The following is a 112,230-nucleotide window of genomic DNA, read 5'->3' as shown; positions in this document are numbered from 1 at the left end:
GGTGATGAATTCGGCTTCCACGCCGCACAGGCCGCTGCCCAGGAGGTGATCGGAGGTGCCGTACAGCGGCCGCACCACGAGCACGTGGCGGCCGTGCCGGCTGCGCGCCATCAGTACCGCGGCAAGCGCGGCCATGCCCGAGGCGTAGGCCACGCAGGCCTGCGTGCCTTCCAGCGCCGCGATGGCACTTTCGGTGCGCGCCACCGTGGGATTGTGCAGCCGGGCGTAGATCGGGTTGGCGGCGCTGGGTTCGCCGGCGATCAGCGCGTCGAAGCTGGCGCTGCCGGTATCCAGGTCCGGAATCGGATAGGTGGTGGAGAGATCGATCGGCGGCGCGTGCACGCACAGGCGGTTGAAGTCGTCGCGGCCGGCGTGGACGGCGGTGGTCTGGAAGCGGGGCATGGCGAACTCCCTGGCGGTATTTGCCGGATATGCTAGAACGTCATTCGGCGCAGGGACACCGTGCCGCAGGATATTTCCTTATCGGCCCATCGGACCATGCTCGATCGAATCGACTACGCGCTTTTGCGCCTGCTGCGGAAGAATGCGCGGCTGCCCAACAAGGATCTGGCCGAACGGGTCGGCATCGCGCCCTCCACCGCGCTGGAGCGCGTGCGCAGGATGCGCGAGGAGAAGGTACTGCTGGGCTACCACGCCGAGATCGCGCCCGAGGCCATCGGCGTAGGGCTGCAGGCGATGGTGTCGGTACGTCTGGCGCGGCATTCGCGCGCGCTGGTGGACGGTTTCCACCGGCACCTGCTGTCGCTGCCCGAGGTGATGGCCTGCTACCACGTTGCCGGTGCCGATGATTTCCTCGCGCACGTGGGCGTGCGCGACAGCGAACACCTGCGCAGCTTCACCTTGAGCGCGTTCACCGAGCGCGAGGAAGTGGCGCACATCGAGACGCGGCTGATTTTCGAGTTCCGGCGCAACGTGGATCTGCCGCCCGGTGCGCCGGGTGAGGCGGAGTGAGCGACCCCGCCGCGCGATCGCGCTTCAGTCGATGCCGTGCCGCAGCCAGTTGATCGCTTGGCCCTCGTCGCCGAATACCGTCGCGATGATGCCCTGGTCGCGTGCGCGCATGGCGATGAGCTCCTGCACCGAGCGGTTGTCCACGCCGCGATCCACGAATGCCACCCGACAGCCGGCGAGATCGAGCTTCAGGAGTTCGTCGGCCATGCTCAGGGTCACGTCCGCGTGCGTGCTGTCGGCGAGGTTCTCGACCACCAGGATCCGCGTGGCGTCGAGGCGAAGCCGTTCTTGGACGATGGCCTTCCAGTAGGCGATGGAGACATCGAAGCTGTCGTGCGGGCCTTCCACCTGCGCGCGCAGGACGCCCGACACGAAGCTGAAATGGATCTCGAAACCATTTCCGAGGTAAACGTGTCTGGAGCTCAAGGGCGGGCGGTCACGGCAGGTGTGGAGTGAGCATGGGCGTCATCGCGGCAGCGCCGCCGACGTCCGTTCATGGCCGCACTATGCCCCAAACAGGGTACGACTGAGAACCCCGTCACAGGATCTTCAGCGGAATCCCCGCGATCCGCGCCTGCCATTCGCGCGGGCCGGTCTCGTGCACCGACGTGCCCTGAGAATCCACTGCAACAGTGACCGGCATGTCCTTGACTTCAAACTCGTAAATGGCCTCCATGCCCAAGTCCTCGAAGCCCGCCACGCGGGCTGCGCGGATCGCCTTGGAGACCAGGTAGGCCGCGCCACCCACCGCCATCAGGTAGACCGAGCGGTGCCTGCGGATAGCTTCCAGCGCCAACGGGCCGCGCTCGGCCTTGCCGATCATGCCCAGCAGGCCGGTTTGCGCCAGCACCTGCTCGGTGAACTTGTCCATGCGGGTGGCGGTGGTGGGGCCGGCCGGGCCGACGACCTCATCGCGCACCGGATCGACCGGGCCGACGTAGTAGATGAAGCGGCCCGCCAGATCGACCGGCAGCGGTTCGCCGCGGTTGAGCATGTCCACCATGCGCTTGTGCGCGGCGTCGCGGCCGGTGAGCATCCTGCCGTTGAGCAGCAGCACCTCGCCCGGCTTGAAGGTCTGCACTTCCTCGCGGGTGATCGTGTCCAGATTCACCCGGCGCGCGTTCTGCGGGCTGTAGGTGAGCGTGGGCCAGTCTTCCAGCGAGGGCGGATCGAGCGCCACCGGGCCGCTGCCGTCCAGGGTGAAATGGGCGTGGCGGGTGGCCGCGCAGTTGGGGATCAGCGCCACCGGCAGGTTGGCGGCATGGGTCGGGAAGTCCTTGATCTTGACGTCCAGCACCGTGGTCAGCCCGCCCAGGCCCTGCGCGCCGATGCCCAGCGCGTTGACTTTCTCGAACAGCTCGATGCGCATTTCCTCGATACGATTCTGCGGCCCGCGCGCGATCAGCTCCTGGATGTCGATTTCCTCCATCAGCGATTCCTTGGCCAGCAGCATCGCCTTCTCGGCGGTGCCGCCGATGCCGATGCCCAGCATCCCCGGCGGGCACCAGCCCGCGCCCATCGTCGGCACGGTCTTGAGCACCCAGTCGACGATGGAGTCGGAGGGATTGAGCATGGCGAACTTGGACTTGGCCTCGGAGCCGCCGCCCTTGGCTGCCACGATCACGTCGAGTTTGTCGCCGGCGACGATCTTGACGTTGATGACGCAGGGCGTGTTGTCTTTCGTGTTGATGCGCTTGCCGGCCGGATCGGCCAGCACGCTGGCGCGAAGCCTGTTGTCCGGATCGAGGTAGGCGCGGCGCACACCTTCGTTCACCGCATCCTCCAGCGAACCGGTGAAGCCCTCCCAGCGCACGTCCATGCCCACTTCCAGGAACACCGTGACGATGCCGGTGTCCTGACAGATCGGGCGGTGGCCTTCGGCGCACATGCGCGAGTTGATCAGGATTTGCGCCATCGCGTCCTTGGCCGCCGGCGATTCCTCGCGCTCCCAGGCGGCGGTGACGGATTTGATGAAGTCGACGGGGTGGTAGTAGCTGATGTACTGCAGCGCGTCGGCCACGGACTGGATCAGGTCTTCCTGCTTGATGGAGGTCACGGCTGCCGGAGTGGTGGCTTTTGGGGCCGGGGAGTTTACGATGGCGGCGAGCGCCGGGGCACCCCGCTTTCGTGCAAGGCAGGCCGGATCGGCGCGCAAGGCCTGCCCCAGACCATGGAGAACGCAATATGGCTTCCGAGGAATCCGGTGCCGGCTTCACCGGCATCCTGCGCGACCTGCGCAGCGCGGTGGGTGAACTGTTCACCGGCGGCAAGCTGCCCAAGGAGCGCGAACTGCCGGTCGAGGTGCTGTTCGGGCTGATCGGCTACGTGGCCAAGGCCGACAGCATCGTGACCAGCCACGAGGCCGAATTCGTCAATTCGGTGATGAAGGACATGGACCTTCCCAGCGGCGGCCTGGCGCTGGCCAATGCGGCCTTCGAGCGCGGGCGGCTGCGCCAGATCGACCTGACACACGAGGCGCGCCGCATCCAGGAGCTTTACCCGGCCGGTTCCAGCGAACTGCTGCACTGGCTGGATGTCCTGGTGGGTGTGGCCATGGCCGACGGCCGCCTCTTTCCGCGCGAGCGCGCCACGCTGGAGGAAGTCGGCGCGGCGCTGGGCTTCAGCGGTGAAACGGTGCGGCTGCGCCTGGCGGAAGTCGGCGCGCGTTGAAGCCCGCGGCCGCAGAGCGCCAATCCCTGCGCCAGCGCGTCTCGGCGCTGCGCAACCTGGGGCCGTTCCTGCGTCAGGTCTGGGAAACCAGCGCGCCGCTGACGCTGGCCACGGTGGTGCTGCGCCTCGCGCGCGCGGTGCTGCCGGTGGCCATGCTCTACGTCGCCAAGCTCATCATCGACGAGGTGATCGGGCTTGGCGGCGGGGAGTTCCACGATGGACTGCGGCAAGCGTGGAGCCGCGGCGCGCTGGATCATCTGGCGCTGCTGCTGGTCACGGAGTTCGCCCTGGCGCTGGCCTCGGACCTGCTCGGCCGCGCCGTGGGCTTCGTCGATGCGGTGCTGTCCGAACGCTACGCCAACCTCGCCAGCGTGCGGCTGATGGAGCACGCCGCGACGCTGGATCTGGAGGACTTCGAGGACGCCGACCTGCAGGATCGTCTGGAGCGCGCGCGCCGCCAGACCATGGGCCGCAGCCCGCTGCTGGGCCAGCTCTTCGGTCAGGCCCAGGATGCCGTCACCGTGATCGCCTTCGGTATTGGCCTTGTCGCCTACGCGCCCTGGCTGATCGGGCTGATCCTGGTCGCGCTGCTGCCCGCGTTCCTGGGCGAGATGCATTTCAACGCGCAGGGCTACGCGCTCAATTTCCACTGGACCCCCGAGCGGCGCGAGCTCGATTACGTGCGCCAGACCGGTGCCAGCGTGGAAACCGCCAAGGAGGTGAAGATCTTCGCGCTGGCCCCCTTCCTGATCGCGCGCTACCGGCATCTGGCCGACACCTTCCATCGCGCCAATCGCGCCCTGGCCGCGCGCCGCGCGCTGTGGGGCGGCGCGCTCTCGCTGCTGGGCACGGGCGGCTACTACGCCGCCTACGGCTACCTGACCTGGCGCACCGTGCGCGGCGATTTCACCGTGGGCGACCTGACTTTCCTGGCGGGTTCCTTCCTGCGCCTGCGTTCGCTGCTCGAAGGGCTGCTGAGCGGCTTTTCGCAGGTCGCCAACCAGGCGCTGTTCCTCGACGACCTGTACTCGTTTTTCGACATCCGCCCGGAAATCCTCTCGCGCCCCGGCGCGCGCGCGATGCCGCAGCCGATCCGCGAAGGCTTCGTGTTCGAAGACGTGGGCTTCCGCTATCCCGGTGCCGAGCGCTGGGCGGTGCGCGGGCTGTCGCTTGAAATCGGCGCGGGCGAATCGATTGCGCTGGTGGGCGAGAACGGTGCCGGCAAGACCACCCTGGTCAAGCTGCTGGCGCGCCTCTACGACCCGGACGAGGGCCGCATCCTGCTCGACGGCGTGGATCTTCGCGACTACGACCTGGACGAGTTGCGCGCGCATATCGGGGTGATCTTCCAGGACTTCGTGCGCTATCACCTCAGCGCCGCCGACAACATCGCCGTGGGCCGGATCGAGGCGCGGGACGACCGCGCGCGCATCGAGGAGGCCGCGCGCCGCTCGCTGGCCGACGCGGTGATCGCGAAGCTTCCCGGCGGCTACGACCAGATGCTGGGCAAGCGCTTCGGCAGCGGCGTGGAGCTTTCCGGCGGCGAATGGCAGAAGCTCGCCATCGCGCGCGCCTACATGCGCCAGGCCCAGGTGATGATCCTGGACGAACCCACCGCCGCGCTCGACGCGCGCGCGGAGTTCGAGGTGTTCCAGCGCTTCCGCGAGCTCTCGGAAGGGCGCACCACGGTGCTGATTTCCCACCGCTTTTCCACCGTACGCATGGCCGATCGCATCCTCGTGCTGCGGCACGGGGCGGTGATCGAGGAGGGCGATCACGCATCGCTGCTGGCGGCCGGTGGCCTCTACGCCGAACTCTTCAGCCTGCAGGCCGAAGGCTATCGCTGACACCCGCGGCGCTGGCCCGACGCGGGCCGCTGCGCGATAATTGATTGATGAGCATTCCCATCAAATCCTCCGCGGACATCGAAAAGATGCGCGTGGCCGGTCGCCTGGCGGCCGAAGTGCTGCGCGTGGTCGAACCCCACGTGAAGGCCGGCGTCAGCACCGCCGAGCTGGACCGCATCTGCCACGACCACATCGTCAACGTGCAGAAGGCGATCCCGGCCAACATCGGCTACGGCGGCGGGCACGGGCGCATCCCGTTCCCGGCGGCCACCTGCACCTCGATCAACAACGTGATCTGCCACGGCATCCCGAGCGAAGGCAAGCTGCTCAAGGACGGCGACATCCTCAACATCGACGTGACCGTCATCAAGGACGGCTGGCACGGCGACACCAGCCGCATGTACATCGTCGGCAAACCCTCGGTGCTGGCCCAGCGCCTGGTGGACGTGACCCGCGAGGCCATGTTCCGCGGCATCCGCGCGGTGCGCCCGGGCGCGCACCTGGGCGATATCGGCCACGCGATCCAGAGCTACGCCGAATCCGAGCGCTTCTCGGTCGTGCGCGAGTACTGCGGCCACGGCATCGGGCAGGTCTACCACGACGAGCCCCAGGTGCTGCATTACGGCCAGGCCGGCACCGGGCCGGTGCTGAAGAAGGGCATGGTGTTCACCATCGAGCCGATGATCAACGCCGGCGCGCGCCACTCGCGCCTCCTGCCGGACGGCTGGACCGTGGTCACCAAGGACCGCTCGCTCTCGGCCCAGTGGGAACACACCGTCGCGGTCACCGACGACGGCTTCGAAATCCTCACCCGCATCCCCGGCGACGACAACGACGCATGAGCGCGAACAGTGAACAAGCGGTTGGGAAGCAGGTGAGTACCGAGTCCGCTGAGGAATTGTTTGACAGGGCACGCGCGCTCTTTGCAAGCAGTGACCTGGTTAATCTTGTCTCCCATGCCGCATATCACTGTGCAGGGCTGCCAGAAGGCTCCCGGACGGCAGTCAATACGGAAGTCGACGAGAACGACCAGATGTTCCTGCACTCACTCCTCGAGCATAAGGATCCCGGTGCCGCTCTTGCCCAGTATTACTCCATTGGCATTCAGCAGCATGCGCTGATGAGTCAGTTGATAAAGGCGATCAAGACCGGGGAAGAGAAGCTCCGGGTTCTTGATTTTGCCTGCGGACATGGGCGTGCCCTGAGGTTTGCCGTATTGAACCGGAGCGACATCGATCTTCACGCATCGGAAATCCAGGAAGACGCGCTTGATTTCATAAGCCGACGGTTGGGCGTGCCGGTGATGAAGTCCGCGATCCATCCGGCGGACTTTCACTGCGAGGAAACCTTCGACCTGATCTGGGTCGCGTCCCTGTTTTCCCACCTGCCCGGCGCGCTATTCGAGCCCTGGCTGGCGAAGCTGCTGTCCATGCTTTCCCCGCGAGGCATCCTGTGCTTCAGCACCAAGCCGATGGCCGATGCGGCGGCGACGACCGGCGAAGGGCTTGAATACGCTGGTACAAGCGAATTGACGCCGCTCAGCTCCGAGCACTACGGAACCACGCATGTGACTCGCGATCATGTCGAAAGGATGGTTGCGAGACTCGACACGAGGGTCCGAACGGTCTGTCTTGAGCGCTGTCTGGCGCACGAGCAGGATCTGTATCTTTCCAGCAGATCGCAGGTCATCGATCTGCATTCGCTCGGCCGCAGCCTGACTCGTGGGACATGGGGTTGGCTGGATATCAAGAGCGTGGATGAGGCGGGAAGACTCATGCTTGAAGGCTGGGCGCTGTCCCTCGACAAGAATTTTCCGCTCAAGGGTGTGCGAGTCTGGATCGATGACTTTGAGTTCCTGATTGAGCCGGATATCGAGAGGGGCGATGTGGTGGACGCCATTGGCGCCGGCGTATCGCGTGATTGCGGGTGGCGGTACGAATCCGATCGTCCCGTATCGGCCGGATCGAGGTTAGCTGTCACCGCCGAATCGGGTGCCTACACACACGTGGTCTACGTAGGCGTCGTCTGATGACCGCACACATTCCGACATGTCCGGTCCGGCGTGTTGCCTCTGATGGCTACTTTGCGCTTCTGGCTGGAGCGCCCTGCGGAGGCGGCGACGCGTGAGCGCGCCGGAGCCGGAGCTTCCCGACGACGGCGATGCCGGTGCCTGGAGGCAGGCCGCGCGGCGTGCGCTGGAAGACGGCGCGCGGCGCCTTGCCGAGGCGTTCGATCGCGAGGAGGACGTGGATCGCCTGCTGGCGCGCCGCGCGAAGACCGTGGATCGCATCGTGGTATCCGCCTGGACCCGCGGATTCGCGGGTGCGCCGGGCCTGGCGCTGGTGGCCACCGGCGGCTACGGGCGCGGCGAACTGTTCCCCTATTCGGACGTGGATCTCCTGGTGCTGGCCGAGGCGGAAAGCCAGCGCGACCAGCGCGAGGCGATCGAACGCTGGTTTGCCCTCCTGTGGGATATCGGCCTTGCGCCCGGTCACGCGGTGCGCAGCGTGGCCCAGTGCGCGGAAGCCGCGCGCGCCGACGTGACCGTCGCCACCTCGATCCTGGAAGCGCGGCCTCTGGTGGGCGACAGCGCCGCGCTGACGCGCCTTCTGGTGGCGATGCGCGCGCCGGACCTCTGGCCGGCCGAATCCTTCCTTGAAGCCAAGCGCGCGGAGTGGCGCGGCCGCCACGCGCGCTTCAACGACACCGCCTACAACCTCGAACCCAACATCAAGGACGGCCCGGGCGGGCTGCGCGACATCCACGCGCTGGGCTGGCTGGCCAAGCGCCTGTTCGGCGTGCGCGGGCTGGAGGACCTGGTGCCTCTGGGCGTGCTGGGGGCGGACGAGTTCCGCGTGCTCGACACCCACCGCCGCGCGCTGTCGCGGCTGCGCTACGGGCTGCACCTGGTTTCGGGAAGGCGCGAGGAGCGCCTGCTGTTCGACTACCAGAAGATCCTGGCCTCGCGCCTGGGCCTGCACGACGAACACAGCGAAAACCTCGCGGTGGAGCAGATGATGCAGGGCTTCTTCCGCAGCGCCGCCCTGGTCACCCGCCTGGGCGACCGGCTGCTGCAGCGCTTCGACGAGAGCCTGCGCGAGACCGAAGCGCCGGTGGGCATCGACGCCGATTTCGTGCGCATCGGCCAGAGCCTGGCGCTGCGCGATGCCGCCCTGCTGCAGCGCCGGCCGATCACCATCCTGCGCCTGTTCCGCGTCTGGCAGCGGTATCCCGAACTTGCCACCCTGCACTCGGCCACGGCGCGCGCGCTGGGCGAGTCGCTGGAGTGCATCGACGATGCGTTCCGCGCCAGCGAAGAGGTGAGGGCGCTGTTCCTCGGCCTGGTGCGCGATCGCCATGCGGTGCCCACGCTCGAACGCATGGCGCGCCTCGGCGTGCTGGGCCGCTATCTGCCGGCCTTCGGCCGCGTGACCGGGCGCATGCAGTACGACCTGTTCCATGCCTACACCGTGGACGAGCACACGCTGGCGGTGCTGCGCAACATCGAAGGGTTTTCGCGCCCCGAGTCCATCGAGCGCTTCGCGCTGGGGCACGAGCTGTGGCAGCAGCTTCGCAAGCCCGAGCTGCTGGTGCTGGCCGGGCTGTTCCATGACATCGCCAAGGGCCGCGGCGGCGACCACTCCGAACTGGGCGAGGCGGATGCCCGGGCGTTCTGCGAGGCGCACGGGCTCTCTTCTTCCGATACCGACCTCGTGGCCTGGCTGGTGCGCCAGCACCTGATCATGTCGACCACGGCCCAGCGCAAGGATATTTCCGATCCCGACGTGGTGGCCGCGTTTGCGCGCGAAGTGGGCGAGCGCGAGCGCCTGGATTACCTCTACCTGCTTACCGTGGCCGACATCGCCGGCACCAGCCCGAAGCTGTGGAACACCTGGAAGGACCGGCTGATGGCCGACCTGCACGCGGCCACGCGATTCGCGCTGCGGCGCGGGCTGGCGCAGCGCGCACACATCGCCGAGCGCGTTGCGGAGGTGCGCGAGGCGGCGCGTTCGCGCCTTCTGGACGAGGGGCTGGACGAGGCCGCGATCGACGCGCTGTGGGCGGACTTCCCCGACGACAGCTTCCTGCGCTATCGACCCGAGCAGATCGCCTGGCAGGCGCACGGCATCGTCGAAGCCGGGCGTGGAGGGTTGCCCGTGGTCCTCGTGCGCCCGCACGCGCGCGCCGGGGCGCTGGAGGTTTTCGTGTATTCGCCCGATCGCGACGGCCTGTTCGCCAGCGCCGCGGCCACGCTCGACCGGCTCGGGCTTTCCATCGTCGACGCGCGCATCGTCACTTCGCTCGGCGGCATGACCCTCGACACCTTCCAGGTGCTGGAAACCGACGCCGCGTTCGAGGGCATGGCCGCGCCGCAGCGGGCCGCCGCGGTGGCCCGGACCCTGCGTGAAAGCCTGCGCGTTCCCGGCCCGGGCCGGCCGCCGGCGCGGCGCGCGCTGCCGCGCCGGCTGCGGCACTTCCGCGTGCCGGTCCAGATCGAGTTTTCGGAAACGGGCGGGCGCACCCAGCTCACCCTGGTCTGCAACGACCGCTCCGGCCTGCTGGCGCAGGTGGCCGCGATCCTCCACGCCCACCGCATCCGCGTGCACGACGCGCGCATCGCCACCTTCGGCGAGCGCGTGGAGGATTTTTTCGAGCTGAGCGACGCCGGCAACCGGCCGCTCGGCGCCGCGCAGTGCGCGGCGCTGGACGCTGCGCTGCGCGAGTGCGTCGAGCTGGCCTGAGACTGCCCGCCCGCCGGGCCGGTGCGTTCACTGGGTGTCACCACGCGACCCGAGGCGAGCAGGGAGCTTGTCGGCGCGATCGTTCCGTGCTTTAATGTAACAACGCGCTATTACATTGGCTCAATCGATTCCGTGAAACGTCCTCCCGCCCGCTCTCCCCGCGAACGCCGCGCCGCGCTCGATCGCCTCGCCGATGCGCTGCTGGCGATGCAGGACCGCAGCCAGATGCGGGCGCTGCTCACCGATCTGTGCACGCCGGCCGAGATCGAGGCGATGGCGGACCGCTGGCAGGTGGTGGCACCGCTGCTGGAAGGGGTGCCCTACCGCGAAATCCACGAGCGCACCGGGGTCAGCGTGACCACGGTGGGAAGGGTGGCGCGCAGCCTTACCCACGGCGCGGGCGGCTACCTGCATGCCGCCGAGGCGCTGGGCCTGCATCGACATCCAGGCTTCGCCCGCACCGCCCGCACCGCCTGAATCCCGCTTCTCCTTTTCGGATTCCCCCATGAAACCACGTGACCGACTGCGTATCGCGACGCAGAAATCCGGCCGCCTTTCGCAGCCGGGCCGCGAACTGCTGACGCGCTCCGGGCTTTCCTTCCGCGAAAGCCGCGACCGCCTGTTCTGCTTCGGCGAAACCCTGCCCATCGACCTTTTGCTGGTGCGCGACGACGACATTCCCGGCCTCATCGCCGAGGGCACCTGCGACCTGGGTTTCGTCGGTCGCAACGTGCTGGAGGAGCTGCGCCTCGGCGAACTTCGCGCCGGCCGCGTGCCGGCCTTTGCCGAACTGCGCGCGCTGGGTTTCGGCCAGTGCCGGCTATCCATCGCGCTGCCGCAGGAGCAGGCGTGGAACGGTCCGCAAACGCTGGCCGGGCTGCGCATCGCAACGTCCTACCCGAACCTCTTGGCCGACTGGCTGGAGAAGAACGGCGTCGAGGCCGAGGTCGTCACGCTGTCGGGTTCGGTCGAGATCGCGCCGCGCCTGGGCAAGGCCGAGGCGATCTGCGACCTGGTGTCGTCCGGCGCCACGCTGGCCGCCAACCAGCTGCGCGAGGTGGCGGTGATTTTCGAGAGCGAGGCGGTGCTGGTCGGCCCTTCCACCGCGTTCGTGGACGAGCGTATCGCCCTGGCCGACCTCCTGCTGCGGCGCCTGGACGGCGTGCTCAAGGTGCGCGATGCGCGGCTGCTGCTGCTGCAGGCCGATCGCGAGGTGCTGCCCGCCGTCACCGCCCTCCTGCCCGGCGGCGCACTGCCCACGCTCAGTGCGCTGGAAGGCCGCGCCGATGCCGTGGCCCTGCAGGCGGTCTGCGATGGCGAAATCACCTGGCAACATCTGGAGGACCTCAAGCGCGCCGGCGCGCGCGCGATGCTGGTCCTTCCGGTCGAACAGATGCTGGCCTGACGCGATGAACCTTTTCGTCTCCGACTGGAATGCACTTTCCGAGAGCGCGCGCAGCGCGCTGCTGCAGCGCCCGGCGCTGGCCGACGACGCCGCGCTGCGTGAGGCCGTGGCGGCGCTGATCGCGCGGGTGCGAGACGACGGCGAGGCCGCGCTGCGCGAGCTGACCGTGCGCTTCGATGGCTGCGAGCTGGAAGATTTTCGCGTCTCGCCCGAGGCGTTCGAGCGCGCGCGCCGCGAGGTGTCCGAGCCGCTGCGCGCGGCCATTTTCGCCGCCAAGGCGCGCATCGAGCGCTTCCACGCCGCCGGCATGACCGCGCCCTATGCCATGGACACCGCGCCGGGGGTGCGCTGCGAGCGCGTGCTGCGGCCGATTCGGCGGGTTGGCCTGTACGTGCCGGCCGGTTCCGCGCCGCTGCCTTCGACCGCGCTGATGCTGGGCGTGCCCGCCGCATTGGCCGGCTGTCCGGAAGTCATCTTGTGCACGCCGCCGCGCGCCGACGGCACGGTCGATCCGACCGTCCTGGTGGCGGCCGAGGCCTGCGGCATCACCCGGGTGTTCCGCCTCGGCGGGGTGCAGGCCATCGCGGCGATGGCTCAAGGAGCGGGCGCGGTGCCGCGCTGCGACAAGCTGTTCGGCCCGGGCAACGGCTACGTCACCGAGGCCAAGCGCCAGGTGTCGGCCGCGCCCGGCGGTCCGGCCATCGACATGCCGGCCGGACCTTCGGAAGTGCTGGTGATTGCCGATGCCGAGGCGGACGCCGAATTCGTTGCGGCCGACCTCCTGTCGCAGGCCGAGCACGGCCCCGATTCGCAGGCGATCCTGCTTTCCGACAGCATGGCGCTGCTCGACGCCGTCGCCGTGCAGATCCGGGCGCAGGCGGCCGGCCTGCCGCGTGCGGCCATCCTGGCGCGCTCGCTCGACAATCTGCGCCTGATCCGCACCCGCGACATCGCCCAGGCCATCGAGATTTCCAACGCCTACGCGCCCGAGCACCTGATCCTGTCAGTGCGCGAGCCGCGCCGCTGGCTCGATGCGGTGACGAGCGCCGGTTCGATCTTCCTGGGCGATTACGCGCCCGAGGCGCTGGGCGACTATTGCAGCGGCACCAACCACGTGCTGCCGACCTACGGCGCGGCGCGTGCCTGGAGCGGTGTTTCGGTCGCGAGCTTCCAGAAGGCGATTTCGGTGCAGGAAGTCAGCGCGGAGGGGCTGCGGGCCATCGGCCCGGACGCCGTGACGCTGGCACGGGCCGAGCGGCTCGAAGCGCACGCGCAGGCGGTGTCGCGACGCCTGGCCCGGATCGGAGGTGCACCATGAGCCTGCTCGATCTGGTGCGCCCGGACCTGCGCGCCTTCGCCGGCTACGGTTCCGCACGAAGGGCCGGTGCCAGCGGGACGATCTGGCTCAACGCCAACGAAAATCCCTGGCCCAACCCGATGGATGCGGATGGCCGCAGCAACCGCTATCCCGCGCCCCAGCCCGAGCCGCTGCGGCAGGCGCTGGCGGCGCTGTACGGCGTCGCGCCCGAGCGTCTCCTGATCGGGCGCGGCAGCGACGAAGCCATCGACCTCCTGGTGCGCGCCCTGTGTCGCCCGCAGGCCGATGCCGTGGTGGTGTCCTCGCCCGTGTTCGGCATGTATGCGGTCAGCGCGCGCCTGCAGGATGCGCCGCTGGTGGATGTGCCGCTGGTCGATGGGCCGGACGGATTTTCGCCTGATCTTGCCGCCATCGGCGATGCCGCCCAAGCGCGGGGCGCGCACCTGGTGTTTCTGTGCTCGCCCGGCAACCCGACCGGTGAAGCCATCGCGTTGGCCGATATCGCCGCACTCGCCTCGCGCCTTGCCGGCAGGGCCGTGGTGGTCGTGGACGAGGCCTATGGCGAGTTTTCCGAGGTGCCTTCCGCCACGATGCTGTTGGCCGCGCATCCGAACCTCGCCGTGCTGCGCACGCTGTCGAAAGCCCACGCGCTGGCCGCCGCGCGCATCGGCACCCTGATCGCCGCGCCCGAGCTGATCGCGGTGCTGCGCAACTGCCAGGCACCGTATCCCTTGCCCACGCCCAGCGTCGATCTGGCGCTGGCGGCGCTGCAGCCCGCACCGCTGGCCCGCACGCGCGAACGCATTGCGCAGCTGCGCGCCGAGCGCGAGCGGCTGTCTGCGCGGCTGGCCGCCTTGCCCGGCGTGCGCCGGGTGTATGCCTCGCAGGGCAACTTCCTGCTGGCGCGTTTTGATGATGCACAGCTTGCGTTCGAGCGCCTGCTTGCCGCCGGCGTGGTGGTGCGCGACCAGCGCGGCGCGCCGCAGCTCGGCGATGCGCTGCGCATCAGCATCGGAACACGCCAGGAAAACGACGCCGTGATCGCCGCACTCACCGATATGGAGGTCGCCGCATGACCCGCATCCTCTTCGTCGACCGCGACGGCACCCTGATCGAGGAGCCGGAGGATTGCCAGATCGATGCCTACGACAAGCTGCGCTTCGTTCCCGGCGTGATTCCGGCGATGCTCAGGCTGCGCGACGCCGGGTTCGAGTTCGTCATGGTCACCAACCAGGACGGCTTGGGTACCGCGAGCTTTCCGCGCGAGGATTTCATCGGCCCGCATGAATTGATGATGCAGGTGTTTTCCTCGCAGGGAATCGGCTTTCGCGAAGTGCTGATCGACGAAAGCCTGCCGCACGAAAACCGACCCACGCGCAAGCCGGGCATCGATCTGGCGCTGCACTACCTGCGCGATCGATCCATCGATCTGGCGGGTTCGGCGATGGTGGGCGACCGCGATACCGACATCGCGTTTGCGGCCAACCTGGGCGTTCGCGGCTTCAGGCTCGGCCCGGGGCTGGAAACCTGGGAGTCCATCGCGCACGCGCTGGTGGACGCGCCGCGCGTGGCCGTGGTCACGCGCACGACGAAGGAAACCCGGATTCGCGTGGCGCTGGACCTGGACCGCGTCGCGTCCGACGAGATCTCCACCGGACTGGGATTTTTCGACCACATGCTCGACCAGATCGGCAAGCACGGCGGGTTTTGCCTTGCGCTGCGCTGCGAGGGCGATCTGCACGTCGACGAGCACCATAGCGTCGAGGACAGCGCGCTCGCGCTCGGTGCCGCGCTGCGCCAGGCGATCGGCGACAAGCGCGGCATCGGCCGCTACGGTGCCGCCGCCGAACAGGCCGGCGAGGGCGGCGGCGAAGTCGATCCGCTGCGCGGCGGCATCGTGCTGCCGATGGACGAGAGCCTCGCGCGCGCCGCGCTGGATTTCTCCGGCCGCCCGCATTTCGTCTTCGACGGCGCGTTCCCGCGCGAAAGGGTCGGGGATCTTCCGACCGAGCTGGTGCCGCACTTCTTCGCGTCGCTGTGCGAGTCCGCCGGCCTGAACCTCCATCTCGCGGTGCGCGGCGAGAACGCGCACCACATGGTCGAAGCCTGCTTCAAGGCCTTCGCCCGCGCCCTGCGCCAGGCGATCCGGCGCGAAGGGCGCGAGTTGCCCAGCACCAAGGGGGCGCTGTGATGCGCGTGGCGCTGGTGGACTCGGGCGGGGCCAATATCGGGTCGGTGCGCTATGCGCTGGATCGGCTCGGGGTGGACGCCGTCGTGACCGCCGACGCCGAGGCGATCCGCGCCAGCGAGCGCGTGATTTTGCCCGGCGTGGGCGCGGCCGACGTGGCGATGGCGAGACTGCGCGAGCTGGGCCTGGTCGAAACGCTGCGCACGCTGCAGCAGCCGCTGCTCGGCATCTGTCTCGGGATGCAGCTGCTGTTCGAGTCGTCCGAAGAGGGTGGGGTGGAAACGCTGGGCCTGCTGCAAGGCCGCGTCGCGAAGCTCCCCGAAGCGCCCGGCGTGCGCATCCCGCACATGGGCTGGAACCGCCTCGTGATCCGCCGCGACAGCGCGCTTCTGGCAGGCATCGAGGCGGGCGCGCAGTGCTATTTCGTGCACAGCTATGCCGCGCCCGTCACCGAGGACTGTGTGGCATCCAGCGCGCACGGCGTGCCGTTCGCGGCGCTGGTGCAGCGCGGCAACGTGGCCGGCGCACAATTTCATCCCGAACGCTCCGGCACCACCGGCGCGCGGCTGCTGGAAAACTTCATCAGGAGCGGCTGCGCATGAGCACCCAAAACCCCGCTCTCACGAATCCCCAATCGCCAATCCCCAATCCCCGCTTCACCCCCTATCCCGCCATCGACGTGCGCGATGGCGCGGTGGTGCGCCTGAAGCAGGGCGACTACGCGCAGCAGACCACGTACCCGGCGACGCCGCTGGAGCAGGCGCGGGGCTACGCCGCCGAGGGTGCGCAGTGGCTGCATCTGGTCGATCTGGACGCCGCGCGCGAGGGCGGTTACACGCTTGCGCCGCTGCTGGATGCGATCGCCCGCAGCACCTCGCTGAAGGTGCAGACCGGCGGCGGCATCCGCAGCGCCGATGACGTGCTGCGGGTGCTCGATGCCGGTGCCGCGCGCGTGGTGATCGGCAGCCTCGCGGTGCGCGAGCCGGACACGGTGGCGGGCTGGGTCGCGCGCTTCGGCAGCGAGCGCATCACTGTGGCGCTCGATACCCGCTTCATCGACGCCGCCTGGCGTTTGCCCCTGCACGGCTGGACGGAAAGCTCCGGGCGCAGCCTGGACGAGCTGGCCGTGTTTTACGCCGGTGCCGGCCTCGCGCACCTGCTGTGTACCGACATCGGCCGCGACGGCATGCTGGCCGGGCCGAATCTCGAGCTGTATGCGCATCTGGTATCACGTGTTCCAGACGTCGCGGTGCAGGCCTCCGGCGGCGTGCGTGACGCGGCCGATATCGCCGCCGCGCGCGCCGTGGGCTGCGGCGGAGCAATCCTCGGCAAGGCGCTGCTCGAAGCGCGGATCAACCTCAAGGATGCCCTCGCATGTTGAGCCGAAGGATCATTCCGTGCCTGGACGTGCGCGAGGGGCGCGTGGTCAAGGGGACGCGCTTCCGCGACCACGTCGACATGGGCGGCATCGAGGAGCTGGCGGCACGCTATCGCGACGAGGGCGCGGACGAACTGGTGTTCTACGACATCACCGCCAGTCCGCAGGGCCGCAGCGTGGACCGGGCCTGGATCGAGCGCGTGGCGCGGCTGATCGACATTCCGTTCTGCGTGGCCGGCGGCATCCGCTCGGTCGCGGACGCGCGCGCCGTGCTGCACGCCGGGGCCGACAAGATTTCCATCAACACCCCGGCGCTGGAGCGCCCGGAGCTCATCACCGAACTGGCCGAAGCCTTCGGCGTGCAGTGCGTCGTGGTCGGCATCGACAGCCTGCGCGATGACGACGGCCAATGGCGGGTGCGCAGCCACACTGGCGATCCCGATGCCACCCGCACCCACGCGCGCCGCACGCTCGACTGGATCGTCGAGGCGCAGCGGCGCGGTGCCGGCGAGATCGTGCTCAACTGCATGGGCTCGGACGGCGTGCGCGGGGGCTACGACACCGAGCAGCTCAGCGCCGCGCGCGCGCTGTGCCGCGTGCCGCTGGTGGCATCGGGCGGTGCCGGCGTGATCGCGCATTTCATCGAGGTGTTCAGGCAGGCGGATGTGGATGGCGCGCTGGCGGCCAGCGTGTTCCACGCCGGTGCGGTGGCCATTCCCGAACTCAAGAAGCGGCTTTCCGAGGCCGGCGTGGAGGTGCGCAATGTCGTCTGAGGGTTACGATTCGTTCGATCCATCCGTGCTGGATTGGGACAAGCAGGCTGGCCTGATTCCCGCCATCGTGCAGGGCGCCGCCAGCCGCCGGGTGCTGATGCTGGGCTACATGAGCCGCGAGGCGCTGGAGATCACCCTGGCCACCGCGCGGGTGACCTTCTTCAGCCGCAGCAAGGGGCGACTGTGGACCAAGGGCGAAAGCTCCGGCCACTTCCTCCATCTGCGGGCGATCGAAGCCGATTGCGATGGCGACACCCTGCTGATCCAGGCCGAAGCCGATGGCCCGACCTGCCATCTGGGCCGGACGAGCTGTTTTGCCGCTGCGCCCGAAGATTTCCTCGGCGCGCTCGACGCCTTCATCGCAAAGCGCCAGCGCGAACTGCCGGAAGGCAGCTACACCACCCGCCTGTTCGAAGCCGGGATCAAGCGCATCGCGCAGAAAGTGGGCGAGGAGGGCGTGGAAACCGCGCTTGCGGCCGCCACGGGCGACGCCAACGAGCTGCGCAACGAGGCCGCCGACCTGCTGTATCACCTCATCGCGCTGCTGCGCGCCGCCGGCCTCTCGCTGGACGAGGCGCGCGATACCCTGGCCCGCCGCCACGCGGCTTCGGAGACGGTGAAGTAGGGCACCGGCAGCCCGCTCGCTGCCGATGCCGGTGGAAGCGCTGGAGTCCTGCTCCGCAAGTTTCCTGCTCCATCATGCCCGTGCAGGCGGCTGTCCGGAACAACTCTGCGACAGGGCCGGGAAAGTGTCGCGGTGCTCCCTCAAGGAATCGGACAGGGAAATCACAATGCCCCGCCCGTCTACTTCTTCACCAGTCGAATGAGCGCCGATCGCATTGTTGAAGGCGAGTCGATCTCGGAACCTTGGGGTATTACCCCCGTAGTCACCACCAGGTATTCCCCGCTGGGGGATATCGCGGCGACGGACATCGATGGCCAGTCGGGTGCCTGCCCCAGCCCCGCCAGCAGCTCCGTCAACAGCACATGACCGGTATCCTGGGTCCAGAGCAGTGCGCCCGTGGCCGAGCCCCCGCGCGGCAGGGTGCCGATCATTGCCGGGGAGCGGTACGTGCCTCCTGCAAGCGCGCCATCGGCAGAGGTATGGTGGACTGCATGCTGCCAGCCATGCGGCGACTCCTCGGAAGGATGAATCAGGCCCAGGTGTCCGCTGATGCCATCGCGCCTGAAATAACCTGGAAGAACGCTTATCCGGCCTCTTTCGTCGGTCTCGTAAGGAACCTCCCCATAAACGATACCGGCATCGTCGCTGCACGCGGCCAAACTGGCCATGCGGTTGCCGGCAGCGTCGGTCAGATAGTGTGGAAGCCCCGCCCCTATCCAGCGCACCGTCCAGGCCTTGTCGCCGCCTACGAGGAGCTCGCGGTCCAGCCCAAGCACCACGTCGCCATCGCTCGATACACACTTCGCGGTGCCGCGCAGATCCTCCGCCGTCGGCAACTCCCTCATGCCCTGGGTTGCGCTCCAGGTCCAGTATTTCGCCATCGTGCCGCCGGATGGCGCGGGCGTTTCGACCCGCACCGCGGCACGGGAAAAATCAGCCACCGTGCCGAGGATGGCACTTTTCCCCGGATTTTCCAGACCGGGCATGGGCACGATCACGTCATCCCGGATAAACGCGGGGCCGCCGGTCATTCGGCTGAACAGCATCTCTTCGCCATCTCCGGACACGAAGACCCTGCGGACCACGAACATGTCGTACATGTCCCGCCAGTCCGATTCGCCCGGCCGCAGGCGCACCGGCCTGTCGCCCATGATCGAACCGTAATTCGAGCCGTAGTTTATTTTTCTGACTCCCACCACGGTGCCGTCGTTGGCCACGCCGTGCACGGCGATGAGGTTGCCGCTGCCGAAGCCGGGCGGCGGGTCCTGCGGCACCGGCGTCGGCAGGTGGGTCAGGCTGATGTCATACAAATCCGTCAGCGTCGGCTTCACCCACGGGCAGGCCGGCTTCGCCAGCCGCGCCAGCACGTTGAGGTCGAACCGGCCCGTGCCGAAACCCGGGGCCGTGGCCTCGTATTCCGCCGCGCCGCTGTCGCAGCCCAGCGACAGCTCCACCCGGCCCCACAGCGTGTGCTCCACCTGCGCCGGATCGAAGGCCTCCGCGAAGCGGCCGCCGCGCGCCGAATACAGTTCCGGAAACACCAGCCGGTCGCCTTCCACCTCGCCCGTGCCCACCATCCAGTACGGGTTTCCTTCCGGATCGTAGGTGAACCAGCCCAGCGCCGCGCTGCCGTTCGCCAGCCAGGTCAGAACATACCCTTGCCCGCCGTAGGCCGGGTCGTACCAGCCCCCGCTCTGGCCCGCCTCGGCGCGCACCGGTTCGCCCGGCGTGCCGTGGATCGGCCCGCAGCCCGCGGCCATCGTGCGCGTCAGCCGGGTCAGCGGAAAATCGCCGCTCTTGCCGAAGGCGGAAAACGCCACCCGGCCGTGCTGGCAGTCGGAAAACGAAATCACCGCGCTGCCCTTCACCTCGCGCACCACCTGCGCCGGATCGAAGTCCGGGCCGAAGCGCCCGCCGCGCGGGGCGATCAGTTCGGAAAACACGATGGAATCGCCGCCCGGATCGCGCACGATGCGGCCCACGCCTTCCAGCCAGCGCGGCTCGCCCTCGTCGTCGAAGGTGAACCAGTACAGCGCCGCGGCCTCGTCGGACAAAATCCCGACGATCCAGCCCTCGCCGCCGCGCGCCGGATCGAACCACATCGCGCTGTGGCCCGGCTGGATCGGAACGTAGGGCGCTTCGGCGCGGGCCACGGCCGGAAGCGCGGCGAGCAGCAGGGCGCAGAGCAGAATGGGGAAAAAGCGGGTGAAAATGCTGCGCGGCGGCAGCCGGGGCGAAAGAATCGGGGCCATGGGGAATACCTCCGCAAGCGGCAAATGAGCTCCCCCGTCCCGGGAGGCTAGCCCACGCACGCCGGCCCGTCCATTCCCCGCATAGGGAAGACAGGATTTTCCTGTCGGCCTCGAATCTCCGCTGGCATTGGGCTGGCAAGTTCCCTTTCCCCGCCGCCGGCGGGGAAAGGGGGAGGGTGGCTAAGAGATGGGGCTAATCAGGGAAAAACACCCTGCGCCCGATTCTTCATGCGAAAGCCGGCCTGTTCAGGAATTCGCTCACGGAATCGGCCCCATCGGGCAGGCAAAGGACTTGGTCTGGCTGTACGAGCCATAGGGATTGGTGACGGTGAGTTTTACCGATACGGTGTCGAATTGCGTGCAGGTTCCATACGCCACCTCATCTCCGGTCCACGTGATGTATGAACTGGTCCAGTTCACGCTGGTCACCCCCTGGGAATTGTAATGGCCGAAATGGCAGATGAAGGTTCCCAAGCCGCTTTGCGTCATGTCGGGGCACAGGAAGGCCGAGACGGTGGGAGAAGCGGCACCGTGTGCGGTCAGCAGGCTTCCAGCGGTTCCTGCGTAGGCGGAGATATGGTCGTTGAAAGGCTGGAAGTAAGTGAAATCAGTGGATAGCGGGCACGTATTGGTATCCGACGCGCCAATCGTGGTGCCCTGCATTTGCCTACCTGATGCAGTCAGCCACGGGCCGCCCGAGTCACCATCATTGCTGCACCCTCCTGAGACTTTTGTCATATCTACGATGGAGTACGTCCCGAACCACGAGCTGACATTGAGCGCATTGACCACGCGCAATGCGGCCCGCCCGAGGTCTGCCCGTAGCGGCATACGGATACACCGATGGGGGCTGTAGCTGTTCCGGCCCACTTGGCCGGTACGGAAATGATTCCATCGCTGTAGCCATTGACCTTGGGCTTCGGCGTCCAGCCGGTGGCACCTTTCACCCAGGCCACGTCATGAATGGTGGACGAGGCCGGTGGGTAGGCCGAAAGCTGTGCTTGACCAACCGTTGTCGTTCCCGCCGGCGTCGTCAGCACGTTGCCGGCATCGACGCAGTGCCCCGCCGTGTAAAAGCCGTTTTCCACCGAGGCACCGATGGTACACGGCCATATGCCACCGTGAAGCGTTTCCCAGGTCTTGTTGCGGGTGCCGTCGCCAGCGCGGATATCGGCGGTGAGCGTGACGGTGTGGGGAACCTCATGAACCTCCACCTTGTCCGCATAGGCCGACAAGCGCGCGCTCACCGCATCCGCCTGACCGGGAACCACGCCGACGAACACCCGGTTGGTGCGCGGGTCCACGTACAACTTGCGTAGCTCTGCCGGACCCAGCCCGCTTTCGCCACCCCCTATCATCCGCTGCACCCCTTCCAGCTCGGCAAGCGACCACGCCACCTGAACCGGCGCGGCCCCGAACTTCGACAGCATTTCCGCCAGAGCCATATCGCTCAAGGCCACGTGCAACTTCTGCGAATCGGCATCGAACCACGCGCCGGCATAGCCGGGAATATTCATCCCCTGGACGCGATGATAAAGATCCGTCGCCGCCTCCTCGGCGGCGAGGCGCTCGATCGCGCCGCGTTCGTCCAGGCTATGCAATGCCATTACCTGGGCCAGCATCCCATCGGAAGCGGAAAGCTGCCCAGGCAGATCAGACGCACCGGCAAGTGATATGCCAGCACCAACAATAGCAACCACCAAGGCGCGCCTCATGTACATTTTCATCAAATGTTTCATGTCGTTACTCCTTTACGGCTGATACAAGGCACCCGAAGATGCCGCTTGGTCATGCGGACAATTTCCGCAGAACATCATTCAATTGATCTAACTTGCCGCCAAGCTGCACCACGGAGCATCCAAACAAGGCGCAGCGCCACTTGCTTATTTTATTTCCAGTCTGACCAGCGCCGAACGCATCGTAGAGGGCGTGCCGATATCAGAACGCTGGAAAATCTCGCCCGTCGTCACCACCAGATACTCTCCACTGGGTGACATCGCAGTAATCCACATCGACGGCCATTCAGGTGCCAGCCCCAGATCCTCCAGCACCTCGGTCAACAGCACGGGGCCGGTATCCTGTGTCCAGAGGTAGGCACCCCATGCCGAGCCGCCATTTGGCAGGCTTCCGATCATCTCGGGAGAACGGTAAGCCCCTCCCGCAAACGTGCCATCCGAAGAAACATGATTGGCCACGTGCTGCCAGCCAAACGGCCTTTCCTCACTGGGTGAGATGATCCCAAGAACGCCACTGATGCCATTTCCACCAATGAAACCAGGCAAACCGTACACCGTGCCATCTTCATCCGTCTCTACCGGCAAGGTTCCATATATGATGCGAGCATCGCCGCTGCACGCACTTATGTTTGCAAGCGGCACCCCTTCCGCGTCAAAAAGATAACGGGGATCGCCTTCCTCCTGCCACCGCACAGCCCATGCAGGGGCGCCTGGCCAAGAAATCCCGCTATTCGATCCGACCACCAGACTGCCATCGTTCGATACGCATCGCGCAGTGGCGCCCGGCATCTCGTCCGTCGTCGGCAATTCCCGCATGCCTTGGGCTTCGCTCCAGATCCATGATTTCCGAATCGTACCGCCCGATGGCGAGGGTGCCGCCACCTGCATCACCGCATGGGAAAAATCGGTCGATGGACGGACGATCCCGGTTTGCCCCGGGCTCTCCAGGCCCGGCATCGGCACGATCACACCACCCCGGATAAAGGCAGCCCCCCCCGTTTTTCGGTCGATCAGCATCTGCTCGCCATCTTCGGATACGAAGACCAGGCCATCGACGAACATCGAGTACACATCCTGCCAGTCCGTTTCACCAGGCCGCAGACGCACCGGCCTGTAGCCCACCGACACGCCCTGATTCACCTTCCGGGTCCCCACCACGGTGCCGTCGTTGGCCACGCCATGCACGGCGATGAGGTTGCCGCTGCTGGTGCCGGGCGGCGGATTCTGCGGCACCGGCGTCGGCAGGTGGGTCAGGGTGATGTCATACAAATCCGTCAGCGTCGGCTTCACCCACGGACAGGCCGGCTTCGCCAGCCGCGCCAGCACGTTGAGGTCGAACCGGCCCGTGCCGAAACCCGGGGCCGTGGCCTCGTATTCCGCCGCGCCGCTGTCGCAGCCCAGCGACAGCTCCACCCGGCCCCACGGCGTGTGCTCCACCTGCGCCGGATCGAAGGCCTCCGCGAAGCGGCCGCCGCGCGCCGAATACAGTTCCGGAAACACCAGCCGGTCGTCTTCCACCTCGCCCGTGCCCACCATCCAGTACGGGTTTCCTTCCGGATCGTAGGTAAACCAGCCCAGCGCCGCGCTGCCGTTCGCCAGCCAGGTCAGCACGTAGCCCTGCCCGCTGTAGGCCGGGTCGTACCAGCCGCCGCTCTGGCCCGCCTCGGCGCGCACCGGCTCGCCCGGCGTGCCGTGGATCGGCCCGCAGCCCGCGGCCATCGTGCGCGTCAGCCGGGTCAGCGGAAAATCGCCGCTCTTGCCGAAGGCGGAAAACGCCACCCGGCCGTGCTGGCAGTCGGAAAACGAGATCACCGCGCTGCCCTTCACCTCGCGCACCACCTGCGCCGGATCGAAGTCCGGGCCGAAGCGCCCGCCGCGCGGGGCGATCAGTTCGGAAAACACGATGGAATCGCCGCCCGGATCGCGCACGATGCGGCCCACGCCTTCCAGCCAGCGCGGCTCGCCCTCGTCGTCGAAGGTGAACCAGTACAGCGCCGCGGCCTCGTCGGACAAAATCCCGACGATCCAGCCCTCGCCGCCGCGCGCCGGGTCGAACCACATCGCGCTGTGGCCCGGCTGGATCGGAACGTAGGGCGCTTCGGCGCGGGCCACGGCCGGAAGCGCGGCGAGCAGCAGGGCGCAGAGAGAAACGAGGAAAAAGCGGGCGAAAACGCTGCGCTGCGGCAGCCGGGACGAAAGAATCGGGACCATGGTAAATACCTCCGCAAGCGGCAAATGAGCTCCCCCGTCCCGGGAGGCTAGCCCACGCGCGCCGGCCCGTCCATTCCCCGGATGGGGCAGGTGGAGTTTTTCCTGAAGGGTGCCGGGTATCAGCCCACTGCTGGAAAATCTGCCTGCCGTCATCCCGGAAGAAGCCCACTGGTGCTTCGAAAAACTCCCGATTCGCGTCATTCCGGCTTTCGCCGGAATGACGTCGATTTTTCGAGGTTCCCTATTGGTTGACCGCGGCGGGCAGCGACAGGTCGCCCGAGGCCACCTTGAAGACGTCGACCACGCACAGCAGCGGGTTGTGCACGCTGGCATTGACGCGCAGCGCGGCGGTGACGCCGTCGAACGTCGCGGCCTCGACCGCGCCGATATCGTCGAACGGCACCCGGACCTCGACCGAACCCTGCTGGAACGTCGGGCTCCAGCCCGGGCTGTCGATCAGGATCGGAAGGCCTGGCCAGGTTTTGGGCAGGCGCGGCTTGCTGCCTTCCGGAATGTCCACGACCTTGAGCGCGCCGTCGCCGCAGGCGTCATCGGGCTGCAGTACGACCCAGTGCGAATGCCAGAGGTTGCCGTCGTTGTCGAGATTGCCGTCGCCGTTCTCGTCGAACAGCGGCGTGTCGTCGAAGTCCGGATGCGCGGTCACCGCAAAGGCGAGGATGCCGGCCTTGGGCTCAAACCCGACCAGGGCGGAATCGAGGGTCGTTGGCCACACGTAGGAAAACACCGTGCTGCCGGCAAGCTTGCCGGATGCGCTGGGGCGGGATTCGCCGGCGTTTCCGGACACGGCCATGTGGAAGGTCGCCACGTTGCCTTGCGTGGTGATTTTGGTGTGGACGATGTCGAAAGGCGCGCGCACGGCATCGGCCGGCTCGGAGGCAAGGCCGCCGTGGTGGGCGGCTTCGTGGCTCATGGCCGAGGTGGCAAAACCGCTGGCGACAAGCGCCAGGGCGAGGGCGGTGTTCAGGGGTGTCATCGGGTGCTCCTTTTGGGGGTGGGTGGCGAGAGAAACTGTAGGCCGCTCGGTGGTACGATTGGGTTCCGTTCGTGCACAAGACATATCAATTAGTACGATGAGCGCGCCGCCCTCCATCGATCGATTGTCCGGCATCCTGCAGCGCTTCCGGGTGCAGGCGCACCTGCACCACTCGGGAATGCTGTGTGGAATCAGCCACTTCGACGCCAGCCACGGGCACGGATACCTGCACGTCCTGCGGCGCGGCAGGCTGGAAGTCAGCCATCCGCACGCGCACGAGGTGCCCGGGCACCTGCGCCTGGACGAGCCGACGCTGCTGTTCTATCCCCGGCCGCTGACCCATCGCTTCCACAATCCGCCGGCGGAAGGTTCCGACCTGACCTGTGCCCGGCTGGATTTCGAAGGCGGCGTCGGCAGTCCCCTCGTGCGCGCGCTGCCGCCGCTGGTGGTGCTGCCGCTGGCGCGCGTCGCCGGCCTCGATCTGGCGCTGGAGCTGCTGTTCTCCGAGGCGGATCGGGTGCGCTGCGGGCACCGCTTTCTGGTCGATCGGCTGTTCGAGGTGGTCCTCATCCAGCTGCTGCGCTGGCTGCTGGATCACCCGCAGGAGGCGGGCGTGCGCTCGGGCTTCATCTGCGGGATGTCGGATGTGCGCCTGGCCCGTGCGCTGACCGCCATGCACGATGCGCCCGGCGAGCCCTGGACGCTGGAGCGGCTGGCGGAGCGCGCCGGCATGTCACGCACCGCGTTTGCCGCGGCCTTCCGCGAAGCGGTGGGCCAGACCCCGATCGATTACCTGGCGGACTGGCGCATGGTCCTGGTGCAGGCGCGCCTGCGCGAGGGCGATTCGATCAAGCGGCTGGCGGCCGAACTCGGTTACGCCAGCTCCTCCGGCCTGTCGCGGGCGTTTGCGGCCAAGCTTGGCGTATCCCCGCGCCAATGGCTGGCCCGGCTGGCGGCAGAGGGCTAGGCGGCAGGCCGGGCCGGCGTCGCAGCGGCGGCACCGCCAAGCAAACCCTCAGTCGGCTTTCCCCAGCACCGCGCGCAGGTGTTCGATGAAGGCGAGGGTGCGGCGGGGCAGGAGGTGGCGGCCGGGCGTCACGCACCAGACGGTCGTTGATGGGGCCGACCAGTCGGGCAGTACGCGCACCAGGTGCCCGGCCTGCAGGCGCTCGCGGGCGAAGCGTTCGCCCAGCGCCACGATACCCAAACCTTCCTCGGCCAGCGCCTGCTGCAGACCCAGCGAGTTGGCGCTGAGGGTGTGGCGGGGCAGGCCGTTCCAGCGTCTGTCCGCATGGGTCAGCCGCCAGGCCTGGCGCTCGCCGCCTGCGCTGGCCAGCATCAGCCCGGTGTGGTCGTGCAGGTTATCGGGTGTAGTGATGGGCGGATGATGGCGAAGGTAGTCGGGGCTGGCGTAGAGGCCGCTGCGCAGGACGCTGATCGGGCGGGCCACCAGGGTGCTGTCGTCCGGAAGCCGCTCGGCGGCGCGCACCGCGATGTCGTAGCGCTCGGCGATGAGGTCCACGCGCCGGGACGAAAGGTCCAGATCCAGCCGCACGGCGGGAAAGGCGCGGACGTAGCCGCTGATGATCTCCACGATCGATAGTTCGCGGAACTCGGGCGGCAGCGAGACGCGCAGGACGCCCTGCGGTTCGTCGCGCCGATGCTGGGCGAAAACGCTGGCCGCCTGCGCCTCTTCGCTCAGGCGTCGCGCGTGTTCGAGCATGCGCTCGCCGAACTCGGTCAGCACCAGCCGGCGCGTGCTGCGCTGCAAAAGACGTTCGCCCAGGGCGTCTTCCAGATGCGCAAGCCGCCGCGACAGTGTGGCCTTGGGCAGGCCCGTGGTTTCGGCCGCGCCGACGAAGCTGCCGGCCTCCACGATGCGGGCGAACAGGATCAGGTCGTTGGCGTGCAGGGGAAGCGGCGTCATGCGCGGGGATTATCCCGAAAACGGGATTGTCGCTGTTGAAATGTCGTATTTATCACGTCCAATGCTGTCGATACCATGCTTGTTTCCGACGGCGGGAGCCTCCCGGGCGGCGCGGCGGCGACGGCCTGCCGCATCGGCCGATTCGCGCAGCGGCGGTATCCCGGAGAAGTCGGCGGGTGGCAAGGGCAGCTGTCGCAGGCCGGCCACCGTCGCAAGGTAAAACACGAGAAACACCTGACATCATATTGATAAAAAAGGAAACAACATGAGCGTCAAGCTGGCAGTCGTCTACTACTCGGCCTATGGCACCAACTACGAGATGGCCGAAATCGCCGCCGCGGCGGCGCGCGCCGCCGGGGCCGAAGTGCGCCTCCTGAAGGTGCCGGAAACCGCGCCGGCCAGCGTGGTGGCCGGGGTTGATCCGTGGCGTGCGCACGCCGAAGCCACCGCGGGTATTGCCACGGCGACCGCCGAAGACATGGCCTGGGCCGACGCCTACCTGATCTCGGCTCCGACGCGCTTTGGCAACATGGCCAGCCAGATGCGCGCCTTCATCGATACCCTCGGCGGCGTATGGGCCCAGGGACAGCTCTCCAACAAGGCGATCTCGGGCATGACCTCGGCGCAGAACCCGCACGGCGGCCAGGAAGCCACGCTGCTCTCGTTCTATGCCACGGCCATCCACTGGGGCGCGATCGTGGTGGCCCCGGGATTCACCGATCCCGTGATCTTCAAGACCGGCGGCAATCCCTATGGGTACAGCCACACCCAGGGCCAGCCTTTCGGCGAGGACGAGAAGGCTTCCATCGGCCATCAGGCGCGTCGCCTGGTCGAAGTGGCGGGCAAGCTGCGCGGCTGAAAACACGCGATCCGATCGTGTCCACCAGGCCATGAATCACGGCCCGGCTCCCCACAGGAGCCGGGCCGTTGTACTTTCGGGCACTTGGCAGGGCGTGATCGAGCCGCCATCGTGGTGGCCGGACGCGGCGGCACGCGCGCTGCCCTGCCTGATGCAGGCGCGCGGACGGGCCACGCCCTGTCAGTCCGGTTCATGATAAATCCAATGGGAATCAATCACATGCTCAAGGGCAAGGCCGTACTGGTCACCGGCTCCACCAGCGGCATCGGTCACGGCGTGGCCGAAGCGTTCGCCGCCGCCGGTGCGAACGTGATGCTCAACGGCTTCGGCGATGCGGCGGATATCGAAAGGATCCGGCAGGCCATGACGGGCACCTACGGCGTGGACGTCGGGTATTCGGGTGCCGACATGAGCCGGCCGGACGACATCCGCCGGATGGTCCAGGACACCGAGGCCCGCTTCGGTCGTCTCGACATCCTGGTCAACAACGCCGGCATCCAGCACACCGCGCCGGTGGATGAATTTCCCGAAGACCGCTGGGATGCGATCCTCGCGATCAATCTTTCGGCGGCCTTCCACGCCATCAAGGCGGCGCTGCCGGGCATGAAGCGCCGCGGCTGGGGTCGGATCATCAACACCGCCTCGGTGCATGGTCTGGTGGCGAGCGTGAACAAGGTCGCCTACGTCGCGGCCAAGCACGGCATCGTCGGCCTCACCAAGGTCACCGCGCTGGAGCTGGCCAACGCCGGCATCACCTGCAACGCCATTTGCCCGGGCTGGGTGCGCACGCCGCTGGTGGAAAAGCAGATCGAGGCGCGCGCGCAGCAGGCCGGCGTTTCCGTGGATCAGGCCAAGCAGCAGCTGCTGTCGGAGAAGCAGCCGATGACCGAGTTCACCACGCCCGCCGGTATCGGCGCGCTGGCGGTGTTCCTGTGTTCGGATGCCGCGGCGACCATGACGGGCGTTTCGCTGCCGATCGACGGCGGGTGGACGGCGCAATAGGCCGTCCTGCGGTCCGGCTGCGGGTCAGGGCAGGCGTCCCACGTATGATGGGCGCTGGTGGCTTGCCGGAGGATTCCCGTGGGTAAGAGCAGTGATGAAGCACGCGTCGCGGTCCTGGTGGACTGCGACAACGTGCAGCCCGAGATCATCGAATCCGCGCTCCGGTTCGGCGCGCAGTTTGGCCGCGTCGTGGTGCGCCGCGGCTACGGAAACGCCGGCACCCTGGGCGGGAAGTGGCGCGACAAGCTGGTCGAACAGGCGTTCACTCCGAGCCTGCAGTACCAGTACGCCGGCGGCAAGAACACCGCCGATATCGCCCTGGCGCTGGATGCCATGGAGCTGCTGTTCGACGAGCGGGTCGAAGTGTTCTGCCTGGTGACCAGCGACTCGGACTTCGCCTACCTGTGCCGCAAGCTGCGCGAGCGCGGCTCGCTGATGTGCATCGTGGGCGAGGCCAAGACGCCCGAGGCGCTGCGCAATGCCGCCGATCATTTCTTCGAGTGGTCGCCCGCGCCCGAGTCCGCACCCGATCCCAGAGCAGGGTCCAGGCCCGGCAGTCCGGTGGAAAAGAAGCCTGAGCCCGAATCCCGGTCACAGGCCAAGCGCCGGCCGATGAGCGTCGTGGATGCGGTCGCGATGCTGGCCGAAAGCTCGTCCGACGGGCAGGTGGACCTGGGCGCGCTCGGCAACTACCTGCGCCGCACCGATTCCTCCTTCACGCCGAAGACCTACGGCCACAGCGGCCTTCTGGACATGCTCAGAACCTATGACCTGCTGCGCGTGGGCAAGGCCGAGGGCGGCGGCTGGTGGGTGAGCCTGGCCGAACCGGGCGAGCGCTAGGCACCGTCGCGCCGCTGTCGGAGAAACGAAAACGGCGGCCCGGAGGCTGCCGTTCCCGCATCCGGTGGTGGCCGGTCAGATCCGCTCGATCGCGATCGCGGTGGCTTCGCCGCCGCCGATGCACAGCGACGCCACGCCGCGCTTGCCGCCGCTGCGGATCAGGGCGTGCAGGAGGGTGACCACGAGGCGGGTGCCGGTGGCACCGATCGGGTGGCCCAGGGCGCAGGCACCGCCGTTGACGTTGAGCTTCGCGTGCGAAATGCCGAGATCCCTGATCGGTACCATCGCCACGCAGGCAAAGGCTTCGTTCACTTCGAACAGGTCCACGTCCTCGACCTTCCAGCCGGCCTTGTCCAGCACGCTGCGGATGGCGGCCACGGGCGCGGTGGTGAACCACTCCGGTGCCTGCGCGTGCCCGGCGTGCGCGACCACGCGGGCGAGCGGCGTGACGCCGCGCGCCTTGGCCTCGTCGGCGGAAAGGAGCACCACGGCCGCCGCGCCGTCGGAAATGCTCGACGAGCTGGCGGCGGTGACGGTGCCGTCCTTGTTGAAGGCCGGGCGCAGGGTGGGAATCTTTTCGATGCTGCAGCGTGCCGGCTGCTCGTCGTTGGCGTAGCTCACTTCACCCTTGCGGCCGGCAACGACCACCGGAGCGATTTCGGCGGCAAAGGCGTCGGAAGCCTGCGCGGCCAGCGCGCGGCGCACGCTTTCCGCGGCGAAGGCGTCCTGGTCCTCGCGGCTGAATCCGTATTTCTGCGAGGTGGCGTCGGCGAATACGCCCATCGACTTGCCGTCGTAGGGATTGGTCAGGCCGTCCCAGGCCATGTGGTCGACGAGCTCGCCGTTGCCGTAGCGGATGCCGGTGCGCGAGCCGTTCAGGAGGTGCGGTGCATTGGTCATCGACTCCATGCCGCCGGCCACGACGATTTTCGCGGAGCCGGCGCGGATCAGGTCGGTGCCGAACATGATGGCCTTCATGCCCGAGCCGCAGACCTTGTTGATCGTGGTGCAGCCGGCCGCGCTCGGCAGTCCGGCGGCCAGCGCCGCCTGGCGCGCGGGTGCCTGGCCCAGACCTGCGGGCAGCACGCAGCCGATGATCGCCTCGTCCACCTGGTCGGCCGCGATGCCGGCGTGTTCGAGCGCCGCCTTGATCGCGGTGGCCCCCAGCGTGGGCGTGGGTACGCCGGTGAACTGGCCGAGGAAGGATCCGATGGCGGTGCGCTTGGCACCGGCGATGACGACGTCGCTCATGGTGGACTCCTGCGAGAGTGGGCAGGCCCCGGGAGGCCTGCGGGAGGGAACGCCTATTCTGGCAGAAGCGCGACTGTGCGCGCGGATCGGCCGCAGTCGCGCCTCGTCCGGCGATCCGGGCGGTGTCGCGAGATTTTGTGCGGGAAGTTCGCGAAACAATTGATTTCAAAGATATTTTACTGCGCTGCGGCAGCGCGTCCCGCAGCGTGGATTCGCGCAACCAGCCGCCAGCCGATAGAATCCTCTTTTCCGGCTGTATTCGTCTCCCATGACTCCGCTCATCTTCGTCACCGGCGGCGTGGTGTCCTCGCTTGGCAAGGGCATCGCCGCCGCTTCGCTTGCGTCCATTCTCGAATCGCGCGGCCTGAAGGTCACGCTGATGAAGCTGGACCCGTACATCAACGTCGATCCGGGCACGATGAGCCCGTTCCAGCACGGCGAGGTCTACGTCACCGACGACGGGGCCGAGACCGACCTGGATCTTGGCCACTACGAACGCTTCGTGCGCACCCGCATGACGCGGCGCAATTCGGTCACCACCGGGCGCATCTACGACAACGTGATCCGCAAGGAGCGCCGCGGCGACTACCTCGGCGGCACCGTGCAGGTGATCCCGCACATCACCGACGAGATCAAGCACCGCATCGACATCGCCACCGAGGGCTTCGACGTGGCGCTGGTGGAGATCGGCGGTACGGTGGGCGACATCGAGTCGCTGCCCTTCCTCGAGGCCATCCGCCAGATCCGCACCGAGCGTGGATCGGACAAGGTGCTGTTCATGCACCTGACCCTGGTGCCCTACATCGCGGCGGCCGGCGAGCTCAAGACCAAGCCGACCCAGCACTCGGTGAAGGAATTGCGCTCCATCGGCATCCAGCCGGACATCCTGCTGTGCCGCAGCGAGCAGCCGCTGCCCGAAGGCGAGCGGCGGAAGATCGCGCTGTTCACCAACGTGCCCGAACCGGCGGTGATCAACCTGATCGACCTGGACAACATCTACAAGATTCCGCTGTGGCTGCAGCGCCAGGGCCTGGACCGGATCGTGGTCGAGCGCCTGCACCTCAACGGTGCGCGCGAGGCCGATCTGTCGGACTGGGAACAGGTGGTCGATGCGATGGCGCATCCCGCCGGCGAAGTCACCATCGCCATCGTGGGCAAGTACATCGACCATCGCGATGCCTACAAGTCGCTGTCCGAGGCGCTCAAGCACGGCGGCCTGCCCGGTCGGGTGCGCGTCAACCTGCGCTGGATCGAGGCGGCGGCGCTGGAAACCGGAGGCCTGGCCCTGCTCGACGGGGTCGACGGCATCATGGTGCCCGGCGGCTTCGGCGACCGCGGCTTCGAGGGCAAGGTGATGGCCGCGCGTCACGCGCGCGAGAACGGGATTCCCTATTTCGGCATCTGCTACGGCATGCAGGCGGCGGTGGTGGAGTTCGCCCGCAACGTGGTCGGCCTGCCGCAGGCCAACAGCACCGAGAACGACCGCGATACGCCCGATCCGGTGATCGGTCTCATCACCGAGTGGCGCACTTCGGCCGGGGCCGTGGAGCAGCGTACCGAAGCGTCCGACCTGGGCGGCACCATGCGCCTGGGCGCGCAGGAGTGTCGCCTCAAGTACGGCTCGCGGGTGCGCGAGATCTACGGCACCGAGGTCATCACCGAACGCCATCGCCACCGCTACGAGTTCAACAACCACTACCGCACCCAGTTCAAGGAGGCGGGCCTGTCGTTCTCCGGAAAATCCATGGATGACCTCTTGGCCGAAGTGGTGGAAATCCCCGAGCACCCCTGGTTCATCGCCGCGCAGTTCCATCCCGAGTTCCTTTCCACGCCGCGCGATCCGCATCCGCTGTTCGTGGATTTCATCCAGACCGCGTACCGCCTGAAGAGCGCACCCGCGCAGGCCGCGGTCGAACCCGTCCATGCCACTGAATCGGCCGCCGCGCCGGGAGCCGCCTGATGGATCTTTGTGGTTTCGAGGTCGGGTTGGACCGGCCGTTCTTCCTGATCGCCGGCCCCTGCGTGATCGAGTCGATGCAGCTGCAGCTCGACGTCGCCGGGCAGCTCAGGGAAATCACCGCTCGGCTTGGCATTCCCTTCATCTTCAAGTCGAGCTTCGACAAGGCCAACCGCACCTCGGGCACCAGCTTCCGCGGGCCGGGGCTGGGGGAAGGCCTCAAGGTGCTGGCCGAAGTGAAGCGCCAGATCGGCGTGCCGGTGCTCACCGACGTGCACGAATACACCCCGATGGACGAGGTGGCGAGCGTCGTCGACGTGCTGCAGACCCCGGCCTTCCTCTGCCGGCAGACCGATTTCATCCTCAAGGTCGCCAGCGCCGGCCGGCCGGTCAACATCAAGAAGGGACAGTTCCTGTCGCCGTGGGAAATGAAGCACGTCGCGGCCAAGGCGACATCCACCGGCAACCGCCGGATCATGGTGTGCGAGCGCGGCGCGAGCTTTGGCTACAACAACCTCGTTTCGGACATGCGTTCGCTCAGCGTCATGCGCGACACCGGCTGCCCGGTAGTGTTCGACGCCACCCACTCGGTGCAGCTGCCGGGCGGTGCGGACGGCAAGAGCGGCGGGCAGCGCGAATTCGTGCCGGTGCTGGCGCGCGCCGCGATCGCAGCCGGCGTGGCCGGCGTATTCATGGAAACCCATCCCGATCCCGACAAGGCGCTGTCCGACGGCCCCAACGCCTGGCCGCTGGGGCGCATGGAAGCACTGCTGGCAACGCTGCAGGAACTGGATGCGGTGGTGAAGCGCGCCGGCCTGCTCGAACAGGAATGACGAACGGTGAATGACGACGCGGGAGCGAAGGAAATACCGGCCGCAGCGCCCACGGGCCGCGACGTACACCTGGCGCTGCTGGAGCTGAAGGCCGCCGCGCTCGCGCGGCGGGTCGATGCCCTGCGGCGCGATGCCTTGCTCTTCCTCATCATCGGACTGGTGGCGCTTCCCCTGGCGCTGCATCATGTCCAGGCGCTGGCGCGCCAAGGTGCCGTCCTCCCGGTTTCCGTGGCGCTGGCGCTGCTGGCGGTGGGCATCCCCGCCTGGCGGCGCGAGCGGCGCGAGGCGCGCGCCGAAGAACAGCGCCGCCGCAGCATCTACCTTTCCATCCGACCTGACGTATTTGGGCCATGAGCACGATCAAGACCATCCACGCACGCGAAATCCTCGACTCGCGCGGCAATCCCACCCTCGAAGCCGAAGTCACCCTCGCCGACGGCAGCTTCGGCCGTGCCGCGGTTCCCTCCGGTGCCAGCACCGGCACGCGCGAAGCGGTGGAGCTGCGAGACGGCGACAAGACGCGCTATCTGGGCCGCGGCGTGCGCAAGGCGGTGGCCAACGTCAACGGCCCCATCGCCAGCGCGCTGGTCGGGTTCGACGCCGCCGACCAGGCCGGCCTCGACGCGCGCCTGATCGAGCTCGACGGCACCGACAACAAGGGCAACCTCGGTGCCAACGCGCTCCTGGGCGTGTCGCTGGCCAATGCGCATGCGCTGGCAGCCTCGCGCCGCGTGCCGCTGTGGCAGCACCTGGCGCCCGGGCGCGACGTGGTACTGCCGGTGCCGATGATGAACATCATCAACGGCGGTGCCCATGCCGACAACAACGTCGACATGCAGGAGTTCATGATCCTGCCGGTGGGTTTCGACTCTTTTTCCGAGGCGCTGCGCGCCGGCACCGAGATATTCCACGAGCTCAAATCCGTGCTCAAGGGTCGCGGGCTGTCCACCGCGGTGGGCGACGAGGGCGGCTTCGCGCCGGACCTGGTGTCCAACGTCGAGGCGATCGAGGTCATTCTCGAAGCCGTCGGCGAGGCCGGCTTCCGCGCCGGCGACGACGTGCTGCTGGGGCTGGATGTCGCCAGCTCGGAGTTCTTCGATGCGGGCAAGTACATCCTGACCGGCGAAGGCAAGCGCCTTTCCTCCGAGCAATTCGTCGATTTCCTTGCCGACTGGGCGCGCCAGTACCCGATCGTCACCATCGAGGACGGCATGGCCGAGAACGACTGGGACGGCTGGAAGCTCCTGACCGAGCGCCTGGGCGGCAGCGTGCAGCTGGTGGGCGACGATCTCTTCGTCACCAACCCGAAGATCTTCCGCGAGGGCATCGACAAGGGCATCGGCAACGCCATCCTCATCAAGGTCAACCAGATCGGCACCCTCACCGAAACGCTGGAGGCCATCGCCATGGCCGATGCCAATCGCTACGCCGCCGTCGTTTCGCACCGCTCCGGCGAAACCGAGGACACCACCATCGCCGACATCGCGGTGGCCACGACGGCCACCCAGATCAAGACCGGCTCGCTGTGCCGCTCCGATCGCGTGGCCAAGTACAACCAGCTCCTGCGCATCGAGGAGGCGCTGGGTGCGAAGGCGCGCTACGCGGGGCGCGACGCCTTCGTGAGCCTGGCGCGAGGATGACGTCACCTCCATGGGGCGCGTGATTGCCGCGTTGCTGCTGCTCTTGATCGCCTGGTTCCAGCTCAAGTACTGGGTCGGCAGCGGCGGCGTGCGCGAGGTGGAGGCGCTGCGCGCCAGGGTGGAGGCTCAGGCGCGGGAAAATGCCGAACTGGAGCAGCGCAATGCCGTGCTCCAGGCCGAGGTGGAGGACTTGCGGGAAGGCAAGGCGGCGCTGGAAGAGCGGGCGCGCGCCGAGTTGGGCCTGATCAAGCCGGGGGAAACCTTCTACCGCGTCATCGAACCTGCGCCGGTCGACGGCAGGCCGCAGCGATGATTGCCGGCACCGCGCGCAGTGGCGTTTGGGCCGTCGTCCCGGCTGCCGGGCGTGGCGCGCGCGCGGGGGGCGAGCTGCCCAAGCAGTACCAGCCCCTGCTCGGTCGACCGATGATCGAACACACCCTGCGCGCGCTGGCCGCGCACCCGCGCATCGCCGGGCTCGTGGTGGTGCTGGCCGCCAACGACGTGCATTGGCCCGGCTGGCGCGAGCTGGAAGGCAAGCCGGTACGCACCGCCATCGGCGGGGCTGAGCGCGCCGATTCGGTGCTGGCCGGACTCGATGCACTTCCCGGGAAGATTGCTGGCACCGACTTCGTGCTCGTGCATGACGCCGCGCGGCCGTGCCTCTCGCACCGCGATCTCGACGCGCTGCTCGACGGTGAGGCACCGCAGGGCGCGCTGCTCGCGGTGCCGCTGGCCGATACGCTGAAGCGTGCCGACGCCGACGGGCGCGTCGGCGCCACCGTGCCGCGCGCCGGGCTGTGGCGCGCGTCGACCCCGCAGTGCTTTCCGCGCGACGCGCTCGCGCAGGCGCTGCGCGCGGCGAAGGCGGCGGGCGTGACCGTGACCGACGAGGCCATGGCGATGGAGCGCGCCGGATTCCGCCCGGCCTTGATCGAAGGTGCCGCCGACAACATCAAGGTCACCACCCCGCGCGATTTCGCGCTGGCCGAATTTCTGCTGGCGCGACGCGCCCTGGAGCCCAAGCCATGAACCTTCCCTTCCGCAGCGGCATCGGCTTCGATGTCCACGCCTTCGGCCCCGGCGACCATGTCGTCATCGGCGGCGTGAAGATTCCGCACGAGTACGGCCTCGTGGCGCATTCCGATGGCGACGTGCTGATCCACGCGCTCTGCGATGCGCTGCTGGGCGCGCTGGCGCTGGGCGACATCGGTCGCCATTTCCCGCCCGGCGACCCGCGCTGGGCCGGCGTCGACAGCCGCGAGCTGCTGCGCGCCGTCGCCGCGCTGATCCACGCGCGCGGCTGGCAGGTGGGCAACGTCGACGCCGTGGTGATCTGTGAACGTCCGAAGCTGCTGCTGCACATCGGCACCATGCGTGAACGGCTGGCGGCCGATCTGGGCGTCGATGCCGGCGCAGTCAGCGTCAAGGCCACCACGTCGGAAACGCTCGGTTTCACCGGACGCGGCGAAGGCATCGCGGCGCAGGCGGTGGTGCTGCTGGCGCGCGCCGATGGATGCGCGGACAGCGCGGGTGGCTGAGCGCGTGGATGCCGGTGAATTCGAGGCGGACGCCTCCCCGCCTGCGACTGCCGGCGACGGCACGCGCCCGCAGGCCCTCGGCCCGGCGGTGCTGACCGGGACCATCCGCAGCGCACCGGAGGATTTCGTCGTCGAGGAGATGCTCGGTTTCGAGCCGACGGGGCAGGGCGAGCACCTGTTCCTCACGCTGGAAAAGCGCGGTGCGAATACGGTCTGGGTGGCGCAGCAGCTGGCGCGCTGGGCGGGTGTGCCCGAGCACGCGGTCGGCTATGCCGGCCTGAAGGATCGCCATGCGCTCACCCGCCAGGCCTTCACCGTGCACCTGCCCGGGCGTGAGGCTCCGGCGCTGGAATCGCTCGCGATCGAGGGCGTTGCCGTGCTCGCCGCCAGTCGCCACGCGCGCAAGCTGCCGCGCGGGGCGCTGCGCGGCAATCGGTTTCGGCTGCGCGTGCGCGAGGTGCGCGGAGTACCCGATGCCATCGCGCAGCGCCTGACGCAGATCGCGGCGCGCGGCGTGCCCAACCGCTTCGGCGAACAGCGCTTCGGCCGCGACGGCGGCAATCTTGGTGCCGCGCGCGAACTGTTCGCGGGGAAGCGGTTCGCGCGCGAGAAGCGTTCGATCCTGATCTCTTCCGCGCGCTCGGAGCTGTTCAACCGCATCCTGGACGAGCGCATTCGCCAGGCGGCCTGGGATCGCGCCCTGCCGGGCGAGGTGTTCATGCTCGACGGCAGCCACAGCGTGTTCGTTCCGCAGGCCGATGACGAGGCACTCGACGCCCGGCTGGCCGCGTTCGACATCCATCCCACCGGCGCGCTCTGGGGCGCGGGCGAGCCGCGCAGCAGCGAGGCGGTGCGCGCCATCGAAGACGCGGTCGCCGCCGCCGATCCGCAGCTCGCATCGGGGCTTGCGGGTGCCGGGCTCAAGCAGGAGCGCCGTGCGCTGCGCCTGCCGGTGCGCGCGCTGGCGTGGTCGATCGACGGCGATGTGCTGTCGCTCGCCTTCGAACTGCCTGCCGGCAGCTATGCCACGGCGGTGCTCGATGCGCTGGGCGCGATGCGCGATGGATCCCGCCCCGGGACGTGAGCGCGGGCCGGGCGCTGCGTCCGGCCCGGCCACGGGTCCGGACCGGCCACGCGGTTACCGCAGGTAGGCGCGACCGTTGCTGATGTGGATGTACGCGCCTTCACGCACGCCGTTGAGGTCGCGCTGGCTGACCACGATGCGTCGGCCGTCGTCCATTCGGATGTAGAGCTCGTACCAGGGTGCGGAGCTGGCGTTGCGCTCGGCGTTGTTGCCGACCATCCCGCCTGCGATGGCCCCGGCCGCGGTCGCCGCCGCACGGCCGCTGCCGCTGCCGATCTGGTTGCCGACGATGCCGCCGATGATCCCGCCCAGAATCGCGCCACCGCCCGACGAGCCGCGTTCGCCGTAGACCCGGTCGATCTTTTCCACCACGCCGCAGTCGTGGCAGCGCGCGTAGCCGTCCTGCGGCGGACCGTAGCCGCGCTGACCCGAGTAGTAGCCACCGGGCGCGGCGCAGGCGGCCAGCATCAGGGCGGGAATCAGTGCGAAGAGAAAGCGCAGGCGCATTGTCCACCTCCATCGGATCGGCACCCCGCGTGCCGTGACGGGATGACACTAAGCGGCGTCGGCTGAACGCGGGGCTGTCGGCCAGGGAGCCCGTTCAGGTACCCGCCAGTCAGCGGAACACATCGTGACAGCCCTTGCAGGTGCCGCCGACGTCGGGCATCACCTGGGCCAGCGTTTCGCAGCTGGCGGTGGATGCGGCGAGCTGTCCGGCCACCGTGGCGCTGGCCTTGGAAAGTGCGTCGCCCAGGTCGCGCGAAAGCTGGCTGAACTTCGCATCGTCACCCACCGGCAGGAAGGCCGCGTCCACCTCGCCGGCCACCGCCTGCATCAGCGTCAGTCGGCGCAGCACGTCGGGCATGTCGCACTTGCCGCTTTCACCCATGCCCTTGAACGCCCCCATCTGCTGGCCGAGGACAGACATCACCGCATCGTTGTAGGGCGTGCCCTGGCGCAGTGCGCTGATGCCCGCGACGGTGGCGAATGCGCCGATGAACAGGCCGACGAGGAAAAGGACGATGGACTTCATGCGGGTCATCTCTGGCGGAAAGGCTGGCATTGTCTGCATTGGGCCGGACAAAATCCAGCCGCTGCAGGCGGCTGCGCCGTATCATGCGCGGCTCGCACGGCTTCACCCGCCACCCCATGAGTGACATCCACGCACGCTTCGCCGGCATCGACCGACTCTACGGCACCGGCACCCTCACGCGTCTTGCCGCCGCGCGCGTGGCCGTGGTCGGAATCGGCGGCGTGGGTTCCTGGGCGGTGGAAGCGCTGGCGCGCAGCGGCGTCGGCCATATTCGCCTGGTCGACGCCGACGACCTGTGCCTGTCCAACACCAACCGCCAGCTGCCCGCGCTCGATGGCCAGTACGGCCGCCTCAAGGTCGAGGCCATGGCCGAGCGCCTGCGCGCCATCAATCCGGGCATTTCCCTGGAGCCGGTGGCGCGCTTCCTCACGACCGACACCATGGAGCCGCTGCTGGGCGAGGGCGTCGACATCGTGCTCGATGCCTGCGACAGCTTCCGCACCAAGGTCGAAACCATCGCCTTCTGTCGCCGCCGCAAGATCCCGCTGGTGACCGTCGGCTCGGCCGGCGGTCGGATCGATCCCACGAAAATCCTGATCCGCGACCTGTCGCGCACCGAACACGACGCCATGCTGGCGCTGATCCGCCGCAAGCTGCGCACCGAGTTCGGCTTCCCTTCCAATCCCAAGCGCAGTTTCGGCATTCCCGCGGTGTTCTCGCTGGAAAACGTGCGCTACCCGCAGCCTGACGGCAGCGTCTGCGGCCTGCGCCCGCAGGGCGACGCCGATGCATCGATGAAACTCGACTGCGGCGGCGGCCTGGGCGCGGCCACGCACGTCACTGGTGCGTTCGCCTTCGCGGCGGTGGCGCGGGTGCTGGATCGGCTGCTGTCGGCGCGTGATTGAGCGGCGGTGCAATGCCCTCAGCGCAAGCTGAAACATCAAATTAGTCACTCCGGCGAAAGCCGGAATCCATTGCGCTTTGTTGCGAAGTTCGAGAGGGATCCCGGCTTTTGCCGGGATGACGGCGGCTGACGTTGAGAGTCTTGCGGCGCGGTGCCCGTGGCGCGCGTCTCGCGGGAAGCGCATTGCCTGCCCGGCGCGTGAATCACTGTGCCAAAAGTGTCCCGCGCGCGTGCGGTTCGCGACAATGAAGCCGCAAAAGACCGGCGTCATTGGCGACCCCGACACGATTCGAACGTGTGACCTTCCCCTTAGGAGGGGGACGCTCTATCCAGCTGAGCTACGGGGCCGTAAGGCTTTGCGGGTTGTTTGTCGATTGGGTGTGCAGTTTTGCGTCAGAATCCTGGCTTTGCGACGGCACCAGCGGCACCTTCCGGAGCGAGATGCGCGCAGGCTTCCGTGGCCTTGCAGTCAGAGTACCCGGCCGGCAATTGTACTCGCCGCAGGGGTGCGCCGGCCATCATCAGGTGTGCGCGGAATGTGTGACGGAGCCGGTGCCGGGTGCGGCCGACGGCAACCTCCAGCCGGCGGTCATTTCTTCGCTATTCTCGGTTGGTTTTTTTCGCCCGTTCCCGCCAGTGTTGGCGCGGATTTCGGGCATGGCCTCGCGAGCGCCACCCCTGCAAAGTCGCCGTTTTCGCCCCCGACGACGCCTCTCTGTTCTCCGTTTTCTTTGGTGGTCACGCGAGCGTTCTCCAGTCCATTTCCTTTACTGGCGCGGGGTTAGAGGCGGTCGGTTGTGGTTGACAACTCCTGTAGCGGTGGCGATCGAGCGCTGCGCGGCCACAAAAAACCGCCCACGGGCGGTTGCTGGCGCTGTGCGCGACGCGCTCACCCGGGTGGTGCGAGCCCCCGCACCTGGTCGCCCCGCGCGCAGGGTCCCGCCACTTCACTTTGATGCCCTGCACCTCGCCAACGTGGACGAGGTCGATGCGCTCGATCATCAGGTTGGCTCTGCGGTGGCACTCGACCGGGAACAACTGATCCCACACGTCGTTGAGTCATCCCACCGCCATCACTGTGATGGCCTCGTCGACCTGCCCACCGTTACGTTGGATCTGGCGCAACACCGATGCGATGGGCTTCGGGATGGTCAGCACCGTGCGGATCTGGGCCACCACCGCCACCTCGATCTGCGGTGCGGGCAAGCCTTCATTGCCGGCGCAAGTCGCGGCTGTAGGTTTGGCCCGTGAAGCCGCTGCTTGTTAGACTTATGATGATTTAAGACGACTCTGAGGTACGTCGACGTACCAATGCCATGAATGCCGAACCGTGGGTCACCGCAAGCGAAGTTGCCCAGCATCTGGGCGTCGTGAAGGACACCGTCTACCGCTGGCGAGAGCGCAAAGGCCTGCCCGCACACAAGATCGGCCGGCTCTGGAAATTCCAGATTTCAGAGGTCGATGAATGGGTGCGCGCGGGTGGGGCCGACGACGAGCCGGAGCGCGGGGACGAACAGAATTGAATCGCAGCAGGGAAAGGATCGCGTGAGCCTGGAAGGACAACTCCTCGATCAGAAGTCCTTGCGGGCAGTGACCGGCAAGACGGCAGACTGGAACGAAATCGCCAAAGATTGCATCGCCTTTGCCAATGCGACGGGCGGTCGTCTGCTGCTGGGTGTCGAGGAGGGGCAGGATGCTCCGCCAGCTGGTCAACACATCCCTGCCGATCTGCCCGACACCGTTCGGCGCAAGCTGGCCGAGCGCACCGTCAACGTGACGGTGCTGCCTGATGTGGTCACCGCCCCGAACGGTGGCCAGTACATCGAGTTGCGCGTTCCTCGCTCGCTGGCGGTGGCGTCTACCACCGATGGACGCTACTTCCTGCGCGTGGCCGACCAGAGCAAGCCCGTCACGGGCGACGACGTGATGCGGCTGGCCAGTGAGCGTTCTGCGCTGCCCTGGGAGACGCAGACCACCCTGCATGTTCCGCGCGGCGAGGTAGATGGCGGCAAGAGCGACAAATTGCTGCGAGCTTTGCGCGCATCCGATCGCGTCAAGGCTTCGGTGAAGGAAAAGTCCGACGACGAGCTGCTCGAACACTATCAGCTCGCGCAGGGGCAGTCCCTCACCAATCTGGGCGTGCTTTGCCTGGGCCGACAGCATCACCGCGCCCAACTGACCACGGCACCGGTCATCCAGTTCATCAAATATGACGAGCACGGCCAGAAGGTCAACAAGCTGGTGTGGGACGACCACACGCAGAGCCCGACGGAGCTGATCGAGGCGGTCTGGCTGGAGGTGCCCGACTTCCGCGAGCGCTATGAACTACCCGATGGCCTGTATCGCCAGAACGTGCCTGCTTTCGATGAAATCGTCGTGCGTGAACTCCTGGTCAACGCCCTGGTGCACCGCCCGTACACCCAGCGCGGCGACATCTTCCTGAATCTGCACCCGGACCGGCTGGAGGTGGTCAACCCCGGCCCACTGCCACTGGGTGTCACGCCGCAGAATGTTCTGCACACCACCGTGCGCCGCAACGAGCACCTGGCCCGGCTCTTTCACGACCTGAAGCTGATGGAGCGCGAAGGCAGTGGTTTCGACAAGATTTTCGAGGTGCTGTTGTCGCAAGGCCGCCCGGCGCCGGAGCTGATCGAGACCCACGACCGCGTTCAGGTCACGGTGCGTCGCCGCATCCTCAAACCGGAGGTCATCGACTTCATCGCCAAGGCTGACCAGACCTACCAGCTCACCCAACGCGAGCGCATTGCCTTGGGCTTGCTGGCCCAGCACGACGCACTCACTGCGCGCGAGTTGGCGACCACCCTTGAGCTGCCATCGGTCGAGGCACTCCAGCCCTGGCTGAAACGCCTGCTGGACTGGCATCTGGTGCAGAGCGCCGGCCGCACCCAGGCTACGCGCTATTTTGTTGATCCGGGCCTGCTGCGCAGCCTCAAGTTCACCGGCGAGACCACCCTCAAGCGCATCGAGCCGCACCGCCTGGCAGCGCTGGTGCTTGAAGACCTGCGGCGCTACCCCGAATCTGCGATCAGCGACATCCACAAGCGCGTTGGCGGTGAGATTCACCCGAAGCAAGTCAAGCGAGCGCTGGAAGAGTTGATCGAGCGCGGTGCCGTTCGCTTCGAGGGCAACTACCGCTGGCGGCGGTACTGGGCGGTGGCATGACCCGGCTATCGGACAACCTGCGCCGTATCGGCGATAGCTGGGCGATAGAGGGTGGGCAATACGCCGACGCCTCCCCCAGGATTCAAAGCGTTCTATCGACCAACGACGGTGCGCCGTGGGCGATAGCCGCGCAAGCGAACCTCTCGACTTTCAGGACGCACCCATGAGCGCCAACTTCCAACAACTCGCCAATTTCATCTGGTCCGTCGCCGACCTGCTGCGCGGGCCGTATCGCCCGCCGCAGTACGAGCGCGTCATGCTGCCGCTCACGGTGCTGCGCCGCTTCGATGCCGTTCTCGCGCCGAGCAAGGAAGCCGTACTCAGGCGCTATGCCGAGCTGAGCAGCAAGGGCATCCCCAATATCGATGCCATCCTGAACAACCTCGCGAAGGACGAGGACGGCAAGTCGCTGGGCTGACCCATAGGGCGAGTTGATCTTGCCGGCTGTGGTCAGCCTTGCGGAAAGCTGATCTGGTGCCCGCAGCAACCCGCTGCAGCGCTCATAAGCTCGGGAGGCCAGTCGGCACTTGGTCAACCGTCCGCCACCAAATACTGAAGTCCCAACTGTTCTCAGTTGGGGCTTTTTCCCGTCCGATAGCGACAGTTCCCGCGTGTTTGCGCGGGTTCATGCGGATGGCTGCGGACTTCGTTGGGCAGGGCGTCGTCGAGAATGTCCACCCTCCCGGTCAGGGCAGGCGCGCCATGAGTTCCTGCTTCAGGATGTCTGCGCGCCAGCCGTCCAGCGCCTCGGGCCAGGTGCGGTTGGCGAGCAGGTATTCCAGATGGCGCTTGGCGCACAGCACGCCTTCGGGGATATCGAGATCGGCGGCGTGGTGGGCGACGACGGCCTGCATGGCCTTCAGCGGCGCGCGCAGCGCGGGATCCGGCGCGACCGCGAGCGGGATGTCGTGTTCGTCTTCGGATGGCGGGCGCGACAGCGCTTCCCACAGCGCATCGCGGCTGCGGCGCGGCGCGCGCGGATGCTGGTCGAGCAGGGTGTCGAACCGGCTGCGCGAAAGCGGGCGCGAGGCCAGCAGCACCACCAGTTCGTTGTCCACGACCCAGCCGCGCGGAAGATCGCGGCTGCGCGCCACCTGGTCGCGCCAGAGCAGCAGGCGGCGCAGGCGCATCTGCGCTTCGCGGTCCATGCGCTGGGCGCTGCGCGAGGACAGGTGCGGCTGCGGATCGCGTCCGTCCTCGCGCGCGGTCTGCACCATGCGGTCGCAGTCCTGCCGCAGCCAGTCGCTGCGGCCAAGTTCGGCCAGACGGTGGTCCAGGCGTTCGTGCAGGGCGTGAAGGTGGCGCACGTCCTCGGCGGCATAGTGCTGCTGCGAGGCCGTCAGGGGCCGCTGCAGCCAGTCGGAGCGGGTTTCTCCCTTCTCCAGATGCACGCCGAGCAGCTGTTCGACCAGCGCCTGATAGCTTTTGCCCGCGCCCAGGCCGGTGAGGGCGGCGGCGAGCTGGGTGTCGAACAGCGGTGTCGCGATGACGCCCCAGCCGCGCAGCAGCGCCTGCAGATCCTCACTCGGGCTGTGCATGAGCTTGAGCACCGGGCCTTCCAGCACCGCGCGCAGCGCGCCGGCCTCGCTGAGCGCGACCGGATCGACGAGGGCTTCTTCGCCGCGCGCGGAGCGCATCTGTACCAGCGCGAGCTTCGGGTAGTAGGTACGCTCGCGGATGAACTCGGTGTCCAGCGCCACCGGTGCGGCATCGATGGCGTGGGCGAGGTCGTCGAGCTGGCTTGAATCGGAAACCCAATGGCTCATGGAAAGGCTGCGGACGCGGAGGAAGGCGGAACGATAGCCGATGCGCGGGGCGACTTGCCGGCAATCGCGCGCTCCACTACCGTCACGCAGCCGGTTCCGCGTGGGTTTCGGCATCCGTGCAGGCGACAGGCGAGGGGTTCGATGGCGGCAAGACCGCGATGGGCGACAGGAGTGTGCCTTGCGCTGCTGGCGGCGTGCGGCGGCGGCGAGCCCGCAACTGCGCCGGACGGTGCGGTGCCTGCCGCACCGCAGGCTGTGGTGCCGGTCGGCACCCCGCAGCCGGCCACTGCCGACGCCGCCATGCCCGATGCTGCTGTGACGCCGCCCGATCCGCCGCAGGCGCGGGATCCGGAAGCCGAGGCCGATCTGGCCTCCACCGAATCCGTTGCCGGGCGCGTCGATCGCTGGCTGGATTCCGGCTCGCCGCAGCAGGCGGCGCGCGCCTTGCGCTTGCTGGCGAACCTGCGCGGGCGGGGCGGCGAATCCGATGATGCGCTCGAACTGGCCGAACTGGCTGATCGCGCCAGGGCGCAATCGATCGAATGGGCCACCCTGGGGTTCGCGCACGGAAGCATTGCTCCGGCGCAAGCCGTGCTGCCGGCGCTGCAGCTCTGGGACGGGGCCGATCCCGAAGTGGTCGCACTCGCGGCGCGTCTGGCGCAGGCGCGTCGCATCGACAGCCTGCTGATGCAGGCGGACGCGCTGCGCTCGCAGGGCCGCCGGCTTGCGCCGGAAGACAGCGCCCTGGCGAAACTTCAGGAAGCCAGGCGGCTCGATCCGGACCACCCGCGCACGCGCCTCGCGCTGGAATCGCTGCAGGGCGAGCTGCTGGATGAGGCGGTCGCGGCGGCGCAGCGCGAGGCGTTTTCCGAGGCCGAAGAGCGCCTCGTCGAGGCGTCCCGGGTGATTCCCGGCACCGCGGCCGTGCAGGATTCGGCCGCGCGCGTCACCGAGATGCGCGAACGTGCGATCGCGCGCTGGCGCACCCGGATTGCGGGGGCGCTGGCGGCCGGCGATGCGATGACGGCCACGGGCCTGCTCGCCGGCCTGGAGTCGGTTTCGCAGGACGAGCGCGACATGGCGTGGGCGCGCGCCGGCATCGAGCGCGTCCGGCTGTACGGGATGCACGCGCCGGGGCGGCTGCTGGTTGATCCGTTGGCCGATGGTGGATCGGGTCCGGGCATGGTCGTGATTCCGGCAGGCGGCTTCCAGATGGGAAGCCCGCGTGGTGAACCGGACCGGCCCGCGGCCGAGGCCCCCCGCCATCAGGTCGGCTTCGCCCGCGGTTTCGCGCTGGCGCGGACGGAAACGACGGTGGCGCAGTTCCGTGCCTTCGTCGAGGCGACCGGGTATCGCAGCTCGGCCGAGAAAGCGAAGCGCTCCACCGTTTATGACGAGCGCAGCGGCGCACTGATCGAAAAGCGCGGCGTGACCTGGCGCGATGACTACGTCGGTCACCCGGCATCCGGCGACCAGCCGGTGATGCATGTGTCTTGGAGCGATGCGGCCGCCTATGCCGCATGGCTGGCGGCGCAGACCGGCCACGGCTATCGCCTGCCGAGCGAGGCGGAGGTCGAATACGCGCTGCGCGCCGGCAGCACCTCGCGCTATCCCTGGGGCGACGACGGCCCGCCGCCGGGCGTGGAAAATCTGACCGGTGCGCGCGATGTGTCCAGCTCGGGGCGGCGCTGGAGCAATGCGTTCGCCGGCTACGGCGACGGATTCTGGGGGCCGGCACCGGTGGCGAGCTTTGCGGTCAACGCCTTTGGCCTGAGCGACATGAACGGCAACCTGTCCGAGTGGGTCGCCGACTGCTGGCACGAAAGCTACGCCCGCGCCCCGCGCGACGGCTCGGCCTGGGTCAATCCCGGCTGCAGGGAGCGCGTGATTCGCGGCGCGTCCTGGGCCAGCGCGCCTGACCAGGCGCGTTCGGCCTTCCGGTTGCGCGCACCAACGGCCACCACCAGCGCGCGCGTCGGTTTTCGCGTGGCGCGCGAGCTTTTCGACGCTTCCGAATAGGGTTCCGCCGCCGTACGATGCTCGGGCAAGGGGCGTCTGGCACCCTGCCGTTCCCACTTCCGGAGAAGGCAATGAACACGCTCAACTCCCGTTCCTCCACTCCGCGCCGGCGCGGCGGAGTCCGCTGGTGGGTGATCCTCCTGTTCGGCCTGTACGCGGCCTGGTACTGGTTCTCCAACCAGCAGGAGGCGGCGTTCACCGGACGCGCCCAGCTCATCGACTCCAGCGTCCAGGAAGAGGCCGCGCTGGGGCTGCAGGCCTACCGCGAGATCCTCTCGCAGTCGCGCGTGCTGACCCAGGGCCAGGCACCGGCGCAGGTCAAGCAGATCGCCGAGCGGCTCGTGGCCGTCGGCCCCAGGGTCGAGGCCACGCTGGCGGCCGCACGCAACGCCAAGCCCTCGATCGCGTGGGATGCGTACGACTGGCAGGTGAGCCTGATCCAGTCCGAGCAGGCCAACGCCTTCTGCCTGCCCGGCGGCAAGATCGCGGTCTATACCGGCATCCTGCCCATTGCCGGCAATGACAGCGCGCTGGCGGCGATCATGGGGCACGAAATCGCCCATGCGCTGCTGCGCCACAGCGCCGAGCGCATGGCGCAGAACAAGCTGGTGAACCTGGGCTCGATGGCGGCCGGCGTGGCGATCAGCGACATGGACACCCAGCAGCAGAAGGCGGTGATGGCGGTGATGGGCGCAGGTGCCCAGTACGGCGTGCTGCTGCCGTTCTCGCGCGACCACGAGAGCGAGGCCGATGAGGTGGGGCTGATGCTCGCGGCGGCCGCGTGCTACGACCCGCGCGAAGCGATCGGGCTGTGGGAACGGATGGGGCAGGCGAGCGCCGGGCAGGCACCGCCCGAGTTCATGTCGACCCACCCCAGCGGCAGCACCCGGATCGCGCACCTGGAGCGCCTCATGCCGCAGGCGCTGGAAATCCGCGCGGCGTTTTGCGGCAAGTGATTCCCATTGGCGTCCGAACGGGCGGCGCGGGCCGCTTCGGCTGAGCCGTTTTCCACCTTCGCGACTCGGCTCGTGTTGCCGCTCTCGGACGGGGCATGCGACAATCTTGCGGCTCGAACGGCGCATTTCTGCATTGCAGCAGGCACCGACGGGCCGCGAGCCGGACGAGGCGGGGGGCGCAAGGCGCTTTCCACCGCGCGATGCCAGCACGAATTGCCGCGCCGACCACCGGACGCGCCTCGGGCTGGTACGCCGTTCGTCGCGTGAAGCGCCGCCGCGCATGCGCGGTGTGTCGGTTGCGGGATGGCCCGCAACGCTGATCGAGTAGAGGCTGACGTGCTGGGCGAGTATCTACCAATCCTGCTGTTCCTGATCGTGGCCACGGGCATCGGCATCACCCTCCTGGTCATGGGAAACCTGCTCGGGCCCAAGCGCCCCGGTGCGGAGAAGCTCTCGCCCTACGAGTGCGGATTCGAAGCCTTCGAGGATGCCCGCGGGCGCTTCGACGTGCGCTATTACCTGATCGCGATCCTGTTCATCGTCTTCGATCTGGAAATCGCTTTCCTTTTTCCCTGGGCGGTGGTGTTCAAGAGTATCGGGACGCCCGCCATCATCGCGATGACCGTTTTCCTCGCCATCCTCGTCGTGGGATTCATCTACGAGTGGAAGAAAGGCGCGCTGGAGTGGGAGTGAAGCCATGAGCATCGCGCAATTCTTCAACAATCCCGAGCCGCTGGGTCGCGTCGACGACATCCTGCGCCCGGACGGCGAGAATCCGCTCATCGAGCGCGGCTTTGCCACGACGTCGGTCGACGCCCTGATCAACTGGGCGCGCACCGGCTCGATGTGGCCGGTGACCTTCGGCCTCGCCTGCTGCGCGGTGGAAATGATGCACGCCAGCACTTCGCGCATCGACGTGGACCGCATGGGCGTGATCTACCGCCCCAGCCCGCGCCAGTCCGACGTGATGATCGTGGCCGGTACCCTGGTCAACAAGATGGCCCCGGCGCTGCGCAAGGTCTACGACCAGATGACCGAGCCCAAGTGGGTGATCTCGATGGGTTCGTGCGCCAACGGCGGCGGCTATTACCACTACTCCTATGCGGTGGTTCGCGGCTGCGACCGGGTGGTGCCGGTGGATGTCTACGTGCCGGGCTGCCCGCCCACGGCCGAGGCGCTCACCCACGGCATCCTGCAGCTGCAGAAGAAGATCCGCCGCACCAACACCATCGCGCGCTGAGCGCAACCGACATCCCTGCAAGGAAGGCACGCGGTCCATGGCCGAGCCAGAAAACACCCTAGCCCAACAGCTGCGCGACCGCTTCGGCGACAGGATCGCCGAGTGCATCGTGCATGACTACGAGGTCGCGACCGCGGAAATCACCCTGGTGGTCGCGCCAGAGCACATGCTTGAGGTGGCGCGCGCGCTGCGCGATGAGGCCGCGTTCCGATTCGAGCAGCTCATCGATGTCTGCGGCGTCGACTACCTGAGCTATGGCCAGGTCGAGTGGGACACCGAGGACGCCAGCGGCGAAGGATTCTCGCGCGGCGTCGAAGGCGAGGGCGCCGGCCGTTTCGACTGGGCGGATCGCCCGCAGCCCGGCCTTGTCGCACGCCGCTTCGCCTCGGTGCTCCACCTGCAGTCGGTGCACCACAACCGCCGCCTGCGCGTGCGCTGTTTCGCACCGGACGACGGCCTGCCGGTGGTGCCTTCGGTGATCAACCTGTGGCCGGTGGCGAACTGGTTCGAGCGCGAGGCTTTCGACCTCTTCGGCATCGTCTACGAGGGCCATCCGGACCTGCGGCGCATCCTGACCGACTACGGGTTCGTCGGCCATCCGTTCCGCAAGGACTTCCCGCTGATCGGCAACGTAGAGGTGCGCTACGACGCCGAACAGGGGCGGGTCATCTATCAGCCCGTGACGATCGAACCGCGCGTCACCGTGCCGCGCGTGGTGCGACACGATTCGCGCCGCGAGCAGGCCCGCTCCGAAGCCGCTGGTCAGGCGGCAGGAAAGTAAGCCATGCAGGATATCCGCAGCTATTCCCTGAACTTCGGCCCGCAGCATCCGGCCGCGCACGGCGTGTTGCGCCTGGTGCTGGAGATGGATGGCGAAACGGTGCGGCGCGCCGATCCGCACGTCGGCCTCCTGCACCGCGGTACCGAGAAGCTGGCCGAATCCAAGCCGTTCAACCACTCGATCGGCTACATGGACCGCCTCGACTACGTCTCGATGATGTGCAACGAGCACGCCTACGTGCGCGCCATCGAGAACCTGCTGGGCATCGAGGTGCCGGAGCGCGGGCAGTGGATCCGCACGATGTTCGACGAGATCACGCGCATCCTCAATCATCTGATGTGGATCGGATCCAACGGCCTGGATCTTGGCGCAATGGCGGTGATGCTCTATGCGTTCCGCGAGCGCGAAGAGCTGATGGACGTCTACGAGGCCGTTTCCGGCGCGCGCATGCATGCGGCCTACTACCGCCCCGGCGGCGTCTACCGCGACCTGCCGGATCAGATGCCCAAATACCGGGAAACGCCCTGGCACAAGGGGGCCGACCTCAAGCGTCTGAATGCGTGGCGCGAGGGCTCGATGCTGGATTTCCTCGACGCCTTCGCCGACGACTTCCCGCACCGGGTCGACGAATACGAGACGCTCCTCACCGACAACCGCATCTGGAAGCAGCGCACTGTCGGCATCGGCGTGGTGCCGCCGGAGAAGGCCTTGGCCTGGGGCATGACCGGCCCGATGCTGCGCGCCTCGGGCGTGGCCTGGGACCTGCGCAAGAAGCAGCCCTATGCCAAGTATGCCGAAGTCGACTTCGACATCCCGGTGGGCGTGAATGGCGACTGCTACGACCGTTACGTGGTGCGCGTCGCCGAGATGCGTGAATCGGCACGGATCATCAAGCAGTGCGTGGCGAAGCTGCGCACGCTGGAAGGCCCGGTGATCGTGCGCGACTTCAAGGTCGCCCCGCCGCAGCGCGAGGAAATGAAGCGCGACATGGAAGCGCTCATCCACCACTTCAAGCTCTTCACCGAAGGCTACGTCGTGCCCGAAGGCGAGACCTACGCCGCGGTCGAAGCGCCCAAGGGCGAGTTCGGCTGCTACCTGATCTCCGACGGTGCCAACAAGCCGTTCCGCGTCAAGCTGCGCGCCCCCGGCTTCGCCCACCTGTCCTCCATGGACGAAGTCGTCCGCGGCCACATGCTTTCCGACGTCGTCGCCATGATCGGCACCTACGACGTGGTGTTCGGGGAGATAGACCGATGAGGCGGGGATGCGGGATTCGGGATTCGGGATTCGCAGAGGCGGCCCCCGACCGCCGCGTGGGCGTTGGCATCGGAAAGCCGCCCGCCCACTGCGCCCCGGCTCATGCAGATCCCCAATCTCCAATCCCCAATCCCGGGCCAAGAGCATGAAAGCAACCGGCAATTTCGAAGCGGTCAAGGACATCGACCCGCTCAAGGCGCTGACGAACGCGACCCGTGCCACGATCGACCTGTGGCTGGCGAAGTTCCCGGCCGACCGGCGCCGTTCGGCGACGATCCAGGGCCTGATCGCGGCGCAGCAGCAGAACGAGGGCTTCCTGACCGATGCGCTGATCGCGGCGGTGGCGAAGTACATCGGCATCCCGCCGATCCAGGCCTACGAGGTGGCGAGCTTCTACACCATGCTGGAAATCCGGCCGGTGGGGCGCAACAACGTGGCGCTGTGCACCAACATCTCGTGCTGGCTCAACGGTGCCGAAGACATCGCGCGCTACTGCGAGAACAAGCTCGGGATCAAGCTGGGCGAGAGCACCGCGGACGGACGCATCTACCTCAAGAAGGAAGAAGAGTGCATCGCGGCCTGCTGCGGCGCGCCGGCGGCGACGGTCAACGGGCATTACCACGAGAAGCTCACGCCGCAGAAGATGGACGAGATACTCGACGCCCTGAAATAAGCGCCGCGCGGCCCCGCCGCACGGCATGGATGAATCGCCCCGGCAGTGCCGCGGCAAGGATGGATCGGAACGGTCATGGCAGTTGGACCCGTGCCTCAGGAACACAACATCGTCTACACCACCCTGCATTTCGACAGGCCGTGGTCGTATGAAAACTATCTCAAGACCGGCGGCTACCAGGCGCTGCGCAAGCTGCTGACCGAGAAGATTCCGCCGGCCGACGTCATCGAGATGGTCAAGCGCTCGGGCCTGCGCGGCCGCGGCGGCGCAGGCTTTCCGACCGGGCTGAAGTGGAGCTTCATGCCCAGGCACGACGGCGAGAAGTACATCCTGTGCAACTCGGACGAATCCGAGCCGGGCACCTGCAAGGACCGCGACATCCTGCGCTACAACCCGCACGCGGTGCTGGAGGGCCTCGCCATCGCCTGCTATGCCACCAACACCCGCGTGGCCTACAACTACATGCGTGGCGAGTTCCACCACGAGCCCTACGAGCACATCGAGGAGGCGCTGGCGGAAGCCTACAGGCACGGTTGGCTGGGCCGCGACATCCTCGGCTCGGGTGTCGACATCGACATCCACAACGCGCTCGGTGCCGGCGCCTACATCTGCGGCGAGGAAACCGCGCTGATGGAGTCGCTCGAAGGCAAGAAGGGCTGGCCGCGCTTCAAGCCGCCGTTCCCGGCCAACTTCGGCCTCTACGGCAAGCCCACCACGATCAACAACACCGAAACCTATGCCTCGGTGCCGGCGATCATCCGCAATGGCCCGGAATGGTTCCTCGAGCTGGGCAAGCCGAACAACGGCGGTGCCAAGGTGTTCTCCGTCTCCGGCCACGTCAACCGGCCCGGCAACTACGAGATCCGCCTGGGTACGCCGTTTTCCGAACTGCTGGAAATGGCGGGCGGGGTGCGCAACGGCCATCGTCTCAAGGGTGTCATTCCCGGCGGCTCTTCGATGCCGGTGCTGCCGGGCGACAAGATGCTCGAATGCACGATGGACTACGACTCGATCCAGAAGGCCGGTTCCGGTTTGGGTTCGGGTGCGGTCATCGTGATGGACGAAACCACCTGCATGGTGCGCGCCTGCCACCGCATCGCACGCTTCTATCACCAGGAGTCGTGCGGCCAGTGCACGCCCTGCCGCGAGGGCACGGGCTGGATGTTCCGCTCGCTCACCCGCATCGTCGAAGGCCGCGCCACGCTCGACGACGTGAACCTCCTGCGCTCGGTCGCAGGCCAGATCGAAGGCCACACCATCTGCGCCTTCGGCGAGGCCGCCGCCTGGCCGGTGCAGGGCTTCCTGCGCCACTACTGGCACGAATTCGAATACTACGCCACGCACGGTCGCTCCATGCTGGACGACAAGGCGGGAGCCACCGCATGAGCACTCAGCCCAGCCAGCCTGCCGCACCCGCGCCCGCGCCGGAAGGCTTCGTCAACATCGAGATCGACGGCGTCGCACTGGTCGCGCCGAAGGGGTCGATGATCATCCAGGCCGCCGACAAGGCCGGCATCCCGATCCCGCGCTTCTGCTACCACGACAAGCTCTCGATCGCGGCGAGCTGCCGCATGTGCCTGGTGGATGTGGAAAAATCCCCCAAACCCGCGCCCGCCTGCGCGACGCCGGTGATGGACGGGATGAAGGTCTACACCCAGTCCAAGCGCGCGCTCGATTCGCAGCGCAACACCATGGAGTTCCTGCTGATCAACCATCCGCTCGACTGCCCGGTCTGCGACCAGGGCGGCGAGTGCGAGCTGCAGGATCTGGCCATGGGCTACGGCCGCTCGGTCGGCCGCTTCATCGAGCGCAAGCGCACCGTGCCCGACGAGGATCTGGGGCCGCTGGTGGCTTCCGACATGACGCGCTGCATCCACTGCACCCGCTGCGTGCGCGTCACCTCGGAAATCGCCGGCAGCTACGAGCTGGGCGTGATGAGCCGCGGCGATCGCTCGGTGATCGGCACCTACGTGGGCCGCGCGCTGGAGACCGAGCTTTCCGGCAACGTGATCGATGTCTGCCCGGTGGGCGCGCTCACCAACAAGCCCTTCCGCTTCCGCGCCCGCCCCTGGGAGCTGACCGCGCGCGAGTCGCTGGGCTACCACGATGCGCTTGGTTCCAACCTCTGGCTGCACCTTCGCCGCGGCGAAGTGCTGCGCGCGGTGCCGCGCGAGAACGAGGCGATCAACGAGAATTGGCTTTCCGATCGCGACCGCTACAGCCACGCCGGCCTCGGCGCGCCCGATCGCCTCACCGTGCCGATGGTGCGCGAAGGCGACGCCTGGCGCGAGGCTGGCTGGGACGAGGCGCTGGCGCGCGCCGCCGAAATCATCACGGCCCAGCCGGGCGACGAGGTCGGCGTGCTGATGCACCCGGCCACCTCCAACGAGGAGGGATCGCTGCTCGCGGCGCTGGCCGCCGGCATCGGCTGCGGCAACCTCGACCACCGCATCGCGCTCGCCGATCTGTCCGACGCGCCGGTGGCCGAGCCGTTCCAGATGCCGCTGGCCGGGATCGAGAAGGCCGACGTGATCGTGCTGGTCGGCTGCAACCCGCGCCACGAGGCCCCGCTCCTCGGCCACCGCGTGCGCAAGGCCTGGCGCAACGGCGGCGCGAAGGTGGTCGCGATCAACCCGGTCGATTTCGATCTCAACTTCGACCTGGCGCATCGCCACATCGTGCGCCCTTCGGCGCTGGTGGATGCGCTGCTGGGCATTTGCAAGGCGGCGGGGGCAAGCCTGCCGGGCGGGATCGGCTCGGAAGCGATCGCCGCGGGCGAGGCGCAGGCGATCGCCGACCTGCTGCGCGGCGCGCAGCGCGCGCTGATCCTGCTGGGCGAATCGGCCGCCACCCATCCGCAGGCCTCCTGGCTTCGCGCCGCGGCCGGGGCGCTGTCGGCAGCGACCGGAGCCCGGCTCGACGCCGTACCGGTCGGTGCCAATGCCGTGGGGCTGGCGCGTGCCGGCGCATTGCCCACGGCGCGCAATGCCGCCCAGATGCTGGCGCAGCCGCGCAAGGCCTGGGTGCTGTACGGCATCGAGCCCGAGCACGACTTTGCCGACACCCCGACCGCGCTGCGCGCACTGTCGCAGGGCCGGGTGGTGGCCTTCACCGCCTTTGCCGACGAAACCATGCGCAACATGGCCCAGGTGATGCTGCCGATCGGGCTTGCGCCCGAGATCGAGGCCAGCTTCACCAACGCCGACGGCCTGGTGCAGACGACCGTCGCCGCCGCGAAGCTGCCCGGCGAAGCGCAGGCCGGCTGGCGCGCGCTGCGCGCGCTGGGCGAGCGCATGGGCGTTGCGGGATTCGACTTCATCGAGCTGGCGCAGTGGCGCGAGCGCATGACGCCCGGGACGGCCGCGTCGGGCAGCGCCCTGGCACCGCGCGCCGCGGTATCCGTCCAGGGCCTGGAGTGCGTTGCCACGCGCGCCATTTACGGAACGGACGCGGTGCTGCGCCGCGCCGCGCCGCTGCAGGCGCATCCGCTGGCGCGCGGCGCGCGCCTGATGCTCAATCCCGAGGACGCCGCGGCGCTGGGTCTGGAAACAGATGCCATGGCGCGGATCGACGACGGTCGCGGCAAGGCCGCGCTGCCGGTGGAAATCAGCGTTCGCGTCCCGCGCGGCGCGGCATGGATCGAAAAAGGTTACGCCGCTACGGCCCCGATCGCGGGCACGGGCGCGTCGCTGACGGTGACGAGGGCCTGAGCGTGTTCGAACTTCTGAGCCAACCCATCGGCCTTGTGCGCGAGTTCTTCCTGAACTTCGGCACCTTCGGCCTGCTGCTGTGGACGATGATCAAGATCCTCGCAGTCGCGGTGCCGCTGATCATCGCGGTCGCCTTCTACACCTTGTTCGAGCGCAAGATCATCGGCTGGATGCACGTACGGCAAGGCCCGGTCTACATCGGCAAGGTCTTCGGCATCGGCCTGATCCAGCCCTTCGCCGACACCTTCAAGCTGCTGCTCAAGGAAGTCATCACGCCCACCAATGCGAACGTCTTCCTGTATCGCGTAGCGCCGATCCTCACCCTGGCACCCGCGTTCGCGGCCTGGGCAGTGGTGCCGTTCGAGGACGCGGTGGCGCTGTCCGATGCCAACGCGGGCCTGCTGTACCTGCTCTCGATGACCTCGCTGGGCGTGTACGGCGTCATCCTGGCCGGCTGGGCGTCCAACTCCAAGTACGCGATGCTCGGGGCGATGCGCTCCGCCGCACAGGTGGTCAGCTACGAGATCGCCATGGGCTTCGCCCTGGTCGGGGTGATGGTGGCCGCCGGCAGCATGAACCTCTCGGAGATCGTGCGGGCCCAGCAGGGCAGTGCGGGCCTGCTCGACTGGTTCTGGCTGCCGCTGCTGCCGCTGTTCGTCATCTACGTCGTTTCCGGCGTGGCCGAAACCAACCGCCTGCCGTTCGACGTGGCCGAGGGCGAGTCGGAAATCGTGGCCGGCTTCCACGTCGAGTATTCCGGCGCGATGTTCGCGATGTTCTTCCTGGCCGAATACGCCAACATGATCCTGATCAGCTTCCTGAGCGCGATCCTGTTCATGGGCGGCTGGCTGTCGCCGTTTCCGGCGTCGTGGGGCGTGCTGGGCATGCCCGGCATCTGGTGGCTGTTCGCCAAGGCGCTGTTTTTCGCGTTCTGCTTCGTGTGGTTCCGCGCGACCTTCCCGCGCTACCGCTACGACCAGATCATGCGCCTGGGCTGGAAGGTATTCATTCCCATCACGATCGTCTGGATCCTCGTGGCCGCGTGGATGGTCCACCTGGGCTGGATCAAGGCCGGCGTGTAAGGAGCTGATCGCATGAATCGCATGGTGTCCTACGTCAAGAGCCTGATGCTCATCGAGCTGTTCCAGGGGCTGTGGCTCACGACCAGGTATTTCTTCCGGCCCAAGTACACGGTGCATTACCCGGAAGAGAAGATCCCGCAGTCGCCGCGCTTCCGCGGCCTGCACGCGCTGCGCCGCTATCCCAATGGCGAGGAACGCTGCATCGCCTGCAAGCTGTGCGAGGCGGTGTGCCCGGCGCTGGCCATCACCATCGACTCGGCCCCGCGCGAGGACGGTACCCGGCGCACCACGGCCTACGAGATCGACCTGTTCAAGTGCATCTTCTGCGGCTTCTGCGAGGAAAGCTGCCCGGTCGATTCGATCGTGCTGACCCACATCCACGAATACCACTTCGAAGAGCGCGGCGAGAACGTGGTCACCAAGCCGCAGCTCCTGGCCATCGGCGACCGGCTGGAGCCGGAAATCGCCGAGCGTCGCCGGCTCGACGCCCCTTACCGCTGAGGACCGACGCATGACCGTGCAACTGGCCATCTTCTACGCCTTCGCGCTGGTGACCACGCTGGCCGCGCTGGCCGTCATCACCGTGCGCAATCCGGTCCACGCCGTGCTGTGCCTGGTGCTGACCTTCTTTTCCACCGCCTGCCTGTGGCTGCTGCTGGAGGCCGAGTTCCTCGCGATCGCGCTGGTTCTGGTCTACGTCGGCGCGGTGATGGTGCTGTTCCTGTTCGTGGTGATGATGCTCGACGTCAACCTCGATCCGCTGCGCGAGGGTTTCGCCCGGCACCTGCCGGTGGCGGTGCTGGTGGCCGTCATCATGGTGGCGGAAATGCTCGCCCTGATCGGCCTCAGGCGCTTCGGGCAGGTGATCGATTCGCCCGATCCGGCGCTCGCGGCCGGCATGCACAACGTCGAATGGCTCGGGAACGCGCTCTTTCGCGACTACGTCCTGCCCTTCGAGGTGGCCGCCGTGGTGCTGACGGTGGCGATCATCGCCGCCATCGCGCTGACCCTGCGCCGGCGGCCGGGGGCCAAGCATCAGGATCCCGCGCTGCAGGTGCAGGTGCGCAAGGCCGACCGCCTGCGCATGGTCAAGATGGATGCCGTCGTCAAGGAGCCCAAGCCATGATCTCGCTCGGCCACTACCTCACGCTTGGCGCGCTGCTGTTCGCCATCAGCGTCGCGGGCATCTTCATAAACCGCAAGAACGTCATCGTCCTGCTGCTCTGCGTGGAGCTGATGCTGCTGGCGGTGAACGTCAACCTCGTAGCCTTCTCGCGCTTCCTCGGCGATGCGTCCGGGCAGGTTTTCGTCTTTTTCGTGCTGACCGTGGCGGCGGCCGAAACCGCCATCGGTCTGGCGATCCTCGTGGTCCTGTTCCGCAACCGCGGCACGATCAACGTGGATCAGATCGATTCGTTGAAGGGCTGACGACGCCGATGCGCCGCACCGCCAACCACGACCAGTGATGGAACGCATTCCGTGATTACCCCAAACACCCTGTTGACCATCGCGCTTGCCCCGCTCGTCGGTGCCGTCATCGTCGGTTTCTTCGGCGGACGCCTCGGGCGCGCGGCCTCGCACTGGATCGCGATCCTGGGCGTGGCGCTGTCCTGCGCGCTCTCGATCAAAGTGCTGTATGCGCTGGTTGCCGGCGGCGCGGACCCATACAACGCCAACGTCTACACCTTCTACGAGGTCGGCAACTTTTCCGCCCACGTCGGCTTCATGATCGACTCGCTCACCGCGATGATGATGGTGGTGGTCACCTTCGTCTCGCTGCTGGTGCACGTCTACACCATCGGCTACATGCGCGACGATCCGGGCTATACGCGCTTCTTCGCCTACATCTCGTTCTTCACCTTCTCGATGCTGATGCTGGTGATGAGCAACAACTTCATGCAGCTGTTCTTCGGCTGGGAAGCGGTGGGCCTGGCCTCGTACCTGCTGATCGGCTTCTGGTTCCCGCGCCCGTCGGCGGCGTTCGCCAACCTCAAGGCCTTCCTGGTCAACCGCGTGGGCGACTTCGGCTTCCTGATCGGTATCGCCGCGGTGTTCTACTGGTGCGGCAGCCTGGATTACGCCGAGGTGTTCGCCAACACCCACCTGATCGACGGCAAGAGCTTCGAGCCGTGGGCCGGTGCGAGTTGGTCGATCCCCACCTTCATCGGCATCTGGTTGTTCATCGGGGCCATGGGCAAGAGCGCGCAGGTGCCGCTGCACGTCTGGCTGCCCGATTCGATGGAAGGCCCGACACCCATTTCCGCACTGATCCATGCCGCCACGATGGTCACCGCCGGCATCTTCATGGTCGCGCGCATGTCGCCGATCTACGAGCTGTCGGAAACCGCGCTGGCCTTCGTGCTCTTCATCGGTGCGACCACCGCCTTCTTCACCGGCCTGATCGGCATCGTGCAGAACGACATCAAGCGCGTGGTGGCCTATTCCACGCTGTCGCAGCTGGGCTACATGACCGTGGCGCTGGGCGTGTCGGCCTACTCGGCCGCGATCTTCCACCTGATGACCCACGCCTTCTTCAAGGCGCTGCTGTTCCTGGGGGCCGGCTCGGTCATCATTGGCATGCACCACCAGCAGGACATGCGCCGCATGGGCGGCCTGCGCAAGTACATGCCCATCACCCACATCACCATGTGGATCGGCACGCTCGCGCTGGTGGGCACGCCGTTCTTCTCCGGCTACTTCTCCAAGGATTCCATCATCCTCGCGGCGCAGGCGGCGGCCGGGCAGGGCGGCTGGGTGCAGATGTACGCCTACTGGGCGGTGCTGCTGGGCGTGTTCGTCACCAGCGTCTACAGCTTCCGCCTGCTGTACTTGACCTTCTTCGGCCCCGAGCGCTTCCGCGAGGTGCACGAGGCGCACGCCGGCCATGACGTGCACGAGGGGCACGACACCCACGCGCACGAGCCGCACGAGTCGCCCGCGGTGGTGACGATGCCGCTGGTCCTCCTGGCCATCGCCTCGCTCGGCATCGGCTTCTTCACCGTCGGACCGATGCTGTTCGGCGACTTCTTTGCCGGTGCCATCCGCGTCCTGCCCGAACACGACACTCTGGCTGCCGTGGCGCAGGCCATCTGGCACGACGAGCACGGCTGGGTGTCGGCCGCGGTCGGGTTCGGCCTGCACTTCATCGCCTCGCCGGTGTTCTGGCTGGCCTTCGCCGGCTTCGCGCTGACCACGTACATCTACCTGTTCAACCCGTCGCTGGCCGACCGCATCCGCAGCGCGGCGGCATGGCCGGTGCGCGTCCTGGAAAACAAATACGGATTCGACGATCTGTGGATCAAGGGCCTGGCGGGCGGCAGCGTGCGCCTCGGGCAGAGGCTCTGGAAGCACCTGGACGCCGGCCTGATCGACGGCGTGATCGTGAACGGCTCGGTCGCCCTGGTGGACCGGGTCGCGGGAATCATCCGGGTGGCCCAGACCGGGCGCCTGTACCACTACGCGTTTGTCATGATCGTCGGCCTGATCGCCCTTCTGGGCGGGCTGATCGTGGCGATTCGCTGACACGCATTCCGAGGATCCACGCCCCATGCTGCCCCACGACTCACTCCTCAGCGCGCTGATCTGGCTGCCGATGCTCGGCGGCGCGGCGGTGCTGCTCTACTCCAAGCGGCCCGAGGCGGCGCGCTGGTTCGCGCTTGCGGTGGCGCTCGTCACCTTCGTCTTGAGCCTGCAGCTCTACGCCGATTTCGACCTGGCCAGCCCGGCCATGCAGTTCGTCAGGGACGTGGAGTGGATCACGGCCTACGGCATCCGCTACCACCTGGGCGTGGACGGCATTTCGGTGGCGCTGGTCCTTCTGACCACGTTCACCACGATCCCCGTGATCATCGGCGCCTGGCGCTCGGTGGACAAATGGGTGGCGCAGTACATGGCCGCCTTCCTGATCCTGGAAGGGCTGATGATCGGCGTGTTCTGCGCGCTCGACACCATCCTCTTCTATGCCTTCTTCGAAGGCATGCTGATCCCGATGTTCATCATCATCGGCGTCTGGGGCGGGCCGCGGCGCGTGTACGCCACGCTCAAGTTCTTTCTCTACACCTTCTTCGGCTCGGTGTTCCTGCTGATCGGCCTGATCTACCTGTACGTGAAGGGCGGCAGCTTCCAGTTCGCCGACCTCTACGCCCAGCCGCTCACCATGACCGAGCAGGCCTGGCTGTTCCTGGCCTTCTTCGGTGCCTTCGCCATCAAGATCCCGATGTTTCCGGTCCACACCTGGCTGCCCGATGCGCACGTCGAGGCACCTACCGGCGGATCGGTGATCCTGGCCGCGATCATGCTGAAGATCGGTGCCTACGGTTTCCTGCGTTTCTCGCTGCCGATCCTGCCCGACGCCAGCGCCGAGTATGCCGGGGTGATGATCGGCCTTTCGCTGATCGCGGTGATCGTCGTCGGCCTGGTGGCGCTGGTGCAGGCCGACATGAAGAAACTGGTGGCCTATTCGTCTGTCGCGCACATGGGCTTCGTGACGCTGGGCATTTTCGTGGCGCTCTGGCTGGTGCGCGATGCCGGCAATCCCGATGCCGCGCAGCTCGGCCTGCAGGGCGCGATGGTGCAGATGATCAGCCACGGCTTCATTTCCGGTGCCATGTTCTCCTGGGTCGGCGTGCTCTACGACCGCATGCACACGCGCACGATCAAGGATTACGGCGGCGTCATGCAGGTCATGCCGTGGTTCGGCTTCTTCGTGATCTTCTTCTCGATGGCCAACTCCGGTCTGCCGGGCACCTCCGGCTTCGTCGGCGAGTTCATGATCATTCTGACGCTGCTCCAATCCAACGTATGGATCGCGGTGGCCGCGGCGACGACGCTGATCATCGCCGCCGGCTATTCGCTGTGGCTGGTCAAGCGCGTGATGTTCGGGCCGATCACCAATCCGGCGGTCGCGGAAATGAAGGACGTGAGCCCGCGCGAGACGCTGGCTCTGGGGCTGTTCGCCGCCGGCGTGCTGGCGCTGGGCGTGTATCCCAAGCCGCTGACCGACCTGATGCAATCCTCGATTGCGCAACTGGCGATGCAGATCGCCGCGACCAAGCTGTAAGGCAGGGAAACGACGATGATCACTTCCGCCGACTTTCTGCCGATGCTGCCCGAGCTGTTCCTGCTTGCCGCCACCTGCGGCCTGCTGCTGACCGACCTGTTCCTGAGCCAGGAGCGCCGCGGCTTCATCCACTTCCTCGCGCTGGCGATCCTCGCGGTGGCCGCGGTGCTGACCCTGCGCGGCGTGCCGGGCGTGCCGCTGCCGGTGCGGGTCTTTTCCGACACCTTCCAGCGCGATGCCGTCGGCGACCTGCTCAAGCTGTTCATCTACCTGATGACCGCGCTGGCCTTCGTGTACGCCAAGCCGTACCTGAAGGATCGCAACCTGTTCAAGGGCGAGTTCTACATGCTCTGCCTGTTCGCGGTGCTGGGCATGATGCTGCTGGTTTCGGCGGGAAACCTGACGGTGGTGTACCTGGGCCTGGAACTGCTGGCGCTGTCGTCCTACGCCCTGGTGGCGTTCGATCGCGACAACCGCCTGGCTTCGGAGGCGGCGATCAAGTACTTCGTGCTCGGCGCGATGGCCTCGGGCATGCTGCTGTACGGCATGAGCATGCTCTACGGCGTCACCGGCACGCTCGACATTGCGCGGATCTCCGAAGCGGCCGCCGTGCTGCAGGGTGATCAGCGCACGCTGTTCCTGTTCGGGGTGGTCTTCATCGTCGTGGGCGTCGCGTTCAAGTTCGGTGCCGCGCCGTTCCACATGTGGCTGCCTGACGTCTATCAGGGCGCGCCGACGGCGATCACACTGTTCATCAGCGCCGCGCCCAAGCTCGCGGCGCTGGGCATGGCCTATCGCCTTTTCGACAATGCCGCCGGCAGCATCGACATGCACTGGCAGATCGTGCTGGCGTGGCTGGCCTTCCTGTCGCTGGCGCTCGGCAACCTGATCGCCATCATGCAGACCAACTTCAAGCGCATGCTGGCCTATTCGGCGATCTCGCACGTCGGCTTCCTGTTCCTGGGCCTGGCCAACGGCACGCCGGAAGGCTATGCGGCCGCCACGCTCTACGCCATCTGCTACACCCTGATGGCAGCCGGTTCGTTCGCGGCCATCATCCTGATGTCGCGCAAGGGCTTCGAGGCCGAGGAGCTGAGCGACTACCGCGGGCTGTTCCGTACCCACCCGTGGTTCGCGCTGATGATTCTGCTGCTGATGTTCTCGCTCGCCGGCGTGCCGCCGCTGTTCGGCTTCTGGGCCAAGCTGGCGGTGATCCGCGCGGCCATCGACGCGGACCTGCTGTGGCTGGCGATTTCCGCCGTGGTGTTCGCCGTGATCGGCGCGTTCTACTACCTGCGCGTGGTCAAGATCATGTTCTTCGATGCGCCCTCCGACGAGGTCACGATCGAGCCGCAGGCCGACCCGCAGCTGCGCTGGGTGTTCTCGGTCAACGCGCTGGCGATGCTGGTGCTGGGCCTGTTCTGGAGCCCGCTGCTGGATATGTGTCTGGCGGCGTTCCGCGGCTGAGCCGGGAACGCGGCACTCAGCAGCCGGCCACCACCGCCGAATAGCGGCTCTGGGGAAGGGCGACGCTGGTTCCGTCCACCGGCTGGCGGTAGACGCCCGGGCCGTAGCGTTCGATCAGGTCGCCCTTGTAGGCATCGAAGAAGCGCCGGAAGAAGGCTTCACCCAGGCTGCCGGTCGCGCGCAACCGGTCGGTTTCCGGATCGTGCGCGAGGCGCACCGGCACCAGCGGCGACGGGGCAGGGCCGGCCACCAGCCGTGCGCCGCGCGACGGATCGAACACGCTGCCGTGCGCGCAGCACACGATGCGACCCGGCGCGTCGGCCAGCGCGCCCGTGTCGGACGCATAGCTCAGGAAGCTCGCCTGCGCGGTCGGGTAGCTGAGCTGGTGGGTGCAGATCGCGACGAAGGCGACGAGGCTGGAATCGGGACCGACGCCGGCGGGGCTGCGATAGCTCTCCCCGTCCATCGTGCTCAGCTCGTCCACCGTCTCGGTCCGGGACCTGAGACGGATCAGGAAGCAGGGAATGGCGCGGAACGGATAGCTGAAGATCAGCGCTTCGCCGGTCGGGATCGCCGATGCCTTGAGCGGTGCGCCGTCCGCATCCACGAGTTCGGCTGCCGGATAGTCGACCATCGGGCCGGCAAAAGCCCGGTGCCCGGCGAGTCCGGCGAGGAGGGGGGTGCTGGCGCAGAGCGTCACGAAGCGTCGTCGATCCATCGGGTGTCCGTCCGGGAGGGCGGGGCCGTCAAGGCGGCCCCGCTGGATGCCGCGTCAGGCCTTGAACATGTCGCGGTACATGCCGCGTGCCCACTCCAGGGTGGCCAGGCCGTTGGCCGTCGTGCGGTCGTTGTGGGCCTTGGTGTCCTCGGAGGCTCCCACGATCAGGTCCTTTTCCGCGTCGTAGACGTAGCGGCCCGTGACCCAGATCGCCTCTTGCGGATCGGCGCTGACCATGGAATAGCACAGGTTCGAGGGCGAGGCCCACTCGATTTCCTTGCCCTGCGCGCGGGCCGCCAGCAGGCGGGCGATGTAGTGGCCTTCGCTGTTGGCGGTGCTGCCGCTCTTGGAATAGGGCTGGGGCCGCGAGTCGCCGGTCACGTACACATAGGGATCGCCGATGAAGTTGTAGAAGCGCGTGTCGATGTCGGCTTCTTTCTGGTTGCTCTTCGAACCGGGTGCCATCAGGCCCAGGGTTTCAATGAGCGTGGAGGCGCGCACGTTGGGATAGATCGCGGCCTCGTCGAAGGCGTAGTCGTCGAACTCGGTCCTGATGATGCGCTTGCCCACGTCGACGCCGGTGACCGGCGAGCTGGGCTTCCACTCGATGATGTCCTTGTAAAGCTCGTCGAAAGCGGCGTGGAAGCCGGCGGCCTTGGTCTTGATCTCCGGATTGGCGTCCAGCACGAGCACCTTGGCCTTGAGCTTGTTGCGCCTGATCACGGAAGCAATCATGCAGGCGCGCTCGTAGGGTGCCGGCGCGCAGCGGTAGTTGCCAGAAGGCACGGTCTGGATGAACAGCCCGCCCTCGAACTCCCGGATCTTGCGGCGCAGCGTGACGTGCTCGGTCGGCGAGGTGAAACCGCCGGGATAGCGCTGGCGCAGTTGGGTGCGGGTTTCCACATCCTCGACGCCGATCTTGCCGTAGTCGTAGTCCAGCCCCGGTGCCAGCACGAGGAAGTCGTAGGCGATGTCGCCCGCGCTGGTGGCCAGCCGTTTGCTGCCGCGGTCCAGGCCCGTGACCGTGGCGTTGAAGAAGGTGTAGCCGTTGTTGGCCGCGGCATCGAGGTAGCTGTGGTTGGCCAGGAACTCCAGATCGATGATGCCCGTGTACAGCAGGTTGCTGGAGAAGCACGAGGCATACATGTCGCGCTTTTCGACCAGGACCACGTCGAACTTCGGGTACTCCCTTTTGGCGTACTTGGCAATCGTGAGTCCCGAGGTGCCGCCGCCGACGATCACCAGCCGCGGGCCGTTGGCCTTGGGCAGGTCCGCCAGGGTGCGGGTTGATACCGCAGGCACCTCGGCCGCGCCAGCCGCGCGCGCCGGACCGGCCAGAAGACTGCCGCCGACGACCATCGCAGCCGGCCCTGCCGCCAGCGCACCCGCGCCGAGCTTCAGGAATTGGCGACGCTTGTTTTGTTCGCTCATGACGTTCTTACCCCTCTGCAAGAAGTGATGTGGGTTCCAGGGCAGGCGACGTCCGCTCCGGCCGGAGCGTGCTGCAGGTTGAATTGACGGCCGTGTTGGATGCGCATTGTTGTGGTCCCCGTTTGCGTATTCCACTTCGCTTTGGAGGTTTTTGCCGGTGCGGAAACGATCAGTCCGAACGGCTCGAGAAGCCGGTCTGATTGCCGCAGTGCAGCGTGAATCTGTCCGGGCGAAACGGTATACAGCATGTCGACTATACCCCACGGGGTATGCTGATCCGCAATGGGGAAAGGCGGCAATGAAGATTCGACCGATCTGGAATGCGCACGTGGCCGGGGTAGCCCTCGGCCTGGTGCTGTTGGGGACTTTTCTTGCGACCGGGCACGGCCTCGGCGCGTCCGGGACGCCGACGGCGATCGCCGCGGTCGCGTCGAACGCCATCGCGCCCGAGGCCACCGCAGGCAATGACTATCTGGGCCCGATGGTGGCCGACGGAGCCAATCCGCTGAACGCGTGGATCGTGTGGGAGGTGATCGGCGTCGGCCTGGGCGCGCTGCTGGCGGCCTGGTGGTCGGGGCACCTGCGGTTCCGGATCGAAGGCCCCCCGCGCATGAACAATCCGGCTCGGATGGCGCTCGCGCTGGGCGGCGGGATTCTCTCCGGCTTCGGTGCCCGCCTCGCGGCCGGCTGCACCAGCGGCCTGGGGCTCTCCGGCGGCGCGGTGCTCGCCACCGCCGGATTCGTCTTCCTCATCGGTTTCTTTGTCGCCGGCATCCTGGTCGGCTTTGCTACCCGGAGGCTCTGGAAATGACCCTGCTTGCATGGAATTCGCCGCTCTCGGGCCTGGTCTGGGGCGCGCTGTTCGGCTTTGTGCTGCAGCGCGGGGGCCTGGGCAACGGCTGCCGCCTCACCGCCCAGCTGCGGCTGAAGGACTGGACGGTGTTCAACGTGATGTTCACCGCCATCGTGGTCGCCGCATCGGGGTTGTACCTGCTGCAGCTGGCGGGCGTGCTGCAGTGGTCCGAACTTTATGTTCCGACCACTTTCCTGTGGGCCACGCTGCTGGGTGGCGTGCTGGTCGGTGCCGGCATGGGGGTGGGTGGCTACTGCCCCGGCACCTCGGTGGTCGGCGCCGCGGCGGGACGCCTGGATGGCGTCATGTTCTTCATCGGACTCGTCCTGGGCGTGGTGCTGTTCGCGACGTTCTTCGACGGGCTCATTCCGCTGCTGGCGGCGGCCCCCGGGCCGCAGGCGCAGACCCTGGGGCAGCTTCTGCACATTCCCGATGGCGTGGTGCTGCTGGTGCTGATCGCGGTCGCCGCCATCGGCGGCTGGCTCACCCGGCGCGTTCCCGTTTCCGAATCGATCATTTGCGCCGACTGAGGCGCGCGGAGTTCCGACATGAACAAGAAATCCCTGCCGCTGGCCGCCGCGCTGTCGACGGCACTGCTGTCGATCGGTGCCCTGGGCGGCTGTGCCGACCCCACGCCGCCGGCCAGCGAAGAAGCACCCAAGAGCGCCGCCGCCAATCCCTGCGCGCCGCCGCCACGGGCCGCCAATCCCTGCGCCCCGCAGCCGCGGGCCGAGAAGAAGGAGCAGGGTGCCGCGCCGCCCAATCCCTGCGCACCCAAGCCAGGAGGCAACTGATGGCCAGCGCCGCCGTACGCATCGATCCGGACCGGCCGCGTGTCAGCCTTGCACGCGGCGCGCTGCTGGGCGAACTCGGCGCGCAGGGCCGGCTGCGCGCCCGTCGCACGCAGGCTTCGGCGCGGGATCTGGTCGAACTCCTGAACGACTACGCCACGCGCGGAATCACGCCACTGGCGGATGCCCTGGGCGTCGCCGATCCGGTGGCGTGGGAGCAGTACGCCAATGACGCGCAGCGCGATCAGCGCGCCGGCGAATTCTTTTTCTACTACCACTCGCACGATCGCGCCGTGCGCGGCGAGCACGGGCACTTCCACCTGTTCGTGGCCTTGCCCGAAGCGCAGGGGCCAGGTGCCAACCACGCCCACCTGGTCGGGATCGGAGTGGACGCACGGGGCATGCCGCGGCGGCTGTTCACCACCAACCGCTGGGTCACCAACGAGCGCTGGCTGGGAGCGGACGCGACGCTCGCGGCGCTTGAGCGGATCACCCGCGAGCCGGCGCAGGAAATGACGGCAGTCGAGCGCTGGCTGCGTGGACTGGTGACGATATTCATGCCGCAAATCGTGGCACTGCTCCGCCACCGCGACCGCCGCGCCCAGGTGCGCGGCAGCCGCGTGCTCGAGGATCGCCGCATGCATGTGTTGAGCGAGTGCCCCGTGTCGCTGCAGGCCCAGGTGGCAGCCATCGATCAGGTTCTTTCGTGAAATCGGACGGTCAGGAGACCCAGCGTATGTTCCAGCGAATTCTTGCCATGCTGCTTCTGCCCCTCTTGGGCGCGTGCGGCACCGCCGCCAGCCAGGTGGAGCTTCCCGGACCGCTGGTGTCGGTCGAATGGCTGCAGGCCCACCGCAGCGATGTGAACGTGCTCGACGTGCGCGAGGATCCGGCCGCCTTCACCGGTGCCCCGGAGTTCGCCGAAGCCAACGGCACCAGAACGCTCACCCGGCTCGGCGGACACATCCCCGGCGCGCTGCTGCTCGACTTCTCGCGCGCGCGCACGAAGCGCACGGTCGACGGGCGCGAGATCGACCACATGCTGCCCGATGCGCAGAGCTTCCAGGCGCTGATGCGCGACGTGGGCGTGAAGGCCGATCGCCCGACCGTGATCGTCTCCGACGGCACGACCGGCAGCGATCTGGACATGGCGGCGCGCATCTACTGGTCGATGAAGGTCTACGGCGACGACGCGCTCGCGATCCTCGACGGCGGCACCGCGGCGTGGATCGAGGCCGGCCAGCCGGTGATCGGCGAGGCGGCCCCGGGCGGTGGCGGAACCTGGAATGCCGGTGACGAACGCAGCGCGCTGTTCGCGCGCTCCGACGACGTGGCGGGCGCGGCCGCCGATGGCCGCCAGATCATCGACGCCCGGCCACTGTCGTTCTACCTGGGGCTGGAGCGCAAGTCATCGGTCAAGGCCGCCGGCCACATCGAGACCGCGCTGGATTTTCCGCCGGAGGTTCGCGCGGAAAAGCGCGGCGGCGCGATGCACTTCCTGTCGGCACAGAAGTATGCGGGGGTGTTCGCGCACCTGGGCATCGACCCGGCCAAGCCGGCGGTCGCCTATTGCAACACCGGCCACATGGCATCCGGTGCGTGGTTCGTGCTCAGCGAGATCATGAAAAACCCGGACGTGAGCATGTATGACGGCTCCATGCACGAATGGACGGCGGAGGATCGTCCGGTGGTGGGGCTGCCGTGACGCGTTGCAGCGTCGGTCGACGCGACGAATGCCGAGGCAGCAGGGGTGAGCATGGACTCTTCTGATCACAAGCCGGGCCGGGTGCTGCCCGCGGCGGAAGCGAGCCTGAGTCCTTCCGGGCGCTCGCGCCGAAACCTGTTCGCGGCCGCCGCCGCGGGTGCCGCCGCGGTCGCGCTCGGCAGGGCGCAGGCCGCCGCTGCCGAAGTCGATCCCAAGCTGCTGCCGCCGAACGTGCCGCCTTGGTCGCAGGCCCTCGGCAAGCCGGTGGGCGTCGATCCGTACGGCGCGCCTTCACCGTTCGAGCGCAACATCATCCGGCGCATCAGCCCCGGCCTCACCACGACCACCCAGTCCTCGGTGGCGTTCACGCCGCTGCAGAACCTGTTCGGCATCATCACGCCCAACGGGCTGCACTTCGAGCGCCACCACAACGGTCGCCCCGACATCGATCCGTACGCGCATCGGCTGATCATCCATGGTCTGGTGCGCGAGTCGAAGATCTACACGATGGAGGACATCCTGCGCTTCCCGTCGGTCTCGCGCATCCACTTCATCGAGTGCGGTGCCAACTCCGCGATGGAGTGGGGCAACCCGGCGGTGCCGACGGTGCAGTACACCCATGGCATGCTCGGCTGTGCCGAGTGGACCGGCGTGCCGTTGTCCACGCTGCTGGACGACGTCGGTTTTGATCGCAAGAAGGCGAAGTTCATCCTCGCCGAAGGCGCGGACGCGGCCGGCCTGACCCGCACCATCCCGATCGAGTTCGCGCTCGACGACGTGCTGCTTGCCTACGGGCAGAACGGCGAGATGATCCGGCCCGAGCAGGGCTACCCGCTGCGCCTGCTGGTGCCGGGCGTGCAGGGCATTTCATCGGTGAAGTGGCTGCGCCGGCTCAAGGTCGGCGACCAGCCCTGGAACACGCGCGAGGAATCCCTGCAATACAGCGACCTGATGCCGGACGGCTCCAGCCGGCAATACACCTGGATCCAGGAAGCCAAGTCGGTCATCACCTCGCCCTCGGGCGGGCAACACCTGCTCGACAAGGGCGGCTACTACCAGATCACCGGACTGGCCTGGTCGGGCCGCGGCAAGGTCAGGCGCGTGGACGTGTCGACCGACGGCGGCCGCAACTGGCGCACCGCGGTGCTGCAGGAACCGATCTTGTCCAAGGCGCTCACGCGCTTTCGCCTGGACTGGCATTGGGACGGCAGCCCGGCGCTGTTGCAGAGCCGCTGCATCGACGAGACCGGCTATGTCCAGCCGAAGATGCGCCAGCTGCGCGAGGTGCGCGGCACGCGCTCGATCTATCACAACAATGCCATCCAGACCTGGCAGATCGATGCCGAGGGCAAGGTGCACAATGTCCAGGTCTGATCGCATCGCGCGCATCGCGCTGGCGGCAGGGCTCGGTCTTGCCGTGGCCGCTTCCGCCGCTTCGGCCACCGGCTTTGGCCTCGGCCGCACCGCCACCGCCGAGGAAATCGCCGGCTGGGACATCGACGTGCGTCCCGATGGTCAGGGTCTGCCCGATGGCGAAGGTTCGGTCGATGACGGCGAGGCGATCTACGAAGCCTCCTGCGCGGTCTGCCACGGCTCGTTCGGCGAGAGCAACGAATACATGGCGCTGGCCGGCGGCGTCGGTTCGCTCAAGAGCGATGCACCGGTCCGCACCGTGGGCAGCAAGCTCAACTACGCGACCACGCTGTTCGACTACATCAACCGGGCGATGCCGTACACCCACTCCAAGTCGCTCAGCGCCGACGAGGTGTATGCGGTCTCGGGCTACGTACTCAACCTCAACGACATCGTGGATTCGGATTTCATCGCCAACCGCGAAACCCTGGTCGCGGTGCAGATGCCCAATCGCGACGGCTACGCGCCGTTCCCCGGCCTGTCGCGCGTGGACGGGAAGTCCGACGTGCAGAACACCGCCTGCATGCGCGACTGCGAGAAGGAGGTCGCCATCAGCGGCACCCTGCCTGAGGGGTTCGTCGAATCGATGTACGGCGACATCGACGAAGAGTTTCGCGGGCTGGCAACGATGAACAAGCGCGCGCCATCGGGCGCGATGATCCCGGCTGCGGCGAGGGCAGGGAGCGCCGCGGCGGCACCGCAGGAACTGGTGGGCCAGCACGGCTGCACGGTTTGCCACGGCATCGACCGGGCCATCGTCGGCCCGGGCTTTCGCGCCGTGGCGGAAAAGTACGCGGGCGATGCTGCGGCCGAGGCGCTGCTGCGGCAGAAGATCCGCGACGGTGGCTCGGGAACCTGGGGCGATATCCCGATGCCGCCGCAGGTCGGGCCAGGCGATGCGGAACTGGATGCCATCGTGCGCTGGACGCTCGATGGCGCGCCGGACAAATGACGTACCGCCGTCCGGCTGGACGCGGGATTTCGACAATTTCATTGGAAGAGGAAGAGGCGATGATCAAGACGAGGCGACGGTTTCTGCAGCTTGCAGGCGGCGGGGCGCTCGCGCTCCTGGCCGCGCCGCACCTGCTTCCGCGTGCGTTCGCGGAAGAAGCCAGGCGGGTGCCGCCCGGCTTCGGGCGCAAGGAGTTCATTCCCCAAGGCTTCGACGAAGTGCTGCGGGAATTGGGCGCGGACGGCTCGACGCCGTCGGCGGACATCGAGCTGCACGCCCCGGAAATCGCGGAGAACGGTGCCGTGGTGCCGATCGAAATCACCAGCAAGCTGCCGGGCACCCGGCGCATCGCGATCCTCTCGGACAAGAACCCGCACGCGCTGACCGCGGTGTTCGCCATCCCCGAGGGCACCGAAGCCTGGGTCTCCACCCGCGTGAAGGTTGCCGAGACCTCGAACGTGATTGCCCTGGTCCAGACCGATGCGGGCTATTTCCACACCGACCGGCTGGTCAAGGTCACCCTCGGCGGCTGCGGCGGCTGATCACCCACACATACGACGGAGACATGACATGGCAGACCCGATGAGGATCCGCGCGAAGCTGACCGGCGATGTGGTCGAGGTGAAGGTGCTGATGTCGCACCCGATGGAAACCGGGTTGCGCAAGGACGGCGACGGCAACGTGGTGATGGGCCATTACATCACCAAGGTGACGGTGACCTGCAACGAGCGTGAAGTGATGAGCGCCGACTGGGGCCCGGCGGTTTCCAAGAATCCGTTTCTGGCGCTGCGCTTCAAGGGGGCGGCGGTGGGCGACACGGTGCGCATCACCTGGGTGGACACGGCCGGCGAGACGCGCACCGACGAAGCCAAGGTGGGCTGACGCCCGGCAAGCAAGAGGAGGCCTGCGATGAAATGCAAGGATTTTGGTGGGCCGCTCCTGCGCGGCGGCGCGTGGAGTTTTCTGGCGCTGGGCCTGGCGGTTTGTTTCGGCCCGACCCGGGCCGGCGAGCCGGACGATCCGCTGGCCGAATATCGCGAGATGTTCGGCGACGACAATCCGGCCGAGCTGTGGGAAGTGCGCGGCGAAAGCCTGTGGCAGGCTGCGCGCGCCGAGGGCAAGAGCCTGGCCGATACCTGCGATCTGGGCCTGGGCGTGGGCAAGACCCGCGCCGCCTACGTCAAGCTGCCGCGCTATTTCGAGGACACCGGCCGGGTGCAGGACCTCGAATCGCGCCTCCTGACCTGCATGACGCGCCTGGGTGCCGACGGGGACGCACTGGTGAAGCAGCGCTTTGGCGACGGCGACAAGAAGTCCGATCTGGAAGGCCTGGTGGCCTATCTGGTCGAGCAGTCGCGCGGCGAAACCATCGACGTATCGCTCGACCACCCGGAAGAACGCAAGGCCTATGAGCTGGGCAAGGCGGCCTTTTTCTACCGCGCCGGCACGCACGACTTTTCCTGCTCCACCTGCCACGACGCGCCCGGCAAGCGCATCCGGCTGCAGGAGCTTCCGCATCTGGCCACGCCGCAGGGTGCGCGCGAGGCCTACACCACCTGGCCGGCGTATCGCGTCTCGCAGGGGGAGTTTCGCACCGTCGAGTGGCGCATCGGCGACTGTTTCCGGCAGCAGCGCCTGCCCGAACTGGTCTACGGCTCACCCGTGGCGGTGGGGTTGACCCTGTTCCTCGCGCATACGGCGAACGGCGGCCAGATGGCCGCACCCGGGCTCAAGCGATGAAGGAGGCGACAATGAAACTCGCGATGCTGTCCTTGCTGCTGTCGGGGATGATGCCGTGGACGCTGGCGGCCGAACCCGGTGCGGCGGACGTCAAGGCACAGATGCAGGCCTCGTTCCAGGCACGCGGCCAGGCCGGAATGGACCGGCTGGACCAGGACGCGATCCAGGCCGCGTGCTCGAACCCCGAGGGCGCGAGCGCCGAGGTCACCATGGGTCTGGCCGACGCGAGCCGCGCAGCCGTGAAGTATCCGGCGGACGGGGTTTACCTGGGCGACTGGCGGCGCGGCGAGCAGATCGCCCAGCGCGGCACCGGCCTGCAGTACTCGGACAATCCGGGCGAACCCAACGGCGGCAACTGCTACGCCTGCCATCAGCTCGCGCCGACGGAAATCGCCTACGGCACCATCGGCCCCTCGCTCACCGGCTACGGCAAGAATCGCGGCAGCTCCGAAGCAATGCTCAAGCTGGCCTGGAGCATGGTCTACGACATGAAGGGCTACGTGCCCTGCTCGAACATGCCGCGCTTCGGTGCCAGGCAGATCCTGACGGAAGACCAGCTGCGCGACGTGATGGCGCTGCTGTTCGACCCCGATTCTCCGGTGAACCAGTAGGGCAGGCCGCACATGGATCTTTCGCGTCGTGAATTCGTTGGCGTTCTCGCCGCCGCCGCCGCGGCCGGCATGACTTTCGGCCATCGTGCCCTGGCTGCCGCGGATGCGGGCGCGCTGTATGAGGCGGCAGCCTTCGGCAACGTCGGTCTGCTGCACTACACCGACTGCCATTCCCAGCTCCTGCCGATCCACTTCCGCGAGCCCTCGCAGAACCTGGGCATCGGCAGTGCGCGCGGCAAGCCGCCGCACCTGGTCGGCGAGGCGCTGCTGAAGTTCTACGGTATCGCCCCGGGCACGGCCGAAGCGCATGCGCTGTCGTGCATCGATTTCGTCGACGCCGCGCGGCGCTATGGCAAGGTCGGCGGATTCGCCCACCTGTCGACCCTGGTCAAGCGGCTGCGCGCCGAGCGTCCGGGCGCGCTCCTGCTGGACGGCGGTGATACCTGGCAGGGCTCGGCGCTGTCGCTGTGGACCGGCGCACAGGACATGATCGAGGCCCAGCTCGCGCTCGGCGTGGACGTGATGACCGGACACTGGGAGTTCACCTACGGTGCCGAGCGGGTGCAGGAGGTCCTCGCAGGGCCGTTCAAGGGCAGCATCGACTTCGTGGCGCAAAACGTGCGCACCGCCGACTTCGACGACGAGGTGTTCCAGCCCTTCACCCTGCGTCGAGTCAACGGCGTGGACGTGGCGGTCATCGGCCAGGCCTTTCCCTACACCCCGATCGCGCACCCGCGCCGCTTCGTCAGCGAGTGGACCTTCGGCATCCAGGAGGACCGTCTCCAGCAGGTCGTGGCGGACGCGCGCAGGGCCGGTGCCGCGGTGGTGGTACTGCTCTCGCACAACGGCATGGATGTCGACCTCAAGCTCGCCTCGCGCATCACGGGCCTGGACGCGATCATGGGCGGGCACACCCACGACGGGATGCCGCGCCCGGTGGAAGTGAAAAATCCCGGCGGCCGCACCCTGGTGACCAACGCCGGCAGCAACGGCAAGTTCCTGGGCGTGCTCGACTTCGATGTGAAGGACGGCAAGGTGCGCGACTACCGCTACCGCTTGCTGCCGGTGTTCGCCAACCTGCTCGAACCCGATCGCGAGATGGCGGCCCTGATCGAGCGGCACCGCGCGCCGCACCGCGCCAGGCTGGAGGAGGAACTCGCGGTCTGCGACGGCCTGCTGTACCGGCGCGGCAACTTCAACGGCAGTTTCGACCAGGTGATCCTGGACGCGCTGCGCGAGGTCAAGGGGGCCCAGATCGCCTTCTCGCCCGGCTTCCGCTGGGGTACCACGCTGCTGCCCGGCACGGCCATCACGCGCGAGCACCTGATGGACCAGACCGCGATCACCTATCCCACCGCCACCGTCAACGAATTCACCGGCGCGCAGATCAAGGCGATCCTCGAAGATGTCTGCGACAACCTGTTCAACCCCGATCCCTATTACCAGCAGGGCGGCGACATGGTGCGCGTGGGCGGCATGAGCTATGCCTGCGAGCCGGGTGCGGCGTCGGGAAAGCGCATCAGCGACATGCGCCTGGGGGATGAGCTTGTCGACGCCGAGCGCACCTACAAGGTGGCCGGCTGGGCACCGGTCGGCGACGGCGCGACGGGAGCGCCGATCTGGGATGTCGTGGAAGAGTACCTGCGCGCGCACCGCACCCTTGCCGCGCCCGCGGTGGAGCAGCCGCGCCTGATCGGCCAGCCGGACAATCCGGGCTGGATCGACGCATGACGATGCCCCGCACGCTGGCACGCGCAATGGCCGCCAGCGTTCTCTTGCTGTCGGGCTTTGCCGCATCGGAACAGCCGGACTGGGAAGCCAGCCGCATGGAGCTTCCGCTGGTGCAGGTTGGCCCGCACACCTGGGTAGTGCTCGGGCGGCTGGAGGAGGCCAGCGCCGCGAACGAGGGCTTCATCGCCAACGCGGGTTTCGTCATCGGGGACGATGGCGTGGTGGTCTACGACACCCTGGGTTCGCCGGCGCTGGCGGACCGGATGATCCGGGAAATCCGCCGCCTGACCGACAGGCCGATCCGGCTCGCGGTGGTCGGCCACTACCACGCCGACCATTTCTACGGCATTCCCGCGCTGCGCGCCGCGGGTGCCGCGATCTGGGCCGATGATGCGGCCAGGCTTTACCTCAATTCCGAGGCGGGCGAAGCGCGCCTCGCCGAACGCCGCGCCCAGATCGGGCGCTACCTGGGAAACGACTTCAGTCTGCCGTTGCCCGATCGCTGGATCACGGCCGATGAGGAATTCGAGATGGCCGGCGTGCAGTTCGCGCTGCATCGGCTCGGGCCGGCGCATTCGCCCGATGACCTGGCGCTTCTGGTGAAACCCGATGGCGTGCTGTTTTCCGGCGATCTGGTCTATTCGGGGCGGGTGCCCTTCATCGGCGAGGCCAATACCCGGCAGTGGCTGGACTCCCTCGACCGGATGCTGGGCATCCCTGCGACGGTGATGGTGCCGGGACACGGTCCCATCTCGCGCGAGCCGCAGCGCGATGCGCAGCTTACCCGTGACTACCTGCGCTTCCTGCGCCAGAAGATGGGCGAGGCGGTGGCCAACTTCGAGTCGTTCGACGAGGCCTATGCGCGGATCGATTGGTCGCGATTTTCCGAGGTTCCCACCTTTGATGCTGCCAATCGGCAGAACGCCTACAGCGTTTTCCTGGAGATGGAACAGGAGTCTCTGGCGCAATGAGCGGATCAGGCGAACTTGACCAGCAGGCGCGTGAGCTCGTCGGTGGAGGCGCGGATGTCTGCCGGTTGCGGGGCGTCTTCGACGTGGGCGAGCACGCTGCAGGCCAGCATCTCGTAGAAGGCCCGGTCCAGCGCGCGGCGCGCGGCAGTCATCTGGATCGCCACTTCCTCGCATTGGGCACCGCCCTGGATGAGCGCCTGGATCCCGCGCAGCTGGCCTTCGACGCGCGCCAGCCGGGTCGCCACTTTCTTGCGGTCGTCGCGTTCCTCACGCATCGACATTCTCCACACAAGGTCATCGGACAGGCCGCACGCGGCACGCGCGGCGACGATCAATTCTGGCACATCTCCCGCACCATGCGGGTTTCCGGGGGGCGGCCTGCCGGCAATGGCACGGTGCCTTGCCCGGGGCCCGGCGTGATGAAGGAAATGCCTCATCCAGCAGCAACCATAGACAACACGAGGGGAGTCATCATGGGGATCCAACGCGCAGCGAGTCTTGTTCCATTCCGGTCGATCCATCGTTCGCGTACCGCGCTGTGCATCGCGCTTCTGGTGGCCGCGACCGGCGTGCAGGCCACCGACGGGTATTTTTCACACGGCTACGGCATGAAGGCGAAGGGCCGGGGAGGGGCCTCGATCGCCATGACCGGCGATGCCTTCGGCGGTGCCAACAATCCGGCCACCATGGCGTTTGCCGGCGACCAGATCGCGCTGGGCCTGGACGCATTCAGCCCGCGCCGCGAGGCCACGCGCAGCGGGCTGGGGCCGGGGCTCGATGGCACCTCCAAAAGCGGCAGCAACTGGTTCCCCGTCCCCGAGTTCGCGTGGAACCGGATGCTGACCGAAGAGCTGGCGCTGGGCGTGACGCTCTACGGCAACGGCGGCATGAACACCGACTATCCCGGCAGCGGCTTCAACTGCGGGCAGGGCGAGTCGAACATGCTGTGCGGCATGGGGAGCCTTGGCGTCGATCTGACCCAGCTCATCGTCGCGCCCACCGTGGCCTACCGGATCACCCCGTCGCAGTCGATCGGCGTGTCTCCCCTGCTGGTCTACCAGCAGTTCGAGGCAACCGGCCTGCACGCCTTCGCCGGCACGCCGGGCCTTTCCGCCGCGCCGGACAAGGTCACCAACAACGGGCACGACAGCTCCACCGGCTATGGCCTGCGGATCGGCTATTACGCGGCCCTCGGTGACGCCTTCTCGCTCGGCTTCAGCTATGCCAGCAAGATCAGGATGAGTCGTTTCTCCGACTACGCCGGGTTGTTCGCCGACCGCGGCCGCTTCGATCTGCCGGAAAATTACGGATTGGGTCTGGCCTGGCATGCCGCTTCCGATGTCACGATGGCAATGGACTATGTGCGCATCGGGTACGGCAGCGTGTCCTCGATCGCCAACTCGAGCATGGCCCAGGCGCAGCTCGGGTCGGCGAACGGGCCGGGCTTCGGCTGGAAGGACGTCGACGTGTGGAAGCTCGGGCTGGAATGGGCCAGTTCACCGGAATGGACCTGGCGCATCGGCTACAACCATTCCGACAACCCGGTCGGCGGCAGCGACGTCACCTTCAACATCCTCGCGCCGGGCGTCGTGACCGATCACCTGTCGCTGGGCTTCACCCGCACCCTGGCGTCGGGTGGACAGCTGACCATGGCCTACACGCACGCCTTCAAGAATACCGTCCGCGGAACGTCGATCCTGCCGGCCTTCATGGGCATGATGCCGGCCGGCACGGAAGAGATTTCCATGTACCAGGATTCGATCGGCATCCAGTACCAGTGGTGAAAGCGACCCGCGGGCGTCGTGCCACGGCACGGCCCCGCGGGCGCGACACGCCGGGATTCAATGCGGCGGATTCCCCGCGCCAGGCGGGCTGGCCGGCGCGCTGCGGCCCATGACGAAGCGCACCTTCGATGCGCCTGGCACCGCGCGCAGCGCCGCCAGCAGCTCGGGCTCGGCGCGCAGCCTCGTGCCCTCATCGGTGTCGATGATGCCGCGCGCGCTTTCGGTCAGGATTTCTATCGAGAGCGGCGTACGGCCGCCATTCCAGCGCGATACCGTCTCCTGAAGCGCGGTCAGCGCGCCGGGCACAGTGGCATCCAGGCTCAGGCGCACGCGCTGTGCGTGCTGGCGCACCCACTCGTTGACGTCCCAGACGCGCTTGACCCGCATGGCGGTGCCGCCGCGGAATCGATCCTCGTGCAGTTGGCCTTCCAGCAGCACGATGGCGTCGCGCACGAGCAGCTCGCCGCAGGACTGAAATACATCGGCGTAGACGGTCGCCTCGATGCGTCCGCCACCGTCTTCGAAAGCGATGAAGCAGCGGTCCGCGTTGCGCTGGTTGATCGCCACGATCTGCCCGATGAGGAGCACCTGGGTATCGCTGCCGCGCTGGAAGCGGCGCTGTTCCAGCGCGGCGTCCACGCCATCGAGGGTGCAGGTGATGGCCTCGGCCACGAGCTCGCGCACCGGATCGACCGGGTGGCCGCTGAGGTAGAAGCCGAGCACCTCGCGCTCGCGTGCGAGCCGCTCCTCCAGCGACCACTCGGGCAGCGGTGTCACCTGCGGGACGATCGGGGTCGGCTCCGCGCTGGCGCTGCCGAACAGGTCGACCTGTCCGGCCTCGCGATCACGCGCCATCTGCTCGGTGGCGCGCAGCGCATCGGGCAGCTGCGCGCGCAGCGTCGCGCGATTGGCGCCAAGGGCATCGGCCGCGCCGGCGTCGATGAGGGTCTCGTGGACCTTGCGGTTGACCCGCGGCCCGAGCCGCTGGCAGAAATCGAGCAGGTCGCGGAACGCTCCGTCTTCGGTGCGGATGCGCTCGATCTCGCGGCAGGCGTTTTCGCCCGCGCCGCGGATCGCGCCCAGGCCGTAGCGCAGGGTGCGTTCATCCACCGCGCGAAACAGGTAGCCGGAGGCATTCACGTCCGGCGGCAGGACGGTGAGCCCGAGCGCGCGGCTTTCGCGCAGGAAGGTGATGACCTTGTCGGTGCTGTCCATGTCCGAGGAGAGCACCGCGGCCATGAACTGCGCCGGATGGTGCGTCTTGAGCCAGGCGGTCTGGTAGCTGACCAGGGCATAGGCGGCGGCGTGCGACTTGTTGAAGCCGTAGCCGGCGAACTTCTCCATCAGATCGAAGATTTCGTCGGCGCGGGCGGCGTCCAGGCCGTTGCCCAGGGCACCCTCGCGGAAGCGGATGCGCTCCTTCGCCATTTCCTCGGGCTTCTTCTTGCCCATCGCCCGGCGCAGGAGATCGGCGCCGCCGAGCGAGTAGCCGCCCACGATCTGCGCCATCTGCATCACCTGCTCCTGGTAGACCATGATGCCGTAGGTCTCCTTCAGGATGGACTCCACGCGCGGGTCGGGATAGGTGATGTCCTCGCGCCCATGCTTGCGTGCGACGAAGCTGGGGATCAGGTCCATCGGGCCGGGCCGGTAGAGCGATACCAGCGCGATGAGGTCCTCGAAGCGGTCCGGGCGCGCGTCCTTCAGCAGACGCTGCATGCCGGGCGATTCGAACTGGAACACCGCCACGGTACGCGCCTGCGAAAACAGCTCGTAGGTGGCCCTGTCGCCCAGCGGGATGGCGGTGATGTCGAGCGGTTCGCTGCCCGCGCCCTGGCGCGCGCGTTCGGTGTTGATCGCCTTCACCGTCCAGTCGATCACGGTGAGGTTGCGCAGGCCGAGGAAGTCGAACTTCACCAGCCCCACGGCCTCGACGTCGTCCTTGTCGAACTGGGTCACCACGCCGCGGTGCGCTTCCGCCTTGCCGGGCGGTTCGGCGAAGAGTGGCGAGTAGTCGGTCAGCGGCCCCGGCGCGATCACCACGCCGCCGGCGTGCTTGCCGGCGTTGCGCGCCAGGTCTTCGAGCTTGAGCGCAAGGTCGATCAGGTCGCGGATGTCGTCCTTGGTCTGGTACAGCTCGATCAGCTCGGTGGAGACCAGGTCGGCGTTCTCGCCGGCCTTCCTGCTGCGGCCCAGCACGTCCTCCAGCCCGATGCCGAGCACGTTCGGGATGAGCTTGGCGATGGAATCGACGAAGCCATACCCCAGACCCATCACGCGGCCGCAGTCGCGGATCACGCCCTTGGCCGCCATCGTGCCGTAGGTGATGATCTGGCTGACGTGGTCGCGGCCGTATTTCTCCGCCACGTAGTCGATCACCCGGTCGCGCCCGTCGGTGCAGAAGTCGACGTCGAAGTCGGGCATCGAAACCCGCTCGGGATTGAGGAAACGCTCGAACAGGAGGCCGTAGGCGAGCGGGTCGATATCGGTGATGCGCAGCGACCAGGCCACCAGCGAGCCGGCACCCGAACCGCGCCCCGGGCCGACCGGGATGCCGTTGTGCTTGGCCCAGTTGATGAAGTCGGCCACGATCAGGAAGTAGCCGGGAAAACCCATCCGGCAAATCACGCCCAGCTCGGTTTCCAGCCGCGATTCGTAGGCGTCGCGCGTCAGGCCGTGCGGCAGGGCATGGTTGGCGAGGCGCAGCGCCAGGCCGCGGCGGCTTTCCTCGGCGATCCACGAGTTGGCGTCGTGGCCCTCGGGTACCGGAAACTCCGGCAGGGCGTACTGGCCCAGCGTCAGCGTCAGGGTGCAGCGCCGGGCGATTTCCACGGTGTTTTCCAGCGCGCCGGGGAGGTCGGCGAACAGCGCGACCATTTCTTCGGGCGAGCGCAGGAACTGCTCGGGGCTGTAGTCGCGCGGGCGGCGCGAATCGCCCAGCACCCGCCCGGTTGCGATGCACACGCGCGCTTCGTGGGCGTCGAAGTCGGCCGCTTCGAGAAAGCGCGCGTCGTTGCTCGCCACCACGGGGCAGTCGAGCCGGGCGGCCAGCCGCAGCGCCGCCGGCTCGAACAGGCGCTCGGCATCGCGCCCGGTGCGCGTGAGTTCGAGATAGAAGCGATCGCCAAAGCCGCTCCGCCACTGCGCCAGGTACCGCCCGGCGTCGTCCTCGCGCCCCTCCACGAGACACTGGCCCACGTCGCTGCCCGCACCGGCCAGGACGATGAGGCCCTGCGCGTCCTCGCACAGCCAGTCGCGCGTGATCACCACGTGATCGCCGCGGTGGCCGTCCTGATAGCCGCGCGAGAGCAGCCGCGAGAGGCTGCGATAGCCGGCCTGGTCCTGGCACAGGAGGGTCAGCCGCGCCGGCTGTTTGAGGTTCGCGTCTTCGAGCCAGACGTCGGCGCCCACAATGGGCTTGATGCCGGCCTTTTCCGCCGCGCGATAGAACTTGACCAGCGCGAACAGGTTGCTCTGGTCGGTGATCGCGACCGCCGCCATGCCCAGTTCGACGCAGCGCCGCACCAGCGCATCGATGCGGATCGTCGAATCGACCAGCGAATACTCGCTGTGCAGGTGCAGGTGGACGAAACGGGGCTGCATCGGGTCGGGATCAGTGCGCGGGTGAATGAGCCAGCCTAGTGCCGCCTCCAGCGCGCGACAAGGCTTGACGAAGCGCGGCCTGGCGGAGCGCGGTGCAAGTGCCGCACGCGGGGCCGGCGTTCAGCCTGAGAGCCAGCGGGAGGCCAGCGTGACGACACCTTCCGACAGTGCGGCCCAGGTGATGATCGTGGCCCAGCCCACGATCCAGGCGACCAGCAGAAGCGCGCCGTCGCGCTCGATGATCGCGATGGCGTAGGCGAGGATCAGCAGGGCAAACGGATAGTTGGTCAGCGGGATCGGCAGGGCCAGCAGGATGCCGAGCGCCACCAGCTGGAGTCCGGTGAACGCGTGTGCGACCGCGCTGCGGGTCAGGCCGCTCAGGCGCGGGCGGCAGAGGTGCTCCAGGCGCGCCAGCACCGGGCGCATCCGGGTGGCGAATCTGGCCAGGGTTTCGCGCCGGATGGTCCGCTGTCTCGCGCGCTGCGGCAGCCAGGGAGTCCGCAGCGTCAGGAGCATTTCCAGCCCCAGGATGCTCGTCAGCGGGCCGGAAATCGCGCCGGCACCGATCGGAAGCGGAATGAACGCCGGCAGCAGCACCAGCATCAGCAGCACGCCGTAGGCGCGACTGCGGAAGGTCTCGATGATGTCCCCGAGCGCAACGGCCTCGCCCGATCCGCGACGCAGGAGTTCGAACAGCAGGCGGCTGGTGCGAATCGCCTCGTCGGCCTGCGCGCCGGGCGTTGTCCGACTCACGGGCCGGAGATGCCTTCCGCAGAGGGTATCAGGCGCTGGATCAGCAGCTTGTCCACGCGCACGCCGTCCAGGTCCACCACCTCGATGCGCCAGCCGGCGTGGTCGAAACTCTCGCCCGGTGCGGGAATGCGCCCGAACCAGGACACCGCCATGCCGGCGGCGGTGTTGAAATCGTGCTCGTCCTCGCCCGGCAGGGATTCCAGGCCAAGCAGTTCGCGCAGGTCCTCCGACGCCAACCCGCCGTCGACCAGCCAGCTGCCGTCATCGCGCGCCACGACCGGTGCGTCGTCATCGGCATCGTCCTCCTGCTGGTGCATCTGCCCGATCACGGCATCCAGCAGGTCGTCGAGCGTGACCAGGCCCTGCAGGTCGCCGTATTCGTCCACCACCAGGGCCATGTGGGTGCCTTCGTTCCGGAAGGTCTCCAGCAGGGTGATGGCGCGGGTGGATTCGCTGACGAAGGTGGGCGGCAGCAGTTCGCCGAAAAGATCCGGATGCGCGCCGGCGGACAGCAGGCGCGCGAGCGAGCGTGTTTCCAGGATGCCCACGACGTCGTTGTCCGAGCCGCGGTAGACCGGGTAGCGGGAATAAGGGTTCTCGCGCAGGACCTGGAGGTTCTCCTCGCGCGTGCCGTGCAGGTCCAGCCAGGCGATCCGCGGGCGCGGGGTCATCAGGTTTTCGGCGGTGCGGTCTCCCAGCCTCAGCACGCGGTCGATCAGAGCGCGATCCTGCGCGCTGGCGGCCTGCGGAACGGCGTTCGCGGCGGCGTGCGCCGGCAGCGGTGCTTGCGGGTTCGGGGCATTCAGCCGATCCGGTGTGCGCACAGGCTCCCGCATCGTCGGCCAGGGCAGCAGGTCACGCAGGCGCAGCAGTGCCACCAGCGGATAGGCCGCAGCTCGCGCGAAGGCTTCGGGCGTCCAGCGCGCCGCCCGGCGCGGGATGCGATCGCCGAAGATGAAGGTCGCCAGCGCGACGGCGAGGGCCGCTGCCGCTACCCCGAGAATGCCCGCGGCAACCGGCTTAAAACCCCAGGCGCGCAGCCAGGATGCCATCCAGGGGCCGAGTACCACGCCGCCGGTCGCACCGATCAGGATGTCGGCCAACAGCAGGCCGCCGCGCAGCAGCGGGCCGGTGCGTTCGGGTTGCCCGAGCAGCTTCAGGGCCAGCCGCGCGCCGCGGCTGCGGGAAACCATCTGGCGCAGCACGGTGCGGCGGGACCAGGCCAGGGAGCGTTCGGCGAGCAGCAGCGCGCCGCGGGCGGGAATCAGCAGGATGAGTGCGAATAGTTCGGGGATCATGGATGACCGGCTGCGCGCCGGTTCGAAGTGTCCTGACGGATCGGCCGCGTGCCGCTCGCGCGGGAAGCGCCGGTTGCGCACTATGCCACAGCCCGACGCGGTCGATGGAGGCGCGGGCGAAGCCGGCCGCAGCGGTGATCGCGTGCGTGCCGGTGCCGTGCGTGGGCGCGATGCGTGTTCGCGCGCATGGATCGGGGCTGCGCCGGAAATGTTTTTGTGCGCCGCAATGCGCGGACAGGGTAAAATGGCCGGGTCGAGCGCGCGCAGCGGGATTGGCCTGCGCGGTGCCTCGCTCCTCTCCCCACTTCCAGGCGACTACCGATGTTTTCCCTGCAAACCATCTTCGGCAAGGGCGATCTTTTCTATGGGCTGCTGGAGGCTGCGGCTGAGGCGGCGGTACAGAGCGCGGACGCGCTGCAGCGCCTGGTCCGGGACAAGGGGGCCGAGGCCACCCTGACCGACTTCAAGCTGGCGCGCGAGCGCGAGAAGGATGTTTCCGAGAAGATCAGCCAGGCCTTGGTCGACATCTTCATCACGCCGCTGGAGCGCGAGGACATCGAGGCGTTGGGCAATGCGATCTACCGCATCCCCAAGACGATCGAGAAATTCGCCGACCGTTACGCGCTGGCCGGCGAAAAGCTGCATCGGATCGATTTCGGCCCGCGCGCCGACATGCTCAAGGAAGCCGCCGAGCTGGTGCTGGAAATGGTCCGCCTGCTGCCCAAGATGCGTCTGGAAGAAACGAAGCGCCTGCATGATCGCCTGCGCAACGTCGAGGCCGAGGCCGACCGGCTGATGCTGGAGACTTATCGCGAGGTGTACTCGGGCATGCATGAGAGCCTGGAAATCCTCCTGATCAAGGACTTCTTCGAACTGCTGGAAAAGGCCATCGACCGCTGCCGCGAGGCCGGCGTGGTGTGCTACCAGATCGTCCTCAAGCATTCCTGAGGCCACCGTCGTGCTGACTCTGGTCCTCCTGGTGGTGCTGCTGGCGCTGGTGTTCGAGTACATCAACGGCTTTCACGACACCGCCAATTCCATCGCCACGGTGGTTGCCACCAAGGTGCTTTCCCCGACGCAGGCCATCGGCATGGCCGCGAGCATGAATCTCATCGGCGCGCTCGCCGGCACCGCGGTGGCCAAGACCATCGCCTCGGGCCTGATCGACGCGCAGGTGGTCGAGGTCACCTCGCAGGTGCTCATCTGCACGCTTTCCGGCGCGATCGTGTGGAACCTCATCACCTGGTACTTCGGGTTGCCCTCGTCCAGCTCGCATGCGCTCATCGGCGGCCTGTGCGGCGCGGCGCTGGGTGCCTCGCAGACCAACTGGAGCTCGATCATCTGGTCGATTCCGGCCGATCCGTGGTGGAAGGGCGGCGGCGTGCTGTGGAAGGTGATCGTGCCGATGGTCAGCTCCCCGGTGGCAGGATTCATCATGGGATTCCTGGTCATGGGGCTGCTTTTTGCCGTGATCGCCGCCATGGCGATGCACCGAGGTTGGCTGGGGCGGCTGGCGCGACCGCGCTGGGTCAACGGCTTCTTCGGCAAGGCCCAGATCGCCTCGGCCGGCTACATGGGCTTCGCGCACGGCATGAACGATGCGCAGAAGACCATGGGCATCATCGCCCTGGCCCTGGTGAGCGCGCAGTCGGCCGGCACCCTGGACAACCTGCCGGGCTGGCTGGCCTTCCTGCATCCCTCGCCCGAGGCGCTCGCACACGGGGATATCGACACCTGGATCAAGTTCGTCTGCGCCCTGACCATGGCCGCCGGCACCGCTGCGGGCGGCTGGCGCATCATCCGGACCATGGGTCACAAGATGGTCAAGCTGCACCCCATCCACGGCTTTGCCGCCGAGACCAGCGCTGCCACGGTCATCACCTTGGCCTCGAGCCTGGGCATTCCGGTTTCCACCACCCACAACATTTCCTCCGCCATCATGGGCGTGGGCAGCGCCAAGCGCCTGAATGCGGTGAAGTGGAGCGTGGTGGAGCGCATGATCTGGGCCTGGGTGCTGACCCTGCCGGCCGCCGGCGGGGTGGCCTACCTCATGATCGAACTGTTCCGCGTCCTGGGCTGGACCTGATGCCGTCGATCAGCCGCGTCCGTGCGGCAGCGTGCCGCTGCACGGATCAGGTGTCCGGCTGACGCCGCGCGGGTTCCGCCGCGGCGCGGTGATTCCGGATCGCGTTGAACAGCAGCCGATAGCTGCCGACGGTGCTGCCGCGCCAGACCGGGTTGATTGCGAACAGCAGCACGCTGCCTTTGCCGTGGCGCGCCTGGACCACCGCCGCGCGCTCGGCGATTTCGTTCGCCCCGTCCAGGAGGCCGGACACCAGCAGCTCGTCGGCCTGGGCAAAGCGCAGGATGACCTGCGGCCTGGCCGACTCCGGGATGGCCCAGTGGTTGTTGCGGCGCTGCTCCTCGTTGAGCGGCATCGGTTCCCAGGGCGCGTTGTCGGGCAGCGGATGCGCGTCCATGTACGCGCGCCCCTCGGGCACATCGACATCGTGCTTGCCGCCGCGCCCGGTCGGGCGTTCGAAGTCCTTGGCCCGCTGCGGGCCGCCCCAGCGCGATCCGCGCACGCGCCCGCCGGGGGTGGCGACATCGGCCACGTAGAACGACATGCCCTCGCTGCTGTAGACCGACAGCGGCGCATCGCGGTAGCCGCCGGCCACCGGATGCTTCATGTCCACGAAGTGCGAGCGCAGCACGCTGCCGACGATGCGCAGCTTCTCGGTGGGCGTGATGAATACGCCCGGTGCCAGTCCGACCTCGATCGCGAAGCGCGCGGTGTCCTCGGCGGTCACCAGCAGGCCGCCTTCGGCCACGAACTTCCGGAGGTTGGCCAGGCCCGTGTCGCCCATGCCGGGCCGCATGTCGTCGGTGGCGTCGATCCTGCCGATGTTGGGCGTGAGCGCGGTGGTCTTCCACGGCAGCGGCTGTCCCCACATCGGCATGCCGTCGATGATCTGGCGCGCGCTGGACAGCCCGGTCGGCGCGAACAGGATCACGTCGTAGCGCGCGCGCAGGTCGGGATCGGCGGTGATGTCCTGGGTGCTGATGTAGCTGTAGGGAACCTGCATCGCGTCCAGCTCCATCCGCCACCAGCCCTCGGTCTGGGTGCTGAGCCAGGTGTGCATCAGCGCGATGCGCGGCAGCGCCGCGGCGGCGCTCGGCGGCATGTCGATGCTGGCAAGGCCGGCGGGAACCACCGGGTCGGGCGCGCGGCGCATCGGCGCCGCGAGGATCGCGGGATCGGTGATCCGCGCGACCTCCAGGTCGAACAGGTCGCCCAGCGACCAGCCGGTGTCGTCGTAGGGCGTGTCGAACCTGCGGTCCTTGGGCGACCAGTACTGGCGGTCGAGCAGGGCGTCGGCGATGCGCGAGTAGGGCTGGTCCATGCGGATCACGTAGCTCCCGGCGGCGAGGCGCTGGCGGCCGGCCGAGGTGCCGGTGTCCTTGCCGGCCTCGTTCCTCTGCGGCGGGTTTTCCACGGTGATCGCGGATGAAAGCCGATGCACTTCGACGTGCTGGCGGCGCATGACTTCAAGCAGCCGCGCCTGCGCGCCCCTGCGCGACTCGTCCACCTCCATCACCCAGGCGGCGGGCCCCGAGGTGCGCGCCTTTTCCACCGAGCGCCGGCTCTTGAGATGGAAGTTGCGCAGGAAGCCGTCGGCGTTTTCCGCGAAGTAGTGCAGCGCGGTCAGCAGGCCCGTCTGCTGGTAGTTGTTGTTGTTGCGCGCCGACCAGAGCACCTTGGGGTAGGGCGGGTTGGGGCGGTACCAGGTGCGCGCGTATTCGTGCGGCTGCAGGATCCGCGGCAGCGTGTCGGCGCCGTCGTTGCCGTAGGTCTCGTACAGGCGGCTGATGCCGTTGTGGGTCGCCGCCATGAACATCAGGTAGCCGGGGCTCCAGGCGTCGAACTCGCCGTGCGTCCACACGCCCGGCAGGCCCATGCGCGTCATCTGCTGCACGTTGTCCCAGCCCAGCTGCTGCCATTCGCCCACCAGGATCGGATCGATCCAGGCGTTGTAGGGCCCGGTGCCGATGGTGTTGTCGTAGAGGAAGGCATAGGACTCGTGCAGGTCGTGGATGACCTGTGCGCCGAAGCCGACGTAGGTGTCGAGCACCATGCGGCTGGAGTTGAGCGTCATCGCCATGCCGTCGCGGTTGTTGTCGTGCGCGACGTACTTGCCCCAGTAGGCCAGCGGCGGATAGTTGCGGTCCGGGTGGGCCCGGTGCCAGTTGTAGATGTCGGTCTTGCGGTCGCGCCCGTCCACTTCGACCACCGGCGTGATCAGGGTGATGACGCGCGAGCGGATGCCGCGGATGTAGGGTGCTTCGTCGACCGCGAGGCGATAGCCCAGCTCCATCAGCGCGGTTGGCGAGCCGGTTTCGGTCGAGTGCAGCGCGCCGGTGATGTAGTAGACGGGAAGCGTCTGGCCGATCAGCGACTCGGCGGCATCGCCGCTGTCCAGCGTGCGCGGATCCGCGAGGCGCCGCAGGCGCGCCAGGTTGGCGTCGAGACCTGCGATCACCGCTTCGTCGGCGATGGCGATGGCGATGACTTCGCGCCCCTCCTCGCTGTGCCCGATGGTGAACACGCGAACCCGCGGGCTGGCCTGCTCCAGCGCGCGGAAATAGCGGTGCACCTCGGCCGAATAGGGCATGTAGCCTTCGGCACCGGCGATGTGGCCCAGCACGTCCAGCGGCGTCGGCACCGTGGCGGAGGCGGGAAGGTAATCGGTCAGCGGCGAGTTGAGCGTCGGGTCGGTAGTGAACTCGCCGATCAGCCGCGTATAGGTTTCGTCGATGGCCTGATCCGGCGCGCGTGCGAAGGCCGCTGCGGAGTCCACCGAAGCGCGCGACGGCGCGGCCAGCGCCAGACCCGCCCACAGCCACGCCACCATTGCTACCACGGGCAACACGCGCATCGCGTTTTCCTCACCATCGTCCGGCCGGGCCCAGAGTGGGCCATCGGATACCGCGTGCGAGGGTAATTGAAACCGCGGCCGGTGGGTCGAACGCACGTGGGGAGCGTGACGGCAGCCGCAGCTGTGCACGCAGATCAGCGCGCGCCGGGCTGCGTGCGGAAGCGCTGCACCAGCGCGGCGAGAGCCTCTGGCGTGCCGGCATCGGTCCAGTGGCCGGCGTGATGGCGTCCGCCGATCCGCCCGCGGCGCATCGCATGGCGCAGCAGCGGAGCCAGTCGAAACGCCGGGGGTGTGCCGCCCGTCTCGTGCGCCGCGAAGGCGGCACGCCAGCCGGCGAAGAGCGCCGGGTCAATGACGCCCACGCCCGCATAGGTGACCCCGCCACCGGTGTCCGGAGCCGGATGCAGTCGGCCGTGGCGGTCGAGCGCGAAGTCGCCCGCGCCATCCGGAGGATCGACCACGACCAGGTGCGCCAGGTCGCCTTCGGGCAGCGCCAGCGTGGAAAAATCCAGCGCGAGGTGGATGTCGCCGTTGACCAGCAGAAAAGGCGCGTCGCCCAGCAGCGGGAGCGCGTTGAGCAGGCCACCGCCGGTTTCCAGCCCGGTGCCGCCTTCCCAGGCATAGGTGATCGACAGGCCGTAACGCTCGCCGTTGCCCAGCGCCGCGGGAAACTGCTCGGCCAGCCAGGCGGTATTGATGATGACCTCGGTGATGCCCGCCTGCCTGAGCGCGCGCAGGTGCGATTCGATCAGCGGTTCGCCGCCGACGGGCAGCAGCGGCTTGGGGCAGGCATCGGTCTGCGGACGCAGGCGCAGGCCGCGGCCGGCCGCCAGGATCATGGCCTTCATGCCGGCAGCGCCATCGGCGTGATGCGTGGGAACACCCGCTGCGCCAGCAGCGCGTGCAGGTCGGCCAGTTCCGGATACTGCGGCAGCGTGTGGTCCAGATAGGCCAGGAAGCGGGGCGCATCGGCCAGGTAGCGCGGCTTGGCGTCGCGGTGCAGCAGCCGGGCGAAAATGCCCAGCACCTTGAGGTGGCGCTGCACGCCGATGAGGTCGAGATCGCGGCGGAATGCCTCGGGATCGGCGCGCGACAGTCCCGCATCGCGCGCTGCGTGATGGTAATCGCTGATCCAGCCGTTCACGCGCGCCTGCGGCCAGGAGACGAAGGCGTCCTTGGTGAGGCTCAGCACGTCGTAGGCCAGCGGGCCGCGCACGGCATCCTGGAAGTCCAGCACCGCCACGCCGTCGCCGGCGGGCATCAGGTTGCGCACGATGAAGTCGCGGTGCACGAGGCCCTGCGGCGGATTCCGGAAGGCAGCGACCAGCACGGCGCAGGCAGCCTGCCAGACGCGCTCTTCCGAAGGCGTGAGCGCGAGGCCCAGGTGACGCCCGAGGAACCACTCGGGGAAAAGCGCCAGTTCGCGCCGGACCAGGGCCTCGTCGTAGGCTGGAAAACCGTCCGGGAGCGCGATGCGCTGCAGCCGCACGAGCTGCTCGAAGGCGCGCCCGATCCAGCGGTCGGCGCTGTCCGCGTCGATCACCTGCAGCACGGTGTTGGCACCGAGGTCTTCCAGCAGCAGCCAGCCGTTTTCCGGATCCTGCGCCAGCACGCCGGGCACGCGCACGCCGCCCGTTCGCAGCCGCGCCTGCATCGCCAGCCAGGGCCGCACGTCCTCGCGATCGGGCGGCGAATCCATGACGATGCGCGGGCTGCCGTCGGCGGCGCGGGTGCGCCAGTAGCTGCGGAAGCCGGCGTCCGAGGAGGCGCGCTCGGGCACCGGAGCGGCTGGGCCGAGATGGGCGCGGGCAAACGCCAGGCGTTCGAGGTCGCGCGGCGCGGGCGTGGCCTCGCTCATCCCATCAGCTCGCGCACGTGCGCCACCGCGCACTCGCGCAGCGCGGCGAGGTCGTAGCCGCCTTCCAGGGTCGAGACGATCCGGCCGCGCGCGTGCCGCAGCGCGATGGCCAGCAGCTCGCGGGTGATCCAGGCGAAGTCGTCGGATTCCAGCTCCAGGTGCGCCAGCGGATCGGCGCGGTGCGCGTCGAATCCCGCCGAGACCAGCAGCAGCTCGGGCCGGAACGCGTCCAGCGCGGGCAGCAGCACGTCGCGCCAGGCGGCGCGGAACGCTGCCGAGCCCGAGGCCGGCGCCAGCAGCAGGTTGCGCACGTTGCCGACGCCGCGTTCGGCCGCCAGGCCGGTGTTCGGATACAGGCCGCGCTCGTGGCTGGACAGGTACATCACCCGCGGCTCGCTCTCGAAGCAGGCCTGGGTGCCGTTGCCGTGGTGCACGTCGAAATCGACGATGGCGACGCGCTCCAGACCGTGCGCCTCGATCGCATAGCGCGCCGCCACCGCCACCGAGTTGAACAGACAGAAGCCCATCGCGCGATCCGGCGTGGCGTGGTGGCCCGGCGGCCGCACCGCGCAGAAGGCGCGCTCGCACTGGCCCAGCATCACCGCGTCCACCGCGGCGCAGCCGGCCCCGGCGGCGCGCAGCGCGGCGACGGCGGAGTGGGCGTTCATGCCGGTGTCGCCGTCGAGCATCCGCGGCGCGTCGGCCGGCGCATCGAGGATGCGCGCGATGTGCGCGGCGGTGTGGACCAGGCCGAGCTGGGCGCGCGTCGCGCAGGGCGCCTCCACCCATTCGATGCCGCGCAGCCCGGCCGCGCGGATGGCTTCCAGAACGCCGGCCAGCCGCGCGGGCGACTCGGGATGGATGGCCGCATTCGCGTGCAGCAGGCAGTCCGGATGGCTGTAGATGCGCAGCGTGTCGAGCGTCTGGTGGATGGCGCCTACTCCGGTCGCAGTCCGTGCTGCCAGAGGCTCTCGCGGCCGCCGTCGGCGCGCGCCAGGACGCGGGAAAGCACGAAGAGGTAGTCGGAAAGCCGGTTCACGAAGGCCAGCGCCTGCGGCCGCACCTGCTCCTGCCGCGACAGCGCCACTACCGCCCGTTCGGCGCGGCGGCAGGCGGTGCGCGCCACGTGGCAGTGCGCCGCCGCCGGACTGCCGCCGGGAAGGATGAATTCCTTGAGCGGAGGCAGGGCGGCGTTGAGCTCGTCAAGGCGCTGCTCCAGCCACGTCACGTCGCGTTCGTCGATCGCGGCGCGGCCGGGGATGCACAGCTCCCCGCCCAGGTCGAACAGGGCGTGCTGGACGCCGACCAGGTCCTCGCGCGCGACCTCGGGCAGCGCGTGCGCCAGCACCACGCCGATCTGCGCGTTGGTTTCGTCCAGCGCGCCCAGCGCCTCGATCCTCGCGCCGTCCTTGGGCACGCGCGAGCCGTCGCCCAGGCCGGTGGTGCCGGCGTCGCCGGTGCGCGTGTAGATCTTCGAGAGACGGTTGCCCATGGCGCCCCGGCCGCTCAGCCGGCGTGCGAGGCGGTGGCCGACGGGCGCGCCGCCGCCAGCGCCGTCGCGTGCAGTACCGCGGCGCCGGCCACGTACATCGCGGTGGTGCGCAGGAAGGCCAGGTACCAGTGCCCCATGTTGGCGAACCAGCCGCCCAGGCTGCGCTGCGCGTCGGCGCCGCCCCAGGAGTCGGAGAGCCAGTAGAAGCTGCCGTTGGAGAGCACATAGCACAGGCTCACCGAGACCAGCAGCGCCAGCGCGAGCTGGCCCAGCGAGCGCCACCGCAGTCCCGGGCGGCGCGCCGCCAGCCAGGCGCCGCCCAGCCACAGCGACAGATAGGCCGGCAGCAGGAACCAGTACGCCGGCGAGACGCAGTAGTGGCCGAGGAAGTCGATGCCCGCCGCGGCGATGGCGTACCAGTCGGCCAGGAATGCGATCGCGATCAGCGTCGGGAACGCCCAGCGCCACTGCGCCTTGAGATAGAAGCCGCCGGCGAAGAAAACCGCCCAGGATGCGTCCGGGATCGCGGCGAAGTGGTGGATGCGGGTTGCCGCCATCACGAGGGCGAGCAGGCCGAACAGGGCGATGGCGCGGGTGGAGCGTGTTGACATGGCGGGCGTCGCGTGGAATGGGAGAAGGGTCGGTCGATTGTAGCCCAGCCGCAGCGCCATCGCGTTTCGCGATTTCCAAGCTGCTAGGCTTGCGCCGCCTTCGACTCAAGGGAGCCGCGAACAGGCCATGAACCCACACCATCCTGCCTGGCGTCAGGCGATCGAGTCCGCCTGGGAGCGGCGCGCCGCGCTTGCGTCCGAAGAGATCGAGGACGTGCGTCCGCTGGTGGATGCCGTCCTTGGCGACATCGAGCGCGGCGCGCTGCGCATCGCCGAACCCTCCGCCTCGGGCTGGCGGGTGAACGAGTGGCTCAAGAAGGCCGTGCTGCTGTCGTTCCGGGTGAACGACAGCGCGCTGATGGATGCCGCGCCGGCGCCGTTCTGGGACAAGGTGCCGCTGCGCTTCGCCGGATTCGACGAGGCGGCCTTCCGCGGCGTCGGCGCGCGCGTGGTGCCCGGCGCGGTGGTGCGGCGCGGCGCGCACGTCGGGCGCGACGTGGTGCTGATGCCCAGCTTCGTCAACATCGGCGCCCACGTCGGCGCGGGGACGATGGTCGACACCTGGGCCACGGTCGGCTCCTGCGCCCAGATCGGCGCGCGCTGCCATCTTTCCGGCGGCGTCGGCATCGGCGGGGTGCTGGAGCCGCTGCAGGCCGCGCCCACCATCATCGAGGACGACTGCTTCATCGGCGCGCGTTCGGAGGTGGTGGAGGGCGTGGTGGTGGAGGCCGGCAGCGTGATCGGGATGGGCGTCTTCCTCGGCCAGTCCACGAAGATCTACGACCGCGCCAGCGGCGAAATCAGCTACGGCCGCGTGCCCGCGGGCAGCGTGGTGGTGGCCGGCGCGCTGCCGGCCGCCGACGGCAGCCACTCGCTCTACTGCGCGGTGATCGTCAAGAAGGTCGACGCGCGCACCCGCGCCAAGACCTCGATCAACGAACTTCTGCGGAGCGAGGCATGAGCGTTCGACTGTACGGACTGGCCAACTGCGACACCTGCCGCAAGGCGCGCAGCTGGCTGGCGCGGTTTTCCATCGAACACGAGTTCACCGACTACCGCGACGAGCGCATCGACCCGGCGGTGCTCACGCAGTGGGCCGAGCAGCTCGGCGGCTGGGACGCGCTCATCAACCGCGCCTCGACGACGTGGCGCAATCTCCCGCCCAATCGCAAGCAGCCCGGCTCGGACGCCGAATGGAGGCTGCTGCTGAAGGAGTACCCGCAGCTCATCAAGCGCCCGGTGACGGTCACCGGAGACGGCGTCGTGTCGGTGGGTTTCAAGGACGCGCTCTACAAGAAGCGCTTCGGCGTCTGACCGCCGTGTCGGCCGTCCTCGACCTCAGCTGTGAGCTGATCCGCCGGGTTTCGGTCACGCCCGAGGACGCCGGCTGCCAGGATCTCGTCGCCGCGCGCCTGGAATCCGCCGGTTTTTCCATCACCCGGCTGCCGTTCGGCAGCGTGCGCAACCTGTGGGCCACGCACGGCCACGGCGCGCCGGTGCTGTGCTTCCTCGGCCATACCGACGTGGTGCCCAGCGGTCCGGTCGCCGCCTGGCGCTCGCCGCCCTTCGAACCGCAGGTCCGCGACGGACGACTGTACGGGCGCGGCGCGGCCGACATGAAGGGCGCGGTCGCGGCCATGGTGCTGGCGCTGGAAGACTTCGTGCGGACCGATCCCGATCATCCGGGCACGGTGGCGCTGCTGCTGACCTCGGACGAAGAAGGCGATGCCATCGACGGCGTGCGCCGGGTCGCGCAGCATTTTCGCGAAACCGGCCAGCGCATCGACGCCTGCGTGGTGGGCGAGCCCACCGCCAGCCGGGCGCTGGGCGACACCGTCCGCATCGGTCGGCGAGGCTCGCTCACCGGCACCTTGAGCGTACGCGGCGTGCAGGGCCACGTGGCCTATCCGCAGCTGGCGGACAATCCCGTGCATCGCGCGCTGCCGGCGCTGGCCGCGCTTGCCGCACGGCGCTGGGACGAGGGCGACGCCGACTTCCCGCCGACCAGCTTCCAGATCGCCAATCTCCACGCGGGCACGGGCGCGAGCAACGTCATTCCGGGGGAGCTGGAGGTGCAGTTCAACCTGCGCTACGGGCCGCGCTGGAGCGCGCAGGCGCTGATCGATGCCATCGAAGCCACCCTGCGCGCCCACGCGCTGGATTTTTCGATCCGCTGGCACCGCTCCGGCGATCCTTTCCATACCGGAGATGGCGCGCTGCGCCGGGTGGTGCGTGCCGCCATCGCCGAGGTCAGCGGCCGGGTGCCGCGGGAAGACACCGCCGGCGGAACCTCCGACGGGCGCTTCATCGCCCCGCTCGGCGCGCAGGTGGTGGAAGTGGGTCCGGTCAATGCCAGCATCCACAAGGTCGACGAGAACGTGCCGCTGGCCGACCTCGACGCGCTGCCGGCGCTGTATCTGGCGATTGCGCGGCGGATGCTGGCGCGCGCGTGAATGCGGCGTGCGGATTGGCCTCGCGCGGCCGCAGCGGCGAGTGAAACCTGCGGCGGGATGCCTGCATCGGAAAAGAAGCCCATACTTGCGGCACCGACCCGCGCTGCGGTGCCGGGTTCATCCGGCCGCGTGATGCACGCGGCACCATCCGCCGCCCGACACCGGGCCTCCGCAGGAGACGCGACATGCTGCCTTCCAGGATGCGAGTTGAGGAATTCACCACGCCCGATCCCGTGACCGTCGCCGAAACGACCGCCATCGGGGAGCTGCGCGAACTGATGGATCAGCACGGCGTCCGGCACCTGCCGGTACGGCGCGATGGCGAGGTGGTGGGCGTGATCAGCGAGCGCGACGTGCGCCTGGTGCAGGGGCTGAGCCTGGACGAGCAGCTCCAGATCCGCGCCCAGGATCTGATGGCCGACGACCTCTTTGTCGTGCATGCGTCGACCCTGCTCGATGAGGTGGCGATGGAGATGGTCAGCCGTAGGGTCGGCAGCGCCATCGTGCGCGACGAAGATGGCGACTTCCTCGGCATCTTCACCCTGACCGATGCCCTCAACGCCCTGGTCGAAGTCGTGCGCAACGAGTCGCGCAACTGGTGATCGGGTCGCGCGAGGCCGCCTGACCGGTTCCGGCCGTCGGGCACTGGCTTGAGCGGCTCCGGATGCGGCAGGAACCAAGCCGCTGGCTTGCCGGCCGCGGGACGGGCGCGCCGGTTGCTGGCATGATCGGCGCTGCTTCCCGTGCGCCTCGCGAATGGAGGATGAAATGCGTCGATCCCTGGCCTTTCCCCGCCGCCTGAAGCCGGCGCTGCTGGCCGTCGCGCTGGTGGTGCTGGTTCCAGCCTGCGGCAACGGGGCACCTGCGCCGTCCACCGGGGAGCCAGCCGCGGCTCCGGTCCGGCCCCAGGGCGTCAGCGCACCGCACGGCGCGCCCGCACCGGCGGTCGCATCGCGCGTCGAGGTCACCGAAGTGGCCTCGGGGCTGGAGGTGCCCTGGGCGCTGGCTTTCCTGCCGGACGGGCGGATGCTGGTGACCGAGCGCGTCGGTCGGCTGCGGCATGTTTCGCCTGATGGCACGCTGTCCGAACCCATCGCAGGCGTGCCCGAGGTCTGGGCGAACGGGCAGGGCGGCCTGCTCGACGTGGCGCTCGCGCCCGATTTCGAACAAAGCCGGATGATCTACCTGAGCTATGCCGAAGGCGGCGGGGAAGGCGGTCGCGCCGGCACCGCGCTCGGGCGCGGGCGGCTGGAGGGCGATCGCATCGCGGACTGGCAGGTGATCTTCCGGCAGGAGCCCAAGCTCTCCCAGGGCGGGCACTTCGGCTCGCGCATCGTGTTCGATGGGCAGGGCCATCTGTACCTGGCGCTTGGGGAAAACAACGAGCGTCCCACCTCGCAGAAGCTCGACCACCTGCAGGGCAAGGTGGTGCGCCTGAACCTCGACGGCAGCGTGCCTTCCGACAATCCCTTCGTCGGGCGCGAGGATGCGCGTCCGGAAATCTGGTCCTACGGCCACCGCAACCAGCAGGGCGCGGCGCTGCATCCGGCCACCGGCTTTTTGTGGACCAGCGAGCACGGGCCGCGCGGTGGCGATGAGGTCAATATTCCGCAGCCCGGCAAAAACTACGGCTGGCCGCTGGCGACCTGGGGCATCAACTATTCCGGCCAGCCGATTCCCGAGGCCATCGGAACCAGCGCGCCGGGCACCGAGCAGCCGCACTACTACTTCGAGCGTTCGCCGGCGCTTTCGGGGATGGCGTTCTACACCGCCGAGCGTTTTCCGGCCTGGCAGGGCAGCCTGTTCCTGGGCGGGCTGGCCAGCACCGACCTGATCCGCCTGGCGCTGGACGAGGACGGACGCGTCGTATCGGAGGAGCGGCTTCTCACCGAGCGCAAGCCGCGCCTGCGCGACGTGCGGCAGGGGCCGGACGGCTACCTCTACGTGCTGTCTGAAACCGAGGGCAAGATCCTGCGCATCGGGCTCGCGGGCGGGCCCTGATTCACGCGCCGGATGCGCCGTCGAGCGGTGCCGGATAGCGCCGCCCGTCGCGCAGCGGGCGGAAGCAGTCGCCGTCGAAGAATCCCGGTGCCTGCTGGCCGTCGGCCCATCCGGGAATTCCCGCCAGCGGCAGCGGGCGCAGCTCCTGCGGATCGGCAAGCGCCACGCCTGCCGAGATGGCCGCGGCGAGGCGTTCCTGCCAGTTTTCCGGATCGCCGCCGCACAGCACCAGGCACTTGGCGGTAGGCAGGCGCTCGGGAACCAGTGCGTGTTCGAGCAGGGCGTGGCCGAAGATGCGCACGCGCAGCGCGCCGCCGGCAAAGGCCGCGCGCTGGCCGAAGAAGGCCGGCCAGTCGTGCGCATCCCACGCCGCCAGCAGGTCGGGTTGCGCGGCCCAGACCACTGCGCCGGCCTCGTCGAAATGGGTCAGCGCACACTGCGCCCGGCTGCGCTGGCGCGGGCCGTGGCGCGCGACCTCGGCAACCTGGCGGGCGTTGAGCGCGCGCTTGATGGGTGCGTGCATGGCCCAGATCAGCGCGTTGAACAAGTCGTGCCAGTTCTCGGCTCGCGTCGCCACCGTGCCAAGCGCGTGGATGCGGGTTTCATAGTGCTCCCCGTCGCCGAGCAGCGCATCGTCCTGCTGTATGAAACGCACGCCGGCTTCGCGCGAGAGCAACTCGTCCAGGTGGCTGATCGTGGGCCAGTTCGGGCCGGACAGCAGCGCCCGGTGGCGCGCGCAGCCGGCAAAGACCGGATGCGCGAAGACGCGCGCATCCAGCGATGCGCGCGCCGGTGCCCGGAACCTGTTGCGCGCCACGCTCGATCAGCCTTGTGATCGACGCGCCGCCGGGCGGGGTTCAGCCGGGCAGATAGTCGTCCGCATCGTCAGGCAGCTCCACACAGCCGTAGAGGTCGTGCTCGTCGCTGCCCAGGATGTGCACCTGGGCGAACTGGCCGGGCTTGAGGCCAGCCTCGAAGCCGTCCTGGATCTGCACGATGCCGTCGATTTCCGGCGCATCGGCCATGGATCGCGCGTAGGCGAGGTCGCCGTCGATGGCGTCCACCAGCACGGTCTGCACGCTGCCGATCTTGCGTTCGAGTTTTTCCGCGCTGATCTGTGCCTGTCGCTGCATGAAGCGCGCCAGGCGCTCCTGCTTCACGTCCTCGGGCACGGGATCGGGCAGGGCGTTGGCCGACGCGCCTTCCACCGGCGAATAGGCGAAGGCACCGACGCGATCGAGCTGCGCCTCATCGAGGAAATCCAGAAGCTCCTCGAACTCGGCCTCGGTCTCGCCGGGGAAGCCGACGATGAAGGTGCTGCGCACGGTGAGATCCGGGCACGCGGCGCGCCAGCGCTGGATCCGCTCCAGGGTCTTCTCCACCGCGCCGGGGCGCTTCATCAGCCTGAGGATGCGCGGGCTGGCGTGCTGGAAGGGAATGTCGAGATAGGGCAAGAGGTGCGGCGTGCCGTCGGCGTGGCGGCGGGTCATCAGCTCGACGATGTCGTCGACGTGCGGATAGGGATAGACGTAGTGCAGTCGGTTCCATACGCCAAGCTCGGCCAGCCCTTCGCACAGCGCCTTCATGCGCGTGGCGTGGAAACGGTTGTTCCAGAGGCGCTCGGCGTAGCGCAGGTCCACGCCGTAGGCGCTGGTGTCCTGCGACACGACCAGCAGTTCCCGCACGCCGCCGCGTACCAGTTTCTCCGCCTCGCGCAGCACCTCGTCCACCGGGCGGCTGACCAGGTCGCCGCGCATCGAGGGAATGATGCAGAAGCTGCAGCGGTGGTTGCAGCCTTCGGAAATCTTCAGGTAGGCAAAATGCTTCGGGGTGAGCTTGACGCCGTAGTCGGGCAGCAGGTCGACGAAGGGATCGTGCGTCGGCGGCACGGCGGTGTGTACCGCGTCCATCACGCTGGCGTAGTCCTGCGGGCCGCTGATCGCCAGCACGTCCGGGTGCGCCTCGCGGATCTTTTCCGGGCGCTTGCCCAGGCAGCCGGTGACGATCACCCGGCCGTTCTCGGTGAGCGCCTCGCCGATGGTGTCGAGCGACTCCTGCACTGCAGAATCGATGAAGCCGCAGGTGTTGACCACCACCACGTCGGCGGCCTCGTAGCTGCCGACGATGTCGTAGCCCTCCACCCGAAGCTGGGTGAGGATGCGTTCGGAGTCGACCAGCGCCTTCGGGCAGCCGAGCGAGATGAATCCGACCTTGGGTTGGCTGGCGGGCATGGGCACGGCGCGCTGGGAAGGGCCGCGGATTATACGCGGCGCGCGGTGCCGCTTGCCTGCGGCAGCGGTTGGCGCTATCACTTTTGCCGGGCGCGCCGCGGTGGCGCGTGCGACGGAGAGCGACATGGCCCCGGTTACCCTGGACACCGGCTTCGGACTGATCGGCGGCTATCGCAGCGATCCACCCGATCGCCCGCGCGGCGGGCTGGTCGTGGTGCACGAGATTTACGGGATGAACAGCCACATCCGCGCGGTCGCCGACCACTTTGCGGTGCACGGCTACGTGGCGCTGGCACCGGTGATGTTCGACCTGGTCGCCCGCGACGTGCAGCTGGGTTTCGATGCGGAGAGCACGGCGCGCGCCCGCGAGCTGGCCGCAGCGGTCGGCTTCGAGCGCGCTGTGTGCGTCGTGGAAACCGCCGCCGGGTCGCTGTCCGATACCGTGGAAAACGTCGGTGTGGTCGGTTTTTCCTGGGGTGCCACCGTGGCCTACCTGGCCAACGCCCGGCTCGGCCTGCCGGCGGTGTGCTACTACGGCGGGCGCACCGTGCCTTTTCTGGGCGAGCGCCCCAAGGCACCGCTGATGCTGCACTTCGGCGAACACGATCCGCTGACCCCGCCGGCCGACATCGAGGCCCATCGCGAGGCGCTGCCGGACGCCTTCATCCACCTTTACGACGCCGGCCACGGATTCAACTGCGAAACGCGCGCGGATTACGTCGAGGCTGCCGCGCTTGAAGCGCAGCGGCGCACCGTGCAGTTCTTCACCCGATTCCTGCAGCCGTGAGTGAGGCCGGCTTCGCCCTGCACCCGCGCCTGGCGGCCGATGCCGTGCCGGTGGCGGAGCTTGCGCTGTGCCGGGTGCTGCTGATGGACGACGCGCGCTGGCCCTGGCTGATCCTGGTGCCGCGCCGCGCGGGGATGCGCGAGCTGGTCGATCTTTCCCGCGCCGACCGGCTGGCGCTGGTCGACGAGATCGATTGCGCCTCGCGCGCGCTGCAAACCCTGTTTTCCCCCGACAAGCTCAACGTCGCGGCGCTGGGCAACGTGGTCGAGCAGCTGCATATCCACGTCGTCGCGCGGTTCCGCGACGATCCGGCCTGGCCAGCGCCGGTGTGGGGCTTTCAACCCGGAGAGCGGCGCGCGGTCGGTCAGCGCGAAACGCGGATCGCCGAGCTGCGGCAGGCGCTGGAACTGCCTGCCGCAACCGGGGAGTGACGGCGGTGCCGCTCGACTGATCCCGCGGATATCGCCCTGTCGGGATTACTCGAAGCCGTCCTTGAAGATGTCGATCTCCAGTTCTGGTGCGTAATAGGCCACCCGCACGCCGCAGAACTGCACGCTGCCGTCGGTGACGCTTCCCAGAGAGACGTCGATGTTGATCGGTTCTGCGATGTGATCAACGGTGTAGTTCATTTCCCCGCTCAGCGCCGAGCTATACCCTCCGATATTGGAGCCTGAAACAAAGCCGTGATCGGTGATTCCACCGACCATGTTGTAGGTGGTGAAATAGGCGGTCGGTGTGTTTGCGGTCGAGGTGTTGCGGTAGTACAGGCGCACGTACTTCACCAGCGAGCCTTGGGGCAGCAGCAGCTTGTGATGGAAGGTCCGCGTACCGGTGCCCGATGGCTGAATACAGCCGGCACCGTAATATGTGTACGAACCGGGCGTCGAGACGGAGTGGAAGGTGGAGCCCGCCAGCCATCGGTAGGAAAATGTGGGAGTTCCCTCGGTACCGCTGGGCGCGTCCGGTGCATCGACAGCGAGGATGCTGGTCGCCGCGTCGGGCTGCGCCATTGCGCAGGGAGCGGCCAGAAGCAGAGCGCTCGCCAGACAAAGTAGCGGCAAGCGTTGCAGGGTTCGGCTCCGATCGGATGCCGTGGTCTTGACGGTCGTCATGACGGCGCTCCTCACGGCATGGAATAAAATACGCGGAACCCGCAGATACGCGTGCCTGTGCCGGTGTTGGCGATCAGCACATACGAATAGTTGACGTTGTCGACCACCTCGGCCGTGCCCAATCCATCGTAACGGTCTGCGTAGCCCGTGGCGTGGGGCATGGAGACACTCAAGAGATCGGAGATGTCGCCGAGCCCGTTGTACCGTGTGACCCAGCTATGGACGGAACCCGTGGCGGCGTTGTCGTAATAGTAGGTGCGCACGCCGAGCAGGGTGCTTCCGTGCGGGAGCTGCAGGTCGGTGGTCAGCGCGGAGCTCACGGTCGTGCATCCGGCTCCCGGGTAGCTGACGGTGGTCGTGCTGTCGCGCGGAGTGAGGGCCGAACCGGCGATGAACAGATAGTGGTAGCTCAGCTCCGGTGCCAGGCTGGAAGCCGGCTCCAGATCCGATTCCAGATCGTTGGCGTACTGCGGCATCGATGGGCTGGTGCCATCGAGGATGCCGTCGCTGGAGGCGGCGAAGGCGCTGCTCGCGCCCAGCAGCAGGGCGATGGAGAGCGCGAGGCTCGTGGATGTCTTCAACATGATGGTTCTCCCGGGTTTTAGGATGCTCATGGCCAATGGGTGGCCGTTGGCGTCGCCGGGGCGGCCTGCGTCGGCGGTATTCCCGCCCCCTGAAGACGCAAGACGCGGCCATTGACGCCGCTGTCCGGCCAAGGCCGGAGGAACGCCGCCGCGCGCCTGGTCGCGGATCGACCCGTGGTCCGGTCGGCGGTGTTCCGTACAGCGATACGGAGCGTGGCACGAAATCAGGACATCCGTCACGCTTTTCTTCCGTACGGCCGCGCACGCGAGCGCGCTCCCCGGAGCGCGGGTGCGGTGCGGGGGGACGGTGACTTCAGTGGAACGGCAGGGGCTTTTCTGCGTTTGGAGCGGCGCGCATGAAGAAATCGTGCAGGTACTTCTCGCCCTTGTCGTCGAGGATGGTGACGATGGTCTCAAGCTCGGGGAATCGCTCGCGCAGCTGGCGGGCAGCGAGCAGGTGGGCACCCGAGCTCGGCCCGCAGAAGAGGCCGTGGGTGCGCGCCAGTCTGCGCATTTCGGCCACCGCATCCTCGCTGGCCACGCTTACCGTGTTCCGGCCCACCAGGTCGCGGTGGCGCTGGAAGATGCCCGGCACGAACCCGTCGGAAATGCCCTCGATCCGGTGCAGGGCGACCTCGCCGCACAGGATGGTGCGCGACTCGGAGGGCTCCATCGCGAACAGGCGCACGTTCGGATTCACCGCGCGCAGCGCCTCGCCCACGCCGATCAGGGTGCCGCCGGTGCCCACGCCGTGCACGAAGGCGTCGGGCACCCGTCCCTCGGGCAGCTGGCGCAGGATTTCCTGTCCCAGCCACTCGCGGTTTTCCTCCACGTTCCACTCGTTCTCGAACTGGCCGGGGAAGAAAAAGCCCGGCTGCCGGCCCAGCGCGCGGGCGCGCTCCAGGGCCTCGTTGACGTGGAAGTTGCCGCAGAACAGGACGTCGGCACCGTAGGCGCGCGAGATCGCCACGCGCTCGGTGGAAAGCCCCTCGGGCATCACCACGATCATGCGGTAGCCCTTGACCGCCGCCACCATGGCAAAGGCGTTGCCGGTGTTGCCGCTGGTGGCCTCCACGATGGTGTCGCCGGGCTTGAGCAGGCCCTCGCGCTCGGCGCGTTCGACGATGTAGTGGGCGATGCGCGCCTTGATCGATCCGGAAGGATTGAGGAACTCGCACTTGGCGAAGATGCCGTCGATCTCCAGCATGGGCGTGTCGCCGATGGCGTCGAGGATGCTGGAGGATAGGATGGGATAGCGCATGGCCATGGTCGGTCTCCCGGGAGGATGCACCAGTCTCGCCCGCGATGCGAATGGTTCCCATGACCCAGGTCAAACAGGAGTGATCCGGTACTTTTTCAATCCGGCGGTGTGGCCCGCAGCATCAAGCTGAACCGTTGCCCGCAGCGGCGACCTTCGGCATGGCCGGCGCGCGCCGCCGCGAACCTACCATCCGTTTTTTTCGACCGGGAGCTTCGCGCGTGAGCCATCGCCTGTTTTTCCACCTGCTCGGGATGCTGTGCCTGTTGCCCGGGCTCCCTCTCGCCCACGCCGCGCCGGCCGCCGATGAAGCCCCGGCCGCCGAACAGGCCCCGGCGCGCGAGGACGCCATCGTGCTCGAAACTCTGGTGGTGAGCGGCAAGATGCCCGGCCCCGGGCTGTGGAAGGTGAGCCGCGATGGCCACGTCATGTGGATCCTCGGCACGGTGCAGCCGGTGGCACGGCGCATGGAGTGGGAGTCGGACGAGGTGGCCGGGCGCGTCGCCGCGGCGGAAAAGGTGCTGATGCCGCCGCGGGTGAAGTTCGATCTGGGCATCGGCAAGTTCCGCCAGCTGTTGCTGCTGCCGAGGATGCTGGGCGCGCGCAAGAATCCGGAAGGCGAGCGGCTGAAGGACAAGGTGGCGAGTGATGACTACGCGCGCTGGCTGGTGCTCAAGGAGCGCTACCTGGGGCGCGACCGCAAGGTCGAGACGTTCCGCCCGGTGTTTGCGGCCAGCGAGCTCAATGCGGCGGCGCTGAAGAAGAGCGGACTGCAGTATCGCGGCGTGGTGTCACCGCTGATCGAAAAGGTCGCCAGGCAGCACGGCATCGAGATCGAACGGCCGCGGCTGGAAGTCCGGATCGACGATCCGAAGGGCGCGATCCGCGATTTCCGCAAGGCCGAAATCGACGACGCGGAGTGCTTCCACCAGATGCTCGATCATCTGGAAAACGACCTCAACAACATGCGCATCCGCGCCAACGCCTGGGCGCGCGGCGATCTTTTGACCCTGCGGGAAGTCACTTTCACCAACCCCAGCCAGGCCTGTCTCGAAGCGGTTTTCGAATCGCGCTTTGCGAAAGAGCAGGGCATCCATGATCTGGGCGAACGGCTGGATGCAATGTGGCTGGAGCACGCGCAGGCCATCATCGCCGGGCACGAAACCAGCTTCGCGGCGCTGCCGATGGGCAATCTTCTGGGCGAGAAGGGCCAGCTGGCCGCGCTGGCGGCACGCGGCTACACCGTCGAAGCTCCGTAGCTTGACGCCGCCGCGGCCGGTGCGTGCCGGCTGCGGTGGCGGTGCCGTCGCTCAGTCGATCAGCGCATCCCAGCCCGGGCGCGGCGCGAAGCGGTCGCCGTAGCGGCCGGCGAGCTGTTCCAGGCGCTGCTTGAGACGCGCCGCCCCTTCGTTGCGGATGTGCTGGATCGGGCCGCCGCGGAAGGGTGCAAATCCGGTACCGAAAATGACGCCGGCATCGAGCAGGTCCGCGTCGGCCACGGTGCCATCGGCCAGGCAAGCCACGGCCTCGTTGAGCAGCCGCAGCACGAGGCGATCGGCGAGATCGTCGGGCGCGCGGTAGTCCTTCGGCAGCTCGGGCTTGAGCGGTTTGCCGTCCTGCCATTCGTACAGGCCGCGGCCGTCCTTCTTGCCGCGTGCGTTCGGCTCGAAGGCGAAATCCGGCGCGGGTTGGCCGTGGAACTCGGCCATGATTTTTCCCACGCTCGCGGCTACGTCCAGACCCACGGTATCCACCAGTTCGATCGGCCCCATCGGCATGCCGAAGTCGAGCGCGGCCTTGTCGATGGCGCGGCCCGGGATGCCCTCGCGGAAGGCGATGATGGCCTCCTCCATGTAGGGCGCAAGGATGCGGTTGACCAGGAAGCCGGGCGTGCCGGCGACCGGGACCGGGAGCTTGTCGATGGCCTTGCAGAACGCCGCCAGGCGACGCTCGGTGTCCTGCGAGATGCCGGCGTGCCGGACGATTTCCACCAGCGGCATCAGCGCCACCGGATTGAAGTAGTGCAGGCCGGCGAAGTTGTCGGCGTGGGACATGCCTTCGCACAGGTCGTCGAGCGCCAGCGAGCTGGTGTTGGAGACCAGCAGCGCCTCGGGCTTGAGCCGCGTCACGAGTTCGGCATACAGCGCCCGCTTGGCCTCAAGGTTCTCGAAGATCGCCTCGATCACGAGATCCGCCTTGGCAACGCCCGCGCCTTCGACATCGGCCACCAGCCGCGCGGCGGTGGCGGCGCGCTTGTCCTCGCGCTTCACCTTCTTCTCGAACAGGGCCGCGGCGCGATCCAGCGCCGGCTGGATGAACTTCATCTCGCGGTCCTGCAGCGTGACGCTGAAGCCGCGCAGCGCGCACCAGGCCGCGATGTCGCCGCCCATCACGCCGGCCCCGACCACGTGGACGTGCTCGATCCCGTGCTCCTTGCCGCCCAGGCCCTTGAGCCGCTCCATCAGGAAGAACACCCGGATCAGGTTGCGCGCGGTCTGGCCGCCGGCCAGTTTCACCACCGCGCGGGCCTCGGACTTCAAGCGCGCATCGGTGCTGCCGCCGCCGCGTTTCCAGGTATCGATCAGCGCATAGGGCGCGGGATAGTGCGCCTTCTTCGCCTTGCGCGACACCTGCTTGACCAGCATCGGTGCGAGCACCTGGCGCGTCGGCCACAGGTTGGTGGCCCAGGCCAGCGCGCGCTGCCTGAGCGGGCGCGTGGTGCCGCGCTGGACGAGCTCGATGGCCGCATCCAGCAGCATCGCAGGTTCCACCACCTTGTCCAGCAGGCCGATGGCGCGCGCGTTGGCGGCCGAAAGTGCGCGGCCGGTGAGCATCATGTCCATCGCGGCGGGCGTTCCCACCAGCCGCGGCAGGCGCACTGAACCGCCCCATCCGGGGAAGATGCCGAGCTTGACTTCCGGCAGGCCGATGCGGGTGGATTCGGCGCTGGACGCGACGCGATAGCGGCAGGCCAGGGAAAGCTCGGTGCCGCCGCCCATGCAGTGGCCGTGGATCGCCGCCGCCGTCGGGCAGGGCAGGCGGTTGAGGCGCTCGAACACGCGTTGGCCGCGGCGGATCGCATCCATCACCGTGCCCTTGGCGTCGTACTCCTGGAATTCCTTGAGGTCGGCACCGGCAATGAATCCGGCCTCCTTGCCCGAGCGGATCACCACCGCCTTGGGCTTGCCGATCTCGATGCGCTCGATGAGGGCGTCCAGTTCGTCCAGTACCGCTTGCGACAGCGCGTTGACCGGCGCGTCGGCGCGGTCGAGGGTGAGCACGAGCACGCCGTCGGCGCGCTGCTCGGTGGCCCAGTGGCGAAAACGCAGTCCGTCGAACATGGGGTTCTCCTGATGCGGGCCCGTGGCCCGGCGGCAAAGTGGCTATGATCCCGGTTCAAGCCGTGTACGGTCAATGCGCCACGGTATGGTGCGCGCCCGCGCGGCCCCGCCGGAATCCGGTGCGCGCATGCCGGCGCGGGAACTTTCCAGGCCACGCCCGGTCCATCCAAGCCGTGAACGAGCCGCCAGAACAACGACAAGGCAGGCCCGAATGGGTGAGAACGACGTGGACCAGGCACTGATCAAACGCGTGCAGGACGGGGACAAGCGAGCCTTCGACCTGCTCGTGCTCAAGTACCAGCACAAGGTAGTGGGCATCATCTCCCGCTTCATCCACGACTGGGCCGAGTGCCAGGACGTGGCGCAGGAGACGTTCATCCGCGCCTATCGCGCGCTGCCGAACTTTCGCGGCGACAGCCAGTTCTACACCTGGCTCTACAAGATCGCCGTCAACACCGCCAAGAACCATCTGGTGGCACTGGGCCGGCGTCCACCGACCGAAGACATCGACGCGCAGGATGCGGTGCAGTTCGAAAGCGGCGCTCGGCTGCGCGACGCCGGCACGCCGGAGAACGAGGCGATGCGCCGGGAAATTGAACAAACCGTGGCGCGCACGGTCGAAGCCTTGCCCGAGGAGCTGCGCGTGGCGATCACGCTGCGCGAAGTCGACGGGCTGAGCTATGAGGAAATTTCCGAAGCCATGGGTTGCCCGATCGGCACGGTGCGTTCGCGCATCTTCCGGGCACGCGAGGCCATCGACCAGCAGTTGCGACCGCTGATGGGCGATGCAACGGGCAGAAAGGAACGCAGCGGGAGAGCGTCATGATGAACCAGGACATCCGTGAGCAACTGTCTGCACTGATCGACAACGAGCTCGATCGCGACCGCACGCGCTTTCTGCTCAAGCGCGCCGAGCACGATACCGAGCTGGTGGCGGTCTGGCAGCGCTGGCATTTCTTTGGCGAGGCGATGCGCGGCACCGCGCTGCCGCTGCGCAAGGATTTCGCACGCCAGATCGCGGCGCGGCTGGACGAAGAGGCCGTCGGCGCGATCGCATCGCCGCGCGCTTCGGGCGCGCTGCGCTGGGGCGGTGGATTCGCCGTTGCGGCATCGGTGGCGCTGGTGGCGCTGCTGTTCGCGCGCCCGGGCGCAGATCCGCTCGCGCCGCCTGCGGGCGAGGCGCTGGCCGGAGCGCAGGAGGCCGCCGTATCCGAATCGATCGTCGCGCCTTCCCCCTACCGTGTGCAGGACCTGCGTCCGCCGTATCGCTTCGATGCGCAGACCGTGTCGTCGAGCGAGGACGCACGCCGCGGTGGCCAGGTGCGCTACGACCCGCGCTTCGAAGCCTATTGGCTGCGCCACCAGCAGGCGGTCAACGGCCGCAGCGTGGAGCTGGCCGCACCGTGGCTTTCCCCGCTGGCTCCGCCGGCGCAGGATGCTCCGGCGAGGTAGCCCGCCGGCCCTGCGGTTTCACGGCAGCACCTGACGCACCCGGCCGCGTTCGACGTGCCCGCGTGACGCGCAGGGTGCCACCCGCTTTCCAATACTCCTTCCTTCGCATCCGATGAGGGTCCAATGAACCATTTGTTCCGAAAGGTGTTCCTGGCGCTCGGCGTGCTGCTTCTCGCCGGTGCCGCCAACGCGCAGCTTCCCGATTTCACCGGCCTGGTCGAGGACGCCGGCCCGAGCGTGGTGAGCGTGATGGCCACCAGCACGGCCAAGGCGAACCTGCGCAATGCCCCCAGCGCGGACGAGGACGCTCAGATGCAGGAGTTCTTCCGGCGCTTCTTCGGCCAGCCCGGGATGCCGGGTGCGCCCGGCGCGCCGCAGGCACCGCGCGACCGGACCTCGCAGGGTACCGGCTTCATCATCTCGGCCGACGGCTACATCCTCACCAACCATCACGTGATCGACGGTGCCGACGACATCCACGTGCAGCTGGCGGACCGGCGCGAGCTCAGCGCCACCCTGGTCGGCAGCGATGCGGAAACCGACGTGGCCCTGCTCAAGGTGGACGAGGGCCGCCTTCCGGCGGTCAGGATCGGCAGCTCCAGCGCGCTCAAGCCGGGGCAGTGGGTCGTGGCGATCGGCTCGCCCTTCGGCTTCGATCATTCGGTCACCGCAGGCATTGTCAGCGCGGTGGGGCGCAGCTCGCAGGTCACCGGGCAGCAGTACGTTCCCTTCATCCAGACCGACGTGGCGATCAACCGCGGCAACTCCGGCGGCCCTCTGCTCGACATCGACGGCAAGGTGGTCGGCATCAACTCGCAGATCTTTTCCAATACCGGCGGCTTCATGGGCGTTTCCTTCGCCATCCCCATCGAGACGGCGATGCGCTCGGCCGAGCAGCTCAAGGCCAAGGGCTACGTCTCGCGTGGACTGCTGGGTGTGCGCATCCAGGAAGTGACCCGCGACGTGGCGCGCAGCCTCGGCCTGCCGCGCTCCAGCGGCGCGCTGGTCTTCCAGGTCGAGCCAGGTGGCGCGGCCGACAAGGCCGGCGTCAAGATCCAGGACGTGATCCTCGCCTTCAACGGGCAGGAGGTTGCCCGTTCCGCCCAGCTCCCGCCGATGGTCGGTGCCGTCAGCCCGGGCAGCAAGGCCAGCCTCAAGGTGTTCCGCGACGGCAAGGAAATCACCCTGCCGGTGACGGTCGGCGAAGCCCCGCGCGGTGACGAGGCGGTTGCCGGCAGTCCGGGAGGCAGCGTGGACACGGCGAACCGGCTCGGCATCGGCGTGGAAGACCTCAGCGCCGAGCAGCGCGAGCAGGTCGGTCTGGGCAAGGACGAGGGCGTTGTGGTGACGAGGGTCTCCGGCGCGGCTGCGCAGCGCCTGCGCGCAGGCGATGTGATCCTGATGGTCGGCAAGGTCAAGGTCGGCAGCGTCGCCCAGTTCAACCAGGCCACGAAGAACGCAAAGGCCGGCGAGCCGGTGATGCTGCTGGTGCGGCGCGGCGATGCGAGCCAGTTCATCACGGTGACCCCGGCCAAGGATTGATCCCGGCGTGAGGGATCCGGGGCGGCTCCGGCGCGACCGGGGCCGCTCCTTTTTTCGTCCGGCTCCCGGCCGTGGATGCTGCCTCGCAGCAAAGCTCGGTCCCCGCCGATACAATGGCAGGCCCGCGCGCCCTGTGCGGTCGTCCTGCATCGAGTCCATGAGCGAATCCTCCAACGCGCAGCGCCCGGTATCGGGCAGCAAGATCCTCAGTCCGCAGGGAACCACGGCGGTGCTGGACGGCATCAAGCCCAACGCCGACAGCGCCGTTCCCGATGCCGAGCGCAAGCCGCCGTGGCTGCGCGTGCGGCTGCCCAGCGGTGCCAGGTACAAGGAAGTCCTGGACATCGTCCAGTCGCACAGGCTCTCCACCGTTTGTGCCGAATCCAAGTGTCCCAATATCGCCGAGTGCTGGGAGCGCGGCACCGCCACGCTGATGCTGATGGGTTCGGTGTGCACCCGCGCCTGCAAGTTCTGCTCGGTCAACACCGGCAACCCGCGCGGTTGGCTCGATCCGATGGAGCCGGCCAACGTCGCCGACGCGGTGGCCTTGATGGGGCTCAGGTATGTCGTGCTGACGTCGGTGGACCGCGACGACCTGCCTGACCTCGGTGCCGGACACTACGCCGCCTGCATCCGCGCCATCCATGCGCGCATGCCGGACACCGCGATCGAGGCGCTCACGCCGGATTTCCAGGGCGTGCACGCGCACGTGGCCACGGTGCTCGATGCCGGCCTGGCCACGTTCGCGCAGAACCTGGAAACCGTGCGTCGCCTGACCCATCCGGTGCGCGACCCGCGCGCCGGCTACGAGCAGACCCTGGACGTGCTGGCCTTCGCCAAGCGCCACGCCCCGGGCGTCATCACCAAGACCAGCCTGATGCTGGGTCTGGGCGAGACCGACGAGGAAATCGAGCAGGCACTCGATGACATCCGCGCGGCCAATGTCGATGTGGTCACAATGGGCCAGTACATGCGCCCGACCAAGAACCACCTGCCGGTGCAGCGCTTCGTCAGCCCCGAAAAGTTCCACGAGTACCGCGAATCGGCGCTGTCCAAGGGCTTTCTGGAAGCGGTGTCCGGCCCGCTGGTGCGCTCCAGCTACCGCGCCGAGCGCGTGCTCGAGCAGGACAACGTGGGCCTGGGCCGAAGCGATGTGCTGCAGGCGATCCGCGAGTCCGCGGCGACGATGCAGTCGCTGCGCTGCTGAACCAGGCACCATTCGGCCGCTCGCAAGCCGAGCAAGCTCGGCTCTACGGCTACGACCACCCGCCCATGAAAAACGCCGTGCTGCGCCATCCAATTTGGCGCAGCACGGCGATGTTTTTTCCAGCGGCTTGCGCCGGTCAGCTTCCTGCGCGGTCAACCACCAGCGAAGCCCGGCGGTTGGGCAGACCCGAATCGCCCCAGTTTCCCGGCGCGACCAGGCGGTTGCTCGCCTTGCCGTAGCTCACTGCGCGTACGGTGTCGGCGGGCAGGCCGTTGGCCACCAGGTGCTCGCGCACCGCGTCGGCGCGCGCCTGGCCCAGGCGCTGGTTGTAGCCGACGCTGCCGGCCGGATCGGTGAAACCTTCCACCGTGATCAGGCTGCCCGGGTGGTGGTCGCGAATCACTCGCGCAAAGTCCTCCAGCGCTGCCTTGTCCTCTTCACGCAACGTGGAAGAGTCGTAATCGAAATGCGCCATCGCATCTACCCGCACTTTGCCCTGAGCCTCGGAAATGGCCTTGTCGTACTGCGCAAATCGCTCGGACAGCTCCTGCCGCAGGCTGGCCAGCGCGGCGGTATTGGCATCCGCCTTGGCCTCGATCGCGCTGTCGCGCGCGCGCAGATCGGCCAGCGCCGCGTCCAGGTCGGCGCGTTTGACATAGTTGCTGCAGCCACCGGCCAGCAGCATGCTCGCACCGAGCAGCCCGATGCCGAGCAGTTTTTTGAGGTTCGTCGAGATGGGTTTCATCGATTGGAACTCCCTGGTAGTGATAGTCAGATGACTGGATCCCCCGTGCGCCCGACCGCGGCAGGGCCGCAGGGCCACGGTAATAGCATGATGTGGCGAAGGCAAAAGCTCTGGATGAGCCTGGTGCCAGGGGGGCGACCGACACGCGGACCGGCCGGGAGGGTCTGGTGCCGTACGCGCAAACCCGTGGCGGTGCCATGGCGCATCGAGCCGGCCGCCGGCATGGAGGCAGCTCAGGGCCTTGGGCGTGACCCATGGTGAAGTCTGCAAGGCCGCTGCCGCGGGGAAAGACGCCACAAGCCCCTTTGCCGGGACGTTGGTGACAGATTATCGATCAGGAAGGAAACTCATCCGCCGCTCGCCGGATCCCAGGCCGCGGCGCTTTCGAGCAGCGCGCGAAGGGTGTCGTCGTCCATCGTTTCCAGATGGCGCAGCGCGTCGGCCATGTTCTCCACGGCGAGCGGCTGCTGACGCAGATCGGTGCCGTGAACCGGGCTGAACACGAGGCGGATGCTGCCCATGGAGGCGTCCAGCAGGGCGGCCTGCCATGGTTGGTCGGCGCTGTCTTTGAAAGTGCGCATGGCGTTTTCGTACGGACCGGGAACCGGTGGGACCTTGCCGCAGTCTACTGCCGCGCGTCGGGGCGGGGCGATGGAGGGTGCCGGGCTGTCGTCAGGATGCCGCGCGCGACGGTGTGGCGTGCGCCGTGGCATAATTCCCCGTTTCATGCCCGGGACCGCCCCGGTTCCCCCGCACGGACTTTTCATGCAGCACATCCGCAATTTTTCCATCATCGCGCACGTCGACCACGGCAAGTCGACCCTGGCCGATCGCATCATCCAGCTGTGCGACGGCCTGACCGAGCGCGAGATGGAAGCCCAGGTGCTCGATTCCAATCCGATCGAGCGCGAGCGCGGCATCACGATCAAGGCCAAGGCGGTCTCGCTACCCTATACCGCGCTGGATGGCACGGTCTACCAGCTCAACTTCATCGACACCCCCGGCCACGTCGATTTTTCCTACGAAGTCAGCCGCTCGCTGGCCGCCTGCGAGGGCGCGCTGCTGGTCGTTGACGCCGCGCAGGGCGTGGAGG

Annotated in this window: 111 protein-coding genes and 1 tRNA gene (2 of these 112 running past the window's edge); 76 read left to right on the top strand and 36 right to left on the bottom strand. The window is 68.0% G+C overall.

Features of this window, described 5'->3' with window-relative positions:
- Window positions 1–402, bottom strand: partial view of a trans-sulfuration enzyme family protein gene (locus WB794_RS03615; RefSeq protein ID WP_337334478.1) — the beginning only. It extends 765 nt beyond the left edge of the window; 402 of the gene's 1,167 nt are visible here — the first part of the coding sequence; its start codon is at window positions 400–402; its stop codon lies off the left edge, out of view.
- Between the two features lie 96 nt (window positions 403–498).
- Between WB794_RS03615 and WB794_RS03610 the strand changes: the two genes are divergently transcribed.
- The gene (locus WB794_RS03610) at window positions 499–972 is read left to right on the top strand and encodes an Lrp/AsnC family transcriptional regulator (RefSeq protein ID WP_337334477.1); all 474 of its coding nucleotides are present in this window, start codon (window positions 499–501) and stop codon (window positions 970–972) included.
- Window positions 973–996: 24 nt separating this feature from the next.
- On the opposite strand, the gene WB794_RS03605 is transcribed toward WB794_RS03610, so the two are convergent.
- Together WB794_RS03605 and WB794_RS03600 are read right to left on the bottom strand one after the other, a co-directional pair.
- Window positions 997–1,398, bottom strand: a complete 402-nt coding sequence (locus WB794_RS03605; RefSeq protein ID WP_337334476.1) for a hypothetical protein — start codon at window positions 1,396–1,398, stop codon at window positions 997–999.
- A gap of 112 nt (window positions 1,399–1,510) precedes the next feature.
- Complete coding sequence (locus tag WB794_RS03600; protein ID WP_337334475.1) at window positions 1,511–3,028, bottom strand: fumarate hydratase; 1,518 nt, start codon at window positions 3,026–3,028, stop codon at window positions 1,511–1,513.
- 128 nt (window positions 3,029–3,156) lie between these two features.
- On the opposite strand from WB794_RS03600, the gene WB794_RS03595 reads away from it, so the two are divergent.
- The 14 genes from WB794_RS03595 to hisIE all read left to right on the top strand — a co-directional run bounded on the left by WB794_RS03595 (window position 3,157) and on the right by hisIE (window position 17,918).
- On the top strand, window positions 3,157–3,642 hold the full coding sequence (locus WB794_RS03595) for a TerB family tellurite resistance protein (protein ID WP_337334474.1): 486 nt from the start codon (window positions 3,157–3,159) through the stop codon (window positions 3,640–3,642).
- Window positions 3,639–5,489 carry an ABC transporter ATP-binding protein gene (locus WB794_RS03590; RefSeq protein ID WP_337334473.1) on the top strand — a complete coding sequence of 617 codons (1,851 nt, stop codon included), beginning with the start codon at window positions 3,639–3,641 and terminating at the stop codon, window positions 5,487–5,489. Before WB794_RS03595 ends, WB794_RS03590 begins: the two co-directional genes overlap by 4 nt.
- Before the next feature lie 47 nt (window positions 5,490–5,536).
- Entirely contained in the window at window positions 5,537–6,331 is a 795-nt protein-coding gene (map, locus tag WB794_RS03585) for a type I methionyl aminopeptidase (RefSeq protein WP_337334472.1), read from the top strand.
- Window positions 6,328–7,518: a class I SAM-dependent methyltransferase gene (locus WB794_RS03580; RefSeq protein WP_337334471.1), complete on the top strand. Its 1,191-nt coding sequence runs from the start codon at window positions 6,328–6,330 to the stop codon at window positions 7,516–7,518. Before map ends, WB794_RS03580 begins: the two co-directional genes overlap by 4 nt.
- A 94-nt stretch (window positions 7,519–7,612) precedes the next feature.
- Window positions 7,613–10,231 (top strand): [protein-PII] uridylyltransferase, encoded by a 2,619-nt coding sequence (gene glnD / locus WB794_RS03575; protein ID WP_337334470.1) that lies wholly within the window; start codon window positions 7,613–7,615, stop codon window positions 10,229–10,231.
- A 132-nt stretch (window positions 10,232–10,363) separates the two neighbouring features.
- Complete coding sequence (locus WB794_RS03570; RefSeq protein ID WP_337334469.1) at window positions 10,364–10,708, top strand: YerC/YecD family TrpR-related protein; 345 nt, start codon at window positions 10,364–10,366, stop codon at window positions 10,706–10,708.
- A gap of 28 nt (window positions 10,709–10,736) precedes the next feature.
- Window positions 10,737–11,636, top strand: coding sequence for an ATP phosphoribosyltransferase (gene hisG, locus WB794_RS03565; protein ID WP_337334468.1), 900 nt, complete (start codon window positions 10,737–10,739; stop codon window positions 11,634–11,636).
- Window positions 11,637–11,640: 4 nt separating this feature from the next.
- Window positions 11,641–12,954, top strand: coding sequence for a histidinol dehydrogenase (gene hisD, locus WB794_RS03560; RefSeq protein WP_337334467.1), 1,314 nt, complete (start codon window positions 11,641–11,643; stop codon window positions 12,952–12,954).
- Window positions 12,951–14,030 carry a histidinol-phosphate transaminase gene (hisC, locus tag WB794_RS03555; RefSeq protein ID WP_337334466.1) on the top strand — a complete coding sequence of 360 codons (1,080 nt, stop codon included), beginning with the start codon at window positions 12,951–12,953 and terminating at the stop codon, window positions 14,028–14,030. Before hisD ends, hisC begins: the two co-directional genes overlap by 4 nt.
- A complete protein-coding gene (hisB, locus tag WB794_RS03550; RefSeq protein ID WP_337334465.1) occupies window positions 14,027–15,145 on the top strand; it encodes a bifunctional histidinol-phosphatase/imidazoleglycerol-phosphate dehydratase HisB in 1,119 nt (372 codons plus the stop codon). Before hisC ends, hisB begins: the two co-directional genes overlap by 4 nt.
- Window positions 15,145–15,744, top strand: a complete 600-nt coding sequence (gene hisH, locus WB794_RS03545) for an imidazole glycerol phosphate synthase subunit HisH (RefSeq protein WP_415926635.1) — start codon at window positions 15,145–15,147, stop codon at window positions 15,742–15,744. The genes hisB and hisH overlap by 1 nt, the downstream gene beginning before the upstream one ends.
- The gene (gene hisA / locus WB794_RS03540; RefSeq protein WP_337334463.1) at window positions 15,741–16,523 is read left to right on the top strand and encodes a 1-(5-phosphoribosyl)-5-[(5-phosphoribosylamino)methylideneamino]imidazole-4-carboxamide isomerase; all 783 of its coding nucleotides are present in this window, start codon (window positions 15,741–15,743) and stop codon (window positions 16,521–16,523) included. Before hisH ends, hisA begins: the two co-directional genes overlap by 4 nt.
- Window positions 16,517–17,293, top strand: coding sequence for an imidazole glycerol phosphate synthase subunit HisF (gene hisF, locus WB794_RS03535; RefSeq protein WP_337334462.1), 777 nt, complete (start codon window positions 16,517–16,519; stop codon window positions 17,291–17,293). The genes hisA and hisF overlap by 7 nt, the downstream gene beginning before the upstream one ends.
- Window positions 17,283–17,918: a bifunctional phosphoribosyl-AMP cyclohydrolase/phosphoribosyl-ATP diphosphatase HisIE gene (gene hisIE, locus WB794_RS03530; protein ID WP_337334461.1), complete on the top strand. Its 636-nt coding sequence runs from the start codon at window positions 17,283–17,285 to the stop codon at window positions 17,916–17,918. Before hisF ends, hisIE begins: the two co-directional genes overlap by 11 nt.
- Window positions 17,919–18,097: 179 nt before the next feature.
- Here hisIE and WB794_RS03525 read toward each other — a convergent pair whose 3' ends face one another.
- From WB794_RS03525 to WB794_RS03505, 5 genes are all read right to left on the bottom strand, one after another.
- Window positions 18,098–20,170, bottom strand: a complete 2,073-nt coding sequence (locus WB794_RS03525; RefSeq protein ID WP_337334460.1) for a hypothetical protein — start codon at window positions 20,168–20,170, stop codon at window positions 18,098–18,100.
- A 258-nt stretch (window positions 20,171–20,428) separates the two neighbouring features.
- A complete protein-coding gene (locus WB794_RS03520) occupies window positions 20,429–20,833 on the bottom strand; it encodes a hypothetical protein (RefSeq protein WP_337334459.1) in 405 nt (134 codons plus the stop codon).
- A gap of 77 nt (window positions 20,834–20,910) precedes the next feature.
- Window positions 20,911–21,909, bottom strand: coding sequence for a chymotrypsin family serine protease (locus tag WB794_RS03515; protein WP_337334458.1), 999 nt, complete (start codon window positions 21,907–21,909; stop codon window positions 20,911–20,913).
- 144 nt (window positions 21,910–22,053) lie between these two features.
- Entirely contained in the window at window positions 22,054–24,117 is a 2,064-nt protein-coding gene (locus WB794_RS03510; RefSeq protein ID WP_337334457.1) for a hypothetical protein, read from the bottom strand.
- Window positions 24,118–24,358: 241 nt separating this feature from the next.
- Window positions 24,359–25,111: a hypothetical protein gene (locus WB794_RS03505; RefSeq protein WP_337334456.1), complete on the bottom strand. Its 753-nt coding sequence runs from the start codon at window positions 25,109–25,111 to the stop codon at window positions 24,359–24,361.
- A gap of 97 nt (window positions 25,112–25,208) precedes the next feature.
- On the opposite strand from WB794_RS03505, the gene WB794_RS03500 reads away from it, so the two are divergent.
- Window positions 25,209–26,078, top strand: coding sequence for an AraC family transcriptional regulator (locus WB794_RS03500; RefSeq protein WP_337334455.1), 870 nt, complete (start codon window positions 25,209–25,211; stop codon window positions 26,076–26,078).
- 48 nt (window positions 26,079–26,126) lie between these two features.
- On the opposite strand, the gene WB794_RS03495 is transcribed toward WB794_RS03500, so the two are convergent.
- Window positions 26,127–27,038, bottom strand: coding sequence for a LysR family transcriptional regulator (locus WB794_RS03495; protein WP_337334454.1), 912 nt, complete (start codon window positions 27,036–27,038; stop codon window positions 26,127–26,129).
- A 265-nt stretch (window positions 27,039–27,303) separates the two neighbouring features.
- Here WB794_RS03495 and wrbA point away from each other — a divergent pair, with 265 nt between their 5' ends.
- The 3 genes from wrbA to WB794_RS03480 all read left to right on the top strand — a co-directional run bounded on the left by wrbA (window position 27,304) and on the right by WB794_RS03480 (window position 29,739).
- A complete protein-coding gene (gene wrbA, locus WB794_RS03490; protein ID WP_337334453.1) occupies window positions 27,304–27,897 on the top strand; it encodes an NAD(P)H:quinone oxidoreductase type IV in 594 nt (197 codons plus the stop codon).
- A 204-nt stretch (window positions 27,898–28,101) separates the two neighbouring features.
- Window positions 28,102–28,899: a 3-hydroxybutyrate dehydrogenase gene (locus tag WB794_RS03485; RefSeq protein WP_337334452.1), complete on the top strand. Its 798-nt coding sequence runs from the start codon at window positions 28,102–28,104 to the stop codon at window positions 28,897–28,899.
- A gap of 78 nt (window positions 28,900–28,977) precedes the next feature.
- Complete coding sequence (locus WB794_RS03480; RefSeq protein WP_337334451.1) at window positions 28,978–29,739, top strand: NYN domain-containing protein; 762 nt, start codon at window positions 28,978–28,980, stop codon at window positions 29,737–29,739.
- Between the two features lie 75 nt (window positions 29,740–29,814).
- On the opposite strand, the gene WB794_RS03475 is transcribed toward WB794_RS03480, so the two are convergent.
- Entirely contained in the window at window positions 29,815–30,990 is a 1,176-nt protein-coding gene (locus WB794_RS03475; RefSeq protein ID WP_337334450.1) for a thiolase family protein, read from the bottom strand.
- 268 nt (window positions 30,991–31,258) lie between these two features.
- On the opposite strand from WB794_RS03475, the gene WB794_RS03470 reads away from it, so the two are divergent.
- The 8 genes from WB794_RS03470 to truD are packed head-to-tail and all read left to right on the top strand — an operon-like array spanning window position 31,259 to window position 38,042.
- A complete protein-coding gene (locus WB794_RS03470) occupies window positions 31,259–32,950 on the top strand; it encodes a CTP synthase (protein WP_337334449.1) in 1,692 nt (563 codons plus the stop codon).
- A complete protein-coding gene (gene kdsA, locus WB794_RS03465) occupies window positions 32,950–33,780 on the top strand; it encodes a 3-deoxy-8-phosphooctulonate synthase (protein ID WP_337334448.1) in 831 nt (276 codons plus the stop codon). The genes WB794_RS03470 and kdsA overlap by 1 nt, the downstream gene beginning before the upstream one ends.
- 6 nt (window positions 33,781–33,786) lie before the next feature.
- Window positions 33,787–34,134, top strand: a complete 348-nt coding sequence (locus tag WB794_RS03460) for a hypothetical protein (RefSeq protein WP_337334447.1) — start codon at window positions 33,787–33,789, stop codon at window positions 34,132–34,134.
- Window positions 34,131–35,420 (top strand): phosphopyruvate hydratase, encoded by a 1,290-nt coding sequence (gene eno / locus WB794_RS03455; protein WP_337334446.1) that lies wholly within the window; start codon window positions 34,131–34,133, stop codon window positions 35,418–35,420. The genes WB794_RS03460 and eno overlap by 4 nt, the downstream gene beginning before the upstream one ends.
- Window positions 35,421–35,430: 10 nt before the next feature.
- Window positions 35,431–35,733 (top strand): cell division protein FtsB, encoded by a 303-nt coding sequence (gene ftsB, locus WB794_RS03450; RefSeq protein WP_337334445.1) that lies wholly within the window; start codon window positions 35,431–35,433, stop codon window positions 35,731–35,733.
- Complete coding sequence (gene ispD, locus WB794_RS03445) at window positions 35,730–36,449, top strand: 2-C-methyl-D-erythritol 4-phosphate cytidylyltransferase (protein ID WP_337334444.1); 720 nt, start codon at window positions 35,730–35,732, stop codon at window positions 36,447–36,449. The genes ftsB and ispD overlap by 4 nt, the downstream gene beginning before the upstream one ends.
- Window positions 36,446–36,958, top strand: a complete 513-nt coding sequence (ispF, locus tag WB794_RS03440) for a 2-C-methyl-D-erythritol 2,4-cyclodiphosphate synthase (RefSeq protein ID WP_337334443.1) — start codon at window positions 36,446–36,448, stop codon at window positions 36,956–36,958. The genes ispD and ispF overlap by 4 nt, the downstream gene beginning before the upstream one ends.
- A complete protein-coding gene (gene truD, locus WB794_RS03435; RefSeq protein WP_337334442.1) occupies window positions 36,951–38,042 on the top strand; it encodes a tRNA pseudouridine(13) synthase TruD in 1,092 nt (363 codons plus the stop codon). Before ispF ends, truD begins: the two co-directional genes overlap by 8 nt.
- A gap of 54 nt (window positions 38,043–38,096) precedes the next feature.
- Here the strand turns inward: truD and WB794_RS03430 are convergent, their stop codons facing one another.
- Window positions 38,097–38,549 (bottom strand): glycine zipper 2TM domain-containing protein, encoded by a 453-nt coding sequence (locus WB794_RS03430; protein WP_337334441.1) that lies wholly within the window; start codon window positions 38,547–38,549, stop codon window positions 38,097–38,099.
- A 109-nt stretch (window positions 38,550–38,658) separates the two neighbouring features.
- Window positions 38,659–39,075, bottom strand: a complete 417-nt coding sequence (locus WB794_RS03425) for a cytochrome c (RefSeq protein WP_337334440.1) — start codon at window positions 39,073–39,075, stop codon at window positions 38,659–38,661.
- A gap of 116 nt (window positions 39,076–39,191) precedes the next feature.
- On the opposite strand from WB794_RS03425, the gene WB794_RS03420 reads away from it, so the two are divergent.
- Entirely contained in the window at window positions 39,192–39,980 is a 789-nt protein-coding gene (locus WB794_RS03420; RefSeq protein ID WP_337334439.1) for a tRNA threonylcarbamoyladenosine dehydratase, read from the top strand.
- Between the two features lie 270 nt (window positions 39,981–40,250).
- Here the strand turns inward: WB794_RS03420 and WB794_RS03415 are convergent.
- From WB794_RS03415 to WB794_RS03405, 3 genes are all read right to left on the bottom strand, one after another.
- Window positions 40,251–40,327, bottom strand: a tRNA-Arg gene (locus tag WB794_RS03415).
- A 241-nt stretch (window positions 40,328–40,568) separates the two neighbouring features.
- A complete protein-coding gene (locus WB794_RS03410) occupies window positions 40,569–40,721 on the bottom strand; it encodes a hypothetical protein (protein WP_337334438.1) in 153 nt (50 codons plus the stop codon).
- Between the two features lie 317 nt (window positions 40,722–41,038).
- On the bottom strand, window positions 41,039–41,185 hold the full coding sequence (locus WB794_RS03405) for a hypothetical protein (protein ID WP_337334437.1): 147 nt from the start codon (window positions 41,183–41,185) through the stop codon (window positions 41,039–41,041).
- Window positions 41,186–41,295: 110 nt separating this feature from the next.
- Between WB794_RS03405 and WB794_RS03400 the strand changes: the two genes are divergently transcribed.
- The 3 genes from WB794_RS03400 (at window position 41,296) to WB794_RS03390 (ending at window position 43,580) form a co-directional block, all read left to right on the top strand.
- Window positions 41,296–41,502 carry a helix-turn-helix domain-containing protein gene (locus WB794_RS03400; protein ID WP_337334436.1) on the top strand — a complete coding sequence of 69 codons (207 nt, stop codon included), beginning with the start codon at window positions 41,296–41,298 and terminating at the stop codon, window positions 41,500–41,502.
- A 22-nt stretch (window positions 41,503–41,524) separates the two neighbouring features.
- Window positions 41,525–43,162, top strand: a complete 1,638-nt coding sequence (locus tag WB794_RS03395; RefSeq protein WP_337334435.1) for an ATP-binding protein — start codon at window positions 41,525–41,527, stop codon at window positions 43,160–43,162.
- A 163-nt stretch (window positions 43,163–43,325) separates the two neighbouring features.
- The gene (locus WB794_RS03390; protein WP_337334434.1) at window positions 43,326–43,580 is read left to right on the top strand and encodes a type I restriction-modification system subunit M N-terminal domain-containing protein; all 255 of its coding nucleotides are present in this window, start codon (window positions 43,326–43,328) and stop codon (window positions 43,578–43,580) included.
- Between the two features lie 268 nt (window positions 43,581–43,848).
- Here WB794_RS03390 and rnd read toward each other — a convergent pair whose 3' ends face one another.
- Window positions 43,849–44,928 carry a ribonuclease D gene (rnd, locus tag WB794_RS03385; RefSeq protein ID WP_337334433.1) on the bottom strand — a complete coding sequence of 360 codons (1,080 nt, stop codon included), beginning with the start codon at window positions 44,926–44,928 and terminating at the stop codon, window positions 43,849–43,851.
- Window positions 44,929–45,099: 171 nt separating this feature from the next.
- Between rnd and WB794_RS03380 the strand changes: the two genes are divergently transcribed.
- The 16 genes from WB794_RS03380 to nuoN all read left to right on the top strand — a co-directional run bounded on the left by WB794_RS03380 (window position 45,100) and on the right by nuoN (window position 63,172).
- Entirely contained in the window at window positions 45,100–46,947 is a 1,848-nt protein-coding gene (locus WB794_RS03380) for an SUMF1/EgtB/PvdO family nonheme iron enzyme (protein ID WP_337334432.1), read from the top strand.
- Window positions 46,948–47,018: 71 nt separating this feature from the next.
- Complete coding sequence (locus tag WB794_RS03375; RefSeq protein ID WP_337334431.1) at window positions 47,019–47,903, top strand: M48 family metallopeptidase; 885 nt, start codon at window positions 47,019–47,021, stop codon at window positions 47,901–47,903.
- Between the two features lie 336 nt (window positions 47,904–48,239).
- Window positions 48,240–48,596 carry an NADH-quinone oxidoreductase subunit A gene (locus tag WB794_RS03370; RefSeq protein WP_337334491.1) on the top strand — a complete coding sequence of 119 codons (357 nt, stop codon included), beginning with the start codon at window positions 48,240–48,242 and terminating at the stop codon, window positions 48,594–48,596.
- 4 nt (window positions 48,597–48,600) lie between these two features.
- Window positions 48,601–49,143, top strand: a complete 543-nt coding sequence (locus tag WB794_RS03365) for a NuoB/complex I 20 kDa subunit family protein (RefSeq protein ID WP_337334430.1) — start codon at window positions 48,601–48,603, stop codon at window positions 49,141–49,143.
- A 37-nt stretch (window positions 49,144–49,180) separates the two neighbouring features.
- Window positions 49,181–49,924 (top strand): NADH-quinone oxidoreductase subunit C, encoded by a 744-nt coding sequence (locus tag WB794_RS03360; protein WP_337334429.1) that lies wholly within the window; start codon window positions 49,181–49,183, stop codon window positions 49,922–49,924.
- 3 nt (window positions 49,925–49,927) lie between these two features.
- Entirely contained in the window at window positions 49,928–51,181 is a 1,254-nt protein-coding gene (locus tag WB794_RS03355) for an NADH-quinone oxidoreductase subunit D (protein ID WP_337334428.1), read from the top strand.
- Window positions 51,182–51,326: 145 nt separating this feature from the next.
- Window positions 51,327–51,854, top strand: coding sequence for an NADH-quinone oxidoreductase subunit NuoE (gene nuoE, locus WB794_RS03350; RefSeq protein ID WP_337334427.1), 528 nt, complete (start codon window positions 51,327–51,329; stop codon window positions 51,852–51,854).
- Window positions 51,855–51,929: 75 nt separating this feature from the next.
- Window positions 51,930–53,240: an NADH-quinone oxidoreductase subunit NuoF gene (nuoF, locus tag WB794_RS03345; protein ID WP_337334426.1), complete on the top strand. Its 1,311-nt coding sequence runs from the start codon at window positions 51,930–51,932 to the stop codon at window positions 53,238–53,240.
- A complete protein-coding gene (gene nuoG / locus WB794_RS03340) occupies window positions 53,237–55,564 on the top strand; it encodes an NADH-quinone oxidoreductase subunit NuoG (protein ID WP_337334425.1) in 2,328 nt (775 codons plus the stop codon). The genes nuoF and nuoG overlap by 4 nt, the downstream gene beginning before the upstream one ends.
- Window positions 55,565–55,566: 2 nt before the next feature.
- Window positions 55,567–56,646: an NADH-quinone oxidoreductase subunit NuoH gene (gene nuoH, locus WB794_RS03335; protein ID WP_415926634.1), complete on the top strand. Its 1,080-nt coding sequence runs from the start codon at window positions 55,567–55,569 to the stop codon at window positions 56,644–56,646.
- A gap of 12 nt (window positions 56,647–56,658) precedes the next feature.
- Window positions 56,659–57,147, top strand: coding sequence for an NADH-quinone oxidoreductase subunit NuoI (nuoI, locus tag WB794_RS03330; protein ID WP_337334424.1), 489 nt, complete (start codon window positions 56,659–56,661; stop codon window positions 57,145–57,147).
- Window positions 57,148–57,157: 10 nt separating this feature from the next.
- Window positions 57,158–57,772, top strand: a complete 615-nt coding sequence (locus WB794_RS03325; RefSeq protein WP_337334423.1) for an NADH-quinone oxidoreductase subunit J — start codon at window positions 57,158–57,160, stop codon at window positions 57,770–57,772.
- Window positions 57,769–58,074, top strand: a complete 306-nt coding sequence (gene nuoK / locus WB794_RS03320) for an NADH-quinone oxidoreductase subunit NuoK (RefSeq protein ID WP_337334422.1) — start codon at window positions 57,769–57,771, stop codon at window positions 58,072–58,074. The genes WB794_RS03325 and nuoK overlap by 4 nt, the downstream gene beginning before the upstream one ends.
- A 51-nt stretch (window positions 58,075–58,125) precedes the next feature.
- A complete protein-coding gene (gene nuoL, locus WB794_RS03315) occupies window positions 58,126–60,168 on the top strand; it encodes an NADH-quinone oxidoreductase subunit L (RefSeq protein WP_337334421.1) in 2,043 nt (680 codons plus the stop codon).
- 25 nt (window positions 60,169–60,193) lie between these two features.
- Entirely contained in the window at window positions 60,194–61,705 is a 1,512-nt protein-coding gene (locus tag WB794_RS03310) for an NADH-quinone oxidoreductase subunit M (protein ID WP_415926633.1), read from the top strand.
- Between the two features lie 15 nt (window positions 61,706–61,720).
- A complete protein-coding gene (nuoN, locus tag WB794_RS03305; protein ID WP_337334420.1) occupies window positions 61,721–63,172 on the top strand; it encodes an NADH-quinone oxidoreductase subunit NuoN in 1,452 nt (483 codons plus the stop codon).
- 16 nt (window positions 63,173–63,188) lie between these two features.
- Here nuoN and WB794_RS03300 read toward each other — a convergent pair whose 3' ends face one another.
- Window positions 63,189–63,890: a Rieske 2Fe-2S domain-containing protein gene (locus WB794_RS03300; protein ID WP_337334419.1), complete on the bottom strand. Its 702-nt coding sequence runs from the start codon at window positions 63,888–63,890 to the stop codon at window positions 63,189–63,191.
- 54 nt (window positions 63,891–63,944) lie between these two features.
- A complete protein-coding gene (locus WB794_RS03295) occupies window positions 63,945–65,321 on the bottom strand; it encodes an FCSD flavin-binding domain-containing protein (protein ID WP_337334418.1) in 1,377 nt (458 codons plus the stop codon).
- 157 nt (window positions 65,322–65,478) lie between these two features.
- Between WB794_RS03295 and WB794_RS03290 the strand changes: the two genes are divergently transcribed.
- The 13 genes from WB794_RS03290 to WB794_RS03230 are packed head-to-tail and all read left to right on the top strand — an operon-like array spanning window position 65,479 to window position 76,088.
- Window positions 65,479–66,132 (top strand): YeeE/YedE thiosulfate transporter family protein, encoded by a 654-nt coding sequence (locus tag WB794_RS03290; protein ID WP_337334417.1) that lies wholly within the window; start codon window positions 65,479–65,481, stop codon window positions 66,130–66,132.
- Window positions 66,129–66,704 (top strand): YeeE/YedE thiosulfate transporter family protein, encoded by a 576-nt coding sequence (locus tag WB794_RS03285; RefSeq protein ID WP_337334416.1) that lies wholly within the window; start codon window positions 66,129–66,131, stop codon window positions 66,702–66,704. The genes WB794_RS03290 and WB794_RS03285 overlap by 4 nt, the downstream gene beginning before the upstream one ends.
- A gap of 18 nt (window positions 66,705–66,722) precedes the next feature.
- Entirely contained in the window at window positions 66,723–66,968 is a 246-nt protein-coding gene (locus WB794_RS03280) for a hypothetical protein (protein ID WP_337334415.1), read from the top strand.
- Window positions 66,968–67,675, top strand: a complete 708-nt coding sequence (locus WB794_RS03275) for a DUF6969 family protein (protein WP_337334414.1) — start codon at window positions 66,968–66,970, stop codon at window positions 67,673–67,675. Before WB794_RS03280 ends, WB794_RS03275 begins: the two co-directional genes overlap by 1 nt.
- A 47-nt stretch (window positions 67,676–67,722) precedes the next feature.
- Complete coding sequence (locus WB794_RS03270; RefSeq protein ID WP_337334413.1) at window positions 67,723–68,670, top strand: sulfurtransferase; 948 nt, start codon at window positions 67,723–67,725, stop codon at window positions 68,668–68,670.
- Between the two features lie 51 nt (window positions 68,671–68,721).
- The gene (gene soxC / locus WB794_RS03265; RefSeq protein WP_337334412.1) at window positions 68,722–70,044 is read left to right on the top strand and encodes a sulfite dehydrogenase; all 1,323 of its coding nucleotides are present in this window, start codon (window positions 68,722–68,724) and stop codon (window positions 70,042–70,044) included.
- Window positions 70,031–71,035 carry a c-type cytochrome gene (locus WB794_RS03260; protein ID WP_337334411.1) on the top strand — a complete coding sequence of 335 codons (1,005 nt, stop codon included), beginning with the start codon at window positions 70,031–70,033 and terminating at the stop codon, window positions 71,033–71,035. The genes soxC and WB794_RS03260 overlap by 14 nt, the downstream gene beginning before the upstream one ends.
- Before the next feature lie 59 nt (window positions 71,036–71,094).
- Window positions 71,095–71,577, top strand: a complete 483-nt coding sequence (gene soxY / locus WB794_RS03255; protein WP_337334410.1) for a thiosulfate oxidation carrier protein SoxY — start codon at window positions 71,095–71,097, stop codon at window positions 71,575–71,577.
- A 28-nt stretch (window positions 71,578–71,605) separates the two neighbouring features.
- Window positions 71,606–71,917, top strand: a complete 312-nt coding sequence (gene soxZ / locus WB794_RS03250; protein ID WP_337334409.1) for a thiosulfate oxidation carrier complex protein SoxZ — start codon at window positions 71,606–71,608, stop codon at window positions 71,915–71,917.
- A gap of 27 nt (window positions 71,918–71,944) precedes the next feature.
- The gene (gene soxA, locus WB794_RS03245; protein ID WP_337334408.1) at window positions 71,945–72,775 is read left to right on the top strand and encodes a sulfur oxidation c-type cytochrome SoxA; all 831 of its coding nucleotides are present in this window, start codon (window positions 71,945–71,947) and stop codon (window positions 72,773–72,775) included.
- A gap of 11 nt (window positions 72,776–72,786) precedes the next feature.
- The gene (soxX, locus tag WB794_RS03240) at window positions 72,787–73,386 is read left to right on the top strand and encodes a sulfur oxidation c-type cytochrome SoxX (protein ID WP_337334407.1); all 600 of its coding nucleotides are present in this window, start codon (window positions 72,787–72,789) and stop codon (window positions 73,384–73,386) included.
- Between the two features lie 12 nt (window positions 73,387–73,398).
- Window positions 73,399–75,117: a thiosulfohydrolase SoxB gene (gene soxB / locus WB794_RS03235; RefSeq protein ID WP_337334406.1), complete on the top strand. Its 1,719-nt coding sequence runs from the start codon at window positions 73,399–73,401 to the stop codon at window positions 75,115–75,117.
- On the top strand, window positions 75,114–76,088 hold the full coding sequence (locus WB794_RS03230; protein WP_337334405.1) for an MBL fold metallo-hydrolase: 975 nt from the start codon (window positions 75,114–75,116) through the stop codon (window positions 76,086–76,088). Before soxB ends, WB794_RS03230 begins: the two co-directional genes overlap by 4 nt.
- Window positions 76,089–76,093: 5 nt before the next feature.
- Here the strand turns inward: WB794_RS03230 and WB794_RS03225 are convergent, their stop codons facing one another.
- Complete coding sequence (locus WB794_RS03225; protein ID WP_337334404.1) at window positions 76,094–76,363, bottom strand: metal-sensitive transcriptional regulator; 270 nt, start codon at window positions 76,361–76,363, stop codon at window positions 76,094–76,096.
- A 198-nt stretch (window positions 76,364–76,561) separates the two neighbouring features.
- Here WB794_RS03225 and WB794_RS03220 point away from each other — a divergent pair, with 198 nt between their 5' ends.
- Entirely contained in the window at window positions 76,562–77,872 is a 1,311-nt protein-coding gene (locus WB794_RS03220) for an OmpP1/FadL family transporter (RefSeq protein WP_337334403.1), read from the top strand.
- 57 nt (window positions 77,873–77,929) lie between these two features.
- Here WB794_RS03220 and dnaE read toward each other — a convergent pair whose 3' ends face one another.
- From dnaE to WB794_RS03205, 3 genes are all read right to left on the bottom strand, one after another.
- Window positions 77,930–81,475 (bottom strand): DNA polymerase III subunit alpha, encoded by a 3,546-nt coding sequence (gene dnaE / locus WB794_RS03215; protein ID WP_337334402.1) that lies wholly within the window; start codon window positions 81,473–81,475, stop codon window positions 77,930–77,932.
- A 120-nt stretch (window positions 81,476–81,595) separates the two neighbouring features.
- Window positions 81,596–82,228, bottom strand: a complete 633-nt coding sequence (locus WB794_RS03210; RefSeq protein WP_337334401.1) for an exopolysaccharide biosynthesis protein — start codon at window positions 82,226–82,228, stop codon at window positions 81,596–81,598.
- Window positions 82,225–83,526 carry a hemolysin family protein gene (locus WB794_RS03205; RefSeq protein ID WP_337334400.1) on the bottom strand — a complete coding sequence of 434 codons (1,302 nt, stop codon included), beginning with the start codon at window positions 83,524–83,526 and terminating at the stop codon, window positions 82,225–82,227. Before WB794_RS03205 ends, WB794_RS03210 begins: the two co-directional genes overlap by 4 nt.
- A gap of 321 nt (window positions 83,527–83,847) precedes the next feature.
- On the opposite strand from WB794_RS03205, the gene WB794_RS03200 reads away from it, so the two are divergent.
- Both WB794_RS03200 and WB794_RS03195 read left to right on the top strand, forming a co-directional pair.
- Entirely contained in the window at window positions 83,848–84,474 is a 627-nt protein-coding gene (locus WB794_RS03200; protein ID WP_337334399.1) for a DUF47 domain-containing protein, read from the top strand.
- A 10-nt stretch (window positions 84,475–84,484) separates the two neighbouring features.
- On the top strand, window positions 84,485–85,612 hold the full coding sequence (locus WB794_RS03195) for an inorganic phosphate transporter (protein WP_337334398.1): 1,128 nt from the start codon (window positions 84,485–84,487) through the stop codon (window positions 85,610–85,612).
- 46 nt (window positions 85,613–85,658) lie between these two features.
- On the opposite strand, the gene WB794_RS03190 is transcribed toward WB794_RS03195, so the two are convergent.
- The 6 genes from WB794_RS03190 to WB794_RS03165 form a co-directional block, all read right to left on the bottom strand.
- Window positions 85,659–88,463: a M14 family zinc carboxypeptidase gene (locus WB794_RS03190; RefSeq protein WP_337334397.1), complete on the bottom strand. Its 2,805-nt coding sequence runs from the start codon at window positions 88,461–88,463 to the stop codon at window positions 85,659–85,661.
- A 134-nt stretch (window positions 88,464–88,597) separates the two neighbouring features.
- A complete protein-coding gene (locus WB794_RS03185) occupies window positions 88,598–89,311 on the bottom strand; it encodes a nucleotidyltransferase family protein (protein ID WP_337334396.1) in 714 nt (237 codons plus the stop codon).
- Window positions 89,308–90,321 carry an aminoglycoside phosphotransferase family protein gene (locus tag WB794_RS03180; RefSeq protein ID WP_337334395.1) on the bottom strand — a complete coding sequence of 338 codons (1,014 nt, stop codon included), beginning with the start codon at window positions 90,319–90,321 and terminating at the stop codon, window positions 89,308–89,310. The genes WB794_RS03185 and WB794_RS03180 overlap by 4 nt, the downstream gene beginning before the upstream one ends.
- Window positions 90,318–91,232 carry a histone deacetylase family protein gene (locus WB794_RS03175; protein ID WP_337334488.1) on the bottom strand — a complete coding sequence of 305 codons (915 nt, stop codon included), beginning with the start codon at window positions 91,230–91,232 and terminating at the stop codon, window positions 90,318–90,320. The genes WB794_RS03180 and WB794_RS03175 overlap by 4 nt, the downstream gene beginning before the upstream one ends.
- 26 nt (window positions 91,233–91,258) lie before the next feature.
- Entirely contained in the window at window positions 91,259–91,813 is a 555-nt protein-coding gene (locus tag WB794_RS03170) for a cob(I)yrinic acid a,c-diamide adenosyltransferase (protein WP_337334394.1), read from the bottom strand.
- A gap of 14 nt (window positions 91,814–91,827) precedes the next feature.
- Complete coding sequence (locus WB794_RS03165) at window positions 91,828–92,424, bottom strand: hypothetical protein (protein ID WP_337334393.1); 597 nt, start codon at window positions 92,422–92,424, stop codon at window positions 91,828–91,830.
- A gap of 58 nt (window positions 92,425–92,482) precedes the next feature.
- On the opposite strand from WB794_RS03165, the gene dapD reads away from it, so the two are divergent.
- From dapD to WB794_RS03140, 5 genes are all read left to right on the top strand, one after another.
- Window positions 92,483–93,385: a 2,3,4,5-tetrahydropyridine-2,6-dicarboxylate N-succinyltransferase gene (dapD, locus tag WB794_RS03160; RefSeq protein ID WP_337334487.1), complete on the top strand. Its 903-nt coding sequence runs from the start codon at window positions 92,483–92,485 to the stop codon at window positions 93,383–93,385.
- Window positions 93,382–93,738: a Spx/MgsR family RNA polymerase-binding regulatory protein gene (locus WB794_RS03155; protein WP_337334392.1), complete on the top strand. Its 357-nt coding sequence runs from the start codon at window positions 93,382–93,384 to the stop codon at window positions 93,736–93,738. The genes dapD and WB794_RS03155 overlap by 4 nt, the downstream gene beginning before the upstream one ends.
- 5 nt (window positions 93,739–93,743) lie before the next feature.
- Entirely contained in the window at window positions 93,744–94,877 is a 1,134-nt protein-coding gene (dapE, locus tag WB794_RS03150) for a succinyl-diaminopimelate desuccinylase (protein ID WP_337334391.1), read from the top strand.
- Between the two features lie 185 nt (window positions 94,878–95,062).
- Window positions 95,063–95,479, top strand: a complete 417-nt coding sequence (locus tag WB794_RS03145) for a CBS domain-containing protein (RefSeq protein WP_337334390.1) — start codon at window positions 95,063–95,065, stop codon at window positions 95,477–95,479.
- A gap of 166 nt (window positions 95,480–95,645) precedes the next feature.
- Window positions 95,646–96,878 (top strand): PQQ-dependent sugar dehydrogenase, encoded by a 1,233-nt coding sequence (locus WB794_RS03140; protein WP_337334389.1) that lies wholly within the window; start codon window positions 95,646–95,648, stop codon window positions 96,876–96,878.
- A gap of 1 nt (window position 96,879) precedes the next feature.
- On the opposite strand, the gene WB794_RS03135 is transcribed toward WB794_RS03140, so the two are convergent.
- Window positions 96,880–97,695 carry a DUF3025 domain-containing protein gene (locus WB794_RS03135; RefSeq protein ID WP_337334388.1) on the bottom strand — a complete coding sequence of 272 codons (816 nt, stop codon included), beginning with the start codon at window positions 97,693–97,695 and terminating at the stop codon, window positions 96,880–96,882.
- A 40-nt stretch (window positions 97,696–97,735) separates the two neighbouring features.
- On the bottom strand, window positions 97,736–99,109 hold the full coding sequence (gene rimO / locus WB794_RS03130; RefSeq protein WP_337334387.1) for a 30S ribosomal protein S12 methylthiotransferase RimO: 1,374 nt from the start codon (window positions 99,107–99,109) through the stop codon (window positions 97,736–97,738).
- Between the two features lie 124 nt (window positions 99,110–99,233).
- Between rimO and WB794_RS03125 the strand changes: the two genes are divergently transcribed.
- Together WB794_RS03125 and WB794_RS03120 are read left to right on the top strand one after the other, a co-directional pair.
- Window positions 99,234–99,896, top strand: coding sequence for a dienelactone hydrolase family protein (locus WB794_RS03125; protein WP_337334386.1), 663 nt, complete (start codon window positions 99,234–99,236; stop codon window positions 99,894–99,896).
- Complete coding sequence (locus WB794_RS03120; RefSeq protein ID WP_337334385.1) at window positions 99,893–100,327, top strand: HIT domain-containing protein; 435 nt, start codon at window positions 99,893–99,895, stop codon at window positions 100,325–100,327. The genes WB794_RS03125 and WB794_RS03120 overlap by 4 nt, the downstream gene beginning before the upstream one ends.
- Window positions 100,328–100,372: 45 nt before the next feature.
- Here WB794_RS03120 and WB794_RS03115 read toward each other — a convergent pair whose 3' ends face one another.
- The 3 genes from WB794_RS03115 to WB794_RS03105 all read right to left on the bottom strand — a co-directional run bounded on the left by WB794_RS03115 (window position 100,373) and on the right by WB794_RS03105 (window position 102,859).
- On the bottom strand, window positions 100,373–101,008 hold the full coding sequence (locus WB794_RS03115; RefSeq protein ID WP_337334384.1) for a hypothetical protein: 636 nt from the start codon (window positions 101,006–101,008) through the stop codon (window positions 100,373–100,375).
- Window positions 101,009–101,019: 11 nt separating this feature from the next.
- On the bottom strand, window positions 101,020–101,592 hold the full coding sequence (locus WB794_RS03110; RefSeq protein WP_337334383.1) for a hypothetical protein: 573 nt from the start codon (window positions 101,590–101,592) through the stop codon (window positions 101,020–101,022).
- A 313-nt stretch (window positions 101,593–101,905) separates the two neighbouring features.
- The gene (locus WB794_RS03105) at window positions 101,906–102,859 is read right to left on the bottom strand and encodes a PLP-dependent cysteine synthase family protein (protein WP_337334382.1); all 954 of its coding nucleotides are present in this window, start codon (window positions 102,857–102,859) and stop codon (window positions 101,906–101,908) included.
- A gap of 212 nt (window positions 102,860–103,071) precedes the next feature.
- Here WB794_RS03105 and WB794_RS03100 point away from each other — a divergent pair, with 212 nt between their 5' ends.
- Window positions 103,072–104,109 carry a TraB/GumN family protein gene (locus WB794_RS03100; RefSeq protein ID WP_337334381.1) on the top strand — a complete coding sequence of 346 codons (1,038 nt, stop codon included), beginning with the start codon at window positions 103,072–103,074 and terminating at the stop codon, window positions 104,107–104,109.
- A 51-nt stretch (window positions 104,110–104,160) separates the two neighbouring features.
- Here WB794_RS03100 and WB794_RS03095 read toward each other — a convergent pair whose 3' ends face one another.
- On the bottom strand, window positions 104,161–106,191 hold the full coding sequence (locus WB794_RS03095) for a 3-hydroxyacyl-CoA dehydrogenase NAD-binding domain-containing protein (protein ID WP_337334380.1): 2,031 nt from the start codon (window positions 106,189–106,191) through the stop codon (window positions 104,161–104,163).
- 211 nt (window positions 106,192–106,402) lie between these two features.
- Between WB794_RS03095 and rpoE the strand changes: the two genes are divergently transcribed.
- From rpoE to lipA, 4 genes are all read left to right on the top strand, one after another.
- The gene (gene rpoE, locus WB794_RS03090; protein WP_337334486.1) at window positions 106,403–107,017 is read left to right on the top strand and encodes an RNA polymerase sigma factor RpoE; all 615 of its coding nucleotides are present in this window, start codon (window positions 106,403–106,405) and stop codon (window positions 107,015–107,017) included.
- The gene (locus WB794_RS03085) at window positions 107,017–107,643 is read left to right on the top strand and encodes a sigma-E factor negative regulatory protein (RefSeq protein WP_337334379.1); all 627 of its coding nucleotides are present in this window, start codon (window positions 107,017–107,019) and stop codon (window positions 107,641–107,643) included. Before rpoE ends, WB794_RS03085 begins: the two co-directional genes overlap by 1 nt.
- Before the next feature lie 123 nt (window positions 107,644–107,766).
- A complete protein-coding gene (locus WB794_RS03080) occupies window positions 107,767–109,185 on the top strand; it encodes a DegQ family serine endoprotease (RefSeq protein ID WP_337334378.1) in 1,419 nt (472 codons plus the stop codon).
- A gap of 157 nt (window positions 109,186–109,342) precedes the next feature.
- On the top strand, window positions 109,343–110,392 hold the full coding sequence (gene lipA / locus WB794_RS03075) for a lipoyl synthase (protein ID WP_337334377.1): 1,050 nt from the start codon (window positions 109,343–109,345) through the stop codon (window positions 110,390–110,392).
- Window positions 110,393–110,528: 136 nt separating this feature from the next.
- On the opposite strand, the gene WB794_RS03070 is transcribed toward lipA, so the two are convergent.
- Both WB794_RS03070 and WB794_RS03065 read right to left on the bottom strand, forming a co-directional pair.
- Window positions 110,529–111,137: an OmpA family protein gene (locus tag WB794_RS03070; protein ID WP_337334376.1), complete on the bottom strand. Its 609-nt coding sequence runs from the start codon at window positions 111,135–111,137 to the stop codon at window positions 110,529–110,531.
- A gap of 347 nt (window positions 111,138–111,484) precedes the next feature.
- A complete protein-coding gene (locus WB794_RS03065; protein WP_337334375.1) occupies window positions 111,485–111,718 on the bottom strand; it encodes a hypothetical protein in 234 nt (77 codons plus the stop codon).
- Window positions 111,719–111,902: 184 nt separating this feature from the next.
- Between WB794_RS03065 and lepA the strand changes: the two genes are divergently transcribed.
- Window positions 111,903–112,230, top strand: the 5' portion of a protein-coding gene (gene lepA, locus WB794_RS03060; RefSeq protein WP_337334374.1) for a translation elongation factor 4. It continues 1,466 nt past the right edge of the window; the window shows 328 of its 1,794 coding nt (coding positions 1–328); its start codon is at window positions 111,903–111,905; its stop codon lies beyond the right edge, outside the window.

The organism is Denitratimonas tolerans, assembly GCF_037203605.1.
In the GTDB taxonomy this organism is placed as follows: Bacteria; Pseudomonadota; Gammaproteobacteria; order Xanthomonadales; family Xanthomonadaceae; genus Denitratimonas; species Denitratimonas tolerans.
This window is presented reverse-complemented; position numbering and strand designations above follow the sequence as displayed.

Excerpts from the sequence above, each read along its gene's own strand:
- WB794_RS03610 (WP_337334477.1), top strand. The coding sequence starts at position 499 with ATGCTCGATCGAATCGACTACGCGCTTTTGCGCCTGCTGCGGAAGAAT.
- WB794_RS03595 (WP_337334474.1), top strand. The coding sequence starts at position 3,157 with ATGGCTTCCGAGGAATCCGGTGCCGGCTTCACCGGCATCCTGCGCGAC.
- map (WP_337334472.1), top strand. The coding sequence starts at position 5,537 with ATGAGCATTCCCATCAAATCCTCCGCGGACATCGAAAAGATGCGCGTG.
- WB794_RS03580 (WP_337334471.1), top strand. The coding sequence starts at position 6,328 with ATGAGCGCGAACAGTGAACAAGCGGTTGGGAAGCAGGTGAGTACCGAG.
- hisG (WP_337334468.1), top strand. The coding sequence starts at position 10,737 with ATGAAACCACGTGACCGACTGCGTATCGCGACGCAGAAATCCGGCCGC.
- hisD (WP_337334467.1), top strand. The coding sequence starts at position 11,641 with ATGAACCTTTTCGTCTCCGACTGGAATGCACTTTCCGAGAGCGCGCGC.
- hisC (WP_337334466.1), top strand. The coding sequence starts at position 12,951 with ATGAGCCTGCTCGATCTGGTGCGCCCGGACCTGCGCGCCTTCGCCGGC.
- hisB (WP_337334465.1), top strand. The coding sequence starts at position 14,027 with ATGACCCGCATCCTCTTCGTCGACCGCGACGGCACCCTGATCGAGGAG.
- hisH (WP_415926635.1), top strand. The coding sequence starts at position 15,145 with ATGCGCGTGGCGCTGGTGGACTCGGGCGGGGCCAATATCGGGTCGGTG.
- hisA (WP_337334463.1), top strand. The coding sequence starts at position 15,741 with ATGAGCACCCAAAACCCCGCTCTCACGAATCCCCAATCGCCAATCCCC.
- hisF (WP_337334462.1), top strand. The coding sequence starts at position 16,517 with ATGTTGAGCCGAAGGATCATTCCGTGCCTGGACGTGCGCGAGGGGCGC.
- hisIE (WP_337334461.1), top strand. The coding sequence starts at position 17,283 with ATGTCGTCTGAGGGTTACGATTCGTTCGATCCATCCGTGCTGGATTGG.
- WB794_RS03525 (WP_337334460.1), bottom strand. The coding sequence starts at position 20,170 with ATGGCCCCGATTCTTTCGCCCCGGCTGCCGCCGCGCAGCATTTTCACC.
- WB794_RS03520 (WP_337334459.1), bottom strand. The coding sequence starts at position 20,833 with ATGCAGGGCACCACGATTGGCGCGTCGGATACCAATACGTGCCCGCTA.
- WB794_RS03515 (WP_337334458.1), bottom strand. The coding sequence starts at position 21,909 with ATGAAACATTTGATGAAAATGTACATGAGGCGCGCCTTGGTGGTTGCT.
- WB794_RS03510 (WP_337334457.1), bottom strand. The coding sequence starts at position 24,117 with ATGGTCCCGATTCTTTCGTCCCGGCTGCCGCAGCGCAGCGTTTTCGCC.
- WB794_RS03505 (WP_337334456.1), bottom strand. The coding sequence starts at position 25,111 with ATGACACCCCTGAACACCGCCCTCGCCCTGGCGCTTGTCGCCAGCGGT.
- WB794_RS03500 (WP_337334455.1), top strand. The coding sequence starts at position 25,209 with ATGAGCGCGCCGCCCTCCATCGATCGATTGTCCGGCATCCTGCAGCGC.
- WB794_RS03495 (WP_337334454.1), bottom strand. The coding sequence starts at position 27,038 with ATGACGCCGCTTCCCCTGCACGCCAACGACCTGATCCTGTTCGCCCGC.
- wrbA (WP_337334453.1), top strand. The coding sequence starts at position 27,304 with ATGAGCGTCAAGCTGGCAGTCGTCTACTACTCGGCCTATGGCACCAAC.
- WB794_RS03485 (WP_337334452.1), top strand. The coding sequence starts at position 28,102 with ATGGGAATCAATCACATGCTCAAGGGCAAGGCCGTACTGGTCACCGGC.
- WB794_RS03475 (WP_337334450.1), bottom strand. The coding sequence starts at position 30,990 with ATGAGCGACGTCGTCATCGCCGGTGCCAAGCGCACCGCCATCGGATCC.
- WB794_RS03470 (WP_337334449.1), top strand. The coding sequence starts at position 31,259 with ATGACTCCGCTCATCTTCGTCACCGGCGGCGTGGTGTCCTCGCTTGGC.
- kdsA (WP_337334448.1), top strand. The coding sequence starts at position 32,950 with ATGGATCTTTGTGGTTTCGAGGTCGGGTTGGACCGGCCGTTCTTCCTG.
- eno (WP_337334446.1), top strand. The coding sequence starts at position 34,131 with ATGAGCACGATCAAGACCATCCACGCACGCGAAATCCTCGACTCGCGC.
- ftsB (WP_337334445.1), top strand. The coding sequence starts at position 35,431 with ATGGGGCGCGTGATTGCCGCGTTGCTGCTGCTCTTGATCGCCTGGTTC.
- ispD (WP_337334444.1), top strand. The coding sequence starts at position 35,730 with ATGATTGCCGGCACCGCGCGCAGTGGCGTTTGGGCCGTCGTCCCGGCT.
- ispF (WP_337334443.1), top strand. The coding sequence starts at position 36,446 with ATGAACCTTCCCTTCCGCAGCGGCATCGGCTTCGATGTCCACGCCTTC.
- WB794_RS03430 (WP_337334441.1), bottom strand. The coding sequence starts at position 38,549 with ATGCGCCTGCGCTTTCTCTTCGCACTGATTCCCGCCCTGATGCTGGCC.
- WB794_RS03425 (WP_337334440.1), bottom strand. The coding sequence starts at position 39,075 with ATGAAGTCCATCGTCCTTTTCCTCGTCGGCCTGTTCATCGGCGCATTC.
- WB794_RS03420 (WP_337334439.1), top strand. The coding sequence starts at position 39,192 with ATGAGTGACATCCACGCACGCTTCGCCGGCATCGACCGACTCTACGGC.
- WB794_RS03400 (WP_337334436.1), top strand. The coding sequence starts at position 41,296 with ATGAATGCCGAACCGTGGGTCACCGCAAGCGAAGTTGCCCAGCATCTG.
- WB794_RS03390 (WP_337334434.1), top strand. The coding sequence starts at position 43,326 with ATGAGCGCCAACTTCCAACAACTCGCCAATTTCATCTGGTCCGTCGCC.
- rnd (WP_337334433.1), bottom strand. The coding sequence starts at position 44,928 with ATGAGCCATTGGGTTTCCGATTCAAGCCAGCTCGACGACCTCGCCCAC.
- WB794_RS03375 (WP_337334431.1), top strand. The coding sequence starts at position 47,019 with ATGAACACGCTCAACTCCCGTTCCTCCACTCCGCGCCGGCGCGGCGGA.
- WB794_RS03365 (WP_337334430.1), top strand. The coding sequence starts at position 48,601 with ATGAGCATCGCGCAATTCTTCAACAATCCCGAGCCGCTGGGTCGCGTC.
- WB794_RS03360 (WP_337334429.1), top strand. The coding sequence starts at position 49,181 with ATGGCCGAGCCAGAAAACACCCTAGCCCAACAGCTGCGCGACCGCTTC.
- WB794_RS03355 (WP_337334428.1), top strand. The coding sequence starts at position 49,928 with ATGCAGGATATCCGCAGCTATTCCCTGAACTTCGGCCCGCAGCATCCG.
- nuoE (WP_337334427.1), top strand. The coding sequence starts at position 51,327 with ATGAAAGCAACCGGCAATTTCGAAGCGGTCAAGGACATCGACCCGCTC.
- nuoF (WP_337334426.1), top strand. The coding sequence starts at position 51,930 with ATGGCAGTTGGACCCGTGCCTCAGGAACACAACATCGTCTACACCACC.
- nuoG (WP_337334425.1), top strand. The coding sequence starts at position 53,237 with ATGAGCACTCAGCCCAGCCAGCCTGCCGCACCCGCGCCCGCGCCGGAA.
- nuoI (WP_337334424.1), top strand. The coding sequence starts at position 56,659 with ATGAATCGCATGGTGTCCTACGTCAAGAGCCTGATGCTCATCGAGCTG.
- WB794_RS03325 (WP_337334423.1), top strand. The coding sequence starts at position 57,158 with ATGACCGTGCAACTGGCCATCTTCTACGCCTTCGCGCTGGTGACCACG.
- nuoK (WP_337334422.1), top strand. The coding sequence starts at position 57,769 with ATGATCTCGCTCGGCCACTACCTCACGCTTGGCGCGCTGCTGTTCGCC.
- WB794_RS03310 (WP_415926633.1), top strand. The coding sequence starts at position 60,194 with ATGCTGCCCCACGACTCACTCCTCAGCGCGCTGATCTGGCTGCCGATG.
- nuoN (WP_337334420.1), top strand. The coding sequence starts at position 61,721 with ATGATCACTTCCGCCGACTTTCTGCCGATGCTGCCCGAGCTGTTCCTG.
- WB794_RS03300 (WP_337334419.1), bottom strand. The coding sequence starts at position 63,890 with ATGGATCGACGACGCTTCGTGACGCTCTGCGCCAGCACCCCCCTCCTC.
- WB794_RS03295 (WP_337334418.1), bottom strand. The coding sequence starts at position 65,321 with ATGAGCGAACAAAACAAGCGTCGCCAATTCCTGAAGCTCGGCGCGGGT.
- WB794_RS03285 (WP_337334416.1), top strand. The coding sequence starts at position 66,129 with ATGACCCTGCTTGCATGGAATTCGCCGCTCTCGGGCCTGGTCTGGGGC.
- WB794_RS03280 (WP_337334415.1), top strand. The coding sequence starts at position 66,723 with ATGAACAAGAAATCCCTGCCGCTGGCCGCCGCGCTGTCGACGGCACTG.
- WB794_RS03275 (WP_337334414.1), top strand. The coding sequence starts at position 66,968 with ATGGCCAGCGCCGCCGTACGCATCGATCCGGACCGGCCGCGTGTCAGC.
- WB794_RS03270 (WP_337334413.1), top strand. The coding sequence starts at position 67,723 with ATGCTGCTTCTGCCCCTCTTGGGCGCGTGCGGCACCGCCGCCAGCCAG.
- soxC (WP_337334412.1), top strand. The coding sequence starts at position 68,722 with ATGGACTCTTCTGATCACAAGCCGGGCCGGGTGCTGCCCGCGGCGGAA.
- WB794_RS03260 (WP_337334411.1), top strand. The coding sequence starts at position 70,031 with ATGTCCAGGTCTGATCGCATCGCGCGCATCGCGCTGGCGGCAGGGCTC.
- soxY (WP_337334410.1), top strand. The coding sequence starts at position 71,095 with ATGATCAAGACGAGGCGACGGTTTCTGCAGCTTGCAGGCGGCGGGGCG.
- soxZ (WP_337334409.1), top strand. The coding sequence starts at position 71,606 with ATGGCAGACCCGATGAGGATCCGCGCGAAGCTGACCGGCGATGTGGTC.
- soxA (WP_337334408.1), top strand. The coding sequence starts at position 71,945 with ATGAAATGCAAGGATTTTGGTGGGCCGCTCCTGCGCGGCGGCGCGTGG.
- soxX (WP_337334407.1), top strand. The coding sequence starts at position 72,787 with ATGAAACTCGCGATGCTGTCCTTGCTGCTGTCGGGGATGATGCCGTGG.
- soxB (WP_337334406.1), top strand. The coding sequence starts at position 73,399 with ATGGATCTTTCGCGTCGTGAATTCGTTGGCGTTCTCGCCGCCGCCGCC.
- WB794_RS03230 (WP_337334405.1), top strand. The coding sequence starts at position 75,114 with ATGACGATGCCCCGCACGCTGGCACGCGCAATGGCCGCCAGCGTTCTC.
- WB794_RS03225 (WP_337334404.1), bottom strand. The coding sequence starts at position 76,363 with ATGCGTGAGGAACGCGACGACCGCAAGAAAGTGGCGACCCGGCTGGCG.
- WB794_RS03220 (WP_337334403.1), top strand. The coding sequence starts at position 76,562 with ATGGGGATCCAACGCGCAGCGAGTCTTGTTCCATTCCGGTCGATCCAT.
- dnaE (WP_337334402.1), bottom strand. The coding sequence starts at position 81,475 with ATGCAGCCCCGTTTCGTCCACCTGCACCTGCACAGCGAGTATTCGCTG.
- WB794_RS03205 (WP_337334400.1), bottom strand. The coding sequence starts at position 83,526 with ATGATCCCCGAACTATTCGCACTCATCCTGCTGATTCCCGCCCGCGGC.
- WB794_RS03200 (WP_337334399.1), top strand. The coding sequence starts at position 83,848 with ATGTTTTCCCTGCAAACCATCTTCGGCAAGGGCGATCTTTTCTATGGG.
- WB794_RS03190 (WP_337334397.1), bottom strand. The coding sequence starts at position 88,463 with ATGCGCGTGTTGCCCGTGGTAGCAATGGTGGCGTGGCTGTGGGCGGGT.
- WB794_RS03185 (WP_337334396.1), bottom strand. The coding sequence starts at position 89,311 with ATGAAGGCCATGATCCTGGCGGCCGGCCGCGGCCTGCGCCTGCGTCCG.
- WB794_RS03180 (WP_337334395.1), bottom strand. The coding sequence starts at position 90,321 with ATGAGCGAGGCCACGCCCGCGCCGCGCGACCTCGAACGCCTGGCGTTT.
- WB794_RS03170 (WP_337334394.1), bottom strand. The coding sequence starts at position 91,813 with ATGGGCAACCGTCTCTCGAAGATCTACACGCGCACCGGCGACGCCGGC.
- WB794_RS03165 (WP_337334393.1), bottom strand. The coding sequence starts at position 92,424 with ATGTCAACACGCTCCACCCGCGCCATCGCCCTGTTCGGCCTGCTCGCC.
- WB794_RS03155 (WP_337334392.1), top strand. The coding sequence starts at position 93,382 with ATGAGCGTTCGACTGTACGGACTGGCCAACTGCGACACCTGCCGCAAG.
- WB794_RS03145 (WP_337334390.1), top strand. The coding sequence starts at position 95,063 with ATGCTGCCTTCCAGGATGCGAGTTGAGGAATTCACCACGCCCGATCCC.
- WB794_RS03140 (WP_337334389.1), top strand. The coding sequence starts at position 95,646 with ATGCGTCGATCCCTGGCCTTTCCCCGCCGCCTGAAGCCGGCGCTGCTG.
- rimO (WP_337334387.1), bottom strand. The coding sequence starts at position 99,109 with ATGCCCGCCAGCCAACCCAAGGTCGGATTCATCTCGCTCGGCTGCCCG.
- WB794_RS03125 (WP_337334386.1), top strand. The coding sequence starts at position 99,234 with ATGGCCCCGGTTACCCTGGACACCGGCTTCGGACTGATCGGCGGCTAT.
- WB794_RS03115 (WP_337334384.1), bottom strand. The coding sequence starts at position 101,008 with ATGACGACCGTCAAGACCACGGCATCCGATCGGAGCCGAACCCTGCAA.
- WB794_RS03110 (WP_337334383.1), bottom strand. The coding sequence starts at position 101,592 with ATGTTGAAGACATCCACGAGCCTCGCGCTCTCCATCGCCCTGCTGCTG.
- WB794_RS03105 (WP_337334382.1), bottom strand. The coding sequence starts at position 102,859 with ATGGCCATGCGCTATCCCATCCTATCCTCCAGCATCCTCGACGCCATC.
- WB794_RS03095 (WP_337334380.1), bottom strand. The coding sequence starts at position 106,191 with ATGTTCGACGGACTGCGTTTTCGCCACTGGGCCACCGAGCAGCGCGCC.
- rpoE (WP_337334486.1), top strand. The coding sequence starts at position 106,403 with ATGGGTGAGAACGACGTGGACCAGGCACTGATCAAACGCGTGCAGGAC.
- WB794_RS03085 (WP_337334379.1), top strand. The coding sequence starts at position 107,017 with ATGAACCAGGACATCCGTGAGCAACTGTCTGCACTGATCGACAACGAG.
- WB794_RS03080 (WP_337334378.1), top strand. The coding sequence starts at position 107,767 with ATGAACCATTTGTTCCGAAAGGTGTTCCTGGCGCTCGGCGTGCTGCTT.
- lipA (WP_337334377.1), top strand. The coding sequence starts at position 109,343 with ATGAGCGAATCCTCCAACGCGCAGCGCCCGGTATCGGGCAGCAAGATC.
- WB794_RS03070 (WP_337334376.1), bottom strand. The coding sequence starts at position 111,137 with ATGAAACCCATCTCGACGAACCTCAAAAAACTGCTCGGCATCGGGCTG.
- WB794_RS03065 (WP_337334375.1), bottom strand. The coding sequence starts at position 111,718 with ATGCGCACTTTCAAAGACAGCGCCGACCAACCATGGCAGGCCGCCCTG.